The sequence below is a fragment of the Pseudomonas sp. CGJS7 genome, from assembly GCF_036961695.1.
On record NZ_JBAMDI010000008.1, the window covers coordinates 1 to 115,343 of the forward strand.

102 protein-coding genes, 1 tRNA gene and 2 pseudogenes (1 of these 105 running past the window's edge) are annotated in these 115,343 nt (G+C 62.7%); 45 read left to right on the plus strand and 60 right to left on the minus strand.

All coding sequences use genetic code 11. The features are described 5' to 3' along the window. Positions 1-248: 248 nt before the first annotated feature. Together V7787_RS07200 and V7787_RS07205 are read right to left on the minus strand one after the other, a co-directional pair. The gene (locus V7787_RS07200; RefSeq protein ID WP_336086975.1) at positions 249-2,675 is read right to left on the minus strand and encodes a TonB-dependent receptor; all 2,427 of its coding nucleotides are present in this window, start codon (positions 2,673-2,675) and stop codon (positions 249-251) included. Positions 2,676-2,902: 227 nt separating this feature from the next. Continuing rightward, positions 2,903-4,027, minus strand: coding sequence for a sigma-70 family RNA polymerase sigma factor (locus V7787_RS07205; RefSeq protein ID WP_064493517.1), 1,125 nt, complete (start codon positions 4,025-4,027; stop codon positions 2,903-2,905). Between the two features lie 131 nt (positions 4,028-4,158). Between V7787_RS07205 and V7787_RS07210 the strand changes: the two genes are divergently transcribed. Further along, positions 4,159-4,638 carry an LEA type 2 family protein gene (locus tag V7787_RS07210; RefSeq protein ID WP_020192401.1) on the plus strand — a complete coding sequence of 160 codons (480 nt, stop codon included), beginning with the start codon at positions 4,159-4,161 and terminating at the stop codon, positions 4,636-4,638. Positions 4,639-4,658: 20 nt separating this feature from the next. On the opposite strand, the gene V7787_RS07215 is transcribed toward V7787_RS07210, so the two are convergent. Further along, positions 4,659-4,922 (minus strand): hypothetical protein, encoded by a 264-nt coding sequence (locus V7787_RS07215; protein WP_003248880.1) that lies wholly within the window; start codon positions 4,920-4,922, stop codon positions 4,659-4,661. Positions 4,923-5,049: 127 nt separating this feature from the next. Here V7787_RS07215 and V7787_RS07220 point away from each other — a divergent pair, with 127 nt between their 5' ends. Continuing rightward, a complete protein-coding gene (locus V7787_RS07220; protein ID WP_029615540.1) occupies positions 5,050-5,370 on the plus strand; it encodes a DUF883 family protein in 321 nt (106 codons plus the stop codon). Positions 5,371-5,392: 22 nt separating this feature from the next. On the opposite strand, the gene V7787_RS07225 is transcribed toward V7787_RS07220, so the two are convergent. Then, positions 5,393-6,010: a tRNA-(ms[2]io[6]A)-hydroxylase gene (locus V7787_RS07225; protein WP_003248869.1), complete on the minus strand. Its 618-nt coding sequence runs from the start codon at positions 6,008-6,010 to the stop codon at positions 5,393-5,395. A gap of 154 nt (positions 6,011-6,164) precedes the next feature. Between V7787_RS07225 and V7787_RS07230 the strand changes: the two genes are divergently transcribed. After that, a complete protein-coding gene (locus V7787_RS07230; RefSeq protein WP_064493516.1) occupies positions 6,165-7,028 on the plus strand; it encodes a universal stress protein in 864 nt (287 codons plus the stop codon). Positions 7,029-7,141: 113 nt separating this feature from the next. On the opposite strand, the gene V7787_RS07235 is transcribed toward V7787_RS07230, so the two are convergent. The 10 genes from V7787_RS07235 to V7787_RS07280 form a co-directional block, all read right to left on the minus strand. Then, positions 7,142-7,345, minus strand: coding sequence for a formate dehydrogenase subunit delta (locus V7787_RS07235; RefSeq protein ID WP_010953171.1), 204 nt, complete (start codon positions 7,343-7,345; stop codon positions 7,142-7,144). After that, on the minus strand, positions 7,342-10,224 hold the full coding sequence (gene fdhF, locus V7787_RS07240) for a formate dehydrogenase subunit alpha (RefSeq protein ID WP_020191292.1): 2,883 nt from the start codon (positions 10,222-10,224) through the stop codon (positions 7,342-7,344). The genes V7787_RS07235 and fdhF overlap by 4 nt, the downstream gene beginning before the upstream one ends. Beyond that, complete coding sequence (locus V7787_RS07245; protein ID WP_014591748.1) at positions 10,221-11,780, minus strand: formate dehydrogenase beta subunit; 1,560 nt, start codon at positions 11,778-11,780, stop codon at positions 10,221-10,223. The genes fdhF and V7787_RS07245 overlap by 4 nt, the downstream gene beginning before the upstream one ends. Continuing rightward, positions 11,774-12,256 carry a formate dehydrogenase subunit gamma gene (locus V7787_RS07250; RefSeq protein WP_010953168.1) on the minus strand — a complete coding sequence of 161 codons (483 nt, stop codon included), beginning with the start codon at positions 12,254-12,256 and terminating at the stop codon, positions 11,774-11,776. The genes V7787_RS07245 and V7787_RS07250 overlap by 7 nt, the downstream gene beginning before the upstream one ends. 402 nt (positions 12,257-12,658) lie before the next feature. Then, positions 12,659-13,174, minus strand: a complete 516-nt coding sequence (locus V7787_RS07255) for a ProQ/FinO family protein (RefSeq protein ID WP_064493514.1) — start codon at positions 13,172-13,174, stop codon at positions 12,659-12,661. Positions 13,175-13,297: 123 nt separating this feature from the next. Beyond that, a complete protein-coding gene (locus V7787_RS07260) occupies positions 13,298-13,852 on the minus strand; it encodes a helix-turn-helix domain-containing protein (protein WP_064493513.1) in 555 nt (184 codons plus the stop codon). 173 nt (positions 13,853-14,025) lie between these two features. After that, a complete protein-coding gene (locus tag V7787_RS07265) occupies positions 14,026-15,384 on the minus strand; it encodes an aspartate aminotransferase family protein (RefSeq protein WP_064493512.1) in 1,359 nt (452 codons plus the stop codon). A 69-nt stretch (positions 15,385-15,453) separates the two neighbouring features. After that, positions 15,454-16,227 carry a gamma-glutamyl-gamma-aminobutyrate hydrolase family protein gene (locus V7787_RS07270; protein ID WP_064493511.1) on the minus strand — a complete coding sequence of 258 codons (774 nt, stop codon included), beginning with the start codon at positions 16,225-16,227 and terminating at the stop codon, positions 15,454-15,456. A gap of 84 nt (positions 16,228-16,311) precedes the next feature. Continuing rightward, positions 16,312-17,658, minus strand: coding sequence for a glutamine synthetase family protein (locus tag V7787_RS07275; protein ID WP_064493510.1), 1,347 nt, complete (start codon positions 17,656-17,658; stop codon positions 16,312-16,314). A gap of 27 nt (positions 17,659-17,685) precedes the next feature. Further along, entirely contained in the window at positions 17,686-18,240 is a 555-nt protein-coding gene (locus tag V7787_RS07280) for a helix-turn-helix domain-containing protein (protein WP_064493509.1), read from the minus strand. 213 nt (positions 18,241-18,453) lie between these two features. Here V7787_RS07280 and V7787_RS07285 point away from each other — a divergent pair, with 213 nt between their 5' ends. From V7787_RS07285 to V7787_RS07300, 4 genes are all read left to right on the plus strand, one after another. Continuing rightward, complete coding sequence (locus V7787_RS07285; RefSeq protein WP_064493519.1) at positions 18,454-19,347, plus strand: LysR substrate-binding domain-containing protein; 894 nt, start codon at positions 18,454-18,456, stop codon at positions 19,345-19,347. A gap of 99 nt (positions 19,348-19,446) precedes the next feature. Then, complete coding sequence (locus V7787_RS07290; protein ID WP_064493508.1) at positions 19,447-20,151, plus strand: SDR family oxidoreductase; 705 nt, start codon at positions 19,447-19,449, stop codon at positions 20,149-20,151. Between the two features lie 81 nt (positions 20,152-20,232). After that, positions 20,233-20,625 carry a GFA family protein gene (locus V7787_RS07295; RefSeq protein ID WP_081273312.1) on the plus strand — a complete coding sequence of 131 codons (393 nt, stop codon included), beginning with the start codon at positions 20,233-20,235 and terminating at the stop codon, positions 20,623-20,625. A 136-nt stretch (positions 20,626-20,761) separates the two neighbouring features. Beyond that, a complete protein-coding gene (locus V7787_RS07300; protein WP_064493507.1) occupies positions 20,762-21,601 on the plus strand; it encodes an AraC family transcriptional regulator in 840 nt (279 codons plus the stop codon). 71 nt (positions 21,602-21,672) lie between these two features. Here the strand turns inward: V7787_RS07300 and V7787_RS07305 are convergent, their stop codons facing one another. The 5 genes and pseudogenes from V7787_RS07305 to V7787_RS07325 form a co-directional block, all read right to left on the minus strand. After that, complete coding sequence (locus V7787_RS07305) at positions 21,673-22,647, minus strand: DMT family transporter (RefSeq protein ID WP_064493506.1); 975 nt, start codon at positions 22,645-22,647, stop codon at positions 21,673-21,675. Further along, on the minus strand, positions 22,644-23,207 hold the full coding sequence (locus V7787_RS07310; RefSeq protein WP_064493505.1) for a TetR/AcrR family transcriptional regulator: 564 nt from the start codon (positions 23,205-23,207) through the stop codon (positions 22,644-22,646). The genes V7787_RS07305 and V7787_RS07310 overlap by 4 nt, the downstream gene beginning before the upstream one ends. A gap of 438 nt (positions 23,208-23,645) precedes the next feature. Beyond that, the gene (locus V7787_RS07315) at positions 23,646-24,089 is read right to left on the minus strand and encodes a hypothetical protein (protein ID WP_158666136.1); all 444 of its coding nucleotides are present in this window, start codon (positions 24,087-24,089) and stop codon (positions 23,646-23,648) included. Positions 24,090-24,532: 443 nt separating this feature from the next. After that, complete coding sequence (locus V7787_RS07320) at positions 24,533-24,841, minus strand: chorismate mutase (RefSeq protein WP_064491076.1); 309 nt, start codon at positions 24,839-24,841, stop codon at positions 24,533-24,535. Between the two features lie 211 nt (positions 24,842-25,052). Next, positions 25,053-25,190: pseudogene (locus V7787_RS07325) on the minus strand (site-specific integrase); the annotation flags it as partial. Between the two features lie 97 nt (positions 25,191-25,287). Here V7787_RS07325 and dusA point away from each other — a divergent pair. From dusA to V7787_RS07340, 3 genes are all read left to right on the plus strand, one after another. Next, positions 25,288-26,298, plus strand: coding sequence for a tRNA dihydrouridine(20/20a) synthase DusA (gene dusA / locus V7787_RS07330; protein ID WP_064491077.1), 1,011 nt, complete (start codon positions 25,288-25,290; stop codon positions 26,296-26,298). 156 nt (positions 26,299-26,454) lie between these two features. After that, on the plus strand, positions 26,455-27,381 hold the full coding sequence (gene tal, locus V7787_RS07335) for a transaldolase (protein ID WP_020190071.1): 927 nt from the start codon (positions 26,455-26,457) through the stop codon (positions 27,379-27,381). A gap of 179 nt (positions 27,382-27,560) precedes the next feature. Further along, the gene (locus V7787_RS07340) at positions 27,561-29,414 is read left to right on the plus strand and encodes an alkaline phosphatase D family protein (RefSeq protein WP_064491078.1); all 1,854 of its coding nucleotides are present in this window, start codon (positions 27,561-27,563) and stop codon (positions 29,412-29,414) included. Positions 29,415-29,559: 145 nt separating this feature from the next. Here the strand turns inward: V7787_RS07340 and rssC are convergent, their stop codons facing one another. Continuing rightward, on the minus strand, positions 29,560-30,042 hold the full coding sequence (gene rssC, locus V7787_RS07345) for an anti-sigma factor antagonist RssC (RefSeq protein WP_010953152.1): 483 nt from the start codon (positions 30,040-30,042) through the stop codon (positions 29,560-29,562). Then, on the minus strand, positions 30,039-31,220 hold the full coding sequence (rssB, locus tag V7787_RS07350; protein WP_010953151.1) for a two-component system response regulator RssB: 1,182 nt from the start codon (positions 31,218-31,220) through the stop codon (positions 30,039-30,041). Before rssB ends, rssC begins: the two co-directional genes overlap by 4 nt. A 270-nt stretch (positions 31,221-31,490) precedes the next feature. On the opposite strand from rssB, the gene V7787_RS07355 reads away from it, so the two are divergent. Further along, the gene (locus V7787_RS07355) at positions 31,491-31,790 is read left to right on the plus strand and encodes a PilZ domain-containing protein (RefSeq protein ID WP_014859666.1); all 300 of its coding nucleotides are present in this window, start codon (positions 31,491-31,493) and stop codon (positions 31,788-31,790) included. Between the two features lie 34 nt (positions 31,791-31,824). Here the strand turns inward: V7787_RS07355 and V7787_RS07360 are convergent, their stop codons facing one another. Next, on the minus strand, positions 31,825-32,532 hold the full coding sequence (locus V7787_RS07360) for an MlaA family lipoprotein (RefSeq protein ID WP_064491079.1): 708 nt from the start codon (positions 32,530-32,532) through the stop codon (positions 31,825-31,827). A gap of 201 nt (positions 32,533-32,733) precedes the next feature. Between V7787_RS07360 and V7787_RS07365 the strand changes: the two genes are divergently transcribed. Together V7787_RS07365 and V7787_RS07370 are read left to right on the plus strand one after the other, a co-directional pair. Next, a complete protein-coding gene (locus V7787_RS07365) occupies positions 32,734-33,297 on the plus strand; it encodes a hypothetical protein (RefSeq protein ID WP_064491080.1) in 564 nt (187 codons plus the stop codon). A 122-nt stretch (positions 33,298-33,419) separates the two neighbouring features. Next, positions 33,420-33,683 (plus strand): DUF4404 family protein, encoded by a 264-nt coding sequence (locus V7787_RS07370; protein ID WP_003248815.1) that lies wholly within the window; start codon positions 33,420-33,422, stop codon positions 33,681-33,683. A gap of 34 nt (positions 33,684-33,717) precedes the next feature. On the opposite strand, the gene queF is transcribed toward V7787_RS07370, so the two are convergent. Together queF and V7787_RS07380 are read right to left on the minus strand one after the other, a co-directional pair. After that, a complete protein-coding gene (queF, locus tag V7787_RS07375) occupies positions 33,718-34,548 on the minus strand; it encodes an NADPH-dependent 7-cyano-7-deazaguanine reductase QueF (protein ID WP_064491081.1) in 831 nt (276 codons plus the stop codon). A 68-nt stretch (positions 34,549-34,616) separates the two neighbouring features. Beyond that, positions 34,617-35,144 (minus strand): cupredoxin domain-containing protein, encoded by a 528-nt coding sequence (locus tag V7787_RS07380; RefSeq protein WP_336086935.1) that lies wholly within the window; start codon positions 35,142-35,144, stop codon positions 34,617-34,619. A 200-nt stretch (positions 35,145-35,344) separates the two neighbouring features. Here V7787_RS07380 and cinR point away from each other — a divergent pair, with 200 nt between their 5' ends. Continuing rightward, positions 35,345-36,025, plus strand: a complete 681-nt coding sequence (gene cinR, locus V7787_RS07385) for a two-component system response regulator CinR (RefSeq protein WP_064491083.1) — start codon at positions 35,345-35,347, stop codon at positions 36,023-36,025. Continuing rightward, positions 36,022-37,374, plus strand: coding sequence for a two-component system sensor histidine kinase CinS (cinS, locus tag V7787_RS07390; RefSeq protein ID WP_064491084.1), 1,353 nt, complete (start codon positions 36,022-36,024; stop codon positions 37,372-37,374). The genes cinR and cinS overlap by 4 nt, the downstream gene beginning before the upstream one ends. 39 nt (positions 37,375-37,413) lie before the next feature. Here cinS and V7787_RS07395 read toward each other — a convergent pair whose 3' ends face one another. Genes V7787_RS07395 through V7787_RS07405 form a run of 3 tightly spaced genes read right to left on the minus strand, consistent with a single transcriptional unit; the run spans position 37,414 to position 40,657 of the window. Further along, positions 37,414-38,655: a lipoprotein-releasing ABC transporter permease subunit gene (locus tag V7787_RS07395; RefSeq protein ID WP_026031816.1), complete on the minus strand. Its 1,242-nt coding sequence runs from the start codon at positions 38,653-38,655 to the stop codon at positions 37,414-37,416. Positions 38,656-38,715: 60 nt separating this feature from the next. Beyond that, entirely contained in the window at positions 38,716-39,399 is a 684-nt protein-coding gene (gene lolD / locus V7787_RS07400) for a lipoprotein-releasing ABC transporter ATP-binding protein LolD (protein WP_172830932.1), read from the minus strand. Between the two features lie 7 nt (positions 39,400-39,406). Beyond that, positions 39,407-40,657: a lipoprotein-releasing ABC transporter permease subunit gene (locus tag V7787_RS07405; RefSeq protein ID WP_010953141.1), complete on the minus strand. Its 1,251-nt coding sequence runs from the start codon at positions 40,655-40,657 to the stop codon at positions 39,407-39,409. A gap of 93 nt (positions 40,658-40,750) precedes the next feature. On the opposite strand from V7787_RS07405, the gene V7787_RS07410 reads away from it, so the two are divergent. Both V7787_RS07410 and V7787_RS07415 read left to right on the plus strand, forming a co-directional pair. Further along, a complete protein-coding gene (locus V7787_RS07410; RefSeq protein WP_064491085.1) occupies positions 40,751-41,335 on the plus strand; it encodes a PilZ domain-containing protein in 585 nt (194 codons plus the stop codon). 31 nt (positions 41,336-41,366) lie between these two features. After that, positions 41,367-42,083: a glycerophosphodiester phosphodiesterase gene (locus tag V7787_RS07415; protein ID WP_003248799.1), complete on the plus strand. Its 717-nt coding sequence runs from the start codon at positions 41,367-41,369 to the stop codon at positions 42,081-42,083. A gap of 48 nt (positions 42,084-42,131) precedes the next feature. On the opposite strand, the gene sthA is transcribed toward V7787_RS07415, so the two are convergent. The 3 genes from sthA to V7787_RS07430 all read right to left on the minus strand — a co-directional run bounded on the left by sthA (position 42,132) and on the right by V7787_RS07430 (position 46,373). Next, positions 42,132-43,526: a Si-specific NAD(P)(+) transhydrogenase gene (gene sthA, locus V7787_RS07420; RefSeq protein ID WP_010953139.1), complete on the minus strand. Its 1,395-nt coding sequence runs from the start codon at positions 43,524-43,526 to the stop codon at positions 42,132-42,134. A 204-nt stretch (positions 43,527-43,730) separates the two neighbouring features. Further along, a complete protein-coding gene (locus tag V7787_RS07425) occupies positions 43,731-44,729 on the minus strand; it encodes an FAD:protein FMN transferase (RefSeq protein ID WP_064491086.1) in 999 nt (332 codons plus the stop codon). 180 nt (positions 44,730-44,909) lie between these two features. Further along, complete coding sequence (locus tag V7787_RS07430) at positions 44,910-46,373, minus strand: glyceraldehyde-3-phosphate dehydrogenase (protein ID WP_010953137.1); 1,464 nt, start codon at positions 46,371-46,373, stop codon at positions 44,910-44,912. A gap of 167 nt (positions 46,374-46,540) precedes the next feature. Here V7787_RS07430 and mfd point away from each other — a divergent pair, with 167 nt between their 5' ends. Genes mfd through V7787_RS07445 form a run of 3 tightly spaced genes read left to right on the plus strand, consistent with a single transcriptional unit; the run spans position 46,541 to position 53,894 of the window. Next, positions 46,541-49,990 (plus strand): transcription-repair coupling factor, encoded by a 3,450-nt coding sequence (gene mfd / locus V7787_RS07435; RefSeq protein WP_010953136.1) that lies wholly within the window; start codon positions 46,541-46,543, stop codon positions 49,988-49,990. 9 nt (positions 49,991-49,999) lie between these two features. After that, positions 50,000-50,572 carry a CsiV family protein gene (locus V7787_RS07440; protein WP_064491087.1) on the plus strand — a complete coding sequence of 191 codons (573 nt, stop codon included), beginning with the start codon at positions 50,000-50,002 and terminating at the stop codon, positions 50,570-50,572. 4 nt (positions 50,573-50,576) lie between these two features. After that, complete coding sequence (locus tag V7787_RS07445) at positions 50,577-53,894, plus strand: DEAD/DEAH box helicase (RefSeq protein WP_081273149.1); 3,318 nt, start codon at positions 50,577-50,579, stop codon at positions 53,892-53,894. A gap of 445 nt (positions 53,895-54,339) precedes the next feature. Here the strand turns inward: V7787_RS07445 and nagZ are convergent, their stop codons facing one another. Together nagZ and V7787_RS07455 are read right to left on the minus strand one after the other, a co-directional pair. Continuing rightward, positions 54,340-55,338 carry a beta-N-acetylhexosaminidase gene (nagZ, locus tag V7787_RS07450; protein WP_196766213.1) on the minus strand — a complete coding sequence of 333 codons (999 nt, stop codon included), beginning with the start codon at positions 55,336-55,338 and terminating at the stop codon, positions 54,340-54,342. 189 nt (positions 55,339-55,527) lie between these two features. Continuing rightward, positions 55,528-56,235 carry a TetR/AcrR family transcriptional regulator gene (locus V7787_RS07455; RefSeq protein ID WP_010953132.1) on the minus strand — a complete coding sequence of 236 codons (708 nt, stop codon included), beginning with the start codon at positions 56,233-56,235 and terminating at the stop codon, positions 55,528-55,530. A gap of 285 nt (positions 56,236-56,520) precedes the next feature. Here V7787_RS07455 and lexA point away from each other — a divergent pair, with 285 nt between their 5' ends. Together lexA and sulA are read left to right on the plus strand one after the other, a co-directional pair. Further along, positions 56,521-57,129, plus strand: a complete 609-nt coding sequence (gene lexA / locus V7787_RS07460) for a transcriptional repressor LexA (RefSeq protein WP_010953131.1) — start codon at positions 56,521-56,523, stop codon at positions 57,127-57,129. Positions 57,130-57,142: 13 nt separating this feature from the next. Further along, complete coding sequence (sulA, locus tag V7787_RS07465) at positions 57,143-57,619, plus strand: SOS-induced cell division inhibitor SulA (RefSeq protein WP_014753928.1); 477 nt, start codon at positions 57,143-57,145, stop codon at positions 57,617-57,619. A gap of 50 nt (positions 57,620-57,669) precedes the next feature. Here the strand turns inward: sulA and V7787_RS07470 are convergent, their stop codons facing one another. From V7787_RS07470 to V7787_RS07500, 7 genes are all read right to left on the minus strand, one after another. Then, the gene (locus V7787_RS07470; protein WP_003248777.1) at positions 57,670-57,903 is read right to left on the minus strand and encodes a hypothetical protein; all 234 of its coding nucleotides are present in this window, start codon (positions 57,901-57,903) and stop codon (positions 57,670-57,672) included. A 50-nt stretch (positions 57,904-57,953) separates the two neighbouring features. Next, positions 57,954-58,469, minus strand: a complete 516-nt coding sequence (locus tag V7787_RS07475) for a DUF6586 family protein (protein ID WP_003248773.1) — start codon at positions 58,467-58,469, stop codon at positions 57,954-57,956. A gap of 189 nt (positions 58,470-58,658) precedes the next feature. Then, the gene (gene topA, locus V7787_RS07480) at positions 58,659-61,268 is read right to left on the minus strand and encodes a type I DNA topoisomerase (protein ID WP_064492315.1); all 2,610 of its coding nucleotides are present in this window, start codon (positions 61,266-61,268) and stop codon (positions 58,659-58,661) included. A 100-nt stretch (positions 61,269-61,368) separates the two neighbouring features. Then, positions 61,369-61,620 (minus strand): DUF1653 domain-containing protein, encoded by a 252-nt coding sequence (locus V7787_RS07485; protein ID WP_003248769.1) that lies wholly within the window; start codon positions 61,618-61,620, stop codon positions 61,369-61,371. 75 nt (positions 61,621-61,695) lie between these two features. After that, positions 61,696-62,871, minus strand: coding sequence for an acetyl-CoA C-acyltransferase FadA (gene fadA, locus V7787_RS07490; protein WP_064492316.1), 1,176 nt, complete (start codon positions 62,869-62,871; stop codon positions 61,696-61,698). 31 nt (positions 62,872-62,902) lie between these two features. Next, positions 62,903-65,050: a fatty acid oxidation complex subunit alpha FadB gene (fadB, locus tag V7787_RS07495; protein ID WP_064492317.1), complete on the minus strand. Its 2,148-nt coding sequence runs from the start codon at positions 65,048-65,050 to the stop codon at positions 62,903-62,905. A gap of 611 nt (positions 65,051-65,661) precedes the next feature. Continuing rightward, complete coding sequence (locus V7787_RS07500; RefSeq protein WP_003248762.1) at positions 65,662-66,099, minus strand: hypothetical protein; 438 nt, start codon at positions 66,097-66,099, stop codon at positions 65,662-65,664. A gap of 110 nt (positions 66,100-66,209) precedes the next feature. Here V7787_RS07500 and V7787_RS07505 point away from each other — a divergent pair, with 110 nt between their 5' ends. Beyond that, the gene (locus tag V7787_RS07505; protein WP_014591782.1) at positions 66,210-66,650 is read left to right on the plus strand and encodes a universal stress protein; all 441 of its coding nucleotides are present in this window, start codon (positions 66,210-66,212) and stop codon (positions 66,648-66,650) included. Positions 66,651-66,757: 107 nt separating this feature from the next. Here V7787_RS07505 and V7787_RS07510 read toward each other — a convergent pair whose 3' ends face one another. Beyond that, positions 66,758-68,686 carry an ATP-binding cassette domain-containing protein gene (locus V7787_RS07510; RefSeq protein ID WP_014591783.1) on the minus strand — a complete coding sequence of 643 codons (1,929 nt, stop codon included), beginning with the start codon at positions 68,684-68,686 and terminating at the stop codon, positions 66,758-66,760. 220 nt (positions 68,687-68,906) lie between these two features. On the opposite strand from V7787_RS07510, the gene V7787_RS07515 reads away from it, so the two are divergent. Beyond that, entirely contained in the window at positions 68,907-70,832 is a 1,926-nt protein-coding gene (locus V7787_RS07515) for a transglycosylase SLT domain-containing protein (protein ID WP_020192585.1), read from the plus strand. Positions 70,833-70,943: 111 nt separating this feature from the next. Here V7787_RS07515 and V7787_RS07520 read toward each other — a convergent pair whose 3' ends face one another. Then, positions 70,944-71,747 carry an MOSC domain-containing protein gene (locus V7787_RS07520; RefSeq protein ID WP_060545641.1) on the minus strand — a complete coding sequence of 268 codons (804 nt, stop codon included), beginning with the start codon at positions 71,745-71,747 and terminating at the stop codon, positions 70,944-70,946. Positions 71,748-71,802: 55 nt separating this feature from the next. Continuing rightward, the gene (locus V7787_RS07525) at positions 71,803-72,738 is read right to left on the minus strand and encodes a chemotaxis protein CheV (protein WP_003248753.1); all 936 of its coding nucleotides are present in this window, start codon (positions 72,736-72,738) and stop codon (positions 71,803-71,805) included. Positions 72,739-73,089: 351 nt separating this feature from the next. Between V7787_RS07525 and V7787_RS07530 the strand changes: the two genes are divergently transcribed. From V7787_RS07530 to V7787_RS07540, 3 genes are all read left to right on the plus strand, one after another. After that, on the plus strand, positions 73,090-73,599 hold the full coding sequence (locus tag V7787_RS07530; protein ID WP_064492319.1) for a hypothetical protein: 510 nt from the start codon (positions 73,090-73,092) through the stop codon (positions 73,597-73,599). Positions 73,600-73,965: 366 nt separating this feature from the next. Then, entirely contained in the window at positions 73,966-74,862 is an 897-nt protein-coding gene (locus V7787_RS07535) for a sensor histidine kinase (RefSeq protein WP_020192587.1), read from the plus strand. Next, positions 74,852-75,511, plus strand: coding sequence for a response regulator (locus V7787_RS07540; protein ID WP_010953120.1), 660 nt, complete (start codon positions 74,852-74,854; stop codon positions 75,509-75,511). Before V7787_RS07535 ends, V7787_RS07540 begins: the two co-directional genes overlap by 11 nt. Here V7787_RS07540 and yegS read toward each other — a convergent pair. Beyond that, on the minus strand, positions 75,495-76,382 hold the full coding sequence (gene yegS, locus V7787_RS07545) for a lipid kinase YegS (protein WP_064492320.1): 888 nt from the start codon (positions 76,380-76,382) through the stop codon (positions 75,495-75,497). The genes V7787_RS07540 and yegS overlap by 17 nt on opposite strands. Before the next feature lie 256 nt (positions 76,383-76,638). On the opposite strand from yegS, the gene V7787_RS07550 reads away from it, so the two are divergent. Then, the gene (locus V7787_RS07550; protein WP_064492321.1) at positions 76,639-77,886 is read left to right on the plus strand and encodes a glycosyltransferase family 4 protein; all 1,248 of its coding nucleotides are present in this window, start codon (positions 76,639-76,641) and stop codon (positions 77,884-77,886) included. On the opposite strand, the gene V7787_RS07555 is transcribed toward V7787_RS07550, so the two are convergent. Both V7787_RS07555 and moaB read right to left on the minus strand, forming a co-directional pair. Further along, positions 77,875-79,101, minus strand: coding sequence for a molybdopterin molybdotransferase MoeA (locus V7787_RS07555; protein ID WP_190870128.1), 1,227 nt, complete (start codon positions 79,099-79,101; stop codon positions 77,875-77,877). The two genes, V7787_RS07550 and V7787_RS07555, sit on opposite strands and share 12 nt — an antisense overlap. Beyond that, entirely contained in the window at positions 79,085-79,624 is a 540-nt protein-coding gene (gene moaB, locus V7787_RS07560) for a molybdenum cofactor biosynthesis protein B (RefSeq protein ID WP_010953117.1), read from the minus strand. The genes V7787_RS07555 and moaB overlap by 17 nt, the downstream gene beginning before the upstream one ends. Positions 79,625-79,811: 187 nt before the next feature. Here moaB and V7787_RS07565 point away from each other — a divergent pair, with 187 nt between their 5' ends. Both V7787_RS07565 and V7787_RS07570 read left to right on the plus strand, forming a co-directional pair. Then, the gene (locus tag V7787_RS07565; protein WP_003248738.1) at positions 79,812-80,033 is read left to right on the plus strand and encodes a YgdI/YgdR family lipoprotein; all 222 of its coding nucleotides are present in this window, start codon (positions 79,812-79,814) and stop codon (positions 80,031-80,033) included. Positions 80,034-80,113: 80 nt separating this feature from the next. Further along, positions 80,114-80,190 (plus strand) — tRNA-Pro (locus V7787_RS07570). A 107-nt stretch (positions 80,191-80,297) separates the two neighbouring features. Here the strand turns inward: V7787_RS07570 and V7787_RS53050 are convergent. The 3 genes and pseudogenes from V7787_RS53050 to V7787_RS07580 form a co-directional block, all read right to left on the minus strand. Continuing rightward, on the minus strand, positions 80,298-81,065 hold the full coding sequence (locus V7787_RS53050; RefSeq protein WP_409262752.1) for a methyl-accepting chemotaxis protein: 768 nt from the start codon (positions 81,063-81,065) through the stop codon (positions 80,298-80,300). A gap of 165 nt (positions 81,066-81,230) precedes the next feature. Beyond that, positions 81,231-81,965 (minus strand): annotated as a pseudogene (locus V7787_RS53055) (methyl-accepting chemotaxis protein); the annotation flags it as partial. A 120-nt stretch (positions 81,966-82,085) separates the two neighbouring features. After that, positions 82,086-83,849: an ABC transporter transmembrane domain-containing protein gene (locus tag V7787_RS07580; RefSeq protein ID WP_064492325.1), complete on the minus strand. Its 1,764-nt coding sequence runs from the start codon at positions 83,847-83,849 to the stop codon at positions 82,086-82,088. Positions 83,850-84,059: 210 nt separating this feature from the next. Here V7787_RS07580 and V7787_RS07585 point away from each other — a divergent pair, with 210 nt between their 5' ends. Then, on the plus strand, positions 84,060-84,233 hold the full coding sequence (locus V7787_RS07585; protein WP_003248731.1) for a PA1571 family protein: 174 nt from the start codon (positions 84,060-84,062) through the stop codon (positions 84,231-84,233). A gap of 114 nt (positions 84,234-84,347) precedes the next feature. On the opposite strand, the gene pdxB is transcribed toward V7787_RS07585, so the two are convergent. The 4 genes from pdxB to rlmM all read right to left on the minus strand — a co-directional run bounded on the left by pdxB (position 84,348) and on the right by rlmM (position 87,717). Beyond that, positions 84,348-85,490, minus strand: a complete 1,143-nt coding sequence (pdxB, locus tag V7787_RS07590) for a 4-phosphoerythronate dehydrogenase PdxB (protein ID WP_190870127.1) — start codon at positions 85,488-85,490, stop codon at positions 84,348-84,350. Between the two features lie 60 nt (positions 85,491-85,550). Continuing rightward, the gene (gene tusA / locus V7787_RS07595; protein ID WP_003248727.1) at positions 85,551-85,793 is read right to left on the minus strand and encodes a sulfurtransferase TusA; all 243 of its coding nucleotides are present in this window, start codon (positions 85,791-85,793) and stop codon (positions 85,551-85,553) included. A 21-nt stretch (positions 85,794-85,814) separates the two neighbouring features. Further along, complete coding sequence (locus V7787_RS07600; protein WP_190870126.1) at positions 85,815-85,976, minus strand: hypothetical protein; 162 nt, start codon at positions 85,974-85,976, stop codon at positions 85,815-85,817. Between the two features lie 676 nt (positions 85,977-86,652). Continuing rightward, a complete protein-coding gene (gene rlmM / locus V7787_RS07605) occupies positions 86,653-87,717 on the minus strand; it encodes a 23S rRNA (cytidine(2498)-2'-O)-methyltransferase RlmM (protein ID WP_004577178.1) in 1,065 nt (354 codons plus the stop codon). A 224-nt stretch (positions 87,718-87,941) separates the two neighbouring features. Between rlmM and acnA the strand changes: the two genes are divergently transcribed. Both acnA and V7787_RS07615 read left to right on the plus strand, forming a co-directional pair. After that, positions 87,942-90,683, plus strand: coding sequence for an aconitate hydratase AcnA (acnA, locus tag V7787_RS07610; RefSeq protein ID WP_010953110.1), 2,742 nt, complete (start codon positions 87,942-87,944; stop codon positions 90,681-90,683). Between the two features lie 141 nt (positions 90,684-90,824). Further along, a complete protein-coding gene (locus V7787_RS07615) occupies positions 90,825-92,390 on the plus strand; it encodes a methyl-accepting chemotaxis protein (protein WP_064491416.1) in 1,566 nt (521 codons plus the stop codon). Between the two features lie 574 nt (positions 92,391-92,964). Here V7787_RS07615 and V7787_RS07620 read toward each other — a convergent pair. The 5 genes from V7787_RS07620 to V7787_RS07640 all read right to left on the minus strand — a co-directional run bounded on the left by V7787_RS07620 (position 92,965) and on the right by V7787_RS07640 (position 96,336). Then, positions 92,965-93,849 (minus strand): pseudouridine synthase, encoded by an 885-nt coding sequence (locus V7787_RS07620; RefSeq protein WP_014591800.1) that lies wholly within the window; start codon positions 93,847-93,849, stop codon positions 92,965-92,967. Between the two features lie 51 nt (positions 93,850-93,900). Beyond that, complete coding sequence (locus V7787_RS07625) at positions 93,901-94,209, minus strand: hypothetical protein (RefSeq protein ID WP_014591801.1); 309 nt, start codon at positions 94,207-94,209, stop codon at positions 93,901-93,903. A gap of 65 nt (positions 94,210-94,274) precedes the next feature. Beyond that, positions 94,275-94,706, minus strand: coding sequence for a D-Ala-D-Ala carboxypeptidase family metallohydrolase (locus tag V7787_RS07630; RefSeq protein WP_064491094.1), 432 nt, complete (start codon positions 94,704-94,706; stop codon positions 94,275-94,277). Between the two features lie 108 nt (positions 94,707-94,814). Beyond that, a complete protein-coding gene (locus tag V7787_RS07635; RefSeq protein ID WP_010953106.1) occupies positions 94,815-95,054 on the minus strand; it encodes a glutaredoxin family protein in 240 nt (79 codons plus the stop codon). 73 nt (positions 95,055-95,127) lie between these two features. Next, positions 95,128-96,336 carry an ammonium transporter gene (locus V7787_RS07640; protein ID WP_064491093.1) on the minus strand — a complete coding sequence of 403 codons (1,209 nt, stop codon included), beginning with the start codon at positions 96,334-96,336 and terminating at the stop codon, positions 95,128-95,130. A 312-nt stretch (positions 96,337-96,648) separates the two neighbouring features. On the opposite strand from V7787_RS07640, the gene V7787_RS07645 reads away from it, so the two are divergent. The 8 genes from V7787_RS07645 (at position 96,649) to dacB (ending at position 105,735) form a co-directional block, all read left to right on the plus strand. Further along, entirely contained in the window at positions 96,649-96,963 is a 315-nt protein-coding gene (locus V7787_RS07645) for a DUF883 family protein (protein WP_010953104.1), read from the plus strand. A 9-nt stretch (positions 96,964-96,972) separates the two neighbouring features. Further along, positions 96,973-97,347 (plus strand): phage holin family protein, encoded by a 375-nt coding sequence (locus V7787_RS07650; protein WP_010953103.1) that lies wholly within the window; start codon positions 96,973-96,975, stop codon positions 97,345-97,347. Continuing rightward, positions 97,344-97,673: a hypothetical protein gene (locus tag V7787_RS07655; protein WP_020192627.1), complete on the plus strand. Its 330-nt coding sequence runs from the start codon at positions 97,344-97,346 to the stop codon at positions 97,671-97,673. Before V7787_RS07650 ends, V7787_RS07655 begins: the two co-directional genes overlap by 4 nt. 148 nt (positions 97,674-97,821) lie before the next feature. Continuing rightward, the gene (locus V7787_RS07660) at positions 97,822-99,153 is read left to right on the plus strand and encodes a deoxyguanosinetriphosphate triphosphohydrolase (protein WP_014753953.1); all 1,332 of its coding nucleotides are present in this window, start codon (positions 97,822-97,824) and stop codon (positions 99,151-99,153) included. A 282-nt stretch (positions 99,154-99,435) separates the two neighbouring features. Beyond that, on the plus strand, positions 99,436-100,053 hold the full coding sequence (locus V7787_RS07665; protein ID WP_003248700.1) for a response regulator transcription factor: 618 nt from the start codon (positions 99,436-99,438) through the stop codon (positions 100,051-100,053). Positions 100,054-100,061: 8 nt separating this feature from the next. Next, positions 100,062-103,694, plus strand: coding sequence for an ATP-binding protein (locus V7787_RS07670; RefSeq protein WP_104887290.1), 3,633 nt, complete (start codon positions 100,062-100,064; stop codon positions 103,692-103,694). Between the two features lie 41 nt (positions 103,695-103,735). Next, positions 103,736-104,080: a YggL family protein gene (locus V7787_RS07675; protein WP_003248695.1), complete on the plus strand. Its 345-nt coding sequence runs from the start codon at positions 103,736-103,738 to the stop codon at positions 104,078-104,080. Between the two features lie 200 nt (positions 104,081-104,280). After that, positions 104,281-105,735 (plus strand): D-alanyl-D-alanine carboxypeptidase/D-alanyl-D-alanine endopeptidase, encoded by a 1,455-nt coding sequence (dacB, locus tag V7787_RS07680; protein WP_049586694.1) that lies wholly within the window; start codon positions 104,281-104,283, stop codon positions 105,733-105,735. A gap of 130 nt (positions 105,736-105,865) precedes the next feature. On the opposite strand, the gene V7787_RS07685 is transcribed toward dacB, so the two are convergent. Together V7787_RS07685 and rlmKL are read right to left on the minus strand one after the other, a co-directional pair. After that, complete coding sequence (locus V7787_RS07685; RefSeq protein ID WP_064491092.1) at positions 105,866-108,256, minus strand: sensor domain-containing diguanylate cyclase; 2,391 nt, start codon at positions 108,254-108,256, stop codon at positions 105,866-105,868. 94 nt (positions 108,257-108,350) lie between these two features. Beyond that, positions 108,351-110,543 carry a bifunctional 23S rRNA (guanine(2069)-N(7))-methyltransferase RlmK/23S rRNA (guanine(2445)-N(2))-methyltransferase RlmL gene (rlmKL, locus tag V7787_RS07690; protein WP_012053184.1) on the minus strand — a complete coding sequence of 731 codons (2,193 nt, stop codon included), beginning with the start codon at positions 110,541-110,543 and terminating at the stop codon, positions 108,351-108,353. Positions 110,544-111,105: 562 nt separating this feature from the next. Here rlmKL and rmf point away from each other — a divergent pair. Continuing rightward, positions 111,106-111,321, plus strand: coding sequence for a ribosome modulation factor (gene rmf, locus V7787_RS07695; RefSeq protein WP_003248687.1), 216 nt, complete (start codon positions 111,106-111,108; stop codon positions 111,319-111,321). Between the two features lie 142 nt (positions 111,322-111,463). Here rmf and V7787_RS07700 read toward each other — a convergent pair whose 3' ends face one another. After that, positions 111,464-112,486 (minus strand): quinone-dependent dihydroorotate dehydrogenase, encoded by a 1,023-nt coding sequence (locus V7787_RS07700; RefSeq protein ID WP_064491091.1) that lies wholly within the window; start codon positions 112,484-112,486, stop codon positions 111,464-111,466. Positions 112,487-112,623: 137 nt separating this feature from the next. Between V7787_RS07700 and V7787_RS07705 the strand changes: the two genes are divergently transcribed. From V7787_RS07705 to V7787_RS07715, 3 genes are all read left to right on the plus strand, one after another. Beyond that, on the plus strand, positions 112,624-113,838 hold the full coding sequence (locus V7787_RS07705; RefSeq protein ID WP_104887289.1) for a CmpA/NrtA family ABC transporter substrate-binding protein: 1,215 nt from the start codon (positions 112,624-112,626) through the stop codon (positions 113,836-113,838). An 11-nt stretch (positions 113,839-113,849) separates the two neighbouring features. Further along, entirely contained in the window at positions 113,850-114,425 is a 576-nt protein-coding gene (locus V7787_RS07710; protein WP_003248677.1) for an ANTAR domain-containing response regulator, read from the plus strand. A gap of 184 nt (positions 114,426-114,609) precedes the next feature. After that, positions 114,610-115,343 carry the 5' portion of a nitrate/nitrite transporter gene (locus tag V7787_RS07715; RefSeq protein ID WP_012053187.1) on the plus strand. The gene runs 478 nt beyond the window's last position, so the window shows 734 of its 1,212 coding nt (coding positions 1-734); the start codon lies at positions 114,610-114,612; its stop codon lies off the right edge, out of view.

The following is a 115,343-nucleotide window of genomic DNA, read 5'->3' on the forward strand; positions in this document are numbered from 1 at the left end:
AAGGGGCCGGCCCTGCTGGCCAATCTCCACCAGGCGTTCACCTTTGACGCCGCTACCGTATTCGCGGGTAAACCCGCTCCTACGCCGGATCGAGGGTGGACACGCATCGATGGTTGGGCGCAGGCACCGTCGTGTAGGAGCGGGTTTACCCGCGAAGAGGCCGGCCCTGCTGGCCAATCTCAACCCGCCGTTCACCCACCCGCCGTTCACCGTTGCCTCCGCGAACAGGCCCGTTCAGGCCACCACAATCAGTAAGCCATGCTCCAGCTCAGCGTATAGGTCCGCCCACGCCCCTGGTAGTCATACAGATACGCCGGCCCGTAGGTCGGCGAATAGAACAACGTCGCACGCTGTCCCCATACCGTGCTGTACTGCTTGTCCAGCAGGTTCTGGATACCGGCACTGAAGGTGCCGAAACCGGTGTCCTGGCTGCCCAGCAGGTCGAAGGTGGTGTAGCCGTCAATCTCGTGATCGGCATCGTCCTTCAGGCTGAAGGCATGGTTGGCCTGCAAGCGTGCACTGCGCCCATCGCCCTTCCAGCCGACAAACGCGGTGGCCTTGGACAACGAGGCATAACGGGCATCGCGCTTGATCCAGCCGCCGTCCTCGGCCTCTTCCTCGGAGCGTGTCATGTGCAATGTGCCGCCAGCTTCCCAGCCGGTCTGGAAGTGCCGGGTCAGTGCACCTTCAAAGCCGAAGTCGCGGCTTTTCTGCTCTTCCACGTCGATGGTCAGCGTTTGTGAATCGACGTTGATGATCTTGTCCGACCAGATGTAGTACAGCGCTGCCTGTGCATCCCAATCCAGGTCGGCATAGCGCCAGCCCAATTCCACCTGGCGGCTCTTGATACCGGCCAACGGGTTATCGGCCACGCTCAGGCCCGGCTTGCCGTAGTACTTGGCCGGGTCAGGCAGGTCGAAGCCTTCGCCATAGTTGCTCCACACCTGGTGGCCGTTCTTGAAGTCGTAGATGGCACCGACGTTGAACAGGTTGACCTGATAGTCGTTACTGCCACCTGGCACACCCTTGAAGTCGCTGACATCCACGTCCATCTGCTGCCGCCGGGCACCACCGGACAATGTCAGGTTGTCGGTGGCATGCCAGTCCAGCTGGGCATACACCGACACACCATCCACCCGGTAGCTGGGGTAGCGGTCGGCCTTGCTGTCTTTTTCCAGCTCCAGGCCACCCGACTCGGACGAGGTCTGGGCGTTGAAGGTGGTCTGCTCGGCGTTGAAGCGCTCGCGGTCCAGGTCAACGCCGTAGGTCAGCTTCAGCGTATCCCACTGTTTGGCAAACAGGCCCTTGAGGCTGGTGACTTCGAAGTTCTGCTGCGAGGCGGCAAAGTACACCCCGCGCGAGCCGGTGGGCGTGGCACGGTTGTAGTACGGGAACGGGTAGAAGTTGTCGTCTTCCTTGCGGTACGAAGCCTGCAGGTAGAAGTCCTGGCCCAGCACGTCGGTGTGGTGGTAATTGGCGTTGAGCAGCAAGCGCCGCGTACGCGGCTCCAGGTCCGATGAATAACCGCTGCGCAGCTCGGCGTCTTCCAGGTCGGATGGCGCGTTGTAGTTCAGGTTGGGGAAGTAGATACCCGTGCTGCCGTGGTTGCCCGAGTCGTAGTACTGGGCCAACAGGTCGAGGCTCTGCTGGTCGTTCAGTTGCAGGCCCAAGGTACCGAGTACGTCGATGGTGCGGTTGTACTGCAGGTCGGTCTGGGTGTTGTCGATGAAGATCTGGTCGCCAGCACCATCGTAGAAGGCTTCGTTCTGCTCACCGGAAATACCCAACCGGGCATTGACCCGCTCGTTACCACCGCTGACGGACTGGGCGAAGCGGGTGGCCAGGTCGTCGCTGTTGTTGAAACCGCTGCTGGCCCCCAACTGGGTTTCGAAGCGCGCCGGGCCAGGCTCGCCCTTCTTGGTCACGATGTTGATGATGCCGCCGGTGGCGCCACCGCCGTAGATGGCGCTGGCGCCAGACAGCACTTCGACGCGCTCGACGTTGAACGGCGAAATGCTGTCGAACTGGCGCGACAGGCCGCGGGAGCTGTTCTGGCTGACCCCGTCGATCATCACCAGCACGTTGCGCCCACGCATGTTCTGGCCGTAATTGGTGCGCCCTTCCGGCGCCAGGTCAAGGCCCGGCACCAGCTTGCCGATGGCTTCCTTCAGGCTGACGCCGCTGTCGATCTGCTCGCGCAATTGCTGCTGGTCCACTACCCAGACGGTCCCGGGGATTTCGCTGATGGCGGTGCTGGTGCGCGAGGCTACGCTGACTTCGATCGGCTTGAGGTTGACCGCCTGCGGCGCGGCCTCGGCCTTGCGCAGGGTGACGGTGCGAGCCTCGCTGAACTGCCAGCTCATGCCGCTGCCGGCCAGCAACTGCTGCAAGGCCTGCTCGACACTGTAGTTGCCCTGCAACGCCGGGCTGACCTGGCCGGCGACATCGCCTGTGGTGTACAGCAGGTGCAGGCCGGCCTGGTCGGCGAAGGTGGTCAGCGCCTGGTCCAGCGGTTGGGCTGGCAGGTCGAGCTGGACCTGGCGAGCTTGTATCTGGGTCTGTTCGGCAGTCGTCGCGGCCCCTGCGTGCATGGGTCCGAGCAACAGGGCCACGGCACTGCAAGACATCAAGGCATGGTGAAAAGAACCGCGACGGCGGTGCAAGGGCTTGAGCATCAGAGGCACGAATGAGCTTCCTGACAAGTCGTAAATGAGAATGGGTTGCTGATCAGTCTCACTACGACGATCTGGCTTGCAGGAACTTGCAGTGCCAAATGGAAAATATTTTTATTTATGTCCGGCCTCTTCGCGGGCAAGCCCGCTCCTACAACGACTGCGCCCGCCTGAAGATTGTGCGATCTGTGCAGGAACGGGCTTGCCGCTAAGAGGCCGGCACAGGCTGATCAATGCACCACGGCCAACCACGGCAGGTAAGTCACCTTCAGGCCATACCGCTGCTCCAACGTCCGCAACAGGGCCTCAGGTTCATCCAGGTCAAACACCCCGCTCACTTCCATCGCAGCCAGCTTGCTGTCGGACAACACAATGCGCCCATGCCGGTATCGCTCAAGCTCGGTCAGCACCTGCCCCAGCGGCTTGCCGTTAAAGATCAGCTTGCCACGCTGCCAGGCCATCTGCGTGCCGGCATCGGCCGCCACTGCCAGTTCATGTTCACCCACCTTGGCTTCACCGCGAGCCAACACGACGTGGCCATCGCGCTGCACGCTGAAGGTGGCAGCATTGCCCTGCACCCGCGCACCGGCCGTTTCGACCACAAACGGACGTGAATCATCGGCGGTCTCGAACAACGCCTCACCCGCATCGAGTACCACACGCCGCTCATGCTCGCTGAACGCCACGCTCAAGGCACTGGCGCTGTTCAGCGTCACCCGTGTGCCATCTGTCAGGGTAATGACCTGCCGCTCGCCCACGGCGGTGTGATAATCGGCCAGCAGCATCGGGGCTTGCTGCCAACCCGCCACGGCGGCGACCAGCAACACCACCGAAGCCGCCACACCCGCCTGTTTCAACCGGCCGCGGCAATGGCGCAGGGCCTGGCCGATATACTTTGCCACCATGCTCTCGGAAACCCCCAGGCGTTGAGCGACCTGCTTCTGGGTCAGGCCCTCGACACGGTTGAGCAACAGCGCCTGGCGGGCATTGTCGGGCAACTGCAACAGCGCCTGGTCAAGAATCTGCAAACGCTCGCGGGCCAGCAACGCCGCCTCAGGGGCGGGCGCCGGGCAGGCCACCTCACAGGCTCCGTCGCTGTCGTCGTGGCTGGCGGCGATGCGTTGCTCACGACGCAAGGCGTCAATCGCCAGGTTGCCGGCGACGCGGAAGATGAAACTGCGCGCGTGCAACACCGGCACCGCCTGCTCGTCGATGCTCACCAGCTTCAGGTAGGTTTCCTGCGCCACATCGGCCGCGCGCTGGCGGTCACTCATGCGCCGTGTCAGAAACTGCAGCAGGTCGTCGTAGTGCTCCTGGAAACTTGCCAGCAGGCCCGACATGGGTGAAGTCAGCATGATTGGGGAACAGCCAGTAAGAGAGGTTATCGAGCGTTAATGAGAAACAGTATCTTTCATATGAACCGATACTTTCAACGCCGACGCGCATTTGCCACACTGCCAGCTCCATTCCGGCAAGGTCACAGCCCATGACTGCCCGTCTTTACCGCTACACCCGCCTGTTCCTGGTCCTGCTGCTGGCCTGTGGCCTGGGGGCCTGTGCGCTGTTCCAGCCACGCGACCCGGTAAACATCAGCGTAATCGGCATCGAACCACTGCCCGGTCAGGAGCTGGAACTGCGCATGGCGGTGAAAATGCGGGTGCAAAACCCCAATGAGGCGCCGATCGATTACAACGGCATCGCCTTGAACCTGGAAGTGAACGGCCAGCCGCTGGCCGCTGGGGTCAGTGACCAGCAGGGGCATATTGGCCGCTACGACGAAGCGGTGATCGTGGTGCCGGTAAGCATCACGGCGTTTTCCTTCCTGCGCCAGGCCTATGGGCTGGGCAAGCTGGATTCGCTGCAGGGTCTACCCTACAAGCTGCGCGGCAAACTGGCCGGCGGGCCGCTGGGGACCGTGCGCTTTACCGATGAAGGCAAGCTGGACCTGCCCAAGGGCACCTACTGACAAGCGCCGGGCGGGTGTGCTCAGCGGTTGGCGCTGGCTGCGGCCATCAGCTTGTTGACTTCGCTGCGCACCATGCTGGCGTATTCAGGCGGCGTCATGCCGTCCAGTTCGGCGCGCACCCACTCGGCCCATTTGCCCTTGCGCCGTGGCTTTTCGGCAATCAGCCGGGCGGCTTCGCCCTTGGCTTTGCCCAGGTTGTTCTGCCACATCTCGAACAGCCGGGCCTTCTCTGCCTCGATCTGCGCCCGTTCCTCAAAGCTCATGTTGGCCAGATTGAAACTCATGAAGTTACCTGCAGGTTTGAAAATGGCCGCTATCTTACACCCAGGCAACCCATCATCGGAAAGCCGCCGCAACTTTCCCGACGTGGCGGCATCCATTGTTCATACCCCCATTGACGAGGACGAGTTCATGGCCCGGAAAAACGCCACGCTGGCTGACAGCGATCAGATCAAGGACCAGGTATTCAGCGAACTGCAATCGCTGATAGAAGAATCGGAAAAACTGTTGAACGACAGTGCCGCCCTGGTTGGCGAAGAAGCCGAGACCCTGCGCGCCCAGGTAATCCTGAAACTTCGTCAGGCTCGCCAGGCGGCCAGCAACGTGCGCAGCAAGGCGCAACCGGTGGTGGACGCCACCCAGGACTACATCGGCGGCCACCCCTGGCAGACCGTTGCCATTTCCGCCGGCCTCGGGCTGGCGGTAGGCCTGCTACTGGGCCGGCGCAATTAAGGCCTGCGCCGCCTGGTGCCCATCAGGCGGCCAAAGCCTGCGGGATGCCGCTGTGGAAGCGCAGCTCCTGGTCTGGTGACTGGATCAGCTCCATTTCCGCCGCGCGTACCAACTCGACGCGGCGAGCGATGTCCGCTTCATCACCATAGTTGTGCGCCAGTTTCAGGTAGCCCTGGTAGTGGCGCGCTTCGCTTTTCAGCAGCCCGTGGTAGAAGCGGCCCAGCTCTTCATCCAGATGCGGCACCAGCGCGGCAAAACGTTCGCAACTGCGCGCCTCGATGAACGCCCCCACCACCAGCGTATCCACCAGCTTGACCGGCTCGTGGGCGCGCACCAGCCGGCGCAACCCCGACGCATAACGCCCTGCAGACACCGGGCGCAACGGCACACCGCGGCGTTTCATGAGGCGTAACACCTGTTCGTGGTGCACCAGCTCCTCGCGGGCCAGGCGCGACATCATGTTGATCAGATCCAGGTGAGTGTTGTACTTGGCGATCAGGCTCAAGGCCGTGCTGGCGGCCTTGAACTCGCAGTTCTTGTGGTCGATCAGCAGGGTTTCCTGGTCGGCGAGCGCCGCTTCGATCCAGGCGTCTGGCGTCGGGCAGCCAAGAAAGGCGTCGATTTCGGGGATCAGGGACATAAGCGTGCAACCACACAGAACAGGCAGGGCCGGCGATTATACCGGCGGCGGCTGGCGACGCCAGTGACTATGCTTGATGTACATCAAGCGCTGGAGGGGAAAGCGCCGACTATAGTCAGGCACTGGTCGCCATCATCGAAGGGAGTTTACGCCCATGCAAGCCGTCCGCAGCATCCTCGTCGTCCTCGACCCCGCGCACGCCCACAGCCGGGCGCTTACACGGGCCAAGCTGATTGCCGGCATCACCGGCGCGCGCCTGCACTTGCTGATGTGCGACAAACGGCATGATCACAGTGCGCTGCTGAGCCTGCTGAGCAGCCAGTTGCATGATGACGGCTTCGACAATGTCACCCATGAAGAGGGCTGGCGCGACAACCTGCACGACACCATCATCCATGTACAGCAGGCCGAAGGCTGTGAACTGGTGATCAAGGACCACCGCCCGGACAACCCGCTGAAAAAGGCCCTGCTCACCCCCAGCGACTGGAAGCTGCTGCGCCAATGCCCGTGTGCGGTGCTGATGGTCAAGAGCGAGCGGCCATGGACCGGGGGCAAAATCCTGGCGGCGGTGGACGTGGGCAACCAGGACGAAGACCACCGCCGCCTGCATGCCAGCATCATCGACCACGGCTTCGAGATTGCCAAACTGGCCAAGGGAGAACTGCATGTCATCAGCGCCCACCCGTCGCCGATGCTGTCAGCGTCGGACCCGGCCTACCAGCTGAGCGATACGATCGAAAAACGCTACCGTGAAGCATGCAAGGCGTTCCAGGCCGAATACGGCATCAGCGATGAGTGCCTGCACGTGGCCGAAGGGCCAGCGGATGTGTTGATTCCACATACCGAAAAGAAGCTCAATGCAGTGGTGACCGTGATAGGCACGGTGTGCCGCACGGGGATTTCCGGGGCGTTGATTGGCAATACCTCGGAAGTGGTGCTGGATGCGCTGGAGGGCGATGTGCTGGTGCTCAAGAGCGAAGAAGCCATCGCCCACCTGGCGGAGCTGGCCCGCGGCTGAGTAGGCAATATGCAGGCCCCTTGTAGGAGCGGGTTCACCCGCGAATGCGTCATTGATTTCAACGCCACATTCGCAGGCAAACCCGCCCCAAGGTTCCGTTGCCGCCCGGGAGTCTAGACCAACGCCTCCCGCACCTTCGGGTCAAGCCCCTCCCCCGCATGGGCCTCGCTCCATTCCGCCAGCTGCCGGCGCATCGCCGGCGTCCAGAAGCTCTGCAAATGCTGCCGCACCCCTTGCACCGCCAGCGCCCGGTCGGGCTCGCTGTCGAAGTAATGGGCAATCTGGTTGGCCATCTTGACCAGGTTTTCGCTGCTCATCGGCGAACCTCGGCTTTCTCCGCAGTACGGCGCTCTTTCAGCAGCCGCTGCTGTTCATCACTGAAGTCCTGATAGCGCTTCTGCCATTGCGATGGCTGGAACACTTTCACCACTTCCACTGCCGTCACCTTGTACTCGGGGCAGTTGGTGGCCCAGTCGGAGTTGTCGGTGGTGATCACGTTGGCCCCCGACTCGGGGAAGTGGAAGGTGGTGTACACCACTCCCGGCGCCACCCGCGTACTGACCTTGGCACGCAGCACTGTCTGCCCGGCGCGGCTGCCGATGCCGACCCAGTCACCGTCTTGGATGCCACGGCTTTCAGCGTCGGTCGGGTGGATCTCCAGGCGGTCGGCGTCATGCCAGGCGACGTTGCCGGTACGCCGGGTCTGGGCGCCGACGTTGTACTGGCTGAGAATGCGCCCGGTGGTCAGCAGCAACGGGTAGCGGTTGTTGACCTTTTCGTCGGTGGGCACGTAGCCGGTGAGCATGAAGCGCCCCTTGCCACGCACGAACTGGTCGATGTGCATGGTCGGCGTGCCGTCTGGGGCAGCGTCGTTGCACGGCCACTGCAGGCTGCCGTGGCGGTCGAGTTCCGCGTAGCTGACACGACGGAAGGTCGGCGTCAGGCGGGCGATCTCGTCCATGATCTCGGAAGGATGGCGGTAGTTCATCGGGTAGCCCAGGGCGTTGGCCAGGGCCACGGTAGCTTCCCAGTCGGCCTTGCCGGCCAGCGGCTCCATGACCTTGCGCACCCGCGAAATTCGCCGCTCGGCGTTGGTGAAGGTGCCGTCCTTTTCCAGGAACGAACTGCCCGGCAGGAACACATGGGCGAACTTGGCAGTTTCGTTGAGGAAGATGTCCTGCACCACCACGCACTCCATGGCCAGCAAGGCCGCGGTGACGTGCTGGGTGTTGGGGTCGCTCTGGGCGATGTCCTCACCCTGGCAGTACAGCGCCTTGAAGCTGCCATCCAGCGCCGCCTCGAACATGTTGGGAATGCGCAGACCCGGGTCGGGCTGCAAGGTCACGCCCCACGCCTGTTCGAACTCGGCGCGCACGCCCTCGTTGGAGACATGCCGGTAGCCGGGCAGCTCGTGCGGGAACGAGCCCATGTCGCACGAGCCCTGCACGTTGTTCTGCCCGCGCAGCGGGTTCACCCCTACCCCTTCACGACCGATGTTGCCAGTGGCCATGGCCAGGTTGGCGATGCCCATCACTGCGGTACTGCCTTGGCTGTGCTCGGTCACACCCAGGCCGTAGTAGATGGCCGCGTTGCCGCCGGTGGCATACAGCCGGGCCGCAGCGCGGATCTGCTCAGCAGGCACGCCACAAACCGGGCCGAGCACCTCGGGGGCGTTGTCTGGCAGGCTGACGAAGTCGCGCCAACGGGCGAAGTCTTCGGTTTCGCAGCGGGCATCGATGAAGCTTTGGGCCAGCAGGCCCTCGGTAACGATCACGTGGGCCAGGGCGTTGAGCATGGCCACGTTGGTACCCGGGCGCAGTTGCAGGTGCAGGTCGGCGCGGGCGTGCGGCGAGTCGACCAGGTCGATGCGCCGTGGGTCGATCACGATCAGCCGCGCCCCTTGGCGCAGGCGGCGCTTGAGTTGCGAGCCGAACACCGGGTGCGCATCGGTGGGGTTGGCGCCGATCACCAGCACAACGTCGGCCTGCATCACCGAGTCGAAGCTTTGCGTGCCGGCCGACTCACCCAGGGTCTGCTTCAGGCCATAACCGGTGGGCGAATGGCATACCCGTGCGCAGGTGTCGACGTTGTTGTTACCGAAGGCCGTGCGCACCAGTTTCTGCACCAGATAGGCTTCTTCGTTGGTACAGCGGCTGGAGGTGATACCGCCGATGGAGTCGCGCCCGTATTTGAGCTGGATGCGGCGGAACTCGCTGGCGGCATAGGTCACGGCCTCGTCCCAGCTGACTTCCTGCCATGGGTCTTCCAGGCGCTTGCGGATCATCGGTTTGGTGATGCGGTCCGGGTGGGTGGCGTAGCCCCAGGCAAAGCGGCCCTTGACGCAGGCGTGGCCGTGGTTGGCGCCACCGTTCTTGTCCGGGACCATGCGCACCAGCTGGTCACCCTTGATTTCGGCGCGGAATGAGCAGCCAACGCCGCAGTAGGCGCAAGTGGTAATGACCGAACGCTCAGGCTGGCCAAGCTGCACCAGGCTCTTTTCCGTCAGGGTCGCGGTCGGACAGGCCTGCACGCAGGCGCCGCACGACACGCATTCGGACGCAAGGAAGTTTTCGCCACCCGCTGCCGCCACCCGCGATTCGAAACCACGCCCGGTAATGGTCAGGGCGAACGTACCCTGGATGTCCTCGCAGGCGCGCACACAGCGGCTGCAGACGATGCACTTGCTCGGCTCGTAGTCGAAATACGGGTTGGAAACGTCTTTTTTCTCGTCCAGGTGGTTGGCGCCGTCATAGCCGTAGCGCACCTCACGCAGGCCCACCTGGCCGGCGACGGTCTGCAGCTCGCAGTTACCGTTGGCCGAACAGGTCAGGCAGTCCAGCGGGTGGTCGGAAATGTACAGCTCCATCACGTTGCGGCGCAGGCCGGCCAGGCGCGGGGTTTCGGTGCGCACCACCATGCCTTCGCTGACTGGCGTGGTGCAGGATGCCGGGTAGCCGCGCATGCCTTCGATTTCCACCATGCACATGCGGCAGGAGCCGAAGGCTTCGAGGCTGTCAGTGGCGCACAGTTTGGGGATGCTGGTGCCCAGCATGGCGGCGGCGCGCATGACCGAGGTGCCAGCAGGCACGCTGATGGCGCGGCCGTCGATGCTCAGGCTGACCTGCACGTCGCTTTCGCGGGCCGGTGTGCCGAGGTCGCTGCTTTTATCAGAAGCGGGGTCGAAGAAATTGATCACTGTGCGGCCTCCGTGGTGGTCAGCCCAAAGTCGGCGGGGAAGTACTTGAGGGCGCTGGCCACCGGATAGGCAGTCATACCGCCCATGGCGCACAGCGAACCGTACTGCAGGGTGTCGCACAGGTCGCGCAGCAACAGCGCCTGGTCATGGCGCTCGGTGATGTCGCTGCTGGCGATCAGCCGGTCGACCACTTCCATGCCCCGGGTGGAACCGATACGGCACGGGGTGCACTTGCCGCAGGACTCCTCGGCACAGAACTGCAGGGCGAAACGCGCCATACTGGCCATGTTCAACGTATCGTCGGCCACCACCACACCGCCGTGGCCGAGCATCGCGCCCACGGCAGCAAACGCTTCATAGTCCAATGGGGTGTCGAAATGGCTGGGAGGTACCCAGGCCCCGAGCGGGCCACCGACCTGCGCGGCCTTCAGCGGGCGGCCACTGGCCGTACCACCGCCATAGCCTTCCACCAGCTCGCGCAGGGTCAGGCCGAACGCGCGCTCGACCAGGCCACCCTGGCGAATGTTGCCGGCCAGCTGGAACGGCATGGTGCCCAGCGAGCGGCCCATGCCGAAATCGCGATAGAACGCTGCACCCTTGGCCAGAATGATGGGCACCGAAGCCAGGGTAAGCACGTTGTGCACCAGCGTCGGCAGGCCGAACAGCCCTTGCAGCGCAGGCAGCGGTGGCTTGGCGCGGACGATGCCACGCTTGCCTTCGATGGATTCGAGCAGTGCGGTTTCTTCGCCGCAAATATAGGCGCCGGCGCCCACCCGCACCTCCAGGTCGAACGCCTGGCCGCTGCCGGCTACGTCAGCACCCAGGTAGCCTGCGTCACGCGCGATGGCGAAGGCCTGGTCGAGTACCCGGATGGCATCGGGATACTCCGAGCGCACATAGATATAGCCCTTGTCGGCACCCACGGCGAGGCCGGCAATGATCATGCCCTCGATCAGCAGGAAGGGGTCGCCTTCCATCAGCATGCGATCAGCGAACGTGCCCGAGTCACCCTCGTCGGCGTTGCACACCACGTACTTCTGCCCGGCGCCAGCATCACGCACGGTGCGCCACTTGATGCCGGCCGGGAACGCCGCACCACCACGGCCACGCAGGCCGGAGTCGAGGACTGCGGCAACCACTTCGGCACCGTCCAGCGCCACAGCGGCCTCCAGGCCTGCGAAACCGCCGTTGGCACGATAGTCGTCCAGCGACAATGGGCGGGTGATGCCAGCGCGAGCGAACAGCAAGCGTTGCTGGGTCTTGAGATAGGGTATTTCTTCGACCGGCCCCAATGCCAGCGAGTGGCCACCGGGTTCCCCCGCCAGGGCATCAAGCAGTGACGGCACATCCTGTGGCGTAATCGGGCCGAAACCCAGGCGCCCTTGCGCACTGTCGCACTCGATCAGCGGCTCCAGCCAGTAAAGCCCGCGCGAGCTGGTGCGCTGGATGTCCAGCGGCAACTGGCGGCGCTCGGCCTCGCGCAGCAGGGCCTCGGCAACCTGGTCGGCACCCACGGCACGGGCTACCGAATCACAGGGAATATACAGCTTCAGCATGCTGAGTCCTCCCGGCAACCGTTGACCAAGTCCCGCAGGCGCTCAGGGGTGAGTCGCGCGTGCACCTGGCCGTCCAGCTCCAGCGCTGGCGAACAGGCACAGGCACCCAGGCAGTAAACAGGGCGCAGGCTGATGGACCCGTCGGCGCTGGTGCCGTGGTCGTCCAGTGCCAACTGTTCACGCAATTGCGCGGCCAGGGCTTCGGCGCCACGGCTCTGGCACGACTCGGCACGGCACAGGCGCAGGGTGTGGCGCGCGGGCGGCGCGGTGCGGAAGTCGTGATAAAAGCTGATTACCCCACGTACTTCAGCCAGGCTGAGGTTCAGGGCATGGGCGATTTCGGGGACCGAGGCATCGGGGATGTAACCTATCTCGTGCTGGACGGCATGCAGGATCGGCAACAGGGCACCGGGGGTGTCCTTGTCGCGGGCCAGAATGCGCTGGATTACAGGCAGGTGGAGCAATTCATCAGGCATACAGCGGACCTCGGCATCACGGACCCTGCCTGATTGTTTTTAAAGGGCAGGTTTCCGGCGTGTTCTGCTGCGGCGCACCGTCCACGTCACAGTTGCATGGTACGGGTGGCCTCCTCGCCCACGGCCGCACGTCTGCGCGCACTGACCCTTGGGCATCCTGCTAGCATGGCACTTGTAGCGCCGAGGGGTTGTATGCGAGCGACCAGGCGCATTCTGAAACCGACGCACGTGATTACGCCCCGGCATCATCTGCCACGGCTTGCCGATCAGGTGGGTCTTGAAACCATCGTTGCATGCACCAGGCCCTCGAAACCGAACCTGGTCCATTGCCGGGCCTGCCAGACGGCAGCCCCGGCAATGGGATGCCATCCAGCATGGCTACGGGGCAGAACGCGACTGAGTTCAGTCGGTAGACTGCACCGTTGCGGTGTCGGCGGCGGGGGCCGGAGCCTGGGCCTGGGCCTTTGACTTCGCACGATTGCGTCGGTCCTGGCTGCGTTGCCGCGCAGCTTGCTGCTTGGCATGCAGCGCCTGAGCGGCGGTCACAGTACCTGCGGCCTGACCATTCAGGTCAAGGCGCGGTGCATTCTCCACCATGCTCGCCCAGTATCGAGCGCCCCGGCACCACGTGGAAATGCCCAGCTTGAGCTGTTCGCGGGTCAACCCAAGCAGCTCCAGGTGTTGCTCGGCATCCTTGAAAATGCCCTCCTTGAGCGGCACCTTGGGGGCCGGGTTGACCGGGAAAGCCAAGGGAAAATGCTTCTGCAGTGGCCAGATCGCTGCCACCGCCGGGTCCATCTCACGCGGCTTCGCCTGCGGGGGCGACTTGCGCTTGGGCGGTTTCGCGCTATCGGCCTTTACCTGCCCTTTTTCCGCCCGCAGGCGGTCTCGTAGCTCAGCTAGTTGTTCAAAACCCATTGTTCATTCACTGCTTCGAAGTTGATTGCGTGGTGCAAGGATACCCCATGCAGCCTGCACATTGCTTGCAGGCCAACTTTCCCGGCTAGCCGAAGCACAACGCGCATGCCCGTGCGACGGCCCTCAGCTGAACACCCAAAGCACACGTGTGGGCTTGTCGGTCAGGTTGGCGTAACGGAAACGGGCGTGGGGTTGCAACTGAAAACTGTCATTGGCGTGCAGCGTGACCGGCTCAGCATCGCCCAACCACACCGTCAGTTCGCCTTCGAGCACGAAGCAACCCTGCTCCGAGCTGTCGTCCAGGTACTCCTCGCCACTGCTGGCTCCCGGCTGCAAATGGCTGTCGAGCATGGAAAACGCGCCCGTTATCGAGGGCGATGCCAGCACATCGGTGATACCACCCGCCAGGTGCAGCGTGCGACGCTCGTGCGGGCGGGTCACCCAGTCGAGCTCACGGGGTTTTTCCAGCTTGTAGAAGTAGGCTGTGGATACACCGAGCTCTTCACTGATGGCTGTGAGATCGGCCACGGTCGGGCGTGATACGCCGCGTTCGACCTGGGACAGAAAGCCCACCGAACGGCCGATGCGCTGTGCCAGCTCACCCAGAGTCAGGCCCTTGAACTTGCGCAGGTCGCGAATCAGTACTGCCAGGCCTTCGATTTCTTCGTGCACTTTCATGGTTGAATCGCGACTTTCAGACGGGAAATGGATGCCCAGAAAAGTACAGGATTCATTTCACAAAGCAAAATGCTTTGCGGGTGGTGCCTGACGTGAAATGTACGATTGCGGCACCGATCGAGCACCGCGCAGGCGGTGCTTGATCTCACAGGTGCTGAGAACAGCTTCTGCCGCTACCGAACAGCCTCATAAGTCAGGTCCAGGCACTTGCGGGCTTTCTCCACCAGTTCGTCGATCTCTTCGATACTGATCACCAGCGGTGGCGCGATGATCATGGTGTCGCCTACAGCGCGCATGATCAGGCCGTTGTCGAAGCAGTGCTGGCGACAGATCATGCCGACACCTTTGCCTTCATGACGGGCACGGGTGGCCTTGTCTTTCACCAACTCGATCGCACCGAGCATGCCCAGGCCGCGCACTTCGCCTACCAGCGGGTGGTCGGCCAGTTCGCGCAGGCGTTGTTGCAGATACGGCGCGGTTTTATCATGCACCTGCTGGATGATCTGCTCGTCACGCAGGATCCGCAGGTTCTCCAGGCCCACCGCCGCCGCCACAGGGTGGCCGGAATAGGTGAAGCCGTGGTTGAAGTCGCCGCCTTCGCTGATGACCTTGGCCACCTCGTCACGCACAATCACCCCGCCCATGGGGATGTAACCGGAGGTCAGGCCCTTGGCGATGGTCATCAGGTCAGGCTTGAGGTCGTAGTAATCGGTGCCGAACCACTCACCGGTACGGCCGAACCCGCAGATCACTTCGTCGGCGACGAAGAGGATGTCGTACCTGGCCAGGATTTCCTTGATCTTCGGCCAATAGGTCTGCGGTGGAATGATCACGCCACCGGCGCCCTGGATCGGCTCGGCGATGAAGGCGGCAACGTTGTCCACGCCAACTTCGAGGATCTTCTTCTCCAGTTGCTCGGCCGCCCACACGCCGAAGTCGGCCTCGGTCATGTCGCCGCCTTCGCCGAACCAGTATGGCTGCGGGATGTGCACGATATCCGGGATCACCCCGCCCTGCTGGTGCATGCCACTCATGCCGCCCAAGGCCGCGCCCGCCACGGTAGAGCCGTGGTAGCCGTTGATGCGGCCAATGATGACCTTCTTGTTCTTCTGACCCTTTAGTGCCCAGTAATGGCGGACCATGCGCAGCACGGTGTCGTTGCCTTCGGAGCCGGAGCCGGTGAAGAACACGTGGTTCATGCCTTGCGGGGCCACCTCGGCGATCGCCTTGGCCAGCTCCAGCGCAGGCGGGTGCGCGGTCTGGAAGAACAGGTTGTAGTAAGGCAACTGCTTCATCTGCTGGCTGGCGACCTCGGCCAGCTCATCGCGACCATAGCCGACCGCCACGCACCACAGGCCGGCCATGCCATCGAGAATCTTGTTGCCCTCGCTGTCCCACAGGTACACGCCCTTGGCCGAGGTGATGATGCGCGGGCCTTTCTCGGCCAGTTGCCTGACATCGCTGAACGGGGCCAGGTGATGGTCGCGGCTCATGGTTTGCCAGGCAAGGGTCTGCGAATTCTGTTCACTCATTGACTTCACTCCATCAAGTTGCGCAGCCGCGCTGCGAGGGTATTTTCTACAGGTGGGAAAGGTGGCTGCTCAGGCAGACAGCAACAGCCTCTGGCGCAGTACCGAGCGGTGCCGGCAGGCCTTGCCAAAGGACTGGAAGATGGCCAGGTAATGGGGGTTATCCATGACCTGGAACTCGGGGTGCCATTGCACGCCCAGGACAAAGCCCTTGCTGCTCTCGACCGAAATCGCTTCCACCAGGCCATCGGGTGCCAGCGCTTCCACCCTCAGCCCGGGGGCCAGTACGTCGATGCCTTGGCCGTGGATGGAATTGACATCGAATATCGCCGGCAAGCCCATGCGGTCGAGCATGCCGCCAGGCTCTACATGCAGGGTGTGGCGCGGCCCGTATTGCTTGTCGAGGGGCTCATCCTTGCCTTCGCGGTGGTCCATGAACATGCCGGTCTCGTGGACCTTCTGGTGCAGGGTGCCACCCAACGCCACGTTCATTTCCTGGAAGCCACGGCAAATGCCGAGTACCGGTACGCCGGCGGCGATGGCGGCGCGCATCAGCGGCAACGTGGTGGCATCGCGCAGTTGGTCGTGATGGGTGCCCTCGGCACTGGCCGGGCCGTTGTAGTGGTACGGCTCGATGTTGGACGGCGAACCGGTGAAGATCAGCCCATCCACCACGTCGAGAATATCGGCGCTGTCCATCAACTCACCGAGGCTGGGAATGACGATGGGCAGCCCACACGCTGCCTTGGCTGCCGCGCGCGCGTACTTCTCGCTGATGGTCTGGGTTGCATGCAGCTCAATCATGCTGGTGCATGCGGTAATGCCGATCACGGGCACACGTGGCATATCTTCCTCCGGCAAATCCATATTGCGCGTTGTATTGAAACGGTAGAAAGGGAGGGTGCAGCGTCGCTGTTCCAACCTCGGTACCTACAGGAACCAGCGGTATTCGCGGGCATCGATGTGGTGCATGAAGTCCAGTTGCTCCTGGTATTTGTTTTCGCAATAGACCATCACGAACTCGCTGCCCAGGCCTTGGTTGACCACCGGGTGATGACGCATGGCGGCCAAGGCACTGAGGGCATCCTTGGGGAAGTCGATGCCGCTCTGGCGGTTGTCGTTCAGCGGGGCGATGGGCTCCACGCCGCGATCCAGGCCATGCTCCATCCCGGTCAAAATGGCCGCCAGTACCAGATACGGGTTGGCGTCGGCACCAGCGAGGCGGTGCTCGATGCGCAGGTTGCGCGGGTCGGACTCGGGGATGCGGATGCACGCGTCACGGTCTTCGAAACCCCAGCTGGCCTTGCTCGCCGCGTTGACCATGGCGCCATAACGTCGGTAGGCATTGTGGTTGGGGGCAAAGATCGGCATGCAGTGCGGCAGCAGTTCCAGGCAGCCTGCCACCGCATGGCGCAGCTTGCGCTGTTCGCTTCCCGCCAGGATGTTATTGCCGGCGGCGTCGTACAGGCTGACGTGCACATGCATGCCGCTGCCTGGCGCGTCCAGGTAGGGTTTGCTCATGAAGCTGGCACGGTAGCCATGCTTCATCGCGATACCGCGGGTACTGCGGCAGAACAGTGCCGACCAGTCCGCCGCACTGAGGGCATCGTCGCTGTGGGAGAAGTTGATCTCGAACTGGCCTGGGCCCAGCTCTGCGGTGATGACGTTCGCCGGCACGCCCTGCTCGTTGGCGCCATCGACCATCTCGTGCAGGACCGACGAAAAGCGCGACAACCGCTCGATGTGCATGTTCGGCTGATCGTCCTGATCCTCGGTCGCCGTGTCACGTGGATACTGTGGCAGGCCGTTATCAAGCTTGCGGTCGAACAGGTAGAACTCCAGTTCGAACGCCACCACCGGGCGGATGCCACGCTTGGCCAGACGCTGAAGCACACGCGCCAGCACTTCACGAGGCTCGAATTCGATCGGCTTAGCAGTGCCGTCGGACGTGATCAGCATCTGGGCGATCACTTCCTTTTCCCAACGCACCGGCTTCAGCGTACCCGGCACCAGGCGCCGGGCGGCATCCGGGTCGCCGTCGGCGAAGCAATAGTCACCAATCGGGTAAAGGCCGCCCTGGGTACCCAGCAGCACGCAGTTCTGCGGCAGCTTCAGTGGCGCACCGGCTGCGACTTTTTCCAGCATGTCCATGGGGTAGCGCTTGCCGTAGAAGTGCCCGGGGATGTCCAGCGCAATCAGGTCGACATAGCGAATTGCCGGGTGCTCTGCTCGGAACGAGCGCACTTCAGCCAGCAGATCCGGAAAGATGACACTCATCTTCTTATCCTTGTGAGGTGAACGAATTCAATTGAAGACCCAGAGCACGCGGGTGGTTCTGTCCGTCAGGTTGGCGTAACGGAACGGCGCATGGGGTTGCAGCTGGAAGCAGTCGTTGGCTTGCAGGGTCACGGCATCGCCCTGGTCCAGCCACACCGTGAGTTCGCCCTCGAGCACGAAACAGCCCTGCTCGGAACGGTCGCTCAAGTACGCCTCCCCACTGGTGGCGCCCGGCTCGAGGAGGCTGTCGAGCATGGAGAAGGCGCCTGCGATGGTCGGCGAAGCCAGTACATCGGTGATGCCCGACTCCAGGTACAACGTGCGCCGCTCGTGGGGGCGCGTGACCCAGCCAATGCTGCGGGGCTTGCTCAGGTTGTAGAAGTACGCGGTCGATACGCCGAGCGCTTCGCTGATAGCGGTGAGGTCTGCCACGGTCGGGCGCGAAACGCCGCGTTCGACCTGGGAGAGGAAACCCACCGAGCGGTTGATGCGCTCGGCCAGTTCACCCAAGGTCAGGTTCTTGAATTTGCGCAGGTCGTGAATAAGGATCGCGAGGGCTTCAACCTCTTCGTGCATCTTCATCGTTTCGGACTGCCGTGAAATTTTTAGACTTATTTTTCATGAAAATTTACATGAAAAATTTCACGCGTCAAGCCAAACGATGGAAATGTGCAGCCGCCAACAGAGGGCTTGCTGCGCAGCGTGGCGGATTGGCTGCGGTGGCGCGGGTTTCTTTACTGGCGCTCGGCGAGTAGCCTCGTGGCTGAATCCTCCAGCCCGACCCTGTCCATCGCCATGCCAAACGGTTTCCCTGATTTGCCCTCGCTCAATGCGCTACGTGTGTTCGAAGTGGTTGCCCGCCACCTGAACTTCCGCCTGGCCGCCGAAGAGCTGGGGGTGACCCAGGCGGCAGTGGCACAACAGATACGCGGGCTGGAAGCGAGCCTGAACCTTCGTTTGTTCGAGCGCCTGCCCCGGGGCCTGGCACTGACCGATGCGGGGCTGGGCTACAGCGGCAGCATTCGCAACGCCTTGGCGATGATCGATGAGGCAACCCGCCTGCTGCGGCCACAGGCGTCTCACCTGACGGTCAGCGTGACACCAACCTTTGCCTCCAAATGGCTCATTCCCCGGCTGGGCAGCTTTGCGCACAGCCATCCGGACATCGATTTACGTGTACTGGCCACAGATCGGCTGTCCCACTTCAATACCGACGGCGTGGATCTCGCAGTCCGCTATGGCAAGCCCGACATCGGCGCGGGCTTGAACAGCGAACTGTTGATGGAACAGCGTATCGTCGCCGTGGCCAGCCCAACGTTGTTCGAAGCCAGCAAAACCCCCACCAGCTTCGAGCAGCTTCAAGCGTTCACCCTGCTCCACGATGCCCATGATTTCTGGCCTCGGTTCCTTGCACAACTGTTCCCGCAACACGGGCAAGCGACTGCCAGAAACCTGCGGTTCAACCAGACTTCATTGGCCATCGATGCCGCCATCAGTGGTCAGGGTATTGCGTTGGCAAGCCTGGCGTTCGTCAGTGATGACATCGTCGCGGGCAGGCTGACCCAGGTCTTCGCTCAGCAACTCAGGCTCGATAAGTCGTTCTACCTGGTATGGCCACGAAAGTTGCAGCAGCCGGAGTCGCTCGGCATTGTCCAGCGCTGGCTCAAGCAACAGGCAGGCAATAGTTAATCTACTGCCTTGGTGAAGTTTAGCTGTCTCCCTCGCTGCCATAACTGCTGCTAATTTTAGTGCGCCTAAGCATTCAGCGATTAACGTTCCGGAGGCAGCATGTCAGTAGAAAAAGTTGCGATCATCACAGCAGGTGGCAGTGGTATGGGCGCGGCAGCGGCACGGCGCCTGGCCGCTGACGGGTTCAAGGTTGGCATCCTTTCCTCCTCGGGCAAGGGCGAAGCCCTGGCTGCCGAGCTTGGTGGTATTGGCGTAACGGGTAGCAACCAGTCGGTTGAGGACCTGAAACGCCTGGTCGATGCCGTGGTGGAAAAGTGGGGGCGCATCGACGTGCTGGTCAATAGCGCCGGCCATGGTCCGCGCGCGCCAATCCTGGAAATCAGCGACGAAGACTGGCACAAGGGCATGGACACCTATCTGCTCAATGTCATTCGCCCGACTCGCCTGGTGACGCCCTACATGCAGCGCCAGAAAGGGGGTGTGATCATCAACATTTCCACCGCCTGGGCGTTCGAGCCGAGTGAGCTGTTCCCGACGTCTGCAGTGTTCCGCTCGGGCCTGGCCGCATTCACCAAAATCTTCGCCGACCAATTCGCCGGGGACAACGTGAGGATCAACAACGTCCTCCCCGGCTGGATCGACAGCCTGCCAGCCACCGAACAGCGCCGCGACAGCGTGCCGCTCAAACGCTATGGCACCTGCGAGGAAATCGCCGCCACCATTGCGTTTCTTGCCAGCGAAGGCGCTGCCTACATCACCGGGCAGAACATCAAGGTCGATGGCGGCTTGACACGTAGCGTTTGATTGCCTGTCGGCCCGCAGGCCAGTCGACTGATCGGGCCAAGGCGTTTACGCTGGCGCTTTCCCACCTGCACGGAAGCGCCAATGACAGAGGCATACCAAGGAAGCTGCTTGTGCGCAGCCGTCTCTTACCTGCTACTCACCCCACCCAAGGCAGTGAGCCACTGCCACTGCAGCCAGTGCCGCAAAAGTCACGGCGCCGCATTCGCTTCGTACGGCAGCATTCCGCGCAGCATGCTGCGCATATTGCGCGGCGCGTCCAGCATCAAGGCCTTTTCTTCATCACCGACGGTTACGCGCGAGTTCTGCACGGAGTGCGGCTCGACCTTGTTCTGGTCACGCGCCCAAGGTGAGTTTGCCGACTGGATTTCGATAGCACTGGGAACGCTTGATACACCGTTCCTGCCCAGGAAGCAGAAACATGTTCACGTCGACGCTGCTGCCCCTTGGTACTCACCGTGTAACCCTGACTCATAACGCTTGGCAGCACATCAAGCCACCCGATAGAGCAATCACGGCTAGGCACCCCGGTGCCTGAACAACGGATGCTAGCGCTTACCGCACCTTCCAGAGATTCCGTTCGTTGACTGACTCACAGCACAACCCTAGCTACATGAAACGGTTCGAAACCGTGCTTGCCTACATCGACAGCCACCTCGAAGGTGACCTGTCGGTGAATGCCTTGAGCCGCATCGCCAACTTCTCGGCATTTCACTTCCATCGGCAGTTCACGGCCTACATGGGCGTTCCGGTTTCACGGTATGTGCAACTGATGAGGCTTCGACGCGCAGCGCATCAACTGGTCGCCTCGCCCGCGACGCCCATACTGGAGGCCGCATTCGGCGCCGGTTTCGAAAGCCCCGAAGCCTTTGCCAGAGCGTTCAAGCGCGCCTTCGGCATGGCGCCGAGCGCGTTCGCCAAGGCACCGAACTGGCAGGCCTGGAGTGCGGTATTCAATGTTCCTCAGCGATCCAGGAGTATCACCATGCAGATCCGTATCGTGAATTTCGCCGAAACCCGCGTGGCCGCGCTCGAACACCAAGGGCCGCCCGGCCTGGTCAGCGAAAGCGTCGCGCGTTTTCGCCAATGGCGCATGCACAGCGGCCAGTCGCCTGTGGCCAGCAGCCGTACCTTCGGTATCCCCTACGACAACCCCGACACCACCCCGGCCCACGCCTTTCGCTTTGCCGTGTGCGGCGAGATAGACGAGGCAGTGCAGCCCAACGATTTCGGGGTGCATGAACGGGTAATACCGGCGGGGCGCTGTGCCGTGATTCGACATACCGGTTCGCCTGACTACATTGGCGAAACCATCTACCCGCTTTATCGTGACTGGCTGCCATCGAGCAACGAAGAACTGCGTGATCATCCGTTGTTCTTTCATTACCTGAGCGTGTACCCGGAAACGCCACTGGAGCAATGGCAGACGGACATCTACGTGCCGCTGAAATAGGCTGAGCCATGCACAGCGGGCGTAGCCAACTTGGCCGGCCCAGACGCATGGCCGGGCAACCGAGCCGGGGATCAGATACGTACCCTGGATGCCTCGCCATGCGTCTGGAGGCGTATTTGCTTGCGATAAAAGGCGTGAATAGCCCACACCACCCCTACGAACAACAAGGCTGTACCAAGCGCTTCCATAGGAGACGGCCAGCGCTGGTTGATGAGCAGGCCCATCGTAGTTGCATAAATGGTCCCGCTGGCAATCAATTGCCCGCTCAGCGCCAGCGGAAGACGCCGCGTTGCGATTGACCATGCCCAGGCACCTGCAAGGGTGGCCCCTAACCCCTGAATCAGCCCACAGACGATCAGCGCCTGAGTACCTGCCAATCCGCTCGGATAGCTAGCGAAATGAGACAGTTTCAAGTACAGCCCAACCGGGATGAACGCCAGCATTTCGACGCTGCACATGAAGATCAACATGGCTGACCACAACATGGGAGACATGCTTGGGCGTCGAGCCAAAGCACTTTCATTCAACAGACCAAAACCGGTCCAGAATGCGACTGCCAACAACGATGCAAGCAACCCAAGCAGTAACGACGCGGTCGGGAGCACTACCGCCGCACGGCTAGCATCAAACACGCTCAGATTGACCAGGCTGATGCCCAGGGCCGCCACCATCAGTGGCCCGGCAATGGCGCGCCAAGGCACGCTGGCGCTGCGCATGTTGCCGGCAATCGCGAGCACGATCGGTACTGACCCCATCATCACAGGGGGGATCACCGGCCCGGCTGCTAAAACCGCAGTGGTGATCAGGAAGAAGTAGCCAATGTATCCCAAGAAGCCCAGCAGTGCGGCACAGGCCCAGTCACTCAGTCGCAATTGCCGCACTTCGCTGCGGTAAACGAACAGCACCAGCAGGCTACCTAACCCGGCAAAGGCATAGCTCACCACCGCCAGGTCAAAAAGGCTGTAATCACCGACCAGCCCAGGAAAAATGTAGAGCAGTGACCAGGAAAAGGTGGCGGCAATGGCCGCTAACAGGCCCAGGGTCATACGCTCTGCTCCTGCCTCTGAATCCAGCAATGAGCTATTTGCCGGGCAGTGTCGAATACCCGCATGTCCTGGCCCATCGCGCCGCTGACAAAACTGCCTTCCAACAAGATAAACAACCCTTGGGCAACTGCGTCGGGGTCGTTTATACCGGCGCTTATGGCCAAGGCAGCAAGGTTTTCGCGTATCCCTTGCTTATGCCTGCTCACTGCTAAATGCACGGGGTGGCTAAACTGGGGGAACTCAGCCGCACTGTTAACGAACAGGCACCCGCGCTCGCTATCTTTCAAAAGAAAGCGTTCATACAGATCGAAAAAAGCGAGCATGCCACTGACCGGCTCAGGATGCCCAGCCAGGGTGCGCGCTACCTCTTCACGCCAGCGTCGGTCACGCTCCTCAAGGCAAGCCACTATCAGCGCATCCTTGGAGGGGAAATGACTGTAGAGCGTCATTTTGGTAACACCCGCCATCGCGGCAATGGCCGTTACCCCCGTCACGTACAAACCTTGCGACAGAAACAGCTTCAGCGCGGCATCAATCAAACGCTCACGGGTATTGTCCAATTCAAGGCACTCCGGCAAAGGGACGGAGCTGACTATACTGACCGGTAAGATTCAGGCCGCATCCAGATACGACCTGAAGCATGGCCGCTACGACACAGAGCGCAGCAGCAAAACGCAGGCCTGGCCAATCAGAGACTTGCTACGCCAGCTAAGCGCCCCCTGTACTTGGGATGCGAATCTGGGCTGTGTGGCTGATCGTGCCGTCTACCCGCTTGCGAAACACCGCTTGGCCCAACGTGTCTTGGCCATGCCGGTGGCAACTGTGTTTACCGAGATCGATCCCGACCCGTGCTGACTCGCTCGTGATGATGGCCTCCAAAACAAAACACCCTGCGAAAGCTTAGCCCTCGCAGGGTGTGGGGGTGACCCGTTCATTTAGCCCGGCCTACGCTGGGCTTTCGTGCACGCTAAAGCCGGTACAGCATGGATGCGGTCAAATCATCGATCATTTTTTGAAGAAGACCCGACAGCGTTGCTGAGGCCTTTCGAATTATGATCGCCTGGCGTCGTTCCAGAGATGGCCGTGGACTTGGCCAAACCGCGAGTGTCCTTGGAGTGAGCGACACCCGAGGTGGTGGTGCCATGACCGTTGTCGCTGTTGCGCGAGCTTCCGTAATGATTGCCGCTTACCCCATGATCGCGTGTCGCCTTTCCGGCGTGATCACTTCCAAGGCCCTTCCCGCTTCCACTATGCCCTCCCATGCCACCGCCATGTCCGGCGCCGTTTCCACCGCCATGTCCGCCGCCACCGCCATGACCACCGCCGCCACCACCGCCGCCCTTGGCATAAGCGGAACTGATAGGGGAGATATCGGCGGGCAAGAATGCCGTCATTCCGAGTGCCAATGCACAAGCAAAGACAGCAACCAAAGGTTTTCTCATTTTTGTTCGGCTCCGGAGACGCGAGTGGATAGCTAAAGTGCAGGTTGGACCTGACACAGACACCAAAGTTCTCGCATTCCGACAGGCTGCCAGGGAAACGCCGATCACGTTTCCCGAGCGCGTAGTAAGCAACATCTCGACCCCGCCAGCCCATTTTTCGGCCGATAGCGCAGCGTTCAATAAACTATCGGCGCCCAATCAAATGGTTCGACAGCGCAAACATCGTGGTCAGTTGTGCAGTGTTCTTGGCCAAGGGGTTTGCCTTGATGGGCATTTTCGCCACGGGACTGTCTCGCTACCTGTACCGGCGGCCACGGCTGGTGAATGGGCTGAACGTGGGCGCAGGCCTCACCTTCGTCGCGTCTGGCGTCTCGATTGCGGCGTTGAGCCAGAGATAGCAAGCAGGAGAAAGCGGCGGGGCTGCGTATGAGCCCCGCGTTTCATCACGATGCTGAAGCCTTGACGGCCAGCTTCGCATGGGTGTTCAGTTCCTCAGCGATGAAGGCCGAAATCATCGCCCGATAGACCTGCTCCACCACCTCAGCCGAGGCACCGGTTTCGTCAGCCATCTCACGAACCTTCTTGATCACTTGCTCGACCCGAGCAGGCGCACGCACATCATCGGTGGTTTTCTTGAAGCTCGCTGCTTGCGTCACGAGCCTTCCACGTTTGGCGAGAAGCGAAACGAGGCTGCGGTCGATTTCATCGATCCGTTGACGGACTTCGTCCAGAGAGGTGCAACGTACATCCATTTGCTTGACTTCCTTTTCAGAAGCCTGCGATTGATTGGAGCAGGCTGTCGTGGGTGATCGGGGCGTGCAGTGTAGCTTCTGTGCTAGGTCTGCTTCACGCTCCGCAGAGGGGTGTAACGCCGCAGGGATATCCCAGTCCATTTCGAATAACCAGCTCACGCCTGCGTGGCGCAGATCGCGAAAATGCAGATCCTCCACGCCAACCATCTGTCGCCCAGGCTTGGGCAGCCTGCTGGCGGGCGAATGTCTGGGACCTTTGGTAGACTAGGACACCCTTTTTCTTGAGGCGGATCTGGACGGTATAGCTAACCATTCCATCGGCCTTTTTCCTTGCTCTGATCGTTGCCATGATTTCCGGTGGTACGAGTGTGTTTGGCGGCGGTAGCCCGCACCACTGTCAAACCCAACACGCCCCCGGAAAATGGTACATAAATGCGTAGCCCAGAATGCTCCTAGAAAACGCTTCAAAGCCACAAACCACGCGCCCTGAGCCGTCACGCCGCTTCAGCGTTGCCCCCATGATGGACTGGACCGACAGACATTGCCGGTTCTTCCTGCGCCTGCTCTCCCGGCAAACCCTGCTCTACACCGAAATGGTCACCACCGGTGCCCTGCTGCACAACGACGCTCACCGTTTCCTGCGCCACGATGCTTCTGAGCACCCGTTAGCCCTCCAACTGGGCGGCAGTGTGCCGGCCGACCTGGCCGCGTGTGCGCGCCTGGCTGAAGAAGCGGGCTACGATGAGGTCAACCTCAACGTTGGCTGCCCGAGCGACCGGGTGCAGAACAACATGATCGGCGCGTGCCTGATGGCTCACCCGGCGCTGGTGGCCGACTGCGTGAAGGCCATGCGAGATGCCGTATCGACGCCTGTCACGGTGAAGCACCGCATTGGTATCAACGGCCGTGACAGCTACGCCGAACTGAGCGACTTCGTCGGCCAGGTGCGTGAGGCCGGCTGCCGAAGTTTTACCGTGCATGCACGCATCGCGATTCTGGAAGGGCTGTCGCCGAAAGAGAACCGCGAGATTCCGCCGCTGCGCTATGACATCGCAGCGCAGTTGAAGAGGGACTTCCCGGACCTGGAGATCGTGCTCAACGGCGGGATCAAGACCCTGGACGAATGCCAGGCACACCTTGAAACCTTCGATGGCGTGATGCTGGGGCGCGAGGCGTATCACAACCCTTATCTGCTGGCCGAGGTGGACCAGCAACTGTTTGGCAGCGATGCGCCGGTGGTCAGCCGTAGCGAGGCATTGGCGCAACTGCGGCCTTACATCGTGACGCATATGGAAAGTGGCGGTGCGATGCACCACGTTACCCGGCATATTCTGGGGCTGGCCCAAGGATTCAAAGGGGCGCGGCGCTTCCGCCAGTTGCTGTCGGCAGACATTCACAAGGCGGCCCAACCCTTGGCGGTGTTTGACCAGGCCGTGGAGTTGTTGCAAGGGCGGTGACCTCAGAGGGAGGGAACCTCGGGCTTGCTTGCGACTCGAACCTTCACCTTTCGTACAGCCCCGTGCGGGCCAGCGGGTCCGCAGGGTTTCGGCGGCCCTTGAGCGGCTGCCGGGGCTCGGGTAATGTCGAGTAAATGCACAGGACAGAGCACGCCCATGACCTCCAAGCTGGAACAACTCAAGCAGTTCACCACCGTGGTCGCCGACACCGGGGACCTGGACGCCATCACCCGCCTGAAGCCGGTCGATGCCACCACCAACCCGTCGCTGCTGCTCAAGGCTGCTGCCATCCCGGGGTACGCCGATCTGCTCAAGCAGGTGAAGGCCGACGCCAAAGGTAATGTCGACCTGGCCTGCGACAAGTTTGCGGTGGCGGTAGGCTCGGGCATTCTCAAGGTCATCCCGGGGCGTATCTCCACCGAGGTGGATGCTCGCCTGTCGTTCGATGAGCCAGCCCTGCTGAACAAGGCTCGTCAGCTAATCGCCCTGTACGAGGCGGCCGGAGTGGCAAAAGAGCGCGTGCTGATCAAGCTGGCCTCCACCTGGGAAGGCATTCGTGCCGCCGAGCAGCTGGAGAAGGAAGGTATCCAGACCAACCTGACCCTGTTGTTCTCCTTCGCCCAGGCCCAGGCTTGTGCCGATGCCGGGGTGTTTTTGATTTCGCCGTTCGTGGGCCGTATCTACGACTGGTACAAGAAGAGCACCGGCCAGGAATACGTGGGCGCCGAGGACCCAGGCGTGCAGTCGGTCACCCGCATCTACAACTACTACAAGGCCAATGGTTACAACACTGTGGTGATGGGCGCCAGCTTCCGCAATATCGGCCAGATCGAACAACTGGCCGGCTGTGACCGCCTGACCATCAGCCCCGAGCTGCTGCAGCAGCTCAGCGATGACCAGGGTGAGTTGCCGCAGGTGCTGAAACCGGGCAACGCCGGTGAAGCCAAGCAGCACCTGAACGAAAGCCAGTTCCGCTGGGCGATGAACGAAGACGCCATGGGCACCGAGAAACTGGCCGAAGGTATCCGCCAGTTTGCGCGGGACCAGGAAAAGCTGGAGAAGTTGATGGCTGAAAAGGCCTGATACAGTTCGTGTTTGCCTGACGGGCGGGAAGTGTTCAGTATTTTCCGCCCGTTTTGTTTGCCACGCCTTAGTTGTGTATTGAATTCTCGGGCCTGTTCGCGGGCCAGCCCGCTCCTACACCGATCGATGTAAGGGCGGGCTTGCCCGCGAACAGGCCGCCATAGCCACCCGAGCTGTCGATGACCTCCCCTAACCCGTTGCCCCTCGTTCTCGCCGGCCCGGTACTGCGCCGCCTGGAACCCCAGCGTCTGGCCGTCTGGCTGGTCACTACCCAACCACTGCAGCCCGAGTTCGTCTGCCTGGCAAGCAAGGCCCATGTCGATTGCCAAGTGGTGCCGATTGGCCGGCATGCCTACGTTCACCTGCTGGACATCCAATTCGCCAGCCCCCTGCCCTGCAACCAGCTGCTCGACTACGACCTGCTGATCAACGGCCAGGGTATCGCCGACTGGGCGCCGCACCTGCTCTACCCCGGCGCCCAGCGCCCAAACCTGGTGCTGCGTGAGCGCCTCGACCAGTTGCTGCACGGCTCCTGCCGCAAGCCGCACCACCCTGCTGCCGACGGCCTGCTGTGCGCCGACCGGCTGCTGCAGGGGTGCAAGAAGCCCGAAGACCGCCCCGCCGTGCTGGTGATGACGGGCGACCAGGTTTACGCAGACGATGTCGCTGGCCCCATGCTGCGCGCCATCCATAGCCTGATCTCGCGCCTGGGCTTGTTCGACGAGCAACTGGAGGGTGCGGTGGTAGCCGACAGCCAGGCGCTGTACCAGCACCCGGCCAGCTACTACCACCGCGCCGACCTGCTGCCGGCGCTGGAACGCAACGATACCCTGCGCGAGCGTTTTTTCGGCGGCAAGCGCAAGCCGATCTTCTCGTCCAGCAACGCCGACAACCATCTGGTGACCTTCGCCGAAGTCATGGCCATGTACCTGTTGGTGTGGTCGCCGGTGCCCTGGCAGCTGGTGGACCTGGGCATCCCCAGCGGGCTCAGCGACGAGCATCAAGCCCGATACCGGCAAGAGCTGCCGCTGATCCAGGGGTTTGCCGACAATCTCGGTCAGGTGGCGCGGGTGATGGCCCACCTGCCCTGCCTGATGATCTTCGACGACCACGACATCACCGACGACTGGAACCTCTCGGCGCAGTGGGAGGAAACGGCCTACGGCCACCCATTCTCGCGAAGGATCATCGGCAACGCCTTGCTCGGCTACCTGCTCTGCCAGGCCTGGGGCAACAGCCCGGACGATTGCAATCCGCTGATCGAACAGTGCCAGGTGCTGACCCGCCAGAACCAGGATGAGTTGATAGGCGAGCTGCTGCGCTTCCAGGGCTGGCAGTTCAGCCTGCCTACAGAACCACCGCTGCTGGTATTGGACACCCGCACCCGCCGCTGGCGCAGCGAAAGCAACCTGGCCAAGCCGTCCGGCCTGCTGGACTGGGAAGCGCTGAGTGAATTGCAGCAAGCACTGCTCGATCATCCTTCGGCGGTCATCGTGTCACCTGCGCCGATTTTCGGGGTGAAGCTGATCGAGACGGTGCAGAAGGTGTTCAGCTGGCTGGGCTACCCCCTGCTGGTGGATGCCGAAAACTGGATGGCCCACCGCGGTGCAGCACAGGTCATCCTCAATATCTTCCGCCACTCGCGCACGCCGGGGCACTACGTGGTGCTGTCGGGGGATGTGCATTACTCGTTCGTGTATGAGGTGCTGATTCGCCACCGCCAGCGCAGCCCGCACTTGTGGCAGGTGACTAGTAGCGGAATCAAGAACGAGTTCCCCCGGCGCTTGCTGGATGTGCTCGACCGGCTCAACCGCTGGCTGTATGCGCCACGCTCGCCGCTCAACTGGTTTACCAAGCGCCGAGAAATGGAGGTGATGCCGCGTACGCCCAGCCACAGCAAGGCCGGGGAACGGCTGTGGAATGGTGCCGGGCTGGGACAGGTGTTCTTTGATGAACAGGGGCGGCCGGCGCGGGTGTATCAGCTGGATGCGGGCGGGGGTGAGGCTACAGAGTTTAAAAACCGGGAGCAGTGAGATTCAGAATTTTTACAGCCTGTGCCGGCCTCTTCGCGGGTAAACCCGCTCCTACACCTGATTGGGGGTGGACACACATTGGTGTTTGGGCGCAGGCCGTCGTAGGAGCGGGTTTACCCGCGAAGAGGCCGGCACAGGCCAGAGATCAGCTCCGCTCCAGCGCATTGACCAGATCATGGAAGGCTTCGCGGTTGGAGTCATTCAGGCCCATGAGGATCTTGTGCGCCTCCAGCACCTTGGAGCGCACCACATCTTCATTCTGGTCCTGCGACGGCAAGTCGGTCAGGCAATCGGTGCAGGGTATCGGCCGATCGACGATGTTGAACACCTGATCGAAGCCCATCGACTGCAATAGCCGTGAAATGTCCGGATTGGTAGTCACCACCGTCGGCAGCAGGCCCACCTTCTGCCGCGACAGGATCGACAGCTTCGCCAGCAGGCCCAGCGTGGTGCTGTCGATACTCTCGGTTTCAGTCAGGTCGATGACAATCGCCGAGAAGTTCAGCGCAGTGAAAATTTTCTCGATCGTCGCATCCAGCGCCGAACACAGGGTCAGGCGCACTTCACCAACGAATTTCAGTACGAAGGTACCGCTCTGCTCGGCGAACTGAATTCTACCGGTACTCATTGAAGGTTCCTGCTCAACACCAATAGGGCGATATCATCCGGCATCTCCCCAAGCGTAGCCAATCCAAATCGTTGACGCAGCCCATCCAGACTGCCACCTGCTGCCTTGACGATCTCCGGCAAGGCGGCTTCTTTATCTTTGAGCGTATCACCCGGCAAAAGGTCCAGAATGCCATCGGACATCAGGCTGAGGCTGAACTGCGGGGGTAGCTCCACCACCAAGTCCTGGTAGGTGGCCTCATCGAACAACCCCACCGGCAGGCCGCGGCCTTCCAGGTAGCGGCAATGTTCGGGGGTGTACAGTACCGGCAACGGCAAATGGCCGCCGACAGCGTAGGTCAGCAGGCCGGACTCTTCGTCGATCACCCCGCCGACCATGGTGACGTGCTTGCCCAGCTTGCTGTTGATCAGGCCGCGGTTGATGTGGCTGAGCACTTCAGACGGCTTGAACTCACGCATTCTGCTGCGCTTGAGCTCGAACATGAGGCGCGTGGTCATGAATTTCAACAGCACGGTGACAAAGGCCGACGACGCCCCATGCCCGGATACATCGGCGAGGTAGAAAGCAATGCGCCGCTCGTCCACGCGGAAATAATCGACAAAATCACCCGAAAGATACAACGACGGGATGATCTGGTGCTCGAAGGCGAACTCGCCGGCCACCCAGGGGCTTTCCGGCAACATGTTCATCTGCACCTGGCGACCGGCGGTCTGGTCCTCCTGCAACAGGTGCAGGCTGGCCTCCAGTTCGCGGTTGGCGGCTTCGAGCTTGTCGCGGTAGCGCTGGTTTTCCAGCACAAGGCGCGAGCGGTCGAGGGCGCGGCGCACCGAATGCTCGAGTACGGCCAGGTCTTCCAGCGGCTTGATGAGGTAGTCGGCGGCGCCCAGGCGCAACGCTTCCACCGCATCACTCATGACGCCGGCACCGGACACCACGATCACCGGCAACTGCGGCGCACGCTCGCTGACCTGACGGATCAGTTCGAGGCCGCCCATCTGCGGCATGCGCAGATCGCAGATCACGAGGTCGGGCTGGTGTTCTTCGAAGACCTGAAGCCCCTGCTGGCCATTACCGGCCTGGAGGACGCTGAAACCACTGTCTTCAAGATAGGCGGCGAGGCTGGCACGGACCACGTCGTCGTCATCGATGATCAGCAGCGTTGCACTGGTTTTCTGCATGTGGGCGAACGGCGCCGATTTAGGTTGGTGCAGCGGTGTCGGCAAGGCAGACGGCCAGCTACGGGAATTCTTTATGGTCACACTCTACTTGAGTTGTAGGACAAGAACACCTGCCCGGCAACTGTCAGAGGTACCTTGTAAGGCGCAGACGGTACTCCCATCCGGCAGGGGTTTCAAGCATGCTGGGGTCGACCTCGCCGCTCTTTACAGGGCAAATCACCGGGAGTTATAAGAAAGTCGACCAGCGCAACCCGACGGGAAGGATGCAGCATGCCCCACACGCCCTCCAGCCATAGCGAGAAACGCGACTTCATTCGCATGCGCATCGACACCGAGGTCAGCCTTTTGCACGAAGGCCAGGTGATTGCGGCGGTGTGCCTGGACCTGTCCAGCGGCGGCATGCAAGTGCAGGCGCCACAGCGCTTTCTGGTGGGTGATCAGATCGAGGTACGGATCGACTCCGACCATCCGGCGCTGAAGGGGCTGCATGCCAGCACCGAAGTGGTATGGATTGCCGACCAGCCGGGCGGGCAGCAGAAGTTCGGGCTGCGGATTCTGGCCATGCATTGAACTAGGGGCCGCTTTGCGGCCCCAGGTTCACAGATCAGAAGTCGTCTTCGACCTCGCCATCCTTCACCTTGAACTCGCGGTTTTGCAGGTAGGCATTGCGAATGAAGATGTACTTGTCACCCTGAATCAGCTTTTCGGCCGAGAGCAGGCTGGCGCGGGTGTCGATCAGGTCCAACGCGAAGATCGAATTGCGCGTAGGCACGTGGTCGATGTAGCGATAGGGTTTGGTGTAGGTGTCCGGGTACTTGGCCACACCATCACGCACAGTGCTTGGGCCCAGCAGTGGGATGACCACATACGGCCCGCTCGGCACACCCCAGTAGCCCAGGGTCTGGCCAAAGTCCTCGTCGTTGCGCTGCAGGCCCATCTTGGTACCCACATCGAAGAAGCCACCCAGGCCGAAGGTGGTGTTGACGATCAACCGCGCCGTATCCACGCCCGCCGCATGCGGCTTGAGCTGCAACACGTTGTTGGCCAGGTTGGTCACGTCCCCCAGGTTGCGAAAGATGTTGTGGATGCCATCTTCGAGGAACTGTGGAGTGACCGCCTGGTAGCCCTTGGCCAATGGTTTGAGGGCATAGGTGTCGAGGGTGTCGTTGAAGCGGAAGATCGGGCGGTTGACCGCTTCCCAGGGATCTTCCTCGGTGGCGGCCTGGGTGGCTGCCGCGGGCGCCAGCAGCATGCTGGCGCAGACACAGGCCTGGGTGACTCGTTCGATCACACTGGCACCGATCCTACGCATAGATGTTTCTCCATCGAATTTCTTGGCCGCAAGCGCAACACATCGCGCTGCTATCAAGGCGGCAGTATAGAGACTTGCGGGCTGATAAACAGCCTTACACATTTTTGCTCAATATTTTGTGAACAACTGTTGCGCAGCGGGCGATGTCACAGGACGGTAACAATCAACGCATAGCCTTCGAACCATTTGGGGGAAGTTGCCATGGACACTGCGCCCGCCTTCACTGCTGTACTGTTCGGCTTGCGCGGCTGCCTGGTGCAGGCTACCCATGGCGCGCCATCACCCGCCCCCGGCGCCCTGGCCACCCTTGCCAGCCTGCGTCAGCGCCAAGTGCCGTGCATCTGGCTGGATGACCTCAATACCGCGCAAAGCGAGCGCCTGGCCCATGTGCTGCCCGACTGGCTGCCAGGGCATGCGGTCAATGACGTGCGCTGGCCGGCGCCGAACGCTTGCTGGCAGGCACTGATGGCGCTGGACAGCGAGCGCCTGGATGGCTGCGTATTGGTCAGCGGCGACCCGCGCCTGCTGCAGTCTGGCCTTAACGCCGGCTTGTGGACGGTAGGCCTGGCCGCCTGCAGCCCGTTATGCGACCGCACTTCTGCGCAATGGCAAGCCATGAGCCCGCAAGAGCAGGATCTGGCGCGCAGCAAGGCGACGCTGGCGCTGTTCAGCCTGGGCGTACACTCGGTGATCGACCATCTGGAAGCGCTGGACACCTGCCTGGTGGACATCGCCCAGCGCCGGCGCAAGGGTGAAAAACCCTGATACAGCCGTCTTGACGCGGATCATGCAAATCGGCAGCAGGTAGATTACCCTGAAGACAGGCCAGAACCTTTGCCACGTCGCCGAGGTCCATGGCTTGCCAAGCCATTGATGGAGAATAGCCAATGCCTGCCCGCGAATTGCAAGAGCGCCTGAACAGCTTGCGCGAGCAACTGGACCGCAACGTACCGCTTTCGGAAGAAGAGCTGGCCGCCCTGCACGAAGAGGCGCGCCAGATCGAGGCGCAACTGAAACTTGAGGAAGCCACGCCAGACAACAACCTGGTGGACGGCGTGAACCTGGCGATCGAACGCTTCGAGGCCGACCACCCCGACCTCACAGCCACCCTGCGCAGCATTGCCAACTCGCTGCACAGCATGGGGATCTGAAATAGCGGGGGCCGCAAAGCGGCCCCCCCCTGTATTACTGCCGGACCAGCCGTTTGTTATCCGGGCTGATCGGCCCGGTGCTGCGATACGGGTTGATGTCCAGCCCACCGCGGCGCACATAGCGCGCATAGACCGTCAGGTGCTCCGGCTGCAGCAGATTCTTCAGGTCCAGATAAATCCGTTCCACACACTGCTCATGGAAGTCGGCATGCTGGCGGAAGCTGATCAGATAGGTCAGCAGGCTGGCGTGGTCCAGCGCCCTGCCCTTGTACTCGACCACCACGCTGCCCCAATCCGGCTGGCCGGTGACTGGGCAGTTGGACTTCAGCAGATGGCTGTGCAGGGTTTCTTCCACCACCCGCTCCGGGTTGCAGCGCAACAGCTCTGGTTGCGGCTGCTCGTAGTTGCTGATGGCCACGTCCAGTGCATCGATGCACTGCCCCGGCAAAGCCACCACACCCTGGGCTTCAACCTCGGCCAAGGTGCGCACCTTCACCCCCACCGGCTTGCCGGCAGCGGCGGACAGGTCTTTTTCCAGGCAAGCCTGCAACGCGCCCAGCGAGGTGAACACTGTCTGGTTCAGCGAGTTGAGGTACAGCTTGAATGACTTGGACTCGATGATGTTTGGCGAATCAGCCGGGATGGCGAACTCGCCGATCGCTACCACCGGCTTGCCCGAAGGCAGCAGCCAGCTCAGCTCGAAGCAGTTCCAGTAATCCACCCCCTGCCAGGGCAAGGTCTGTGCAGTGACGCCCAGCTCGGCCCACTTGGCAGTGCGCGGGATCGGGAACAGCTGCTCCGGGGAGTAGGTGGCGATGTATTCGCTGGACTTGCCCAGCGGGGAATGTTCGGCAGCGGGATGCATGGAAACTGACCTAGAGGTTCGAAAATGCCCCTAGTCTACCGGTTTTGCACACCGCCTTGCAGGGCCAGTCACTCAATGGTCAATGTCCCGACCATACCCGCCTGGTAATGCCCCGGCACGTTGCAGGCAAACTCGATAGGCGCCGATTGGCGGAAGGTCCAGGTCAGTTCGGCGCGCTGGCCGGGCATGACCATCACAGTGTTGCCACCCCCGTGACCATGGCCGTCACCATGGTCCATCATTTGGCCGTGGTTCATCATCTTGCCGTGATCCATACCTTCGTGGTTCATCGCCTCGGTGAACATCTTGCCTTGCATGGCGACCATTTCCTTCTGGTGTTCGGCATGCATGGCCTTGTCGCCCAGGTTGAATTCGTGCGGCAGCCTGCCCTCGTTGACCAGCACGAAGCGCACCGTCTCGCCGGCTTTTACCTGCAGGCTTTTTGGCTCGAAGGCGATGTCCTTGAGCACCACGTTGACCGTACGGGTGGCCTTGGCCGCCGGGGCAGGCTCGCCAAAGGCGAAGGTCTGCGCCTGGCCAGCGAAAGCCGGCAGGCTGCCCAGGGCAAGGGTGGCGGCAATGAACAGGTGTTTCATGATGGCTCCGGGAATACACAGCAGGATGAAGCCACATTAGCCGGGGGCGACTGGCAGCTACCTGACAGGCACATTACAACTTTGTCAGCTTGGGCGAGCGGGCGCATCGTCACGTATCATTTCAGCCATCCCATTGCCCCTGTGCTAGCGGTAAAGCGGCGCCATAGGCTACGCACAATCTTTCAGAATATGGACAGCGCATGAAACTGCTGATCGTCGAAGACCAGGCCCGCACCGGCCAGTACCTGAGCCAAGGCCTGAGCGAGGCCGGCTTTGCCACCGAGCTGGCCACCGATGGCGAGACCGGCCAGTTCCTCGCCCTGACCGGCGACCACGACCTGCTGATCCTCGACGTGATGCTGCCCGGCCGCGACGGCTGGCAGATTCTTCAGGCCGTGCGCCAGGCTGGCCTGGATACGCCAGTGCTGTTCCTGACCGCCCGCGACGCCGTCGAGGATCGCGTGCATGGCCTGGAACTGGGCGCCGACGACTACCTGGTCAAGCCGTTCGCCTTTTCCGAACTGCTGGCCCGGGTACGCAGCCTGCTGCGCCGTGGCACCAGCCCGAGCCAGGACACGATCCTGAGCCTGGCTGACCTGCGCCTGGACCTGATCCGCCGCCGCGCCGAGCGCGCCGGGCTGCGCATCGACCTGACCGCCAAGGAATTCTCACTCCTTGAGCTGCTGCTGCGCCGCCAGGGTGAGGTACTGCCAAAATCGCTGATCGCCTCGCAGGTGTGGGACATGAACTTCGACAGCGACACCAATGTGATCGAAGTGGCCATCCGCCGCCTGCGCCTGAAGATCGACGACCCGCACCCCAACAAGCTGATCCACACTGTCCGCGGCATGGGTTACGTACTCGAAGAGCGCACCGATTGATGCGCCGGGTTTCCCTCGGCAGCCGCCTGGCCCTGCTGTTCGCCGCCTGCACCGCCACCGTCTCGCTGGGCGCCGGTCTGCTGTTCAGCCGGGCCAGCGAGCAGCACTTCGTCGAACTCGACCAACAACTGCTGGACTCGCGCCTGTCATTGTTTCGTACGCAACTGGCTGGTGTCAGCACGGCTGATGAGCTCCAGGCCCGCCTGCCTGCCCTGCACGATGAACTGAGTCACCAGGCCGACCTGGCCCTGCGTATCAGTGCCAGCAATGGCGCCACCTGGTTCGAAAGCCGCAGCGGGCTGCCGCATGCAGCGCAGGCCACCGGGCTGGCCACCCTGCATGCGCCAGGCATCGACTACCGCAGCCTGTCCGTGCCCCTGACACAGGGCGCCATGCAATCGCCGCGACTGACCCTGTACCTCGACATCACCCACCACCAGCACTTCCTGCAGGGCATGCAACGGCTGATCTGGCTGACGGTCGGCCTGTCGGCGCTAATCACCGCACTATTGGGTGCCTGGGCCGCCCGCAGCGGCCTGCGCCCATTGCGGCAGATGGGCCAGGTGGCCGCCAGCGTGTCAGCGCGCTCCCTCACCACCCGTCTGCCGGTGGCGCAGATGCCCGAAGAGTTGGCCGAGCTGGCCAGCAGCATGAACGCGATGCTGCAGCGCCTGGATGATGCCTTCCAGCGCCTGTCAGCGTTTTCCGCCGATATCGCCCACGAGTTACGTACGCCGCTGTCCAACCTGCTGACGCACACCCAGGTCACCCTCACCCGCCCACGCAGCCTCGAAGAATACCGAGAGGCGCTGCATGGCAACCTGGAAGAACTGCAATGGATGGCGCAGATGATCAACGACATGCTGTTTCTGGCCAAGGCCGACCACGGCCTGCTGGTACCAGGGGACGCGCCTTTGGCGCTGCATGACGAGGTGGATGCGCTGCTGGAGTACTACGCGCCTCTGGCAGAAGACAGCGACGTGCAGATGCTGCGCGAGGGTGAAGCCGTACTGCACGGTGACCGGCATATGCTGCGCCGGGCACTGTCCAACCTGCTGGACAACGCCATGCGCTTTACCCCGGCTGGAGGACAGATCAAGGTAACCCTGGGGCCGGGGCCGACGATCAACGTGGCCAATACCGGGCTGGCTATCGACCCGGCCGCGCTACCGCGGCTTTTCGACCGCTTCTACCGGGTGGACCCGGCTCGACGGGAAGGCAGCAGCGAGCATGCGGGGCTGGGCCTGGCGATTACCCGGTCGATCGTGCAGGCCCATGGCGGATGCATACGGGCGGAGTGCGAGGGTGGGTGGACCCGATTCGTGATCGAGTTCACTCAAGACCGGTGACCCTGGGGCGCTTTACGCCCCCAGGATCTCAGGCAGACATCAAACCGCCAGGCCAATCGCCGGCTGCACCTGCGACGCCCGGTAGGCCGGGTAAATGGTCGCCAGGAAACTCATCACCAGGCCGGCGGTGCAGATGATCGCCACATCTCCCCACTGCAACTGCGACGGCAAGCTGCTGACGAAGTACACATCCGAGGTAAAGATGTGCTGCCCGCTCACCCGCTCCAGCCAGCCGACGATCTGGCTGACATTGAACGCCGCAATCACGCCCAGTACGCCACCAATCAGCGTGCCGACAATGCCGATCAGGCTGCCCTGGACCATGAACGTGCCCATGATCTGCGCCGGCGTGGCGCCCAAGGTACGCAGGATGGCAATGTCCGGCCCCTTGTCGTTCACCACCATCACCAGGGTGGCGATGATATTGAACGCCGCGACCGCGATGATCATCATCAGCAACAGGCCGATCATGGTCTTTTCCATCTTCATGGCGCTGAACAGGCTGCCCTGGGTATGCGACCAGTCATCGGCCCGGTAGGCGTCACCAAGCCCGGCAGCAATTGCCTTGGACACCTGCGGAGCGGCATACAGGTCGTGCAGCTTCAGGCGCACACCTTGCACCTGGCCTGGCGCCCAGCGCTGCATCTCGGCTGCATCAGCAACATGGATATAGGCCTGCGACCCATCCAGCTCGGCGCCGACCTTGAAGATGCCAACCACGGTGAGGCGCTGCATGCGCGGGGTGATGCCACCCGGTTCCTTGCTGATTTCCGGCACGATCAAGGTCAGCTTGTCGCCGGTGTTCAGGCGGAAGCGGCGTGCGGTCAGCTCACCGATGACCACGCCGAATTCACCGGGCTGCAAGCCCTGCAGGCGGCCCTGGACGATGTGCTGGCCAACGATGGAAACCTTGCCCTCCTCGGCCGGGTCGATACCACCCACCTGGATCGGCTGCATGGCGCCCTTGTACGACAGCATGCCTTCCATCTCGGTAATCGGCGCCACCGCCATCACCGCCGGATTCTTCATGGCTGCGTCGGCCACCTTGTGCCAATCGTCCAGCGGCTGCACGCCCAGGATGGCGGCATGCGGTACCAGGCCGAGAATGCGCGAGCTCATTTCGCGCTGGAAGCCGTTCATTACCGACAGCACCACGATCATCGCCAGCACGCCCAGCGACAGGCCGATCATCGAAGTCATCGAAATGAACGAGATGAAGTGGTTGCGACGCTTGGCTCGGGTGTAGCGCGCGCCGATAAAGATGGGCAAGGGTCTGAACATGTACGAAATCACCCAATGGAAACAGGAAAACGGGGCAGCACCTGCCACCCCGGCAGTCGATCAGATGGCCACCAGGTGGCCATCGTCGAGCTTCAGCACACGGTCCATCTGCCGCGCCAGGTTGAGGTCGTGGGTGACCACCAGGAATGCCGTGCGCGAAGCGCTGGACAGCTCCTGCATCAGCTCCTGGATGCCTTGGGCGGTATGGTGGTCGAGGTTACCGGTTGGCTCGTCGAGCATCACCAGGCCGGGGCGGTTGACCAGCGCCCGGGCAATCGCCACGCGCTGGCGTTCGCCGCCGGAAAGCTCGGCCGGCTTGTGGTTCAAGCGGTGGCCCAGGCCTACCCGCTTGAGCAGCGCCTCGGCACGCTCCCGTGCCTCGGGGATGGGCGTCCGGCCGATCAGCAGCGGCATGCACACGTTCTCGATGGCGGTGAATTCCGGCAGCAGATGGTGGAACTGGTAGACAAAGCCCAACTCGCGGTTGCGTAGCAGGCCACGGGCACGCTCGCCCAATGCCGACAACTCTTCGCCAGCCAGCCACACGCTGCCCTGGGTCGGCCGGTCGAGGCCGCCCAGCAGGTTGAGCAAGGTACTCTTGCCCGAGCCGGAACTGCCAACGATGGCCACCCGCTCACCGGCCCGCAGTTCCAGGTTGAGCCCGGACAGCACCTGCACCGACTCCGGGCCCTCGTCGTAGGACTTGCCCAGGTTGCGGCAACTCAGAACGGCTTTATCACTCATGCGCGACTCACTCATAACGTAGCGCCTCTGCAGGCTGGGTGCGGGCCGCACGCCAGGCCGGATACAGGGTGGCGAAGAAACTCAGGACCAGTGCCGCTCCACAGACCATGTACACGTCCTGGGCCAGGATCTGCGACGGCAGGTAATCGATGAAGTACACGTCGGCGTTGAGGAACTTGTGGCCGATCAGTGTCTCGATGCCGGCGATCGCCGCGCTCACGTTCAGTGCCGCGAAGATCCCGACCACGGCGCCGATCAGCGTACCAATCACCCCGATCACCGTGCCCTGGACCATGAAGATGAGCATGATCTGCCCGGGCGTGGCGCCCAGGGTGCGCAGGATGGCGATGTCGCCGCGCTTGTCGTTGACCACCATCACCAGGGTGGAAATGATGTTGAACGCCGCTACCGCCACGATCAGCAGCAACAGCAGGCCGATCATGGCCTTTTCCATACGGATCGCCTGGTACAGGTTGCCGTGGGTACGGGTCCAGTCACGGCTATAGAATTCCTGGTCGCCCAGCTGCTGGGCGATGCTCCAGGCTACGCGCGGCGCCTGGAACAGGTCGTCGAACTTCAGGCGCAGGCCCTGGACCTGGTCGGGCTTCCAGCGGTGCAGGCGGGACAGGTCGCTGATGTTGGTCAGGCCCAGGTAGCCGTCGATCTCCCCCGCGCCAACGTGGAAGGTGCCAACCACGGTGAAGCGCTTCATGCGCGGGAACATGCCGGCGGGCGTCACGCTGACCTCGGGGGCGACGAAGGTGAGCTTGTCGCCGATGGCAACGCCCAGCTTGGCCGCCGCCTTGTCGCCGATCATGATGCCCCACTCGCCCGGCGCCAACTGGTCCAGGCGGCCTTGCAGGACGAAGTTGTCGATGATCGACACCTCGCGCTCGCGAGCGGGGTCGATGCCATTGAGCAGCACCTTCTGCACCTTGCCATCATGGGTCAGCAGGCCCTGCATCTGGGTGAACGGCGCAACCGCTACCACCTGCGGATTCTGCTTTACTTGTTGGGCAAGGGCCTGCCAGTCGGCAATGGGCTGGCCGCTCTCCAGCGTGGCATGAGGAATCATCCCCAACACGCGGGTGCGCATCTCATGGTCGAAACCGTTCATCACCGACAGCACCACGATCATTACCACCACGCCCAGGGCGAGGCCGATCATCGAGGTCAGGGAAATGAACGAGACGAAGTGATTGCGACGTTTGGCACGGGTATAACGCGTGCCGATGAATGCGAAAAGAGGTCTGAACATGTCGGGGCTTGTTCGGATGAAAGGGAACGTCCTTGTGGCGAGGCGCCTACGGCGGCTTTACACTCGGACCACCGCCGCTACCTTGGGTTCGCCATGACGACATTAGACGAAGAAGATCGCCGCGAATACTACCGCATCGAAGATCGGATCGCACTTCAAATAAGCCCCCTTAGCGCGGCCGAAGCCCTTGAACCAGATGTGTTGCAAGATGATTCGCCGCTGTTCAACCTGCTCAGCGAGCTGCACCTGGCCGACTTCGAGTCGCAACACCTGTTGCGCCAGTTAAGCGACAAGGACCGCACCCTCGCCGCGTTCCTGCGGGCACAGAACAAGCGCCTCGACTTGCTCAGCGCGGTGGTTGGGCAAACCCTGCTTGGCGAGGTCGGCGAACCACTGCCGGTGGTCATTTCCGAAGGCGGCGTCGAATCCGTCCACGCCACACAGATTGCCCCCGGTACCCGGGTGAAAGTGAAAATGGTGCTGATGCCGCGCGCCCACGGCCTGCTGCTGCGCGGCAAGGTTACCCATTGCGACCCTCGCCCGGAGGGCGGCTTCGAGGTCGGTACCGAGTTCATCGACATGACCGACGCCCAACGACAACTGCTGGCCCGATACATCCTGCAGCGCCAGCAACAACAACGGCGCCAGCAGCTGGAACTGAACGACCCCGCCTCCTGAGCCAATTTTTCCCTGATTTGAAGGAACGAACGTGACCCTGATCTACGGCCATCGCGGCGCCAAGGGCGAAGCACCCGAGAACACCCTGAAGAGCTTTCAGCAATGCCTGTCCCATGGCGTGACCCGCTGCGAGCTGGACCTGCACTTGTCATCCGACAACGAACTGATGGTCATCCACGACCCCACCCTCAAGCGCACCACGGGCCGGCGCGGCAAAGTGGTCGAGCACCCGGCCGCCGAACTGGTCAAGATCGATGCCCGCAAAGGCGGCCCGGGCCATGTGCAGCCCTGCCCGATCCCGAAACTGGAAGAGCTGTTCGAAAAATGCCCGTTCGAACACTGGCAACTGGAGGTGAAAAGCGCCTCGCGCACCCGCGCGGCCACCACCGTCCTGGCGATCCGTGAACTGGCCCAGCAATATGGCCTGCTGGACAAGGTGACCATCACCTCCAGTTCACGCGAAGTACTGGGCGCCGCCCTGGAACTGGTGCCAGACGTGAAGCGCGGGCTGGTGGCCGAATACGCCTGGCTTGACCCGCTGAAAGTGGCACAGAACTACGGCTGCGAACTGCTGGCATTGAACTGGACGCTGTGCACCCCCGAGCGCCTGCTCAAAGCACAGGGCCAGGGTTTGCATGTGTCGGTGTGGACGGTCAACGAGCCGGCACTGATGCGCCGGCTGGCTGACTTTGGTGTGGACAGCCTGATTACAGACTTTCCCGGTTTGGCCAAGACCACCCTCGGGTAGGGTTGAAATCGGTCTCTCCGACCGGCTCAGGCCACCGGTCGGAGCCGCTCAAAAAAGCCGGTTCAGGCCGTCATAGGCAGCTACCCGATAGGCTTCAGCCATGGTCGGGTAGTTGAACGTGGTGTTGACGAAGTACTTCAGGTTGTTCTGCTCACCTGGCTGGTTCATGATCGCCTGGCCAATGTGGACGATTTCCGAAGCCTGGTAGCCGAAGCAATGCACGCCGAGGATTTCCAGGGTTTCGCGGTGGAACAGGATCTTCAGCATGCCCTGCGGCTCGCCGGCGATCTGCGCACGCGCCATGCTCTTGAAGAAGGCCTTGCCCACTTCGTACGGCACCTTGGCCTGGGTCAGCTCCTGCTCGTTCTTGCCGATCGAGCTGATCTCGGGAATGGTGTAGATACCCGTCGGCACGTCGTTGACGAAGCGCCAGCTGCCGTTATCGACAATGCTGCCAGCGGCCGACCGGCCCTGGTCATGGGCGGCACTGGCCAGGCTTGGCCAGCCGATCACGTCGCCGGCACCGTAGATGTTCGGCACGGTGGTACGGTAGGCCTCGTCGACCTCGATCTGACCACGGCTGTTCACCTTGATGCCGATGTTTTCCAGGCCCAGCTTGTCAGTGTTGCCGGTACGGCCGTTGCACCACAGCAAGGCGTCGGCCTTGATCTTCTTGCCCGACTTGAGGTGCAGGATCACCCCGTTGTCCAGGCCTTCGACGCGCTCGTACTCTTCGTTGTGGCGCACGGTGATGTTGTTGTTGCTGAAGTGGTAGCTCAGCGCCTGGGAAATTTCCGAATCGAGGAAGCTCAGCAGCTGGCCACGGTTGTCAACCAGCTCGACCAATACGCCCAGGCCACTGAAGATCGAAGCGTATTCGCAACCGATCACGCCGGCGCCGTACACGATCAGCTTGCGCGGGGTATGGCTGAGGCTGAGGATGGTGTCGCTGTCGTACACGCGCGGGTGGTGGAAGTCGATGTCGGCCGGGCGGTAGGGGCGCGAGCCGGTCGCGATGATGATGTGCTTGGCGTTGAGCTTCTCGACCACGCCATTCGGGCACACCACTTCCACGGTTTGCTCGTCGGCAAAGCTGCCGGTGCCGACGAACACGTCGACGCGGTTACGGGCATAGTAGCCGGTGCGCGATGCGACCTGCTTGGCGATGACCTTCTCGGCGCTTTTCAGCACGTCCGGGAACGAGAACCAGCGCGGCTCGCCGATGGCACGAAACATCGGGTTGGTGTTGAACTGCATGATCTGCCGCACCGAGTGACGCAGTGCCTTGGACGGAATGGTACCCAAGTGGGTGCAGTTGCCACCGACCTGGCGACGGTCATCGACCATCGCTACCTTGCGCCCTGCTTTGGCGGCGTTCATTGCCGCGCCTTCACCGGCCGGGCCGGAACCCAGCACCACTACGTCGTAGTTGTAGACAGCCATGCGTACTCCTTCAGAACTGGCCCGCAAGCCACGGTCGCTCGCGGGGCACGATCATGCCGCCGGGGCGCCATGAGAAAATTCGGGTGCAGTCTAATCAACCCTGAACGCCGCGCACATTAACCCTTGGTCGCGTCGTAGGCCAATTTTGCCCGCACTACATATGCTTCACCCATTCCCTGGCGGCAATCATCCCTGCTTGTGCTTTCACTGGCCTTTCACTGCCCGTTCGAACGCGGGCGTAGCTCGGGAGACGAAGCCTCCCTCTGCTCGAGTCACCAAAACCGCAGCCAGATCATGCGCCACGGCAAAATCCCAGCCTCGCTGTGGGCCCAGGATGAGCAGCAGCGTCGAATAGCCATCGGCCAGCAGTGCTGAGGCGTCCAGCACCGTAACGGCAGCCAGGTCATGTTCGACCGGGCGCCCGAGGCGGGCATCGAAGGTGTGCGAATAGCGCCGGCCATTCTGCTCGAAATAGTGCCGATAGTCACCCGAGGTTGATACTGAAAGGCTATTGACCGGGATGATCTGGCGGGCGATCTGACGGTCTTCGCGGGGCAGTTCCAGGGCAATACGCCAAGGGCTGCCGTCAGGCTTGCGGCCAACCGCCTTCAGCTCGCCAGTGGCCTCGGCGACAAAACTGCTGACACCCATGGCCTGCAGGCGCGCAGCGATCAAGTCGACAGCATGGCCGGCGACGATGCTGTTGAAGTCGAGCTGCACCGGGGCATCCTTGCACAGGGCTCGACCTTTGACGCGCAAGTGCTGGTAACCCACGCGCTGGCGTACCTGGGCCAGTGCCTGTGGTTCGGGTACCTGCTCGTGACGGGCCTGAGGGCCGAAGCCCCACAAGTCGAGCAATGGCTCTACCGTTAGATCGAAAGCGCCATCGCTCTGCTCGGCAAGGTGCTGGCCCAGGCTGACCAACGCGAGCATGTCAGGCGGCAGGGCCAGGCACTGGCCCGCAGGCAAGCGGTTGAACTGGCTTACGATGGAATCGCCGCGGTAGGTCGAGTAGTGGTGGTCGATTTCGTGCAGGATGGTTTCCACCGCCATCTGCACCTGGGCCGGCAGCGGGCCACCAGGCTCGCGGACGTACTGGATGCTGTAGCTGCTGCCCATGGTCGGGCCACCCAGGCGCTCGAGGGTGGGGCCTTGGTTGCAGGCGGTGAGTAGCAGCAGAATGAACAGTAGGGCTGTGCGCACAGTAGGGTTTCTCGGTTGCCGGTGCTGGCCTCTTCGCGGGTAAACCCACTCCTACAGGGGCAGTCCATAATCCTGTAGGAGCGGGTTTACCCGCGAAAGGGCCGGCACTGACAACACACATTCAGAATAAAAAAAACGGGAACCCGAAGGTTCCCGTTTTTTCATTGCCTTACAAGCGAATCAGCGTGGAAACGCTGGCGGGTTCACACCAGCCATGTCTTCCATCACACGAACCACCTGGCAGCTATAACCGAATTCGTTGTCGTACCAGACGTACAGAACAACGCGGTTGTCGTTGGCGATGGTCGCTTCTGCGTCAACCACACCGGCGTGGCGCGAGCCGACGAAGTCGGTCGAAACCACTTCCTGGGAAGCCACGTAGTCGATCTGCTTGTGCAGCTCCGAGTGCATGGCGGTCTGGCGCAGGTACTCGTTGATCTCGTCGCGGGTGGTGGCCTTTTCCAGGTTCAGGTTCAGGATGGCCATCGAAACGTTCGGCGTCGGGACACGAATGGCGTTGCCGGTCAGCTTGCCCTTGAGCACTGGCAGTGCCTTGGCAGCAGCGGTGGCGGCGCCGGTTTCGGTGATTACCATGTTCAGCGGCGCGGCACGGCCACGGCGGCTGCCCTTGTGGAAGTTGTCGATCAGGTTCTGGTCGTTGGTGAACGAGTGAACGGTTTCGACGTGGCCGTTGACGATGCCGTACTGGTCGTTGATGGCCTTGAGCACCGGCACGATGGCGTTGGTGGTGCAGGAGGCCGCCGAGATGATCTTGTCATCGGCAGTGATATCACCGTGGTTGATACCGTGCACGATGTTCTTCAGCGCGCCCTTGCCAGGTGCGGTGAGGATCACGCGGGCAGCACCCGGGCAGGCCAGGTGCTGGCCCAGGCCGTCGGCGTCACGCCATACGCCGGTGTTGTCGACGATGAGCGCATTGTCGATGCCGTACTGGGTGTAGTCGACTTCGCTCGGGCTCTTGGCGTAGATAACCTGGATCAGGTTGCCGTTGGCAGTGATGGTGTTGTTGGCTTCGTCGATGGTGATGGTGCCATCGAACGGACCATGCACCGAGTCACGGCGCAGCAGGCTGGCACGCTTGACCAGGTCGTTTTCGGCGCCTTTGCGCACGACGATGGCACGCAGACGCAGGCCGTCACCACCACCGGTCTTCTCGATCAGGATGCGCGCCAGCAGGCGGCCGATGCGACCGAAGCCGTACAGGACAACGTCGGTGCCTTTGCGCGCCGAAGCGTTCTGCTGACCGACCACGTCGGCCAGCTCTTCACGGACGAACTGCTCGGCAGTGCGGCCATTGCCTTCCTGCTTGAACTTGTTGGCCAGCTTGCCCAGGTCGACCGATGCGGCGCCCAGTTTCAGCTCGCTCATGGCCTTGAGCAGGGGGAATGTCTCGTGGACGGACAGTTCGGTTTCGTCGGTTTGGCGGTGGCGCGCAAAGCGGTGCGCCTTGAGAATCGAGATAACCGAACGGTTGATCAGGCTGCGGCCATAAATCGAGCTCACCACATTGTTATTGCGGTAGAGCTGACCGATAAGCGGGATCATCGCTTCAGCCAGGGCTTCACGATCAATCCACTCACCAAGACACTGGTCGGGCTTCTGAGTCACGGGAACCTTCCACATGTAGGGACAGAAAAAAGGGGCTACATTATGACGCCCCAACGCGGAACCGGCAATGAGTGCCTGTCGCAGTGACGCAAGCCAGTGTTCATGCCCTTTCGAGCCTGACAGCCGGCACTGTCACCGGTACAATCGGTCTCTTTGCCGCAACGCTTGGAGTGCAATCTCCCGTGTCAGTTCTGCGCCTACCGCAAATGTCGGCCACGGCCGGCAAACAAACCTGGGGCAACCTGCCCGGTGCCGCCCTCAGCCTTGCCATCGCCGAAGCCGCCAGCAGCGCTGGCCGCTTCACCCTGCTGCTGACGGCCGACAGCCAGGCCGCCGACCGTCTGGAGCAGGAGCTGCGCTTCTTTGCCCCGGACCTGCCCGTGCTGCCGTTCCCCGACTGGGAAACCCTGCCCTACGACCTGTTCTCGCCGCACCAGGACATCATCTCCCAGCGCATCGCCAGCCTGTACCGCCTGCCGGAGCTGAGCCACGGCATCCTCGTGGTGCCGATCACCACCGCCCTGCACCGCCTGGCGCCCACGCGTTTTCTGCTGGGCAGCAGCCTGGTGCTGGATGTGGGCCAGACCATCGACGTGGAACAGATGCGCCTGCGCCTGGAGGCCAGCGGTTATCGTTGTGTCGACACCGTCTACGAGCATGGCGAGTTCGCCGTGCGCGGCGCGCTGATCGACCTGTTCCCGATGGGCAGCAAACTGCCCTACCGCATCGACCTGTTCGATAACGAGATCGAGACGCTGCGCACCTTCGACCCCGAGACCCAGCGCTCGATCGACAAGGTGGATTCGGTGCGCCTGCTGCCAGCACGCGAATTCCCGATGCAGAAGGAAGAAGTGACCCGCTTCAAGGCACGCTTTCGCGAGCGCTTCGACGTCGACTTCCGCCGCAGTGCAATCTTCCAGGACCTGGCCAGCGGCATCATCCCCGCCGGTATCGAGTACTACCTGCCGCTGTTCTTCGAAGAAACCTCGACCCTGTTCGACTACCTGCCGACCGACACCCAGGTGTTCTCGCTACCCGGTGTGGAACAGGCCGCCGAGCACTTCTGGAACGACGTGCGCGGGCGTTATGAAGACCGCCGCGGCGACCTCAGCCGGCCGCTGTTGCCGCCGGCCGAGCTGTTCCTGCCGGTGGAAGATTGCTTCGCCCGGCTCAAGCAGTGGCCCCGGGTGGTGGTCAGCAGCGAAGAGCTGGAGCCTGGCGTGGGCCGCGAGCGCTTCCCGGCGCGCGCCCTGCCCAACCTGGCCATCGAGGCCAAGGCCAACCAGCCGCTGGCCGAGCTGGCCAACTTCCTCGACCAGTTCCCCGGCCGCGTGCTCTTCACTGCCGAATCAGCGGGCCGCCGGGAAGTGCTGCTGGAACTGCTCGAACGGCTGAAGCTGCGCCCGCATACCGTCGAAGGCTGGGACGACTTCATTACCGGTGCCGAGCGCCTGGCGATCACCATCGCCCCACTGGACGACGGCCTGCTGCTGGACGATCCAGGGTTGGCCCTGATTGCCGAAAGCCCACTGTTCGGCCAGCGGGTGATGCAGCGCCGGCGCCGTGACAAGCGCGGCGAAACCGCCAACGACGCGGTCATCAAGAACCTCACCGAGCTGCGCGAAGGTGCGCCGGTGGTGCACATCGACCATGGCGTCGGCCGCTACCTGGGCCTGGCCACCCTGGAAATCGACGGCCAGGCTGCCGAATTCCTGACGCTGGAATACGCCGAGAACGCCAAGCTGTATGTGCCGGTGGCCAACCTGCACCTGATCGCCCGCTACACCGGCAGCGATGACGCCCTGGCACCGCTGCACCGGCTAGGTTCGGAGGCCTGGCAGAAGGCCAAGCGCAAGGCCGCCGAACAGGTCCGCGACGTGGCCGCCGAACTGCTCGACATCTATGCTCGCCGCGCCGCGCGCAAGGGCTACGCGTTTGCCGACCCGTCGGCTGACTATGCCACCTTCAGCGCCGGCTTCCCGTTCGAGGAAACCCCGGACCAGCAGGCCGCCATCGAGGCCGTGCGCGCCGACATGCTGGCCCCCAAGCCAATGGACCGCCTGGTCTGCGGCGACGTGGGCTTCGGCAAGACCGAAGTGGCCATGCGCGCGGCGTTCATCGCCGTGCACAGTGGCCGCCAGGTGGCCGTGCTGGTGCCCACCACCCTGCTTGCCCAGCAGCATTACAACAGCTTCCGCGACCGCTTTGCCGACTGGCCCGTGACCGTGGAAGTGATGAGCCGCTTCAAGTCGGCCAAGGAAGTGGCCGCCGCCGCCGCGGACCTTGCCGAAGGCAAGATCGACATCCTCATCGGCACCCACAAGCTGCTGCAGGACGACGTGCGCTTCAAAGACCTGGGCCTGGCCATCATCGATGAAGAGCACCGCTTTGGCGTGCGCCAGAAAGAACAGCTGAAGGCGCTGCGCAGCGAGGTCGATATCCTCACCCTGACCGCCACGCCGATTCCGCGCACGCTGAACATGGCGGTGGCGGGCATGCGCGACCTGTCGATCATCGCCACGCCGCCAGCACGCCGCCTGTCGGTGCGCACCTTCGTCATGGAACAGAACAAGAGCACGGTCAAGGAGGCGCTGCTGCGCGAACTGTTGCGCGGTGGCCAGGTGTACTACCTGCACAACGATGTGAAAACCATCGAAAAATGCGCCGCCGACCTTGCCGAGCTAGTGCCCGAGGCACGCATCGGCATCGGCCACGGGCAAATGCGCGAACGCGAGCTGGAACAGGTGATGAGCGATTTCTACCACAAGCGTTTCAACGTGCTGGTGGCCTCGACCATTATCGAAACCGGTATCGACGTGCCCAGCGCCAACACCATCGTCATCGAGCGCGCCGACAAGTTCGGCCTGGCCCAACTGCACCAGCTGCGTGGCCGGGTTGGCCGTAGCCACCACCAAGCCTACGCCTACCTGCTTACACCTACCCGTCAGAAGGTGAGCGCCGACGCCGAAAAGCGTCTGGAGGCGATCGCCAACACGCAAGACCTTGGCGCAGGCTTTGTGCTGGCCACCAACGACCTGGAAATCCGCGGTGCCGGCGAGCTGCTGGGCGAAGGCCAGAGCGGGCAGATCCAGGCAGTGGGCTTCACCCTGTACATGGAAATGCTCGAACGTGCGGTCAAGGCAATCCGTAAAGGTACCCAGCCGAACCTTGAGCAACCACTGGGCGGCGGCCCGGAGATCAACCTGCGCCTGCCGGCACTGATCCCCGAGGACTACCTGCCTGACGTGCATGCGCGCCTGATCCTGTACAAACGCATTGCCTCGGCTGCCGACGAAGAAGGCCTCAAGGACTTGCAGGTGGAGATGATCGACCGCTTCGGCTTGTTGCCAGAGCCGACCAAGAACCTGATGCGCCTGACGTCACTCAAGCTGCACGCGGAAAAGCTCGGCATCAAGAAAGTCGATGCAGGGCCCAACGGTGGCAAGCTCGAGTTCGAAGCCGAAACACCGGTCGACCCACTGACCCTGATCAAGCTGATCCAGGGTCAGCCCAAACGTTACAAGTTCGAAGGGGCCACCCAGTTCCGCTTCCTGGTACCGATGGAACGCCCCGACGAACGTTTCAATACCCTGGAGGCGCTGTTCGAGCGCCTGACCCCACAGCCTGCCTAAGGAAGACTCATGCGTGCCATCCGTTGCCTGACCCTGCTGCTGGCGCTGTTCGCCCCAGCTGCCTTCGCCGAAGGCCTGTATCAGGTAGAAATGATTCTGGTGCGGCAGAACAGCGTGCCCGCCTTCACCAGCCCGTTCGCCCCCGAAGACTGGAGCGCTGGCGCCCCACGCCTGGCGAAAGATGCCGAGCGCCCCCCAACACTGGAAGATGAAGCCACCCGCCTGGAAGCCACCGCCGACTACACGGTGCTGATGCACAAGGCCTGGCAACAGCAGGTGGGCAGCGAACCCAGCCGCATCGCCCTGGGCGAAGGCACCGAACAGTTCGGGCACTTCCCGATCGAAGGCAACCTGAGCATCGCTGAAGGCCGCTTCATCACCGTCGAGGCCAACTTCTGGGTCAACCAGCTGGATGGCAACGGCAGCGTGCTGCAAAGCGAGCAGTTCAGGCAGAGCAACAGCAACGTCAAGGGCGGCCAGCTGACCTTTCTCGACGGCGGGCACCTGGCGGTGCTGCTGAAGGTGACCCCACCAGGCACGCCGAAAATGCCGGTGATGGACCCGGAGATGATGGAGCAGTAAGCCCATGAAGGACGATGCCGCCGAAATGGTGAACGCCTATCCGAACTGGATTCAATCGTTCAGCAAAGCTGCCCTGCAGCGCGGTGAGCGCTATGCCGAGGAAGGCAGGGCCGAACTGGAAGGCATTCATGGGCCAACCATAACGGCCAGTTGCCAAGGGAGCGGCAGCAACCACTACCGGCAACACATCAAATTGCACGTAGCGGGCGGCCGCTGCCATGTGCGCGGTGACTGCGATTGCCCGGTACGGCAAAACTGCAAGCATTGCGCCGCTGTCCTTTTCTGCGTCAGCGAGCGATTTTCCAGCAGTAAGGACACGCAAGCCAACCCGGGCGCCTTGTCTGCCGAACTGCAGCACTGGTTGAGCGGCCTGGAGCAGGCCCCGCCCAAAGCCGACGCTACCGAAGACAAACGCGGGCGCATGGTGTGCTATCAGCTGCAACTTACCGACGATGCCGGCTGCGCCCTGCTTGTGCGCAAGGGCACGCGAACGGAGGACGGCATCCGCTTCAGCCGCGTCCAGTCCCTTTACGATTTTCTCTACGAGCCACCGCGCTTCGTAACAGACGAAGACATCCGCATTCTGCGCCTGCTCTCGGCCCTGAATCAGGGCGGCGGCCAGGATCGCGGCTACCGACTGAAGGGCCATGAAGGTGGCGAGCTGTTCCAGCGCGCCCTCGAAACCGGCCGAATGTTCTTCGATACCGACCTCCCCCTGCTGCATGAAGGCCCGGTGCGTCACGCCGAGTTTCGCTGGGTACGCCTGGACAACGGAAATTACCGGGGGCGGTGGTACAGCGGCGAAGCGATGCTGCGCTGCGTCATCCCGCTGCTGCCGCTTTACTACCTGGACCTGCCAACCCGTGAAGTGGGCAAGGTCGAGCACAGCCTGGATCCGCACGTCGCCGTGCAGCTGACTATTGCACCCGATGTACCGGAACACCTGGTCGTACCCCTGAGCCACAAGCTCAATGCCCTCAGCCACAAGGTGCCGACCCCGACGCAAGTGCAGGAGCAGTTGCTCGATAACATCCAGCCAAAGCCCCTTCTTGCTCTCGGCAGCCTTGAATACACCGCCTACATGCCAAAAACCGGTCGCATGCAACGGCAGATGCAACATCGCGCCGCATTGGCGTTCGATTATGACGGTTTGCAGGCCAGCGGCACCGACGAAAAGCCGCTGACCCGCCTGGCAGGCAGCACCAGCCAGCGCATTCGCCGCCAGCCTCAAGCCGAGCAGACGCTGCGCCAGATGCTGCGCGATTTCGGCTTCAAACCCGCTACACGGCAGAGCAAGGCCCTACCCGACAGCGCCGGCGAAATGTACCAGTTGCCTGACGACGAAGCCTGGCTGCGCTTTGCCCGCGAGGGCCTGCCACGCCTGCGCGAAGCCGGTTGGGACATCGACATTCACCGCGACTTCGCCTTCAACCTGCAGGAGGTGGACGACTGGTATGCAACCATCGACGAAGCGCCCGGCCATGAATGGTTCGACCTGGAATTAGGCATCGTGGTCGATGGCCAGCGCCACAGCCTGCTGCCGATCGTGTTGCACCTGCTGCGCAGCAGCCCGGAGCTGCTACGCCCCAGCGAACTGGCCCGGCGCAGCGATGATGAACATCTGCTGATCGACCTCAACCGCGGCCGTCTCGATGCCCCGGCTTTGCGCGTCGCCCTGCCCTACGGCCGCATCAAGGCAGTCATGGGCACCCTGGGCGAGCTGTACCTGCACGAGGACACGGCAGGCCCGTCCCTGCGCATGGAGCGTGCCGACGCCGCGCGCCTGAACGAAATCGAAGGCCTGCCCCTGCACTGGGAAGGTGGCGAGCACGTGCGCGACCTGGGCCGCCGCTTGCGCGATGCCCGCGACCTGCAGGTAGAACCGCCCATCGGGCTGCAGGCCAGCTTGCGCCCTTATCAGCAGCAAGGCCTGAACTGGCTGCAGGCCCTGCGCGAGATGGGTACCGGCGGCATCCTCGGCGACGACATGGGCCTGGGCAAGACCCTGCAGGCCTTGGCCCATCTGCTGCTGGAGAAACAGTCCGGGCGCCTGAGTGCACCGGCCCTGGCAGTCATGCCGACCAGCCTCATTCCCAACTGGCTGGACGAAGCCCAGCGCTTCGCCCCCGACCTGCGCGTCCTGGCACTGCATGGACCGGGGCGCAGCAAGCACTTCACCAAGCTGCATGAGTACGATCTGGTCCTGACCACTTACGCCCTGATGCCGCGCGACCTCGAACAGCTGCGCCCCCAGGCCTGGCACGTGCTGATACTGGACGAGGCGCAAAACATCAAGAGCAGCAGCAGCAAGGCTGCCCTCGCCGTCTGCGAGCTACAGGCCGGGCAGCGTTTGTGCCTGACCGGCACGCCGATGGAAAACAACCTGGGCGAGCTGTGGTCGATCTTCCACTTCCTGATGCCCGGCTGGCTGGGCGACCTGAAGCGCTTCAACCAGGATTACCGCAACCCGATCGAACGCCACGGTGACAGCGAGCGCATGGCCCACCTGGCCAGCCGCATCCGGCCGTTCCTGCTGCGCCGCACCAAGGAGCAGGTGGCCACAGAACTGCCGGCCAAGACCGAGATGGTGCACTGGGTCGAGCTCAGTGATGCCCAGCGCGATACATATGAAGCCGTGCGAGTGGCCATGGACCAGAAAGTCCGCGACGAAATCGCCCGCAATGGCGCCGCACGCAGCCAGATCGTGATCCTCGACGCGTTGCTCAAGCTGCGCCAGGTATGCTGTGACCTGCGCCTGGTCAAGGGGGTAGAAAGCAAAGGCAACCAGGCCGACAAGGGCAAGCTGGGTGCGCTGCTGGAAATGCTCGAAGAACTGCTCAGCGAAGGGCGTCGGGTGTTGTTGTTCTCACAGTTCACCTCGATGCTGGCGCTGATCGAGCAGGAGCTTGAGAAGCGCAAAATCCGCTACAGCCTGCTGACCGGCGACACTCGCGACCGTCGCACGCCAGTGCAGCAGTTCCAGCAAGGTGAAAGCGAAGTGTTCCTGATCAGCCTCAAGGCTGGGGGCGTAGGCTTGAACCTGACGGCGGCGGACACCGTGATCCACTTCGACCCCTGGTGGAACCCGGCCAGCGAAAACCAGGCTACCGACCGTGCCTACCGCATCGGCCAGGACAAGCCGGTGTTCGTGTTCAAGCTGATTACCCGGGGTACGGTGGAAGAGAAGATCCAGTTGTTGCAGCAGGAAAAGGCAGCACTGGCAGCCAGCCTGCTGGACGGCGGGCAGGCTGGACAATGGCGGCTTGGCGATGAAGAAATCGAGGCCCTGTTTGCGCCATTGCCCGGGAAGCGCGGGCGGTAGGCCAAAGGGGGATAGAGCGTAGGAGCGGGTTCACCCGCGAATGGGCCGGCCCTGCTGGCCAATCTCCACCTGCCGCTCACCGTTGCCGCCGCTACCGTATTCGCGGGTAAACCCGCTCCTACAACGGATCAGGGGTGGACACAGGTCGGTGGTTGGGCACAGGCCGCGTGTAGGAGCGGGTTCACCCGCGAATGGGCCGGGCCTGCTGGCCAATCTCCACCTGCCGTTCACCGCTGCCGCCGCTACCGTATTCGCGGGTAAACCCGCTCCTACGACGGATCAGGGGTGGACACAGGTCGGTGGTTGGGCACAGGCCGCGTGTAGGAGCGGGTTTACCCGCGAAAGGGCCGGCCCTGCCGACCAATCTCCACCCGCCGTTCACCGTTGCCGCCGCTACCGTATTCGCGGGTAAACCCGACTTGTGGGAACGAACAGGCCCGCGCAGTCAATCGACCAGCTGAGCTTCCTTCAATGCCCCCAACGCCTCCAGCCAGCGCGGCTGCTGGCGATAATCGGTTCGCGCAAACCCTTGCCCACGCATCCGCGCAATCCGCGGCGACGGCTTGACCTTCATGCGCTGCGCTGCACTCAGCGCCAGCTCCGCCGCCGCCCGGTCATTGCACACCAGGCCCATATCACAACCGGCGCTCAGCGCCGCTTCGATACGGCTGGCTGCATCGCCCACCACATGCGCACCGGCCATCGACAGGTCATCACTGAAGATCACCCCATCAAAGCCCAGCTCGCCACGCAGGATGTCCTGCAACCAACGCCGCGAGAAGCCAGCGGGCTGGTTGTCAACCTGCGGGTAGATGACATGCGCCGGCATCACTGCCGCCAGTTGCCCACTCAGGCGGGTAAACGGCACCAGGTCGGCCTGGCGCAGTTGTTCCAGGCTGCGTTCATCAGTGGGGATGGCCACGTGCGAATCGGCTTCGGCCCAGCCATGCCCCGGGAAATGCTTGCCACAGGCAGCCATACCCGCCGCATTCATGCCACGGATGAACGCGCCGGCCAGGCGCGTTGCAAGCAGCGGGTCACCCTCGAACGCGCGGCTGCCCACCACGGCGCTACGCTGGTGGTCCAGGTCGAGCACCGGAGCGAAGCTGAGGTCCAGGCCAACCGCAAGCACCTCAGTCGCCATCAGCCAGCCGCACTGCTCAGCCAGGTACTCAGCATTGTCGTTATCGGCCAGCGCACGCATGGCCGGCAGGCGCACAAAGCCCTGGCGCAGACGCTGTACGCGCCCGCCTTCCTGGTCCACTGCCAGGATCAGATCGGGGCGAATGGCGCGGATGGACGCGCACAGTTCGCGCACCTGGCGCGGGCTGTCGATATTGCGGGCGAAGATGATCAGGCCAGCCACTTCCGGCTGGCGAAGCAGTTGACGGTCTTCGGCGGTCAGCCATTTACCGGCGATATCCACCATCAGGGAGCCTTGCAGGCTGACAGTCATGGGTAATCCTTCATTGAAGACAGAGAGAGGCCCACCGAGGGGCAGCAGACACCGGCAGACACGCGCCGTTGGCCACAGGCGAAGCCGTACAGGCACTGGTCAGCAAGGGAGATGCGAAGTAGATCGAAATCGGGCATGGGCGCTAGCTTAGCGGAAGCGCCCCGCCACGCCCAGCCTTCAGGCCTTGGCGGTAGCCGAACCGGTCTTTGTGCGCGGGCGTAGCTGCGCAGTGGCCATCGCCTCGTCGGTCACACCGCTGTCAGCGCGCATGCCTGCCGCCAGGAACGGCACCATCAGGCGCATCACCTGCTCGATCGAGGTGTTGATGCCGAAGTCGGTCTCGGCAATCGCCCGCAGGGCCTTGATACCGGACATGCTGAAGGCCGCGGCACCCAGCATGAAGTGCACACGCCAGAACAGTTCCAGTGGCGGAATGCGTGGCGCAGCCTCGTTCACCAGCAGCATGTAGCGGCGGAACACCTTGCCGTACATGTCTTCCAGATAGCGCCGCAGGTGACCCTGGCTCTGGCTGAACGCCAGGCCCAGCAGGCGCATGAAGATCGACAGGTCGTTGTTGCTGCGCGGCTGCACGGCCAGCGCCTGCTCTACGAGCATTTCCAGCAGTTCTTCGAGGCTGGGCTTGTGCTCCGGCTTGGCCTGGCGGCGCTCCAGCTCACGCTCCAGACTGGCGCAGAATGGGCCGAGGAAACGCGAGAAAACGGCCTGGATCAGCGCCTTCTTGGAGCCGAAATGATAGTTGACTGCCGCCAGGTTGACCCCGGCCTTGCTGGTAATCAGCCGCAACGAGGTTTCGGCGAACCCCCTTTCCGCGAACAGCTGCTCGGCAGCGTCGAGAATGCGTTCAACGGTTTCCGATTGGGCCATGACTACTCCGACTACTCCGTCAGACAAACAGGTGTTTGAAACATACGTTTCAGCCCTGCTTCTGTCAAGGCTCGGTGACTGGGCGGTCGCCATTTAAAAGGTGCAAGCTGGAAGCTGCAAGCGTGAAGTGACAGGAACACCCGCCGGATATCGCGAAATCGCTTCTGGGGTGGCTGAAAAGCGCAGGAGGACTGCCGTTTCGCCCTTTCTTGCAGCTTGGCGCTTGCAGCGGGCCCGACACTGTATATAATCCCAGTCACTGTACAAAAAGACAGAGCGCTTACCATGTTGAAACTGACGCCACGCCAAGCCGAAATTCTCGCGTTCATCAAGCGCTGCCTGGAAGACAACGGCTTCCCGCCTACCCGCGCCGAGATTGCTCAGGAGCTGGGCTTCAAGTCGCCCAATGCCGCCGAGGAGCACCTCAAGGCCCTTGCCCGCAAGGGCGCGATCGAAATGACGCCGGGCGCTTCCCGCGGCATCCGCATCCCTGGCCTGGAAGCCAAGGCCGAAGAAGCCGGCCTGCCCATCATCGGCCGGGTCGCTGCCGGTGCGCCGATTCTTGCCGAACAGCACATCGAGCAATCCTGCAACATCAACCCTGCCTTCTTCCACCCCCAAGCCGACTATTTGCTGCGCGTACACGGCATGAGCATGAAGGACGTCGGCATCTTCGACGGTGACCTGCTGGCGGTGCACACCTGCCGTGAAGCCCGCAACGGCCAGATCGTTGTGGCGCGCATCGGTGACGAAGTCACCGTCAAGCGCTTCAAGCGCGAAGGCAGCAAAGTCTGGCTGCTTGCCGAAAACCCCGAATTCGCCCCCATCGAAGTCGACCTGAAAGAACAGGAGCTGGTGATCGAGGGCTTGAGCGTCGGCGTCATTCGCCGCTGATCCAGGAGGCGTCATGCAGCAGTTCATTCACGCACCCGAGCAAGCCCAGTTGCCCCTGTTCGAAGCATTCCTCGCCCAGCCCGTGCTGCCAGGCCTGAAAGCCAGGGAACCGGCGCGCAAGAGCAGCCAGCCCGAGCTGTTCAGCGAACTGTCGCTGCGCGGCGCCCCTGGCCACTGCCAAAGCCTGCTGGCCCCCGTGCTGCGCGAACTGAGCGAAGAGGACGAGGCCCGCTGGCTGACCCTGATCGCCCCACCGCCAAGCCTGACCCAGGCCTGGCTGCGCGATGCCGGGCTCAACCGTGAACGTATTCTGCTGCTGCAACCCCGCAGCAATCAAAGCGCGCTGCAACTGGCCTGTGAGGCTTTGCACCTGGGCCTCAGCCACACCGTGGTGAGCTGGCTGGGCAACGTCAATGCCACTGCACGCCAACAACTGCTACGTGCAGCCAGTGCCGGAAACGCACAAAGCCTGAACATCCGCCTCGGCTGATGTTCAGGCTTTGCCTGTCACTTCAAATAGCCTGATACGCTGCTGCACACTCAGTGCAGCACACGCGGCCCTTCATCACGCTCGAGCTCGCCATCCATCAGGCGACCGGCCATCTGCACGCCCACACTGAGCATGGCCTTTGCCACTTCCACATGCTGACCCTGCAGGAACACCTTGGCGTCTTCCGAGAAATCCAGGGTTACCAGAGAGCCCTCATCCTCGGCGCGACGAAGTTCGATGCGGCCGTCAGGCAACTCGACAATTTCCAGAAAAGACGTAGACATAAATGGCAGTTCTCCGCGAAAGGCGATTATTGTACCAGCCGTTGCGGCTATCAGCACTCACTCAACGCGTCACGGAAACGTCTCACCAAACTTTTAAGGTCATTGCGCCAGCTTTCCAGCTCGGCACGCGACAGCGCTGGATGCTCAGGCTCATCAAGATTGACAGCTTGAATCAGGGGCTGGGTAACGTCGGTTTTCGGCGCTTTTCTGGCGACCGGTGGTCGGAACAAATCGGCATAAGCACCGAGCATTTGCGCCAGCCAGGTTTCCCGCTGGCGGGCCAGCTCCAGCAACTCGGCCACTTCCGGGATGGCGATACCGTTCAGGGCATCGTCAGCCAGGGCTTGCTCCACCGTTGCGACAACCGGCAGGCGGTAAAAGCCCCCGATCTCATGGCACAGCCCCAACAAAGCGCCATACAGGTGGAACAGCGCCGACTCGCGCTCAGCCTGGACCAGACCTTGGGCATTCATGGCCTGGCTTTGTTCAGCCTTGGCCATGGACTCGAGGGCGAGGCCGGCGAAGAACAGTTTCTGGTTGGTACGGGTGTAGAGTTCCTGGGCCATTTCAGTGCCCTCCCATAAGGCTACAAGGCGGATATCTGCATCATAAATGATTGGGGCCGCTTTGCGCCCCTTCGCGGGCTTGCCCGCTCCCACCAGTACAGCGCCACATTCAATGGCGGCGCGATACCTGTGGGAGCGGGCAAGCCCGCGAAGGGGCGCAAAGCGGCCCCAAATCACAGCACCGATGGATCAGCGCTTGTCTTCAACCTTCCAGGCATTGCCGTCGTAGAACGCCTTCCAGCCGGTCGGCTTGCCATCGACCTCGGACTGCACGTACTGCTCCTTGGTCTTGCGGCTGTAGCGAATCACCGCCGGGCGGCCATCCGGGTCTTTCTGCGGCGCATCGCACAGGAAGTGGTACTTCGGGTCGATCTCATGCTTGTGCGGCACAATCTCCAGCACCAGCGGCGCACGGGTTTCGCGGTTCTTGGGGAACTGGCTGGCAGCCAGGAACAACCCGGAAGCACCGTCGCGCAGCACGTAGGTATCGTCGACCTTCTCGCACTTGAGCTCCGGCATGTCCACCTTGTCCATCTTCGGTGGCGCCGCCTCGCCGCTCTTGAGCAGCTTGCGGGTGTTCTTGCACGTGGGGTTGGTGCAGCCGAAGAACTTGCCGAAACGGCCGGTCTTCAACTGCATCTCGCTACCGCACTTGTCGCACTCCAGGCTCGGCCCTTCGTAACCCTTGATGCGGTAGTTGCCTTCTTCGATCTCGTAACCGGCGCAATCCGGGTTGTTACCGCAGATGTGCAGCTTGTGTTTCTCGTCCAGCAGGTAGGCGTCCATCGCCGTGGCGCAGATCGGGCAACGGTGCTTGCCCAGCAACACGCGCGATTCCGACTCGCCCTCGTCGTCAGCGGCAATCTCGTCGCCCGGCACCAGGTTGACGGTAGCCTTGCAGCGCTCTTTCGGCGGCAGGCTGTAGCCAGAGCAACCCAGGAACACACCTGTAGAGGCCGTGCGAATCATCATCGGCCGACCACATTCCTTGCACGGAATGTTGGTCATGGTCGGCTGGTTGGCGCGCATGCCGTCTTCGCTGGACTCGGCAGTCTGCAGCTTTTTGCTGAAATCGCCGTAGAACTCGTCGAGCACGTTTTTCCAGTCACGCTCGCCCTGGGCCACGTCGTCGAGGTTCTCTTCCATGTCGGCGGTAAAGCCGTAGTCCATCAGGTTGGAGAAGCTCTCCGACAAACGCTCGGTGACGATGTCGCCCATCTTCTCGGAGTAGAAGCGGCGGTTGTGCAGCGTCACATAGCCACGGTCCTGGATGGTGGAAATGATCGCCGCGTAGGTCGATGGGCGGCCAATGCCGCGCTTTTCCATTTCCTTGACCAGGCTGGCTTCGGTAAAGCGTGCAGGTGGCTTGGTGAAGTGCTGGCTCGGGTCGATCTGGATCAGCTTGAGTGCTTCACCCTGCACCATCTCTGGCAGCACGTCGTCTTCGCCGGGCTTGCTCTGCTGTGGCAGCACACGGGTGTAACCGTCGAACTTGAGGATGCGGCCCTTGGCACGCAGCTCGAAATCGCCGGCCGCGACGGTAACGCTGGTGGACAGGTACTGCGCTGGCGGCATCTGGCACGCCAGGAACTGGCGCCAGATCAGCTCGTACAGGCGCTCGGCGTCACGCTCCATGCCGCTGAGCTTGGTCGGGTGGGTATTCACGTCAGAAGGCCGAATCGCTTCGTGCGCCTCCTGGGCGCCCTCCTTGCTGCCGTAAACCAGTGGCGCCTCCGGCAGGTACTGCTTGCCGAACTCCCGCTCGATGTAGCTGCGTGCCATATCCAGGGCGTCAGCCGACAGGTTGGTCGAGTCGGTACGCATGTAGGTGATGTAACCAGCTTCGTACAAGCGCTGGGCCATCATCATGGTTTTCTTCACACCGAAGCCCAGGCGGTTACTGGCCGCTTGCTGCAAGGTGGACGTAATGAACGGTGCCGATGGCTTGCTGCTGGTCGGGCGGTCTTCGCGCTTGACCACGCTGTAGCTGGAAGCCTTGAGCTTTTCCAGCGCAGCCATGGCCTGAGCTTCGTTCAGCGGCTTGAAGGCCTCGCCCTTCTCGCGCGCCACCTCGAAACGCACCTTGGCGTTCTTGGCAGTGCCGAGGTCGGCGTGGATCTCCCAGTACTCTTCCGGGATGAACGCGCGGATCTCACGCTCGCGCTCTACCACAAGCTTTACCGCTACCGACTGCACACGGCCAGCGGACAGACCGCGGGCAATCTTGGCCCACAGCAGCGGCGAAACCATGTAACCGACCACGCGGTCGAGGAAACGCCGCGCCTGCTGGGCGTTGACCCGGTCGATGTCCAGCTCGCCTGGCTGCGAGAACGCTTCCTGAATGGCCTTCTTGGTAATTTCGTTGAACACCACGCGCTTGTAGCGGGTGTCGTCACCCCCGATGGCCTCGCGCAGGTGCCAGGCAATGGCTTCCCCTTCGCGGTCCAAGTCGGTTGCGAGATAGATGGTGTCGGCATCCTTGGCCAGGCGGCGCAGCTCTTCGATCACCTTTTCCTTGCCAGGCAGGATCTCGTACTTGGCCTTCCAGCCATGGTCGGGGTCGACGCCCATGCGCGCCACCAGCTGGCGGCGGGCCTTCTCTTTCGGCGAAAGCGCCGGCGCCTCACCCGCAGCCTTGCCACGCTTGGCGGCCGGCTCTTTGCTCGCGCTGGCCGAACCGCTGGTGGGGAGGTCTCGGATATGGCCGATACTCGACTTCACCACGTACTGGTTGCCCAGGTACTTGTTGATGGTCTTGGCCTTGGCCGGGGATTCCACAATGACCAGCGATTTGCCCATGGATCGGAGTATTCCTGAATCTGAAGATAAAAAACGCGCCAAGTGCCAGACGCGGCACCGCTATATATAGTGGCAAAAGTGTGAGGTCAAGCTCGGACGATCACGCGTGCGACTTGCCCAGCAACCCGGGCAGCCCCTCTTCGGCCTTGACCAAAGCAAAGCGTGGCACCTGCTCGCCGTCAAATTCGACGGACTCCTGGAACATCGACAGGGGACGTACCCAGAAGCTGTAATCACCATACAGGCATTGGTAGAACACCATCCACTCTTCGGTTTCGGAGTGCCGCGCAACACTGAAGACACGGTACTCAGGCCCTTTGTAATGCCGGTATACGCCTGGTTGTATCTGCATGTTGCACACCTCCTGAATAAAACCTGAAAAAACAAAACCGGGGCACTAGGCCCCGGCTGCTGTCCCGCTACGCGATCAGACGCGTTCGAAGACAGTGGTGATACCTTGGCCCAGGCCGACGCACATGGTCGCAACACCCAGCGTACCGCCATTTTGCTTCATGACGTTGAGCAGGGTGCCGGAAATCCGCGCCCCGGAGCAACCGAACGGGTGGCCCAAAGCAATGGCGCCGCCGTGCAGGTTAACCTTCTCATCCATCTTGTCGAGCACTTTCAAGTCTTTCAGCACGGGCAGGGCCTGTGCAGCGAAGGCTTCGTTGAGCTCGATGAAGTCGATATCGGCCATGGTCAAGCCCGCACGCTTGAGGGCTTTCTGGGTCGATGGCACCGGGCCGTAGCCCATGATTGCCGGGTCTACACCGGCCACGGCCATCGAACGGATCACCGCCAATGGCTGGATACCCAGGTCCATGGCACGCTGACCGGACATGACGATCATGCACGAGGCGCCGTCGGTGATCTGCGACGAGGTACCGGCCGTGACCGTACCGCCTTTCGGGTTGAACGCAGGCTTGAGCGACGCCAGGCCTTCGAGGGTGGTTTCCGGGCGAATGGTTTCGTCGAAATCGAACACCTTCAGGAAGCCGTTCTCGTCGTAGCCCTGCATCGGGATGATCTCATCCCTGAACTTGCCTTCGACCGTGGCTTTGTGGGCCAGCTGGTGTGAGCGCAAGCCGAACAGGTCCTGCTGCTCACGGGTGATGCCGTGCATCTTGCCAAGCATTTCTGCAGTCAGGCCCATCATCCCGGAAGCCTTGGCGGCATGCAAGGACAGGTGCGGGTTGGGGTCGACGCCGTGCATCATGCTGACGTGGCCCATGTGCTCCACGCCACCCACCACGAACACATCACCGTTACCGGTCATGATCGCCTGGGCAGCCGTGTGCAGGGCGCTCATGGACGAGCCGCACAGGCGGCTGACGGTCTGCGCCGCAGAGGTGTGCGGGATCGGGGTCATCAGCGAAGCCATGCGGGCGATGTTCCAGCCCTGCTCCAGGGTCTGGTTGACGCAGCCCCAGATCACGTCCTCGACTTCTTTCGGGTCGACCTTGCCGTTGCGTTCCAGCAGTTTGCTGATCAGGTGCGCCGACATGTCTTCAGCGCGGGTATTGCGGTGCATGCCACCCTTGGAGCGGCCCATTGGCGTGCGACCGAAGTCGACAATCACCACGTCTCTTGGATTCAGGCTCATATCAAATCTCTCGCTCTAGCTCGTTGACCGCTCAGTTGAAGAAGCGCTGGCCGTTCTTGGCCATTTCACGCAGCTTGGCGGTCGGGTGGTACAGCGGCCCCAGGTCGGCGTACTGATCGGCCAGGGCAACGAATTCGGCCACACCGATCGAGTCGATGTAACGCAGCGCACCACCGCGGAAGGGAGGGAAACCAATGCCGTAGACCAAGCCCATGTCAGCTTCGGCGGCGGTTTCGACGATGCCGTCTTCCAGGCAACGCACGGTCTCAAGGCACAGCGGGACCATCATCCAGTTGATGATGTCTTCGTCAGTGACTTCACGCTGCTCGAACACGATAGGCTTGAGCACGTCGAGCACGGCGGCATCGAAGACCTTCTTCGGTTTGCCGCGCTTGTCGGTTTCGTAGGCGTAGAAGCCCTTGCCGTTCTTCTGGCCCAGGCGGTTGGCCTCGTACAGCGCATCAACGGCCGAGCGACGCTCGTCCTTCATGCGGTCCGGGAAACCTTCGGCCATCACATCGCGGCCATGGTGACCGGTGTCGATGCCGACCACGTCCATCAGGTAGGCCGGGCCCATCGGCCAGCCGAACTTTTCCATGACCTTGTCGATGCGCACAAAATCGACACCGGCGCTGACCAGCCTGGCGAAACCGCCGAAGTAAGGGAACAGCACGCGGTTGACCAAAAAGCCCGGGCAGTCGTTGACCACGATCGGGTTCTTGCCCATTTTCTTGGCGTAGGCCACGGTGGTGGCGACCGCCACTTCACTGGACTTTTCGCCACGGATCACTTCAACCAGCGGCATCATGTGCACCGGGTTGAAGAAGTGCATGCCGACGAAGTTTTCCGGGCGCTTGAGCGCCTTGGCCAGCAGGTTGATGGAGATGGTCGAAGTGTTGGAAGCGAGGATCGCATCGTCCTTCACCTGGCCTTCCACTTCCGCCAGTACCGCTTGCTTGACCTTCGGGTTCTCGACCACAGCCTCGACGACGATGTCGACATTGGCGAAATCGCCATAGGACAGGGTCGGGCGAATGGCGTTGAGGGCCTCGGCCATCTTGGCCGGGGTCAGGCGGCCCTTCTCGACTCGGTTGCCAAGCAGCTTGGAGGCCTCGTTCAGACCCAGCTGAATGGCTTCCTCGCGGATGTCCTTCATCAGGATCGGCGTACCTTTGACCGCCGACTGGTAGGCGATACCGCCGCCCATGATGCCGGCGCCGAGCACGGCGGCCTGCTTCACGTCGTGGGCGATCTCGTCATGCGCCTTGGCCTTGCGCTTGAGTTCCTGATCGTTGAGGAACAAGCCGATCAGGCTCTCGGCGACCGAGGTCTTGGCCAGCTTGGCAAAGCCTGCTGCTTCGACTTCCAGGGCCTTGTCGCGACCGAAGTTGGCGGCTTTCTGGATGCTCTTGATCGCTTCGACCGGGGCCGGGTAGTTCGGGCCGGCCTGACCAGCGACGAAGCCCTTGGCAGTCTCGAAGGCCATCATCTGCTCGATGGCATTGAGCTTGAGCTTTTCCAGCTTCGGCTGGCGCTTGGCCTTGTAGTCCAGCTCGCCACTGATGGCACGCTTGATCAGGTCGAGGGCACCGGCCAGCAGCAGCTCAGGGGCGACCACGGCGTCGACGGCCCCCACTTTCAGGGCATCTTCGGCACGGTTTTCCTTGCCGGCGGCGATCCACTCGATGGCGTTGTCCGAGCCGATCAGGCGCGGCAGGCGCACGGTACCGCCGAAGCCCGGGTAGATACCCAGCTTGACTTCCGGCAGGCCGATCCTGGCGCTGGTGGACATGACCCGGTAGTCGGCCGCCAGGCACATTTCCAGGCCGCCGCCCAGCGCGATGCCGTTGATGGCGGCAACGGTCGGCACTTCGAGGTCTTCGAAGGCGTTGAAGATGCGATTGGCTTCCAGGTTGCCAGCGACCAGTTCGGCCTCAGGCAGCTTGAAGTTGTCGACGAACTCGGTGATGTCGGCGCCGACGATGAACACGTCCTTGCCACTGCTGACGATCACGCCCTTGACCGAAGCATCGGCCCGGATGGCATCGACGGCCTGGCGCAGCTCGTTCAGGGTAAGGCGGTTGAACTTGTTGACGGACTCACCCTTGAGGTCGAACTTGAGCTCGACGATGCCACTTTCAAGAGCCTTAACCGTGATGGCTTTACCTTCGTAAATCATCAACTGATCTCCACGATATGGAAGCTGAACTGTACACGCCGATCGCTGCAGCAGAAGCAGGCCTAAGCTGCCTTGCCCCAGGCACACCCGTCAGCGCGCTAGTCGGAAGTATGGCTTGGCGTCATGACATACAAACGCTCAATTCATACGCCCGTTTGATTTGGGTGTGCACACATTCTCCGAAAAGATGGGCGTTGTCAAATGCTCACGAGCACGGCGAAAACGCGACTTTCCAGTCATTTTCTATCGTCCGGGTACAAAACATGATGACAGTGATCGCCGGTCATTCATGTCAGCGATTGACCACAAGCATCGGCTGATTGCTTTGCGCTTGCGCGAAGAGCCAAGGCGACTACACTGGCACTTGCTTGAATGAATAACCCGGCCTGCCTGGCCTTTTCTGCGCAGCAGAACGCAAAGCGGCGACTTGGCACCCCACCCCTTCAGGGTTATGCCGAGCCGCCGCTTTGTCGTTACAGAACAGATTGACCAGCCTGGATGCCCCGGAGGAGCGGGTTTACCCGCGAAGCAGGCACCGCGGAGTTCGGCACCGGCTCTGCCAGAGTTCGCAGATGAATCCGCGCCTACAGGGGTCGCGCATGGGGCGGCGCTCAAGCCAAGGTTTCGAGGGCGTAGGCAACATCCTGCAACACAGCAGTATCGCCGCGCTCGGTCCAGTACAGGGCAATCATCCGCGCATCGGCCTCGACCTTGTACACACTCGCCGGCAAACGCGACAAGGCGCCCATGAAGCGTGGGTCTTCGCAGGGTTCGCGCCACTGGTTCCACCACACCCCGGGGCTGACCTGCCAGAAGCTGAAGCTGTCCTCATGCCCACGGCGCCGGGCTCGGTGATACTGCGGGCAAGGGCTTGGCGGCTCCTTTTCCAGCCAGTGCGGCCACTGCTGCGGCGCCAGCTGCATGGCCAAACCCATGCGCCGCGCCTCCAGGCGCAACTTCATCTGCTCGCTCTGCTTGCGCGAGCTGCGCAGCCAGGAAAGCGGACTGAGAATCAGCGCAAGGATTGACACCACCAGCAATACCGTCATATCAGTAGTTCCCATAAAGCGTTGCAAATGAGCTGGTTAGCCATTTTTCACGGTAGACCCGCCCTAAAGCGACCATACTTCTTCTATCGCGATTGTCAGGAGTACCGCTCATGCAATACGAACATTTGTTGGTCGCCGTCGACCTGACCGAAGAATGCGACCCGGTGATCAAGCGCGCCATGGCGCTGGCAGAGCCTTCGAAAGCCAAGGTATCCCTGGTGCACATCGTCGAGCCGATGGCCATGGCCTTCGGCGGTGACGTACCGATGGACCTGTCGCAGCTGCAACAGCAGCAGTTCGACCAGGCCAAGGAGCGCATGGACCGGCTGTTCAACAAATACCCGGAAATCAACCGCGGCGACTCGCACCTGACCTACGGCCAGCCTCGCCAGGAAATCCACCAGTTGGCCAAGGACCAGAAGTGCGACCTGATCGTGGTCGGCAGCCATGGCCGTCACGGCCTGGCGTTGCTGCTGGGCTCCACGGCCAACGATGTGCTGCACGGTGCGCCGTGTGACGTGCTGGCTGTACGCTTGCTGAAGAAGGATTGACTGGACCTGAACCGGCCTCTTCGCGGGCAAGCCCGCACATACAAGGGTATGGCACCCCCTGTAGGTGCGGCTTTACCCGCGAAGAGGCCGGAACAGGCTAACGCCCATCAGCCTTCCAGCTCAGCCCAGCGCTCCACCAAGACATCCAGCTCGCCCTGCAGCTTCTCGATCCGCGCCAGCACCGCCGAAGTTTCTGCAATCGGCCGCTGATAGAAGCCCGCCGCATTCACTTCTTCCTGGGCTTCAGCCATACGCTGCTCCAGCTCATCGATCTGCCCCGGCAGCATCTCCAGCTCACGCTGCAGCTTGTAGCTGAGCTTCTTCTTCGAAGCTTCTTCCACCACCGGCGCCGCAACAGGCTCAGGCTTGGCCTCGACCTTCTCCACCACCGCGCTGTTGAGCGCAGACTTACCGCCCTTGCTCTCGGTCACGCCCAGCAGCTTCGGCGAGCCGCCCTGGCGAATCCAGTCCTCGTAGCCGCCCACATACTCACGCACCTTGCCCTCGCCTTCGAACACCAGGGTGCTGGTCACGACGTTGTCGAGGAAGGCCCGGTCGTGGCTGACCATCAGCACGGTGCCCTTGTAGTTGGACAGCACCTCTTCCAGCAGCTCGAGGGTTTCCACGTCCAGGTCGTTGGTCGGTTCGTCGAGCACCAGCAGGTTGGCCGGCTTGCTGAACAGCTTGGCCAGCAGCAGCCGCGCACGCTCACCACCTGACAGCGCCTTGACCGGCGTGCGCGCACGCTGGGGACTGAACAGGAAGTCGCCCAGGTAGCTCAGCACGTGACGGTTCTGGCCATCGATCTCGATGAAATCACGGCCTTCGGCCAGGTTGTCGATCACGGTCTTTTCCAGGTCGAGCTGGTGGCGCATCTGGTCGAAATAGGCCACCTCAAGCTTGGTACCGCGCTCCACTTTGCCCGCAGTGGGCTCAAGGTCGCCCAGCATCATCTTGAGCAACGTGGTCTTGCCAGTGCCGTTTGCGCCCAGCAGACCGATGCGATCCTGCCGCTGCAGGACCATGGAAAAGTCCTTGACCAGCAGGGGGCCGTCCGCGTGATGGAAGCTGACATTCTCCAGCACCATCACCTGCTTGCCGGATTTGTCCGCGGCTTCGATCTGGATGTTGGCCTTGCCCTGTCGTTCACGGCGCTCGCCACGCTCCACACGCAGGGCCTTCAGTGCACGCACGCGGCCTTCGTTGCGGGTACGGCGGGCCTTGATGCCCTGGCGGATCCACACTTCTTCCTGGGCCAGGCGCTTGTCGAACAGCGCGTTGGCGGTTTCTTCGGCGGCCAGTGCGGCCTCCTTGTGCACCAGGAAGCTGGCGTAGTCACCGTTCCAGTCGATCAGGCCGCCGCGGTCCAGTTCGAGGATACGGGTGGCCAGGTTCTGCAGGAACGAACGGTCGTGGGTGATGAACAATACCGCGCCGTTGAAGCCACGCAGGGCCTCTTCGAGCCAGGCGATGGCACCGATGTCCAGGTGGTTGGTCGGTTCGTCGAGCAGCAGCAGGTCGGGCTCGGACACCAGCGCCTGGGCCAGCAGTACGCGGCGGCGCCAGCCACCGGACAGCTCGGCCAGGGTCTTGTCGGCCGGCAGCTGCAGGCGGCTGAGTGTGCTTTCCACCACCTGCTGCAGGCGCCAGCCGTCGCGGGCTTCCAGCTCGTGCTGGACGTGCATGAGTTTTTCCAGGTCTTCATCGCCCTGGATGTTCATGCTCAGGTGGTGGAACTGCGCCAGCAATTCGCCCACGCCGTCCAGACCAGCGGCTACCACGTCGAACACCGTGCGCTCGTCGGCCACCGGCAATTCCTGTGGCAACTCACCGATCTTCAGGCCAGGAGCACGCCAGATTTCACCGTCGTCGCCCTTCTGCTCGCCCTTGACCAGGCGCAGCATGCTCGACTTGCCGGTGCCGTTGCGGCCGATGATGCACACCCGCTCGCCACGAGCGATCTGCCAGGACACTTTGTCCAGCAGCGGCATGGCGCCGAATGCGAGGGACACATCGCTGAATTTGAGCAGGGTCATGTTCGTCTCCATAAATCGGGCGCGCATTCTACCTGACTTGGCCCCCGACGGCATCCGCCAGGCCAACCGGTGGGCACCTGGCGACATCTGGTCGAACTTAATATCCCGATACAAGCACAGTGCTTTCACCCACTGCCGGCAAACAGCTAAGCTAAGGCAATAGCTTTCAACAGTGCTGGCTCCGCCGACACTTCCCATGGTTCAACTGCCCGGACGTATCATGCGCAGCCGCCTGTTACATATCGCATCCTGCCTGCTGCTTACCGCTGCCACCAGCGCGGCGCAGGCCACCGACCTGACCCTGCAACGCCAGTACTATGACGAGGCCAAGCGAGCGCTGGCCAAAGGCGACAAAGGCCCGTACCTGCGCTATGCCCAGGCCTTGAGCGACTACCCGCTGACGCCCTACCTGGCCTACGACGAACTCACCGCCCGCCTGAAAAGCGCCAGCAACCAGGAAATCGAAGGTTTCCTGGCCAAGCATGGCGACCTGCCCCAGGCCAACTGGATGAAACTGCGCTGGTTGCGCTGGCTGGCCGAACGCGGCGAGTGGGATACCTTCGTCAAGTACTACGACCCCAAGCTCAACTTCACCGAGCTGGACTGCCTCAACGGCCAATACCAGCTCAGCCACGGCTTGCGCGCCGAAGGTTACGCCACCGCCGACAAGCTGTGGAACGTCGGCAAATCGCAACCTGCCGCCTGCGACACGCTGTTCGCCATGTGGGCAGCCGAAGGCCAGCTGACCGAGGCCAAGCGCTGGGAACGCACCAAGCTGGCAGCCCAGGCGCGCAACTACGGCCTGGCCAACACGCTGGTCAAGACCCTGACCACCCTCGGCCCGCAGGGGCGCCTGCTGATCGACGTCGCGCAGAAGCCCGAGCTGCTCAACCAGCCGTCGCGCTTTACCCCGGTCAACGAGGCCATGTCCGACGTGGTCAGCCTCGGCCTTCGTCGCCTGGCCCGGCAGAACCCGGAGCGGGCCATGGCATTGCTCGACGATTACGCCCAGCGCATGCACTTCTCGCGTGACGAAAAGGTGGCCATCGCCCGCGAAATCGGCCTGACCCTCGCACGCCGCTACGACCCACGCGCGCTCGACCTGATGACCCGCTATGACCCCGAGCTGCGTGACAACACCGTCAGCGAATGGCGCCTTCGCCTGCTGCTGCGCCTGGGCCGCTGGGAGGACGCTTACGAGCTGACCAAGCGCCTTCCCCAGGACCTGGCCAGCACCAGCCGCTGGAAGTACTGGCAGGCTCGCAGCCTGGAGCTGGCACAGCCAAACAACCCGCAGGTCCCGCTGCTTTACAAGGCCGCAGCGCGTGAGCGTGACTTCTATGGCTTCCTCGCCGCCGACCGGGCACAGACACCGTACCAGCTGAACAACAAGCCGCTGCTGCTGAGCCCACAACTGGTCAAGAAGGTTCGCAACACGCCCGGCATCCAGCGCGCACTGGAATTCCACGCCCGCGGCCAGATCGTCGACGGCCGCCGTGAGTGGTACCACGTCAGCCGCCACTTCACCCGTGACGAGATGGTTGCGCAGGCACGCCTGGGCTATGAGCTGCGTTGGTACTTCCCGGCCATCCGCACCATCAGCCAGGCCCGGTACTGGGACGACCTGGATATCCGCTTCCCCATGGCCCACCGCGACACGCTGGTGCGTGAAGCCAAGGTTCGCGGCCTGCATTCGAGCTGGGTATTCGCCATCACTCGCCAGGAAAGCGCCTTCATGGAGGACGCACGCTCACCCGTGGGCGCCAGCGGCCTGATGCAGCTGATGCCGGCCACCGCCAAGGAAACCGCACGCAAGTTCAGCATCCCGCTGGCCTCACCGGCGCAAGTGCTGAACCCGGACAAGAACATCCAGCTGGGTGCGGCCTACCTGAGCCAGGTACACAGCCAGTTCAACGGCAACCGGGTGCTGGCTTCGGCAGCCTACAACGCCGGGCCCGGGCGCGTGCGACAGTGGCTCAAAGGGGCCAAGCACCTGAGCTTCGATGTGTGGGTGGAGTCGATCCCGTTCGACGAAACGCGCCAGTATGTACAGAACGTGCTGTCGTATTCGGTGATCTACGGGCAGAAGCTGAATTCACCGCAGCCATTGGTGGATTGGCATGAACGGTATTTCGATGACATGTGATTGCTGTTGAGCCTGTACCGGCCTCTTCGCGGGTGAACCCGCTCCTACAAGGGTTACGCGGTCGTTGTAGGAGCGGGTTCACCCGCGAAGAGGCCGGCACAGGCAACACACCTATTCCAGGATTTCTACTTCCATCCCCACCTCCAGCCACCCACTGCCATCCACAGCCAGGTTCTGGCCGAACAGCACGTCGCCTTCTTTTTCGCGGAAAGTCTTCAGCGTAGCCATCGGCTCACGGTCAGCGCTGCGCTCCCCGGTGGCTGGATCGATGGTCGTGAAGATGCACCGTACACTGGGCTTGAGCACGCGAAACACCAAGCTGCCGATGCGAATCCGCTTCCAGCCATCCTCGGCAAACGGCTCCGCACCCTGCACCACCAGGTTGGGCCGAAAGCGCCGCATCGACATGGGCCGGCCAATACGCCGGTTAAGCTCGTCCAGCGAACCCTGCCCAATCAGCAGCAAGGGGAAACCATCCGGAAACGCCGCACGGTCACTGTTGAAGCCGTAACCATTGGGCAGGTAACGCGCACGCTGCTCCGGGCAATGCACCAGGCGTACGGCTTTGCCCAGCAACTCACTCAACCAGGCCGCCGCGGCATCGCCAGCGTCCGGCACACGCAGGGTATCGCGCCAGATCGTCACACCGCGCAGGGCGTCATCGGCAGGCGGTACAGGCACCCGCAACGGCGCCTGTCCAGGGGCTTGCAGCAGCAACTGGCCGCTGTCGTCATCGCTCGCGTCGATCTGGCCAAGTTGTGGCCAGGCACGCTGGGTCAGGAAGCGTCCGTTTTCTTCCTCGACCACCATCCAGCGCCGGTCGCCTTGCAACCCCAGCAACCCCACCGGTGAGGCCTTCAGGCTTTGCGCCTGCCCCGACTTCACCGGGTATCGATACAACTCACTGAGAAACATCCCTGCTGCCTCGCTTCATGCCAAAAGCCAAGCTTATACCTGGCCGGCACAACGTTCACGCAGCGGTGGTATCCAGCAGCAGGCGCTGCTTGACCACATCGACCAGGCGATCAGGCTGGAACTTGGAAAGGAAGTTGTCACAGCCCACCTTCTTCACCATGGATTCGTTGAAACTGCCCGACAGCGAGGTGTGCAGCACCACATAGAGCTGGCGCAGACGGGCATCGCTGCGGATCTCGGTGGTCAGCCGATAGCCGTCCATTTCCGGCATTTCTGCATCGGTGAACACCATCAGCAGCTTTTCGCACACGTCCTCGCCGGCGTCGGCCCAGCCCTTGAGCATGCGCAGCGCCTTCAGGCCATCACTGGCCACATGCAGCTTCATGCCCAGCTGAGACAAGGTATCGCGCAATTGCGCCAAGGCCACACTGGAGTCGTCCACCAGCAGCACTTCGCGGCCGCGGGCGCGGGCCAGCACTGGGTCGGCGAGCTTGTCCCCAGAAACCCGGGCGTTGTAGGGCACGATTTCGGCCAGCACCTTTTCCACGTCGATCACCTCCACCAGCTTCTCATCGACCTTGGTGATGGCAGTCAGGTAGTGCTGGCGACCGGCACTGGAAGGCGGCGGCATGATCGACTCCCAGTTCATGTTGACGATGCGGTCGACACCGCCCACCAGGAAGGCCTGCACCGAGCGGTTGTATTCGGTGACGATGATGGTGCTGTCCGGCCCCGGCTGTAGTGGGCGCATACCGATCGCCTGGGACAGGTCGATGACCGGCAGGGTCTGCCCGCGCAGGTTGACCACACCGCAGACATAGGCGTGGCGCTGGGGCATCAAAGTCAGCTTGGGCAGTTGCAGTACTTCCTGCACCTTGAACACGTTGATCGCGAACAGCTGGCGACCGGCCAGGCGAAACATCAGAATTTCCAGGCGGTTCTCACCCACCAGTTGCGTGCGTTGGTCTACCGTGTCGAGAATGCCAGCCATTGGAAAGCCCCCAGGCTTGAGTCGTAAAAGGTTAAATCATCTACCCTGTATCGGCGGCTTCACGCACACCTTGACCCTTGCGGGAAAATGCCGCGCGGATAATTGATATCACTTTACCATCATGCTTTACTGCCGACACGCCGGGGCAAATCAGGGGCACGACAAAAGTTCCCTACCCTAGCCCTTGATCAGGGAAACCCTTAGCGGCAATCGGGTGCAACCTGATGTTCGCGATATCCTTTAGCCATTAATGTGACGCCATTCTCATTGCATGAATGGAGTCAGGCTTTTGCTAGCTATCGTTTCGGCGTGCCCGCCCCCTGCGCCTACCCCACGCGCGGGGACTTGATGATGGACACTGCCTTATCGTTCGATGACGCCCTGCAGGGCTTCCTGCTGGATGCCCAGGTACTGCTGACCCAGGCCCAGGAATGCCTGCAGCATCTGGAGCTTATAGACAATGACCCGGATGCCTGCAGTTGCCTGAACAACACCCTCGACACTATCGCCCGTCAAGCTACGCGCCTGGGCCTGCGTGAAGTTGCCCACTACACCACCGCCCTGCAACAGTTGCTCGCCCCGGCCTGTTACGGTGGTTGCCTGCAGCGTGAAGCCCTACCCGCGATAGGGGCATGCCTGACCTTGCTGGCCTGGCAGTTGGAGCTGGTCGATAGCCGTACAGGGCGACTGAACCTGGACATCGGTGAGCAACTGGTGCTGCTGGGTGAACTGGCCAAGGTCGTACAACCCCCCTTTGCGCCAGCCTGTGCGTCCTGCGATGAAGAAGGCAACGCGTGCATTCACCCGCACAGTGACGCGGCAACCAGCACCCTCCCCAACCGCTCTAACCGCATGCATTAACCTGACGCAAAGTGCAACTAAGCAACTTTATTGAAACCCGACCATGGTCGAACTTTGAAAGTTCACCAGGCTTTCGGTGCATGCCGTTGAATCATTGCCGCGCTAGTTACAGCACAAGTGGGTACAGCGCGATTAAAGGGTGGCACTTTGCTACCCGAAAGCGCCCGACCAGTAGGCGTTTCAACGCGTTACCCGGCCGCGACCGATGCAATGCAAAGTGGTAATATGCGCCCCCACAAACGCTTGCGACCGGAACAACGGTGGCAGGAATACGTGTTCAAAAAAACAACGAAAGTACTGCGCCAAAGCCTCTGAGCAGCATTGTGCAAGGCCTCCATCAGCAATACTTCAGTGGCCTCACTACCTATGTTTCCACGCTTGAAGACTTCTTTGCATTGCTGCTCCCGCGCCGCCGTGCTGCGCTGGGCAACGGTCGGGCTGTGCGTGGCCTCACTGATTGCCAACATGGCGCTGTACCTGGCCAACCAGGCAATCCCGGCCAGCCTGCTGGTGCTGCAGTTGGTCGCCACGCTGGGTGCTGTTGTACAACTGGGCCTGGGCGCCAGGTCGATCCACCTGCGCCCGGCCGAGCTGGCCGAGCGCATGCTCAAGGTACAAGAAGACGAGCGCCAGCATCTGGGCCGGGAACTGCACGACGACATCGGTCAACTGCTCACCGCTGCCAAGCTGCAACTGCAGTGGCTGCAACGGCGCATGCCCGACGAGTTGCAGGGGCACTGCGACGCCCTGCGCAGCACGCTGGATGACACCCTCGGTAACGTTCGCGATGTTTCCGCGCTGCTCAACCCACGGCAGTTGGCCAGCCTTGGCCTGGAAGCCAGCCTGCGCGCACACCTGGTACGCACCCTGGCCACCAGCGGCGTGCACTGGAGCCTGGCGTGCAACCAGCGCCTGGGCGGCATCGACGAAGCCGTGGCCATGGCAGTGTTCCGTATTACCCAGGAGGCAGTGACCAACATGCTGCGCCACGCCCAGGCACACAACCTGGTCATCCGCCTGCAACGCACCCCTGAAGGGCTGTCGTTGTCGATCCAGGACGATGGTCGTGGTTTCGCCCCTGCCCGGCACCCGGCCGAGGCCGGTCAGCGCGGCCTGGCCGGCATGCAGGAGCGGGTAATCGCGCTGCAGGGCAGCCTCGACATCACCAGTCAGCCTGGCCGAGGCACGCAGATCGAAGCGATGTTCCCGTGGTCCCCGCGCACCCAGCAACGCGCCAGGAGTATTACCAACCATGACCTGTAGACTACTGCTGGTAGATGACCACTCGCTGATCCGCGCCGGGGTGCGGGCACTGGTCTGCGATATCCCCGGCTATGACGTGGTCGGCGAGGCCGACGACGGCAACCAGTTACTCGACCAGGTACGCACACTGGCGCCCGACATCATCTTGCTGGACATCTCCATGCGTTCGACCAGCGGCCTGGACGCCCTCACCCAACTGCGGGCCAGCGGCAGTACCTGCAAGGTGCTGATCCTGTCCATGCACACCGACCCGGACCTGATCATGCGGGCCCTGGAAAGCGGCGCCCACGGCTACCTGCTCAAGGACACCAGCGCCACCGAGCTGGAACAGGCGCTGGGTGCCGTACGCCACGGTGAGCGCTACCTCAGCCCGGCCATCGCCCACACCGTCATCAACCAGGCGCTGCGGCACACCAAACAAGGCAAGCCGAGCGCTGGCGAACGGCATAATCTGACGTCACGGCAACTTGAGATCCTGCGCCTGATCGTGCGCGGCAAGTCCACCCGGGAAATCGCTGCGGGCCTGGGCCTGTCGATCAAGACCGTGGAAACTCACCGCTCGCAAATCATGAAGCGCCTGCAGATTCACGACGTGGCCGGCCTGGTGCTGTTCGCCGTACGCGAAAAAATCATCAGCCTGGATGACTGAGCAACGGCGACCCGGCCGGCAGGTGCAGGTGCAACGCCGCCGGCCTTGCCTGAAAGCGCAGGCTGGCAGCCTGCAACGGCTCGCCATCGAGATTGATGTCCAACCCTTGCGAACTCTTGATCTCGACCCATGGCAGCCTGGCCCGAACGAACAGGCCGTCACCGCCCAAAAGGTCCCGCAGAGCCCCCACCACTTCCTGTGGTGCAGGCAGAATAGCGACGTCAAGCAAACCGTCGTTGACCATGGCTTCGGGGCACAGCACCTGCCCGCCCCCAGCCTGTCGGCCATTGCCGATACCCAGCGCCAGCAAATCCCCTTGCCAATGGAAGCCTGGCCCCTGTAGCTCTACCGAAGCCGCCTGTAGCTCACTGAAGCGGGACAACCCGGTGAACAGGTAAGCCGCAGCGCCCAGCACTTTCTTGAGGTCTTCGGAGGTATTGGCGGTGACCTGGCTGCCAAAGCCACCCGTGGCCATGTTGAGGAACAGCTGATCGCCAGCCTGCCCCAGGTCTATCGGTTGTGGCGCGACATTCAGCAAGGCCAGCGCCGATGCCGGCTCCAAGGGGATGCCAGCGGCTTTGGCAAAATCGTTGGCCGTACCCAAGGGCAACAAGGCCAGGCTGGCCTGGGTAGCGGCCAGGCCCATGGCCTCGGCCACATCACGCAACGTGCCGTCCCCGCCACCGGCGACGATATGGCTGTAGCCCGCCGCCAGTGCCTCGGCGACCAGCCGTTGGGCGTCGCCCGCCTCCCAGGTAACCCGTACATCCAGCACCCAGCCGCTATCGCGCAGGTCGCCCACGGCGCTGCGCACGTCTTCGTTCATCGCCTGCTTGCCGTGCAGCACGAGCATTGCCTTGCGCCCTTGCATGTGCGCGTCTCCGTAAAATGGACCACCCCCTATCTCGACCACTGGCCTGCGCGGATCGTTGCATGGCCTGAAAAAAACATTGGGCCGGCGCCACGCCTGCAACTGCTCGCGTCGCCGGTCATTTTTTCCACACTTGGCAATCCCGGCTATGCTCAGCAAATACCCCTATTGCCATGGACGCGCCCGGCAGTGGCTCCCCCACTGCTGTCAACGGGCGCGTTTTGCTATCTGCAGCCTTTTGCGAGGACTTTGGGTCATGCGCATTCTCTGGACACTGCCCTACCTGCCTTGGCCGACCACCAGCGGCCACAAGACCCGGCAATACCATCTGCTGCGTGCACTGGCCCAGCGCGGTCACCGGATCACCCTGCTGGTGCAGTCGAAAATCCCTCTCAGCGACGCAGCACGCGAGGCCCTCGAGCCACTCCTCGAACGCCTGATCGTGCTACCCCGCAGGCCGCTGCACAGCCCACTCAACCTGCTGGCTTCCCCCATCATCGACTACCCCATGCGGGCAATCATCAATGGCCTGGCACCTTGCTTGCGGCACCGGTTCGAGCAACTGCTGGACGAACCCTGGGACGTGATCCAGATCGAGCACAGCTACAGCTTCCAGCCGTTCGAAAAAGCCCTGCAGGCTCGCAGGCTGCCCTTCATGCTTAGCGAGCACACCCTGGAGTCGGTAATGGGCGGTGCCTGCCACGATCGCCTGCCGCTGTGGCTGCGCCCGCTCAACGCCTTCGACCGCTGGCGCTACCGGCGCTGGGAGCACCGTGTGCTGCGCCAGCCCACCGAACTGGTGGCTGTCAGCGCCCACGATGCCGAGCTGATCGCGCAGATCAGCGGGCGCCCGGTGAATGTGGTGGTCAACGGCGTGGACTGTGATTTCTACCAGCAGGTGCAACCTGCGCTGCACAGCCAGCGTCTGTTGTTCGTCGGCAATTTCGAATATGGCGCCAATCTGGAGGCCATCGAATGGGCACTGGACGACATCATGCCGAAGGTTTGGATGAGCAACCCGGCAGTGCGTCTGGCGATCGCCGGGCATGCCATGCCGGCCAACTGGAAGCTTCACTGGAACGACCCACGCATTGAATGGTTCGGCTACCGCCCCGACCTGCGTGAACTGCAACGACGTTCCGCGCTGTTCTTTGCCCCCCTGCGTTATGCCGGTGGCTCGAAGGTGAAAATCCTCGAAGCGATGGCCGCCGGCTTACCCGTGATCACCACCGACAAGGGCGTTTCAGGCCTCACCGTGAATAACGGCGAGCACTACGTGGGCAGTGACGACGGTGACCAACTGGCATTGCTGATCACCCAGTTGCTCAATCAACCCTGGCGCATGAGCCAGTTGAGCGATGCTGGGCGCCAGTTTGCCCGCCAGCGCCACGACTGGAGCGTGGCTGCCCAACAACTGGAGAATGTGCACATACGCCTGACCCAGGCGGCACCGGCCGAGGCCGCGCCGCTGGCCAGTGCCTGGCTGGGCCGCTCAGCCAAGTAGCTCGCTGAAGGGGATGAATGGTACGTTGTCGCCCTGCTTTGGCGTGCTGCCCTCACGCACTTCCACCAGCCCCTCCGCCCAGGCAGCGCTGCGCAGCACACCCGAGCTCTGGTTCTTGTAGATGCGCACGCGGCCCTGTTCGATGCGCGCGCGCAGGTATTCGCGGCGCGTACCCGGCTTGGGCCAGTCAAACCCAGCCGGCATGTCGAACCGCAACGGCGTGACGTCAATCACACCCTGACGACGCAGCAGGTAGGGCCTGGTCAGCAGCCCGAAGGTGACCAAGGTCGAGGCGGGGTTGCCCGGCAAGCCAATCACCGGCACGCCTTGGAAGTGGCCGAAGGTCAGCGGCTTGCCCGGTTTGATCGCCAGCTTCCACAACGCCAGTTCGCCAGCCTCGCGCAGGGCAGCACCGAGGTAGTCGGCCTCGCCCACCGAGACACCTCCGGTGGACAGAATCAGGTCTACGCCACCCAGTTCAGCCAGGCAGGTGCGAGTGCGTGCCAGGTCATCCGGCAGGATGCCGGCATCGACCACTTCGCAACCCAGCCGCTGCAACCAGCTGACCAGCAGCCTGCGGTTGCTGTTGTAGATCTGCCCGGGCCCGAGCGGCAGGCCTGGCTCGACCAGTTCGTCGCCGGTCGACAGCACCGCCACTTTCACCTTGCGCACCACGTCCAGACGGCCATGCCCCAAGGTCGCCGCCAGGCCCAGTTCGATCGGCCCAAGGCGGGTGCCGGCGCTCATCACCTGCTCGCCCCTGCGGGTTTCCTGGCCTTGAGGGCGTATGTTCTGCTCGGTGCGCAACACGTCGAGAAAGCGCACCCGGCCATCTTCGAGCACTTCGGTGTTTTCCTGCATCTCGACGCAGTCGGCCCCCTCCGGCACAGGCGCACCGGTGAAGATCCGCGCGCAGGTACCCGGTTGCAGCGGCTGGGGCGCATGGCCGGCGAAAATACGCTGGCTGACCGGCAGCGGCTGGCCCTGCCAGTCAGCCAGGCGCAAGGCATAACCGTCCATGGCGCTGTTCGGCCAGGGCGGCAGGTCGAGCGAGGCCACTAGGTCGGTGGCCAGCACGCGACCCTCGGCTTCGGCCAGCGGCAGGTTTTCGGTCTCGCGGATCGGTGCAGCTTCGGCCAGCGCCAGCAGTTGCTCCAGCGCCTGTTCCACCGGCATCAGCGGCCGGGCCTGGCTGACCTCAGCCACGGCTGTCACAGGCCGCTGCCTGCTTCAGGTGCGCCACGAAGTTGCAAGGGCGATGACGGGCATCGAGCTGCTCGGCCAGGATGCCATCCCAACCGGTACGCACAGCGTTGGTGGAGCCCGGCAGGCAGCACACCAGCGTGCCGTTGGCCAGCCCGGCCAAGGCACGCGACTGCACGGTGGAGGTGCCAATGTCGGCCACGGAAATCTGCCGGAACAGCTCACCAAAACCGTCTACTTGCTTGTCCAGCAGGCAGGCCACCGCCTCGGGGGTGCTATCGCGACCAGTAAACCCGGTACCGCCCGTAATCAGCACCACTTGCACGTTGTCATCGGCGATCCATGTGGCGACCTGGGCCCGGATCTTGTACAGGTCATCCTTGAGCAGCACGCGCTCGGCAAGGCGGTGACCGGCGGCGCTCAGGCGGTCGACGAACATCTGGCCAGAGGTGTCGGTGTCGAAGGTACGGGTGTCGCTGACCGTGAGCACGGCGATGTTCAGCGCCACGAAGGGGGTATCTGCCTTGGCTTTCATGGGTGTCCGTCACAACAGGATGAGATGGACGCAGTTATATCACAGCGCACCTTTTCCAGCGTTGCCCCCCTCAGCCTTGCCTTGGGTCAAGGGGACAAATTAGTCGCTATGCTGCACTTGGAGTGAACTTGCACTAACGTCCTGCGTCTTAAATGTCATCTAGCACCATCGCACTTGGAGAAACACGATGATCAAACGGACCCTACCCGCCTTCCTGCTTGCCTTGGGTTTGGGCGCCCTTGCTGGCTGCTCGACCCCAACCGTCATTACCCTGAACGATGGCCGGGAGATCCAGGCAACCGACAAACCGTCCTACGATGAAGACTCTGGCTTCTATGAATTCGAGCAACTCGACGGCAAGCGCACACGCCTGAACAAGGACCAGATCCGCACCGTCAAAGAGCTCTGATCAAGGCCCCGTTCAGGCTATGGCCCTTTAAACAACAAGGGCTTGCGAGCAAAAACGGGATGCAGTAGGATTTTGTTCATCGGAGTGTAGCGCAGCCAGGTAGCGCGTCTCGTTCGGGACGAGAAGGCCGCAGGTTCGAATCCTGTCTCTCCGACCAAATCCTTGTCAGAAAGCCCGCCATGTGCGGGCTTTTTGTTGTGTGCGAAAAATACGTCAGTGCGCGGCTTCAGCCTCGATGGGCACCTGCAACTCCTGCAAACCGAGTCAGGCGCTCAGGCGGGAGGTGACTTCGCCCAACTGCCCTGACAAACCATGCAGGCGCTGCCCCGCCTGCTCGGTATGCTGCACCGCTTCCTGGTTGGCCGTGGCAATCCGGGTAATTTCGATCAGGTTGCGCGAGATATCTTCGGCCACGCTGGTCTGCTCCTCGGCCGCTGTGGCGATCTGCCGGTTCATGTCGCGGATCGCCTCCACCGCCTGGGTGATACGTTGCAGCATCTGCCCGGCCTGCTCGACTTGCTCAGCCCCTTCCTGGCTACGTTGCTGGCCACTTTCGATGGCCTTGACCGCCTCCACAGCCCCCGACTGTACCGCTTCGATGATCTGGTGAATTTCTGCAATCGACGCTGCCGTGCGCTGGGCCAGGCTACGCACTTCATCGGCGACCACCGCAAAACCACGCCCGGCTTCGCCAGCACGGGCCGCTTCGATGGCCGCGTTAAGCGCCAGCAGGTTGGTCTGTTCAGCAATGCCGCGGATCACTTCCAGCACTTTGCCTATCCGTGTGCTGTCATGCTCCAGATCGCGAATTACCGCTGCCGTGCCGGCGATTTCGCGGTTGACCAGCCCGATGATGTCGATGGTCTGCTGCATCACCTGCTCGCCGGCCTGGGCACTGTGGTCGGCGTCATCGGCCGCACGGGCCGCCTCGGCGGCGTGGCGAGCGACCTCTTGGGCAGTGGCGGACATTTCGTGCATGGCCGTGGCTACCTGGTCGGTACGCTGGAACTGGTCATGAGTACCGCGGGCCATGTCACCGGCAATACTGCGCAACTGGCCGCTGGCACCTTCCAGCTCCTGAGCATTGTCCTGCAGCCGGCCGACGGTATCGGCAAGGAAGTCACGCAGGGTGTTGGCCGCCCGCGCCAGGCGCCCCAGCTCATCCTCCCGACGGCTGTCGACCCGGGCAGCAAAGCAGCCCTGGCTGAGCTGCGCGACGTACTCGATCAACTGGCGGATCGGCTCGATCAGGCTACGGTTGACCAGCCACAGGCTGAGCAGCCCCACCAGCACCGCAGAAGCCAGCATCACCAGCAGGCCCAACCATACCGTGCGCTCGGCACTGGCATTGATGCTGGCTGCACGCTGGCGAGCATCGGCGCGCAGTTGCTCGACCAGTTCGCTCATTTGCTCACTGGCGGCACGGTCCACGCCTTTGACCGCCCGGTCGCCCGCTACCGGGTCGCCGCCTGCCGCCAGGAACGCCTGGCGGCCTTGTGCATAGGCCTGGCCCAACTGGCGGTGGCTGTCGCGCAATTGCTGCAGCGACGCCTTGAGCCTGGCATCACTGTTGTCGATCAATTGCCCGAGCAGTTGTTGTACTTGCTCTTCGCGGGCCTGGAACTGCTGCCAGTACTTGTCCATTTCCGCAGGCTGGCGCCCTCGCAACAGCACGTTCTTCCATTCCTGCACCTGGATCTTGAACTGCAGGTTGGCTTCGTCAATCAATTGCGAGGCCCGCAGCGGCCCGTCGACCAGCTCGGCGTAGCCACGCACGCTGGACGACAGGAACTGGAAACACACCAGGGCGATCAGCAGCATCGCCAGCACACTGCCGCCGAGCAGCGAGAGAATTTGCACTCTGAGGGATTTACGCAACATCGAGGGTCTCGGAACCAGAGGGAGTAGGCAGAGGCCGCTGTACAGCCTCATTACTGGCAGGCCAAAAAAAAGCTGCCATCACGCAATGGCAGCCAGGTCGAGCACTTACGCAACAGTTGAGGCAAATCTTCTCAGGCAATTACTACAGAAATGTTACAAAGCCACGACACGCTAGCCCGTGGTGAACTGCAGCGCTGCCAGCCGCGCATACAACGGGCTGTCCTCGATCAACTGACGGTGGGTGCCCACCGCCACCAGCCGGCCCTGGTCGATGACCGCGATGCGCTCGGCATGCTGTACCGTGGCCAGGCGATGGGCGATCACCAGCGTGGTACGGCCGGCCATCAGGCTGGGCAGCGCTTGCTGGATCAAGTATTCGCTTTGTGCATCCAGGGCACTGGTGGCTTCGTCCAGCAACAGGATCGGCGCATCGACCAGCAAGGCCCGGGCAATCGCCAGGCGCTGGCGTTGCCCGCCGGAAAGGCCGATGCCGCCCTCCCCCAGCTGGGTCTGGTAGCCTTGGGGCAATTGCCGGATGAATTCGTCGGCATGGGCGCCGCGGGCTGCTGCTTCGACTTCAGCCAAGGTCGCCTCGGGCCGGCCATAACGAATGTTGGCCTCCACCGTGCCACGGAACAGCGAGGGGTTTTGTGCCACCAAAGCGAACTGCCGGCGTAGCTGGTCGGGATCAAATTCGGTAACCGGCTGGCCATCGAGCAGGATGCGCCCTTGCTGTGGGTCGTAAAAGCGCAGCAACAAATCGAACAGGGTCGACTTGCCTGCCCCGGAAGGGCCAACCAGGGCGACGGTCTGCCCGGGCTCGATGGTCAGGCTCAGGCCGTCGACAGCTGCCACCGTGGGCCGTGAGGGGTAAGCGAACACCACCTGCTGCAGTTCGATACGCCCGCTGGCCCGCTGCTGTGGCAGCTGCTGCGACTCGGCGGGCGGCAGGATGGCACTGCGCGCGGCCAACAGTTCGGCAATGCGCTCGGCGGCACCCGCGGCCCGTTGCAACTCGCCGATCACCTCACTGAGGGTACCGAAGGCGCTGCCGACGATCAGGCTGTAGAACACGAATGCTGCCAGCTCGCCTGCGGATATACGCCCGGCAATCACATCCATGCCGCCGACCCACAGCATCACCCCCACCGCCCCCAACACCAGCACGATCACCAGGGTAATCAGCCAGGCACGCTGTGTAATCCGCTTGCGGGCAACAGTAAACGCTGCTTCGACCGTATCGGCGAACAGTTCGCGGTCGTGCGCCTGGTGGTTGTAGGCCTGCACGGTCTTGATCTGCCCCAGCGTCTCAGCCACGTAGCTGCCCACATCGGCGACCCTGTCCTGGCTCTGCCGCGACAGGCTGCGCACACGACGGCCGAACAACAGGATCGGTGCCAACACCAGCGGCAGCGTTACCACCACGATGCTGGTGAGCTTGGGGTTGGTGATGAACAGCAATACCACACCGCCAATGACCATCAGCGCGTTGCGCAGGAACATCGACAGCGATGAACCGATCACTGATTGCAGCAAGGTGGTGTCCGCAGTCAGCCGAGACTGGATCTCGGAGCTGCGGTTGTCTTCGAAAAAACCTGGGTGCAGGCCGATCAGGTGATCGAAGACGGCACGACGGATATCGGCCACACAACGCTCGCCAATCCACGACACCAGATAAAAACGGCTGAAGGTACCCACCGCCAGCGCCAGCACCAGCAGCAGGAACAGCCCGATGGTCTGATTGAGCTGGTGCGCGGAGCGGGTCATGAAGCCTTGATCCACCAGCAGGCGGATACCTTGGCCCATCGACAGGGTGATGGCAGCGGTGACCACCAGCGCCAGCAATGCCAGCAGCACTTGGCGGCGATAAGGGCGAACGAACTGCCAGGCCAGGCGCAAGGCGCGGCGTTGGCGCGGGGAAACCGATTCGGGCATGGCGACGACCACAAAGGGTGGGGAAGCGGCAGCCTACCACTCATCCCGGTCGGGAGACTGCATGAAGGTTGCTATAACGCATCGATCTAAACAGCTTATGGAGCTTTCACAGGGTTTCTGCTGGACTGTTGCTGCCGTGACCCGGAAGCTGTCACAGGCCAGTCACGGCGCAGGGCTACCCTGAGCTTGAACCTGAAGAGGAGACAGTGCATGAGCTTGCAGCATGGCAGTGATAACCAGAAGCCCCAGACCTCCCCGCAACCGCAAGTATGCGGTTCGATCATCGACGCCAAGGGGCGCGAAGTGCCGATCACCGAGCAGATGATCCAGCAGGCCTGCAAGGCCCTGGAAGAAAGCCGTGTCGAGCGCGTACGCAAAGGTTGATCGGCGAATTCTTTGCAACCCGGCGCTTGCGCCGGGTTTTTATCTGCCCAGGCAGTGGGCTTGGCCGCCCCAACCGGCAACCGCACCTACCTGCAAGATCAAGACAAGGCTTGCTTAGACCAACACCCCACCCAAGGCACTGACCAACTGCGCCAACTGCGGCGCCTCCCCGTGCAAGCGCACGGCCAGCCCCTCGATCTCGCGCCTTGGCGGGTATTGCTTGCGCAACTGGTCGAACGCCGCCCGCTGTTGCTGCGGATCATCGCTCAGGCTACGGCGGAAATCGGCATCATCACGGCGCGGGTCATACACGGCGCGACACAGGGTGGCCATGGCCCAGGACAGGTCGGTGCTGGCATCCAGCTCGATCTGCGCCAGCGGTGGCTTGGGCAGCAGCTCGGCCAGTCGCACCTGCTCGTTCACACCCAGGTAGCGGCACAGCGCCTGGTAGATCTGCGCCGTGCCACGCTGGCGGCCATCGAGGCTATAGCCGGCAATGTGCGGCGTAGCCAGGGTGCACAGGTCGGCCAACTGCAGGTCGACCTGCGGCTCCCCTTCCCACACATCCAGCACCGCGTGCACGTCTTCGCGGTCCAGCAGCAGCTCGCGCAGGGCCACGTTGTCCACCACCGGGCCACGGCTGGCGTTCAACAGCCAGGCACCCGGGCGCAACTGTGCCAGCTGCGCCTGCCCCAGCAGGTGCCAGGTCGGGTGCTGGCCGCCGCGTTGCAACGGGGTATGCAAGCTGATCACATCGCACTGCTGCAGGATGGTTTCGAGGCTGACGTAGTCGCCGCCCTCGGCGGCCTGACGCAACGGGTCGCACACCAGCACCTTCCAGCCCAGGCCATGCAGCACCCGCACGAGGCGGCCACCCACTTCACCCGCGCCCACTACGCCATACACGCGCTCAGGCAATGCCACGCCATCCAGTTCGGCCAGGGTCAGCAGGCTGCCCAGCACGTAATCGACCACGCCGCGGGCATTGCAGCCAGGTGCGCTGCTCCAGTGGATGCCAGCTTCTGCAAAGTAGTCCAGGTCCAGGTGATCAGTGCCGATGGTGCAGGTGCCGACAAAGCGTACACGGCTGCCTTCGAGCAGCTGACGGTCGACCTTGGTCACCGAGCGCACCAGCAGGATATCGGCGTCCTTGACGCTGGCAGCATCGAGGCTTCGGCCGGGGTAGCGGCGAATTTCACCGAAACCCTGGAAGAAGGCATCGAGCAGCGGGATGTTCTCGTCGGCAACTATCAGCATGGCGCTCTCCTGTCTGGGGAGCGCAGTGTAGGCGCAACGCCGGGCGTGTTCCAGAGCGATTCAGTCGGCTTTCTTGCGGATCCAGTACAGGAAAGTGCCGGCGTCCTCTTGCTGCTGCAGCAGCTCGTGGCCGAGGAAGTTGCAGAACTTGGGGATGTCGCGGCGGGTCGACGGGTCGGTGGCGATGACCTTGAGCAGGCCGCCGGCGGCCAGGTTGCGTACGTGCTGGTGCAGCATCATCACGGGTTCCGGGCAGTTCAGGCCGGTGGCATCGAGGATGGCGTCGGGGGTGAAATCGGTCATGGGGGGCTCCGAAAATGATCGCTATTGTCGCGCATAGCGCGACGCGGTCCAAGCACGGCTTTCAAACCCAGCGCTCTTGATCTCGATCTTGATCTTGATCTTGATCTTGATCTTGATCTTGATCTTGATCTTCGCGACTTCAGGAGGCCGAACGCAGGCCTTGCGGAGGGAGGTGACGGGCATGGATGCCCGTCAAGCGCTGGGCCCCAGGATGGGGCCTGCAGCGCGGTCCTCCCGGGAGCGAGGCCGGAGAGAGGGAACCCCGGAGCGCAGCGCAGGGGCCGGATGATGGGAGCGCAGCGTTTTTTGGTTACTTTTTGTCGCGTTTGACAAAAAGTGACTCGCCGTAAGGGCGAAAAGGTGAGTCAGCGTCGCCATCGCAAACGGACGGTTCGCTGAGTCAAAACAGACGAATTTGCTTCTTGCTTCTTGCTTCTTGCTTCTTGCTTCTTGCTTCTTGCTTCTTGCTTCTTGCTTCTTGGATGTGAGCATCCACATCAATTAGGTATTCATTCGCGAAGGTGGCGCATAGTCACCTTTCCGCCCTTACGGCGGGTCCCTTTTTGTCGTGGCAAAAAGGAACCAAAAACCGTCGGCTCCCATCATCCGGCCCCTGCGCTGCGCTCCGGGGTCCCCTCGCTCCGGGCTTGCTCCCGGGAGGACCGCGCTGCAGGCCCCATCCTGGGGCCCAGCGCTTGACGGGCATCCATGCCCGTCACCTCCCTTCGCAAGCCCTGCACTCGGCCTCCTGAAGTCGCAATCTGCGTCGCCTGAACTATCGCGCGCTTAGATGCAACAGCAAAAGCAGAAGCAGACACAGGCGCAGAAGCAGAAGCAGAAGCAGAACGACGCGCTGGCCTCAGCGTGGCTTCAAGTCGAGCCGCCGCAGGTGGCACGTCACTTCCTCGCGGTCGTGGTACAGCTGCTTGCAGGCAATCGACACCCTGATCTTGCGTGCCTTGAATGTTGCCTCCATACGGTCGAGCAGGCGCCGTACTTCGGCATAACGCTGCTTCATCGGCAACTTCAGGTTGACCACCGCCTCGCGGCACAGCCCCTCACCCAGCCAGGTTTCAATCAGCGAGGTGGTACGCGCCGGCTTCTCGACGATATCGCACACCATCCAGTCTACCGGCTGCTTCGGCTGCCAGGTAAAACCATCGGCCATCAAGTGCTGGACCAGGCCTGTGTCCATCAGGCTTTCGGCCATCGGCCCGTTGTCGATGGCTGTCACCAGCATACCGCGGCGCACCAGCTGGTAGGTCCAGCCACCCGGCGAGGCTCCCAGGTCGACGCCGGTCATGTCATCACCCAGGCGCTGCTCCCACTGCTCACGCGGGATGAACTGGTGCCAGGCCTCTTCCAGCTTGAGTGTCGAGCGGCTAGGTGCCTCACGAGGGAACTTCAGGCGCGGGATGCCCATGGGCCACAAGGCGCTGTTGCTGGCCGATGCAACGCCGACAAATACCCGCCGGCCGCTGATGAAGGTCAGCAGCAAGCGTGGACGGCCAGGGTCGTCGACCAGGCGGCCGGCCTTCTCCAGGGCCTTGCGCAACGGCACTTCGAACTTTCGGCAGAAGGTAGACAATTCCTTGCCTTCGTTGCTGTCCAGCACCTCCAGCCAAAGGCTACCGAACACCGGGAAGTCAGCCAACTGCGCCAGCAGTACGCTGATGCGGTCACTTTCCGGCAGTTCGACGTAACCGCCACGTGCCCACTGCCGCGGGAAAATCAGCTGGTTGAAACGCAGTTCCCCCATCAAGCGCTCGGCACCGCCCTCCTCGCTACAGACAAACTCGGCACTGGCACTTTGCGGCTTGCCTTTGGCATAGCCAGCAACACCCAGGCGGGCGGCATGTTCGCTGATTTCGGCGCAAACCTCGCCCTCGAAACCGGGCCGGCAATGCATGAACAGGGTATTCATCTCTCACTCCACTACGGCTGGCGCACCACAGGCGCCGGCAGGGCGGCGATGATAAAGGAAGTTCGGAACCTGCGACACGCCCCGCCGGTCCAGAAAAAGGTCAGGTAGCGTAAACCGGTCTAACCTGACCATTCAGCCAGGTCCGTGCCGTGCGGACCGATACAGAGCGGTGCTGCCGGCAAACCGTGAATATTTGCCGGGCACCGGTGCAGAAGGAGTTGGCAATGCCCTCGCTCGATAGCCTGAACACCCTCAAGCCCCTCAAGGTCGGCGACAAGACCTACCACTACTTCAGCCTCACCGAGGCCGCCCGCCAGCTGGGTGACCTGCAGCGCCTGCCCATGTCGCTGAAAGTGCTGCTGGAAAATCTGCTGCGCTGGGAGGATGGCGCGACCGTCACCGGCGACGACTTGCGCGCCATTGCCCAATGGCTTGGCGAACGGCGCTCCGACCGCGAGATCCAGTACCGCCCGGCGCGGGTGTTGATGCAGGACTTCACCGGCGTGCCCGCCGTGGTCGACCTGGCGGCCATGCGCGCCGCCATGGCCAAGGCTGGCGGCGACCCGCAACGGATCAACCCGCTGTCACCGGTCGACCTGGTGATCGACCACTCGGTAATGGTCGACCGCTACGGCACGCCACAGGCCTTCGCCGAAAACGTCGACATCGAAATGCAACGCAATGGTGAGCGCTATGCCTTTCTGCGATGGGGCCAGAGCGCCTTCGACAATTTCCGCGTGGTCCCCCCGGGCACCGGCATTTGCCACCAGGTCAACCTGGAATACCTGGGCCGCACGGTGTGGACCCGTGAGGCCGACGGCCGCACCTATGCCTTCCCCGATACCTTGGTGGGCACAGACTCGCACACCACCATGATCAACGGCCTGGGCGTACTCGGCTGGGGTGTCGGCGGCATCGAAGCGGAAGCGGCCATGCTAGGCCAGCCGGTATCGATGCTGATCCCCGAAGTGATCGGCTTCAAGCTGACCGGCAAGCTGCGGGAGGGCATCACTGCCACTGACCTGGTGCTGACCGTGACGCAGATGCTGCGCAAGAAAGGCGTGGTGGGCAAGTTCGTCGAGTTCTACGGGGACGGCCTGGCCGAGTTGCCCCTGGCCGACCGCGCAACCATCGCCAACATGGCACCGGAATACGGCGCCACCTGTGGTTTCTTCCCGGTCGACCAAGTCACCCTGGACTATCTGCGCCTCTCGGGCCGCCCCGAAGCGACCGTGCAACTGGTCGAGCAGTACTGCAAGGCACAGGGCATGTGGCGCCTGCCCGGCCAGGAGCCGTCATTCAGCGACACGCTGGCCCTGGACATGGACGACGTCGAAGCCAGCCTGGCCGGGCCCAAACGGCCGCAGGACCGCGTAGCGCTGGGCCAGGTCAGCCAAGCCTTCGACCACTTCATCGAGCTGCAGCCCAAACCGCTGGCCAAAGAAGTTGGCCGCCTGGAAAGCGAAGGTGGCGGCGGTGTGGCAGTGGGCAACGCCGACCAGACCGGCGCAGTCGACTACAGCCATCAGGGCCAGACCCACACCCTGCGCGATGGGGCCGTGGTGATTGCCGCGATCACCTCATGCACCAACACGTCCAACCCCAGTGTGATGATGGCTGCCGGGCTGGTGGCGAAAAAAGCACTGGAAAAGGGCCTGCAACGCAAACCTTGGGTCAAGAGTTCGCTGGCGCCGGGCTCCAAAGTCGTCACCGACTACTTCAAGGCAGCCGGGCTCACGCCTTACCTCGACCAACTGGGTTTTGATCTGGTCGGCTATGGCTGCACCACCTGCATCGGCAACTCCGGCCCGCTGGACGAGGCGATCGAAAAAGCCATTGGCAGCGCCGACCTCACCGTGGCCTCGGTGCTATCGGGCAACCGCAACTTCGAGGGCCGCGTGCACCCACTGGTCAAGACCAACTGGCTGGCCTCGCCCCCGCTGGTGGTGGCCTACGCCCTGGCCGGCAGCGTGCGCCTGGACCTGACGCGCGACCCGCTGGGGTCAGGCAAGGACGGCCAACCGGTCTACCTGCGGGATATCTGGCCGAGTCAGCAGGAAATTGCCGAGGCCGTGGCCAAGGTCGATACGGCGATGTTCCACAAGGAGTACGCCGAAGTGTTTGCCGGTGATGCGCAATGGCAGGCCATCGAGGTGCCACAGGCCGCCACTTACGTGTGGCAGGCTGACTCCACCTACATCCAGCACCCACCGTTCTTCGACGGCATCGGCGGGCCGCCGCCACAAATTGCCAATATTCACGGCGCACGGGTGCTGGCGCTGCTGGGCGATTCAGTGACCACCGACCACATTTCCCCCGCCGGCAACATCAAGACCGACAGCCCGGCCGGGCGCTACCTGCGGGAACAGGGTGTGGAGCCACGCGACTTCAACTCCTACGGTTCGCGGCGTGGCAACCATGAAGTGATGATGCGCGGCACCTTCGCCAACATCCGTATCCGCAACGAAATGCTGGCAGGCGAAGAAGGCGGCAACACGTTGCATGTGCCCACTGGCGAGAAGCTGTCGATCTACGACGCGGCCATGCGTTACCAGCAGGAAGGCACCCCGCTGCTGGTGATTGCCGGCCAGGAGTACGGCACCGGTTCGAGCCGCGACTGGGCAGCCAAGGGTACCAACCTGCTGGGGGTCAAGGCCGTGCTGGCAGAAAGCTTCGAGCGTATTCACCGCTCCAACCTGGTGGGCATGGGCGTGTTGCCGCTGCAGTTCAAGGCTGGGCACAACCGCAAACAGCTGGGGCTGACCGGCAAGGAGCAGATCGATGTACTGGGGCTGGACGGCGCGCATATTCACCCTGGCATGAGCCTGCCCTTGCGCATTACCCGCGAGGATGGCCAACAGGAACAGATCGAGGTGCTATGCCGGATTGATACCCTGAACGAGGTGGAATACTTCAAGGCGGGGGGGATTCTGCATTATGTGTTGCGCCAGATGATCGCCAGTTGAGTCTGGCCGAAGATTCGTTCCGTTCTTGAAACCGAGCGCCGCGGGGGCGGCGCTCGATCTCTGCAATCAATGAATCAAATATCCATTCAATAAAACCAGCCGCTTGCCGATACCTGTCGAAAGCCCTGCGGACTATCACCCATGCGTAACAACCAGCCGATTACCCAGAGAGAACGGACTTTCCCAGCCCAGCAGCGGTTGATCTCCACTACCAACGCCAAGGGTGTGATCACCTACTGCAACGATGCCTTTATCGAAATCAGTGGTTTCACCCGCGAGGAGCTGACGGGCGCACCGCACAACCTGGTGCGCCACCCCGACGTACCGCCTGCCGTGTTTGCCCATATGTGGCAAACCCTCAAGCAGGGCCAGCCGTGGATGGGTATCGTCAAGAACCGCTGCAAGTCCGGCGACCATTACTGGGTCAACGCCTATGTCACCCCCATTTTCGATAACAACCAGGTTGTCGGCTTCGAGTCGGTGCGGGTCAAGCCCACCGCCGAACAGATCCGCCGCGCCGAGGCCCTGTACCAGCGCATCAACCAGGGCAAGCCGCCGGTACCGCGTCGCGACAAGTGGCTGCCAGTGCTGCAGGACTGGCTACCGTTCATCCTGATCAGCCAGGTGGGCTTCCTGATCGGCAACTGGCTGGGTCATTCCTGGGGCTTTGCCTTGGCCGCAGGGCTTTCGGTACCGCTGGGCCTGCTTGGCCTGAGCTGGCAGCAGCGCGGCCTCAAGCGCCTGCTGCGCCTGGCCGAGCAAACCACTTCCGACCCACTGATCGCGCAGATGTTCACCGACAGCCGTGGCGTGCAGGCGCGCCTGGAAATGGCCATGCTCAGCCAGGACGCACGCATGAAAACCTGCCTGACGCGCCTACAAGACAGTGCCGAACACCTGAGCGAACAGGCACGACAGTCCGATGCCTTGGCGCACAAGAGCTCTTCGGGGCTGGAGCGCCAGCGGGTGGAGACCGAGCAAGTCGCCGCCGCGGTAAACCAGATGGCCGCCACCACTCAGGAAGTGGCCAACCATGTACAGCGCACCGCCGATGCCACCCAGGAAGCCAACCGCCTGACCAGCCAGGGCCGGCAGATTGCCGGAGAAACCCGCGAGGCCATCGAGCGCCTGTCGGCGGCAGTGGGCGAGACCGGCCAGACGGTTACGCAACTGGCCAAAGACAGCGACGAGATTGGGGGCGTGGTCGACGTGATCAAGGGCATCGCCGACCAGACCAACCTGCTGGCGCTGAACGCAGCCATTGAAGCGGCGCGCGCCGGTGAAATGGGCCGTGGCTTTGCCGTGGTGGCTGATGAGGTGCGACAGTTGGCCCAGCGCACCGCCGAATCCACCGGGCAGATCCACGGCCTGATCGCCAAGCTGCAACAGACCGCCAGCAACGCAGTGCTGACCATGGAAACCGGCCACCGCCAGGCACAGGAAGGCGTCGATCGGGTAATGCAGGCCGACGAAGCGCTGGTAGGCATCAGCGAAGCGGTGGCCAATATCACCGACATGGCCACCCAGATTGCTGCTGCAACCGAGGAGCAGACCGCAGTGGCTGACGAGATCAGCCGCAACATCAGCACCATTGCCGAACTGGCCGACCAGACCGCCGAACAGGCGCAGCACTCGGCACTGCTGAGCGAAGAACTGACCAGCACGGCGGGCAGCCAGTATTCGCTGGTGGAGCGCTTCAACCGCTGAAGCTCGAGACTTCCGCTGGGGATGGCACCGGCTCTGCCGGTGTTCGCGGGTAAACCCGCTCCTACAACGGCTGTGCCGAACCACCGATGCTGTGCCGGGCCGTCGATGCCTGTGTCGAACCACTGATGCGCGTCCACCCCGGTCCATGTAGGAGCGGGTTTACCCGCGAATACGGTAGCGGCGGCAACGGTGAACGGCGGGTGAAAATTGGCCAGCAGGCCCGGCCCTTTCGCGGGTGAACCCGCTCCTACAACGGCTGTGCCGAACCACCGATGCTGTGCCGGGCCGTCGATGCCTGTGTCGAACCACTGATGCGCATCCACCCCCGGTCCATGTAGGAGCGGGTTTACCCGCGAATACGGTAGCGGCAGCAACGGTGAACGGCGGGTGGAGATTGGCCAGCAGGCCCGGCCCATTCGCGGGTGAACCCGCTCCTACGACGGCCTGTGGCGAACCACCGATGCGTGCGTAGGAGCGGGTTTACCCGCGAATACGGTAGCAGCAGCAACGGTGAACGGCGGGTGGAGATTGGCCAGCAGGCCCGCCCCTTTAGCAGGCAAGTCCGCTTGCTGTGTTACCAGTCCAACCGCAAGCGGCTCTCGAAGTAGCGCTCTTCGCCACTCAGCGGGTCCTCGAAACGCAGGCTCTGCGCCAGCAGTTTCAGCGGCCGCTGGTAGTCATCCTCTTCGTTGAGCAATTGCGGATAGAACGGGTCATTGCTGATCCCTGCCCCCAAAGCCGCCATGTGCACACGCAACTGATGGGTCTTGCCGGTCACGGGCGACAGCCCATAGCGCCATCGCTCACCGTTCTTCTCCAGCACCTCGGCCAGGGTTTCACTGTTGGCCTCACCCTCCACCTCATGCATGCGGAAAAATGGCTCGCCATGCACCAGGCGGCTTTTGTGCACCAGCGGAAAGGCATGCTGTGGCATGGCAGCGGCAATGGCCTGGTAACGCTTGTCGATACGCCGCTCGGGGAACAGCCGCTGGTAGGCGCTGCGGCTGTGCGGGTTGGCGGAAAACAGCACAAGCCCGGCGGTGTGCCGGTCAATGCGGTGCAACGGCACCAGGTGCGGGTTGTCCAGGCGCCGGATCAGGCGGCGCAACAAGGTCTGCTCGACGTATTCACCGGTCGGCGTCACCGGCAGGAAATGCGGTTTATCGGCCACCACCAGGTGCTCGTCCACATGCAGCACCACCTCCTGCACCGGGATCGGCCGTTCGTTCGGCACTTCGCGGAAATAATGCAAACGCATGCCACGCTTGTAAGGCAGGTCGGCGGCAACTGCCTGCCCCTCGGCATCCAGCACCCGGCCACGGGCAAAGCGGTCAAGCCACTGGGCGCGGTCGATAGCCTTGAAATGATCACACAAGCAATCGAGCACCGTGACCCAGTTACCAGGTGGCAGGCACACCGTACTGGCTTGCTGGCGGGCGGGGTCGAAAGGCGTGGTCATGGCTGGGCTCGAGACGTTCATGGCCGCGCATTATCGCCCAAGCCCGCCCCCTCAACCAGCCTGGGCCATCGCCTCGCAGCGATCCTTCAGCCAGCGCAGTACTTGCACCGGCTCCCAGCGGCCAGGGTCGTAGAGTGCATAGAGCAACCCCTCATAGCCCACCACATCCAGCCCTCGGTGATAACCGGCCCGCTGGAACAAGGCCTCGATCTCGGCGAAGCAGGTATTGAAGTGGACTTTGCCGAACGGCGTGCAGTCGCCCGTCACCAGGCCTTCGAGGCGCAGTTCCAGAACGGCGTCAGCCACCCGATCCACGGGCATGCGGTTGACGCTGTACTTGAGTTGCTCGACATTGAGCATGGCTTCACCTCGATACTGTATTTATATACAGCATACGAACATCCCCTTGCTGCCGTCAATGCGCTTCATTGCAACCCCGCCAGGTAGCCGCTGCCTTTGCGCAGGGTCAGCACCTGCCTGCGTGGCGTGCCGCGCGTCACCGACAGATGCACCCATCTGTCGAATTCCAGGATCAGCTGATCGAAGGGCACCGCACTTTCGCTGATTCGCCGGACGGTCTCGCGCGGGCTGACCTCGATCACCGTGAAGTCCGCCGCCAGCCCTTGCACGTGCTGGCTATCGGAGGCGCCACCGATCAACCGATTGACCCTTTCACTGCGATACCCGCTGCTGATGATGATGGGCGCGTCGAACAACGCACGTACCTGTTCCAGCGCACCACACAGTAATTGCAGGTTGGCCCTGGCTTCGAGGGGCGGTGCATTATCGAACCCGTCGCGGGCGGCGAGCTGGGAAACGGTCATTTCATCGAGGGTGAAATGTGGAGTGATCAACATGGCGAGCTATTCCGATGATGGAGAAGGTTACCGGCGACGGTGCGCCTCCACCGGATCATCAGCTCGCTTCACAGATCATGGAGCAGGGTTGCAACTCCTCTGCAGCCATCATTGCCCAAGAAAGGCCACCACTTGTTCGGTATCGAACGGCCAGTGCAACTCGGCGCCGTTGTCACAGCGCCGCAGCACCGGAATGATCAGGCCATAACGCTCGAACAAAGGCTCGCTCTCGGCGATGTCGACCAGCTCTACCAGCAGGCCATGATCGACGAGAGGCATCAACACAGCCTCGGCCACTTCGCAGAGGTGGCAGCCGAGGGTGCCGAACAGTTGACATTCAGGCAGCATGTGGCAGGTCCCGGGTTGGCATACACAGAAGCCTATTCTAGGCGCGCCACGCCCACCCTGCACCTGACCTGGCTCAATCCTGGCTGGTAGCACCGATCCGGTGCAGCGACAGGTCCGCGCCCTGGAACTCCTGCTCATGGCTCAAGCGCAGGCCATGCAGCGCACGAATTGCTCCGTACACGGCAAAGCCACCGGCCAAGGCCACCAGCACGCCCATCAGGCTGCCCAGCAACTGGCTGACCAGGCTGACACCGCCCATGCCACCCAACGCCACCTGGCCGAACACGCCACAGGCGATGCCACCCCACACGCCACACAGACCATGCAACGGCCACACACCCAGGACGTCGTCGATTTTCCAGCGATTTTGCGCGGCGGTGAAGGTCCAGACAAACAGCGCCCCCGCCACCAGGCCGGTGGCGAGCGCACCCACCGGGTGCATCAGATCGGAACCTGCGCAAATCGCCACCAGCCCGGCCAGCGGGCCGTTATGCAGAAAGCCCGGGTCGTTGCGCCCGGCCAGCAACGCTGACAGGGTGCCACCCACCATGGCCATCAGCGAGTTGATCGCCACCAGGCCGCTGACGCCCTGCAAGGTCTGGGCACTCATGACGTTGAAGCCGAACCAGCCGATGATGAGGATCCACGAGCCCAGCGCCAGAAAGGGAATGCTCGATGGCGCAAAAGCCACCAAACGCCCATCGCGGTAACGCCCACGGCGCGCCCCCAGCAGCAGCACCGCCGCCAGCGCCAGCCAGCCCCCCATGGCGTGTACCACCACAGACCCGGCAAAGTCGTGGAACGGTGCGCCGAAGCGTGCCTGCAGCCAAGCCTGTAGGCCCAGATTACCGTTCCACACCACACCCTCGAAGAACGGATAGACGAACGCCACGATCAACGCCGTAGCGCACAACTGCGGCACGAACCGCGCCCGCTCGGCAATGCCTCCGGAGATGATCGCCGGAATCGCCGCCGCGAAGGTCAGCAGGAAGAAACACTTGACCAGCGCATAGCCATGGTCGACAGCCAGCGTTGCCGCCGGTTGGAAGAAGTTGACCCCATAGGCGATCCAGTAGCCTATAAAGAAGTAGACCAGCGCCGAGATGGCGAAGTCGCTGAGGATCTTCGACAAGGCGTTGACCTGGTTCTTGTGGCGCACCGTGCCCACTTCAAGGAACGCGAAGCCGGCATGCATGGCCAGCACCAGAATGGCGCCCATGAGAATGAACAGGGTGTTGGAACCGTGGACCAGAGAGTCCATAGCGCTGTGCATGTTTTCCATGAAATAGGCAGACCTGCTGAAAAAGGCACCAGGACAGTTCAAGAACCTGCATCCCTGCACCGAATCGGTGCCAGCCCCTACCCTGTTCAGGTGAGCGGGGTGAAGCCTGCGTGGTTTTTTCTTGGGTTTGTCGTGGATTGGGTTAAGGTTTATCGGTATCCGCTGCGCGGGCGCCCTGAATCGGCGCATAACCGGTCACAGGCGCTCCGCAACGTGGCAAAAACATAGCAAGGCCCATACCAGCAGCCGCACTTGAACCTTCCATGCGTGCTGTCACTCGAAGTACCAACACTCATCGACAGGGAGAGACCCATGGCCAGCAAATCGGCAAAGAATGCACAAGAGATATTGATGGCTGACTTCCAGGCCTTGGTGCGCGACACCGAGAAGCTGCTGGCCGACACCGCCAACCTGGCCGGCGACCAGGCCGACGAATTGCGCGAGCAGATTCACGAGCGCCTGGCCCAGGCCCGCGAAACCCTGCAACTGACCCAGGACTCGGTACGTGAACGCGGTCAGGCAGCGCTTGGCAGCGCCGAGCAGTACGTGCAGGAAAACCCGTGGCGGGCAATCGGCATCGCCGCCGGCGTCGGCCTGTTGATCGGTCTGCTGGCCAACCGGCGCTAAGGGGAACCCATGGAGAATGACGCCAACGGCGCCAGCGCTTCGGGCAAGCGCCTGGGCGCGGCCATGCTGGGGCTGCTGCACAGTCACATCGAGCTGTTCGGTATCGAGTTGCAGGAGCAGAAGGGCCGTACCTTGAGCCTGCTGCTGTTCGCCGGCCTGGCGCTGGTGTTCGCCCTGCTGCTGCTGACCGCGCTGTCCGGGCTGCTGCTGGTGCTGCTGTGGGACAGCTATCGACTGGCCGGTATCATTGGTCTGTGCGTGTTCTATGGCATTGCTGCACTGTACTGCGGCGTGCGCCTGAAGGCGGCGGTGTTCGACGAATCATCGCCCTTCGGCGCCACCCTCGACGAACTTGCCAAGGACAGGGAGCGCCTGTTGCCATGAGCCTGCCAGAACTGCCAAACACGCGTAACCCGCGCGAACTGCGCAAGGCGCTGCTGCGCCTGCGCATGGAAATGCACCGCCAGGAAATCCGTCATGAGTCCGGTCAGTTGCTTGAACCGCTGCGCCGCGTGCGCGGTATGGGCAGCTCGCTACATGAAGGCCTGGGTATCAAGCATGCGCCACTGTGGGGCATCGGTGCCGTGGTGGCGCTGGGATTTCTCACCGGCAAAGGCGTACGCAGCGGCAACCTGACACGCCTGATACGGTTGGGCAGCACCCTGTTGCCACTGGTACGCCTCTACCTGCAAGGCAGCCGCCGCCCCTGACCAGGGTTCGCCCCGGCAGAAGCAGCCTTGTGCTGCGAAGAGGCCCGTTCCATCGATACGAATGCATCGTGGGGCTGGCCTCTTCTTCGCAGCACAATGCGCTTCCTGCAGGGTATGCTGCTGCCTTCGAACGACAGGAGACCGCGCCTTGGACTGGCACACCTTGCTTACCCGCGAACGGCTGGGCAAAGCCCTGTACAGCGCCGATGAACTCGGGCGCAGCCCCTTCCACAAAGACCACGACCGCATCATTTTCTCCGGTGCCTTCCGCCGCCTCGGCCGCAAGACCCAGGTGCACCCGGTGTCGAGCAACGACCATATCCATACGCGCCTGACTCATTCGCTGGAAGTCAGCTGCGTCGGCCGCTCGCTGGGGATGCGCGTCGGCGAGACCCTGCGCGACAACCTGCCGGACTGGTGCGCCCCCAGTGACCTGGGGATGATCGTGCAGTCAGCCTGCCTGGCCCACGACATCGGCAACCCGCCATTCGGCCACTCCGGCGAAGACGCCATTCGCCACTGGTTCCAGCAGGCGGCCGGGCGTGGCTGGCTGGACGACATGAGCGATGACGAACGGGCCGACTTTCTCAACTTCGAAGGCAATGCCCAGGGCTTTCGCGTGCTCACCCAACTGGAATACCACCAGTTCGATGGGGGGACCCGGCTGACCTATGCCACCCTCGGCACCTACCTCAAGTACCCGTGGAGCGCCCGCCACGCCGACGCCCTGGGCTACAAGAAGCACAAGTTCGGCAGCTATCAGAGCGAACTGCCCCTGCTCGAACAGATCGCCCGCAAACTCGGCCTGCCGCAGCTGGAACACCAGCGCTGGGCGCGCCACCCGCTGGTGTATCTGATGGAGGCTGCCGATGACATCTGCTACGCGCTGATCGACCTGGAAGACGGCCTGGAAATGGAGCTGCTGCAATACGCAGAAGTCGAGGCGCTGTTGCTCGACCTGGTCGGCGAAGACCTGCCAGAAACCTACCGCCAGCTCGGCCCACGCGATTCTCGTCGGCGCAAACTGGCCATCCTGCGCGGCAAGGCTATCGAGCACCTGACCAACGCCGCCGCCCACGCATTCGTCGAGCAGCAGCAGGCGTTGCTGGCCGGGCAACTGCCGGGCGACCTGGTGGAACACATGCATGGCCCAGCCAAACGCTGTGTACTGCAAGCCAAGGACATGGCGCGCAACAAGATCTTCCAGGACAAACGCAAGACCCTGCACGAGATCGGCGCCTACACCACCCTGGAGATTCTGCTGAACACGTTCTGCGGTGCAGCCCTCGAGCAGCACGGTGGACGTACGCCATCGTTCAAGAGTCGCAGGGTGCTGGACCTGATCGGCAACAATGCGCCAGACCCGCATGCCTCGTTGCACAGCGCCTTCCTGCGCATGATCGACTTCATCGCCGGCATGACCGACAGCTATGCCAGCGAAATGGCCCGGGAGATGACCGGGCGCTCCAGCCCGACCTGAAACGCGTCGGTGCAGCGCAGGCTCGGCCAGGCGCTGCACCACGCTTGCAGGAAACTTCCTACACCAACGGGGGCCACACTAAACGGCACGAATAAAAACTAATGAAAAGTTACCAAAATCGCTTTGACAGCGAGTTAAGCACACCTATTCCGTAGCCCATTTTGTTTTATCTTGTAAGCCGTTTCCCATATAGGCCTAACAGCCATTCCTCGCACGCCTGAGGACTTCCAACTGCGATAAGGTGCCCACTGTCACCCTCAATCGACCGCAGGGAAGTTGAACATGCACTCCATATTTATCGTTGACGACCATCCGGTGATTCGCCTGGCCGTCCGTATGCTGCTGGAAAACCAGAATTACAAGATTGTCGGCGAGTCGGACAACGGCGTAGACGCCATGCAGATGATCCGCGAGAGCAACCCCGACCTGGTCATTCTCGACATCAGCATCCCCAAGCTAGACGGCCTGGAGGTGCTGGCCCGCTTTCAGAGCATGGCCCTGCCCTTGAAGGTTCTGGTATTGACCGCACAGTCCCCGGCATTGTTTGCCGTACGTTGCATGCACTCGGGCGCAGCAGGTTATGTCTGCAAACAGGAAGACTTGAGTGAACTGCTCAGTGCAATCAAGGCCGTACTGGCCGGGTATAACTACTTCCCCAGCCAGGCAATAAAAAACAACCAGACGACCGACAGCGACCTGCAACTTTTCCGCCAGGTAAATGACCGAGAACTGATGGTGCTTCAACTTTTCGCCCAAGGCCGCAGCAACAAGGAAATTGCCAAGGGCATGTTCCTCAGCAGCAAGACTGTCAGTACCTACAAGAAGCGCCTCATGCACAAACTGCAAGTCAATACGCTGGTCGATCTGATCGAGATGGCCAAGCGCAACGCGCTGGTCTGAACGTGGTCATGGCCCGAGTTATCAATCGCCTGCTGCTCGTCTTGCTGCTGCTCAGCGGCGCGACGCAGGCTGGCCATCGCGAAGCCGCGTCCTTTACGTTGCTGGCGCGCTCATCGGCCCGCCCCGTCCAGCCCGTGCTCACGCCCGAACAACGGCAATGGCTCGAAGGCCGGCAGGAACTGGTGCTGGGCACGTCGGCACCCGACTATCCACCGTTCGATATCACCGGTGGCGGCAACGACTACCAGGGCCTGACCGCCGAGTATGCAAACCTGATCGGCAAGGCCTTGCAGTTGCCAGTGAGGGTGCTGCGTTTCTCCAGCCGGCAGGCGGCGGTGGAGGCGCTCAGGCACGGTGATATCGACCTGCTGGGCAGCGCCAATGGCTACGAAGCGGCCAGTGACGGCCTGGCACTGTCGCGCCCCTATGCCGTCGACCAACCTGTACTGGTAACGCGTGAAGACGAAAACCGGGCACTGGACACGGACCTTGCCGGCATGCGCCTGGGCATGCTCTACCACTATTTGCCCAGACAAGAAGTACTCACCGCCTACCCCAAGGCCGAGCTGCTGGCCTTCGGTTCTTCCAGCCAGGCACTGAATGCTGTCGCGTTCGGGCAGGCCGACGTGTTCATCGGCGATACCATCTCCACGCACTACCAGCTCAACCGTGGTCATCTGCCCCGCCTGCGCATGGCCAACTTCGGCAAACACGAGGCCATCGGCTTCGGTTTTGCCTTGCGTCAGCAAGATACCGTGCTGCTGGACCTGGTAAACACCATCCTGGACAGGCAAAGCCCGGCCATTCGCTCCAGTATCTTCAAGCGCTGGAGCGCCGGCAGCGACCTGTTACTGAGCGATCGCCAACTGCAATTGAGCGCGGCCGAGCAGCAGTGGCTGGAGAAGCACCCCGTGATGCGCGTGGCAGCCGATGACGCGGCTGCCCCACTGTCCTACTTCGATGATTCGGGGCATTTCCGAGGCATCACCGCCGACCTGCTGGACCTCATTCGCCTGCGCACCGGGTTGCGTTTCGAAGTGCAGCGCGCCAGTGGCATTGCCGACATGGTCGCCCGCCTCAAGGATGGCCGGGCCGATGTCATCGCCGCACTGGCCAGCGCCGGCAAAGCAGGGGACGACCTGCAAATCAGCCGCCCCTATCTCGAAAGCGCCTATGTGCTGGTCAACCACAAGGACAACAATGCATTGAGTTCACTGGAGCAGTTGCAGGGGCATCGTATCGCCATTACCCGCTACAGCACCATGAACGCCATGCTGTCCCGGGACTACCCAAAGATAAGCTGGGTCGAGACCGAAAGCGCGTTCTACTCCATGGCGTTGCTCAACAGCGGGGCTGTCGATGCGGTGATCACCACCCTGATCGACGCCAATCACGCCTTGGCCAGCAACCCCGAACTGGTCATCCGCACCTCGGTCGGCAGCGAACCCGCCAATTTCGCCATGGCCACCATTGCCCCGTCACCGGCGCTGTTGTCGATCCTCGACAAGGCCTTGCTGAGCATCTCACCGGAGGAGCTGGGGGTAATCAACAACCGCTGGCGTGGCTTTGGCAGGCATGAGGATGACAACACAAAAGGCTACAGCCGCCTTGCCCTGCAGGTGGTGCTGGCCACGGCCGTGCTTTTGTTGCTTGCCCTGCTCTGGAATGCCCGCCTGCGCCTGCAGATTCGCCAGCGCCAGCGCGCCGAACGCGCGCTGAACGACCAGTTGGCATTCATGCGCGCCCTGCTCAACGGTACGCCCCACCCCATGTATGTGCGCGACCGCGAGGGTTGCCTGAAAAGTTGCAACTACAGCTACCTTGAAGCCGTGCAGGCCCGCTCCGATCAGGTGATCGGCAAAAAACTCAAGGACAGCCTGTTTGCCGATTCCGAGCAGGCTCGGCAGATCCAGGCGGATTACCAGAAAGTCATGGCGGCGGGTTCACCACTGATCAAGGACCGTCCATTACGGATCAAGGGCCGGGACCTGACCATCTACCACTGGATCCTGCCGTACCGCGACTCCCTGGGTGAGGTGCAGGGCATCATCGGCGGCTGGATCGACATCAGCGAACGCCGCCAACTGGTCCTGGAGCTGCGCCAGGCCAAGCAGCAGGCCGACGATGCCAACCGGGCCAAGAGCACGTTCCTGGCGACCATCAGCCACGAAATCCGCACCCCGATGAATGCCGTCATCGGCATGCTGGAACTGGCGGTCAAGCGCGCCGACCAGGGCCGGGTGGACCGCAGCGCGCTGGAACTGGCACACCATTCGGCCAAAGACCTGCTAGGCCTGATCGGTGACATTCTCGACATCGTGCGCATCGAGTCCGGGCACTTGTCCCTGGCCCCGGAGGTGGTCGACCTGGCGGCGCTGGTCGAATCGGTGGCGCGCATTTTCGATGGCCAGGCGCGGCAGAAAGGCCTGGCCCTGGAGGTGCAGATCGCCCCGGCCGCACGCTGCCATGTCCTGCTTGACCCGCTGCGCTTCAAGCAGGTGCTGTCCAACCTGGTGAGCAATGCCATCAAGTTCACCGAGCACGGTCAGGTGCGCATCTGCGTCAGGCTGCTGGATGACGGAACCAGCACACCAGCCGTACTGGAGCTGGAGGTGCGCGACAGTGGCATCGGCATCCACCCCGACGACCTGCAGCGCCTGTTCAACCCGTTCATCCAGGCCAACCCGCACAGCCAGGGCGCCCGCGCAGGTACCGGGCTGGGCCTGGCCATCTGCCGCAACCTGTGCGAAATGATGGGCGGCAGCCTGTCCATGAAGAGCCTGGAGGATGTCGGTACCCAGGTGCGCCTGAAGATGCCGCTGCAACGGGTGGATGGCGCAGAGCAGCCCAAACCGCTGCCCGAGCAGCTCGACGTGCCCGACCCACGGCTGAACGTGCTGGTCATCGATGATCACCCGGCCAACCTGCAACTGATGGCGCAACAACTTGGCTACCTGGGCCTGGAGCACGCCAGCGCCCGCGATGGGCAGGAAGGCCTGGCGACCTGGCGGGAAGGCGACTTCGATGTGCTGGTACTCGACTGCAACATGCCGCACATGAACGGTTACCAGCTGGCGACTGCCGTGCGTGCCGAAGAACGCCATGGCAAGCGACCACCCTGCACCATCCTCGGCTATACCGCCAACGCACAGCCGGAAGTACGCCGCAAGTGCCTGACCGCCGGCATGGACGACTGTCTGCTCAAGCCCATCAGCCTGAGCACCCTCAGCCAGCGCCTGGCTGGCATTCGCCCGCGCCGCCAGCAACGCCCCCGACGCAAGCTGTACCAGCTGGACGGCCTGGCCGCCGTGGTCGGGCCTGACCCGGTTGACCGTCAGCGCTTCCTGGTAACCTTGCATCAGAGCCTTCAGGCCGACCTGGCCAGCCTGATGGCGCTTCACCCGCAACACGACAGCGGCGCCATTGCCGAGCAGGCCCACAAGGTGCTCAGCGCCGCGCGCATGCTGGAAGCCCCTGACCTGATGGCGGCGTGTGAAGCCCTCGAGGCCAGCGACTTGCCCATTGCCCAGGTGCGCCTGCGGCGCCAGGCACTGGCACGGCATATGTGCCGAGTGGAACGTGCCCTGGCCAAGGAATTGGCCACAAGCACGGATACTCAGGCAGGCAACCACACGTGTTAACTGGTAGACTGCGCGGCGTTATTACCTAAGAGGATTGTTTCATGGCCACAAACCGCTCCCGTCGTCTGCGCAAGAAGCTGTGTGTCGACGAGTTTCAGGAATTGGGCTTCGAGCTGAACCTGGAATTCAAGGAAGATCTGGATGACCAGGCAATCGATGCTTTCCTCGACGCGTTCCTGGAAGAAGCCATGGACGCCAACGGCCTGGATTATGTAGGCGGTGACGATTTCGGCCTGGTGTGCTCGGTCAAACGCGGCTCGGTCAGCGAAGAACAGCGCGCTGCCGTTGAAGCCTGGCTCAAAGGCCGCAGCGAACTGACCAAGATCGAAGTCAGCCCGCTGCTGGATGCCTGGTACCCGGAAAAGCCTATCAACAAGGCTGAGTGATACTTGTCAGCTTCGGGCTGAAAGGTTGATTGCTGAAAAGGCCACCCCATTCGGGTGGCCTTTTTATTGGCGATGCTTTTCCGTCGAACGTGACGCATCGCGGCTGCGCTTGGGGCATAATGCGTACTGTTTACGTCGTGGGGCCATCATCTCTTACAGCCCCAAAGCCCTTTTCCCTCGCCGCAGGGTATTCACTCGCTATGATCAAAACGCTTCGTCCCCTCATACTTGCCGGCCTGCTGTTGCCACTTGCCTTGCCCAGCCACGCCGCCGTCAATACCACCCTGCCTGCCAAAGTGCAGCAGGCGCTCAAGGCCAACAAGCTGCAGGACACCGCACTGTCGCTGGTGATGCTGCCGCTGGACGGCCCCGGCACCCCGACCGTGTTCAATGCCGATGTGTCGGTGAACCCGGCGTCGACCATGAAACTGGTCACCACCTACGCCGCCCTCGAACTGCTTGGCCCGACCTTCCAGTGGAAAACCGAGTTCTACACCGACGGCACCCTGAGCAACGGAGTGCTTAACGGTAACCTCTACCTTAAAGGTGGCGGTGACCCCAAACTGAACATGGAAAAGCTGTGGCTGCTGATGCGTGACCTGCGCGCCAATGGCGTGCGCACCGTCACCGGTGACCTGGTGCTGGACCGCAGCCACTTCGTGCAACCCAACCTGCCGCAGTTCAACGACGACGGCGGTGATGAAAACAAGCCGTTCCTGGTCAAGCCCGACTCGCTGCTGGTCAACCTCAAGGCCCTGCGCTTCGTGGCGCGCAATGATGGTGGCAAGGTCACCGTTGCAGTCGAGCCGCCGATTGCCCGCATCCGCATTGACAACCAGGTCAAGCCGGTAGCCTCGAAGAAATGCACCGGTGATGTGCGCTACAACCCGGTGCCCCAGGCCGACGGCATCAGTGTCACGGTCAGCGGCCAACTGGGTGACGGCTGCAACTCGCAAACCTACCTGTCGCTGCTCGACCATTCCACCTACGCCGCCGGTGCCGTGCGCGCAATCTGGAACGAACTGGGTGGCAACATCCAGGGTGGCGACCGCATCGAGAATGTGCCCAAGAGTGCTCGCCTGCTGGCCCGCGCCTTCTCGCCAGACCTGGTGGAAGTGATCCGCGACATCAACAAGTACAGCAACAACACCATGGCCCAGCAGCTGTTCCTGAGCCTTGGCGCGCAGTTCCGCACCGATGCCGATGGCGACGACGCCCGTGCTGCCCAGCGCGTGGTACGCCAATGGCTGGCGAAAAAGGGCATCACCGCGCCGCATCTGGTGATGGAAAACGGCTCTGGCCTGTCGCGTGCCGAACGGGTCAGTACCCGGGAAATGGCCGAGATGCTGAAAGCCGCCTGGAAGAGCCCTTACGCTGCCGAGTTCATGAGCTCGATGCCGCTGGTGGGCATGGACGGCACGATGCGCAAGCGTCTCAAGCGCACCGCGATGGCCGGCGAAGGGCACATCAAGACCGGCACACTGAACACTGTGCGGGCGATTGCCGGCTTCAGCCGCGACAGCAACGGCCATACCTGGGCGGTAGCGGCGATTCTCAACGACCCGAAACCGTGGGGTGCCTCGCAGGTGCTGGATCAGGTGTTGCTTGACCTGTATCGCCAGCCGAAGCTGGCTGGCAGTACAGCAGCTAATTGATTGGTTAGCCTGTATTGGCCTTTTCGCGGGTGAACCCGCTCCTACAGGGGTGAGCACGGCTTACCAAACCTGTGCAACCTGTAGGAGCGGTTTTCGCCGTGAAAGGCTCGGTTCCGGCAACCGACAGCGCTTAGGCCGACTCCCCCTCCACCCGGTCCCGCCCGGCCTGTTTGGCCGCATACACGCCGGCATCGGCGCGCAACAGCAAGGCATCGGCGCCTTCGCCCGACCGCCAGCCCGCCACACCGAAGCTTGCAGTCACCTGGCCCACGCCTTCCACCGGCACATTGCGCACCCCTTGCCATAACTCCAGCGCCAGCAGCCGGGCCTGATCGGCATCGCTGCCCGGGCAAAGCACCATGAACTCTTCCCCGCCCAAGCGGCAGAACACATCGGTACGCCGCAAACGCTGAGCGATGCGCTGGCACAGGCTACGTAGCACCCGGTCGCCGACGGCATGGCCGAAGCGGTCGTTGATGCGCTTGAAGTGATCGATGTCGAGCATGATCACCGCCAGCGGCAAGCCATCGCGCTGGGCCCTTTCCAGTTCGATCTTGAGCCGCTCCTGGAAATAGCGACGGTTATGGATACCGGTCAGCGAGTCGGTGACCGACAGCGCCCGCAACTCTTCCTCCACGCCCTTCAGGTCGGAGATGTCAGTCAGGTAGCCATGCCACAGGGTGCAGCCCTGCTCGCCCACTTCCGGGGTCGCCTCGCCACGCACCCAGCGCAGTCCGGCCCGTGGCAGGCAGACTCGATACTCCTCGCGCCAGGGTGACAGGTGTTCGGCCGAATAGCGCACCGAGCGGCGCACGCGTTCCAGGTCATCGGGGTGGATACGTTCGAACACCCCCGAGGCATCCTCACGCAACTGCATCAGGTCGATCTCATAAATGTCATACAGGCCCATGCTGGCGTATGGAAAACACGAATGGCCGTTGGCATCCAGGCGATATTGGTAGATGCCGCCCGGCACCTCGGCACTGAGCTTTTCCAGCAACCGGTCACGCGCTGCCAACGCCTCATGCACCCGGCGCCGCTCGGTCACGTCAATGCAGATGGCCAGGTAGCCAACCCACAACCCCTGTTCGTCGAGCATGGCAGTCACCAGCATGTTGGCGACCAGCTGGCTGCCATCGGCCCGTAGCAAGGTCCACTCGCCAGGCTCGGCCCCGTGCTCCTGCACCGTTTCAGCGAACATCGCCTGGCCGCCAGCAATGGCGCGGCCAAAACGCAAGCTCAAGGCCTGGGCACGCAGGTTCAGCTCCTCCGGCAGTACCAGGTCTTCAAGGCGCAAGCGGCCGATCGCTTCTCTGGCCGCGTAACCGAGCATGCGTTCGGCACCGGCGTTGAACGTGCTGACCACCCCCTTGAGGTTGGTGGCGATGATCGCCACCTGGGTCGCGGCATCCAGCACACTGCGCAGTTGGTTGTGGGTGCCACGCAACGACTGCTCGCTGACCTGCAACTCGGCAGTACGCTGAGCGACCAGGGCCAGGGCGCGCTGACGCTGGCTGAACAGGCTGTAGAGCAGCACGCTGAGCAACAGGCTCAACAGTCCGCCCAACAAACCGACCGCCATCACCGCCGAGGAGCGGTTCGCCTGCGCGAAGGCCTGGCTTGGCTGAATGCTCAGCTGGAAATGGTGATCGGCCAGGCGCAACAACTGATTGCTGGCCAGGGCCAAGGGCGCGACCGGATTTTGCGAGTCGAACAACACGACGGGGCCTTGTAACCCGGACGGGTCCGTGATGCGCACGACCAGGTTGTCATCAACCGCTACCGGTCGACCGTCGCTGACCAGCTCGCGCATGCTCAGCAACGCCATCACATAGCCCACTGCCGCACCGCGGGGATCGGCATCGGAAAATACCGGCGCCACCATCAGCAGGCCGCGCTCTGCCGAGTGGGTATCGAACAGGGCCAATGGCTCGGACACCGCCATGCTGCCCGGCGCCAGCGCCCGCGCCAGGGCCGCCTGGGGCTCGCTTTGACCAGCGAGGTCCAGGCCGTAAGGCAACCCGGGCCGCTCGCTCGATTGGGTATAGAGCACCGGGAAGTAATGGTCGCGCTGCGAAGCCGGGCGCCATTGGCCTTGCGCGTCCTGGTCACGGATCACATAACCTGGGCCGGTATGGGCACTGGCCAGGCGCTCGAATTCGGCGCGTTGCGCAGCCTCGACGCGCGGCGCCCAGGCATAGGCCAAGGTGCGTTGCAGCAGTGGTCGGGCATAGCCGTCGAATTCGCGCGGGGTGATCTCGCTGGAAAAACTGAAGAACCGCCGCAGCCCGTCCAGGCGCTGCTGCTGTTCGTCAAAGCGCTCGGCAATACGGCTGGCGCGCTCGCTGGCCAGTAGCTCGAAGCGCTGGCGCAGCTGCTGTTTGTAGAAGGTGTGCGCGGCAAATGCCAAGGCAGCGGTCAACAAGCCGCCCGCCACCAGTGCAATCAGCGCCATCGCCCAGGCGGACGCTCTCTCTGTGCACAAGCCAAGCAACCGCGCACGCACGCCACACTTTGACATACACCCATCTCGTCACGTCAGCGTCCTGCGGATTATCTTGCCCTGCCCTCAGTTATAGCTATTGGCCATTAGCCGCGCAATGTACCTCGTCGTCTCAACGAAGCTGCAAACGCCAGGCGCGGTGGATACGGTTGTTACGGGCGAAGTCCGGGTCCAGGGTCTGGGCGCTGATTTCTTCCACCACGTAACGCGCCATCAGGTGCTCGTCCAGCTGGAACTTGCGGAAGTTGTTGGAGAAATACAGCACGCCCCCCGGCGCCAGACGGGCCATGGCCAGGTCCAACAGCTGCACATGGTCACGCTGCACGTCGAATACGCCTTCCATACGCTTGGAGTTGGAGAAGGTTGGCGGGTCGATGAAGATCAGGTCGTAGCTGTCACGGTTGCCTTCCAGCCAGGCCATTACATCGCTCTGCTCCAGGCGGTTGCGCTCGGAATAGCCATTGAGCGCCAGGTTACGCCGTGCCCAGTCCAGGTAGGTTTTCGACAGGTCGACGCTGGTAGTGCTGCGCGCACCACCCTTGGCCGCATGCACAGTGGCCGTGGCGGTGTAGCAGAAGAGGTTGAGGAAGCGCTTGCCGGCAGCCTCGCGCTGGATGCGCATACGCATCGGGCGGTGGTCGAGGAACAGCCCGGTATCCAGGTAGTCGGTGAGGTTGACCAGCAGCTTGACGCCACCTTCGTTCACCTCCTGGAAGCGGCCCTCGGTAGCCTGGCGTTCATACTGGCGCGTGCCGCTCTGCCGCTCGCGACGCTTGAGCACTACACGCTGCGGCGAAATGCCCAGCGCCTGCGGGATGGCAGCCAGTGCGTCGAGCAGACGGGCCTGAGCCTTGTCCGGGTCGACTGAACGTGGCGCGGCGTATTCCTGCACGTGTACCCAGTCCTGATACAGGTCGACCGCGAGGGCATATTCGGGCATGTCGGCATCGTACAGCCGGTAGCAGTCGATCTGCTCGCGACGGGCCCACTTGCCCAGTTGCTTGAGGTTCTTCTGCAGGCGGTTGGCAAACATCTGCGCCCCTTCCGAGAGCCGCGCGGGCTCGCTGGCCTGCGGCACCTGCTGTCGGGCTTCGGTGCCTTCAGGCTGCGCTTCGCGGCGTTCACCGGTGACGAACTGGTCCGGCTGCACCTTGAACAGCAGCAGCTTGCACGGCAATGCGCCGTTCCAGAACGCGTACTGCTTGTGGCTACGAATGCCCATGCGCTTGCCCAGTTGCGGCGCACCGGTGAATACCGCTGCTTCCCAGCCCATGCAGGCCTGGCGCAGGCGCTCACCCAGATTCTGATAGAGGTACAGCAGGCTGGCTTCGTCACCCAGACGCTCACCGTAGGGCGGGTTGCTGATGACCAGGCCTTTCTGGTTCTGGTCCGGGCGTGGCTCGAAGGTGCTCACTTCGCCCTGGTAGATCTTCACCCAGTCGCCCAGGCCGGCACGCTCGACGTTGTTGCGGCCCGGCTGGATCAGCCGCGGGTCAGCCTCATAGCCACGGATCCACAGCGGTGGCTTGGCCAGGCCGGCCTGCGCGCGCGCCTGCGCTTCGTCATGCACCTTGCGCCACAGCGCCGGCACATGGCCGAGCCAGGCACTGAAGCCCCAGCGTTCGCGCTTGAGGTTGGGGGCGATATCGGCGGCGATCATCGCGGCCTCGACCAGGAAGGTACCCACACCGCACATCGGGTCGGCCAGCGCACCACCTTCGGCAGCGATACGCGGCCAGCCAGCACGGATCAGCACCGCTGCCGCCAGGTTTTCCTTCAGCGGCGCGGCGCCTTGCTGCAGGCGGTAGCCACGCTGGTGCAGGCTGTGCCCGGACAGGTCGAGGGACAAAATGGCCTCCCCGCGGTCCAGGCGCAGATGCACACGCACGTCAGGGTCGATCTTTTCCACGGACGGGCGCAGGCCTTCGCGGTTACGCAGCTTGTCGACGATCGCATCCTTGACCTTCAGCGCACCGAAGTGGGTATTGTCGATGCCAGAGCCATGGCCGCTGAACTCCACAGCCAGGGTGCCGTCGGCTGCCAGGTGGTCGGCCCAGTCGACCGCGTGCACGCCGTCGTAAAGGTCGTCGGCGTTCTTCATCGAGAAGCGCTTGAGCACCAGCAATACGCGGTTGGCCAGACGTGACCAGACACACAGGCGGTAAGCAGTTTCCATGTCGGCGGCGCCGCGAATGGCCGAGGTGTGCTCGCGCACCTCGTCAAGGCCGAGGCCCTTGGCCTCTTCGGCGAGCAGGCTTTCAAGGCCTTTGGGACAGGTAAGGTAAAGTTCGAAACGGTCCGACATGAGTATTCCAGCGCCTTGGGCTATTTGACTGACGGGGCGACGCATCGCCCCGCGATGTTTGCCCGTACACCTTTCCAGCAGGCGTGCGGGTGGCCTTCTGCGACACACAACGTGCTGCAGAAAAGCCGGGCCGCCTGACCGATCCGTGCCTGGCCCAGTGGCAAGGACAGCTTAGATCATCAGGCAGTACGCGTAATTCTGGCGATCTCCGGGCCAATGTGACCCTTCGTCGCATTTCAAATTATTTCTGTCATCCGCAAACAACGCTGGCGAAATGACGTCAAAGATCGGCAAACCCCGATCATTGCAGGGCTAAACACCAAACAAGGTTGAGTCGCATTTATTTACTTATCCCCTCACCCTTGGAAAGGTTACGTGCTTATGACAAATCGGTCATTCACACCGTGACTCGCATTCGATAGAACTGGTCTTAGGCCGCTTCGCAACGAGGCGGCACTTTCAGCTCGCCACGCCGGCAGCGAGCGCAAACCGGCAGAACGACTCTGCCCGGCCTCGGAGAGGCCGACGGGACATTACAGTCAACAAGTGAGGGCAACACCCTATGAGAAGACTTAAGCGTGATCCGTTGGAAAGAGCATATTCACGTGGCTACCAATACGGGGTCACCGGCAAATCCCGCGAACTTTGCCCCTTCAATCTTCCTTCTGTTCGCCAAGCCTGGATCAACGGCTGGCGTGAAGGTCGCGGTGATAACTGGGACGGAATGACTGGCACCGCTGGCATCCATAGACTCAACGAAAATCACGCCGTTGGCTGAACGAGGACACTGAATTCGATTTACCATGCACGCCCCATCCGGGCGGCGGGCGAAGGCCCAGGGGCCCCTTGAAGGGGCCCTTTTTTATGCCTTGGCAAACCTCATCAGCTGCACCCACCCGCCCCCTGCAGGGGCGGGCTGGTCACCGCGGCATTGCCGCGATAGCATCCACCGCTTCGCGAATCAGCGCCGGCCCTTTGTAGATGAAGCCCGAGTAGATCTGCACCAGGCTCGCCCCGGCCGCGATCTTCTCGGCAGCATGGCGGCCTTCGGTAATGCCCCCGGCGGCAATGATCGGCAACTTGCCGCCCAGCTCACCTGCCAGCACCTTGACGATATGGGTGCTCTTCTCCAGCACCGGTGCGCCCGACAGGCCGCCCGCCTCGCCACCGTACGGCAATGCTTCGACACCTTCACGGCCCAGCGTGGTGTTGGTGGCGATCACCGCATCCATGCCCGACTCCATCAGCGCGGCGGCCACCAGCGCCGTTTCTTCGTCGCTCATGTCCGGCGCGATCTTGATTGCCAGGGGCACGCGCTTGCCATGTGCACCGGCCAGTCGTTCGCGGCGCTCGGCCAGGGCGTCGAGCAACTGCTTGAGCGAGTCGCCGAACTGCAGGCTGCGCAGGCCCGGGGTATTGGGCGAGCTGACGTTGACCGTGATGTAGCTGGCGGCGGTGTAGACCTTGTCCAGGCAAATCAGGTAGTCATCGACGGCACGTTCGACCGGGGTATCGAAGTTCTTGCCGATGTTGATTCCCAGCACCCCCTTGTAGCGCGAGGCGCGTACGCGCCCCAGCAGGTGATCAACGCCCAGGTTGTTGAAGCCCATGCGGTTGATGATGGCCGTGGCTTCCGGCAGGCGGAACAACCGTGGCTTGGGGTTGCCAGGCTGCGGACGCGGGGTGACAGTGCCGATTTCGACAAAACCGAAGCCCAGCTGGGCGAAGCCGTCGATGGCCGCGCCGTTCTTGTCCAGGCCAGCTGCCAGCCCCACCGGGTTGGCGAAGTTCAAGCCCATGACCGAAACCGGCAATGACGCCGGTTGCTTGCACAGCATGCCGTTGAGGCCCAAACGGCCACCGGCGCCGATCAGGTCCAGGGACAGGTCGTGGGAAGTTTCCGGGGAAAGCTTGAACAGCAGCTGGCGGGCCAGGGTATACATGGGCGGGCAAGGCTCAGGGTGAGTGAGGGGGCGATTATAGCCAGCGCGGGGCTGACAGGACAGCAAATCGTGGAGCGCTTGGCACATCGGTTGCACCCGTTCAGCCCACAGCCTTATCAGTAAGGGCGAGGACTCTTGTGAACACTGTACCCCGAGCAACGCCCCTGGCCTGGGTCAACGGCAGCGACGCGCCGGAAAAAACCAGCCTGAACATCGGCTACATGGCCCTGACCGACTGCGCCTCGGTCGTGGTCGCCGCCACCCAGGGCTTCGCCCAGCAGCACGGCCTTACCCTCAACCTCCAGCGCCAGGGCTCGTGGGCCGGGCTGCGCGACAAGCTGGTCAGCGGCGAACTGGACGCCGCCCATTGCCTGTATGGCCTGGTCTACGCAGTGCACCTGGGCATCGGCGGCGTACCTGCCAGCGACATGGCCGTGCTCATGGGGCTGAACCAGAACGCCCAGGCTATCAACCTGTCCCCTGCCCTGCAGCGCAAGGGCGTGACCAACCCTGAGGCACTGGCGCGTCTGGTGCACCAGCATGGCGCACGCCTGACGTTCGCCCAGACCTTCCCCACCGGCACCCACGCCATGTGGCTGTATTACTGGCTGGCCAGCCAGGGCATTCACCCGCTGCGCGACGTCGACAGCGTAGTGGTGCCACCGGCGCAGATGGCTGCACACCTCCAGGCCGGGCGCATTGACGGCTTCTGCGTCGGCGAGCCCTGGGCCGCCGACGCCGTGAACAAAGGCCAAGGCTTCACCCTGGCCACCAGCCAGTCGATCTGGCCGGATCACCCGGAAAAGGTCCTGGCCTGCGCCCGCATCTTTGCCGAGCAATACCCCAACAGCGCCCGTGCGCTGGTCAAGGCGATCCTCACCGCCAGCCGGTTCATCGAGCAAAGCCCGGAAAACCGCCGCAGCACCGCGCAACTGCTCAGCGCAAGCGCCTACCTGGACACCCCGCTGGACAGCATAGCCCCCCGCCTGCTCGGCCATTATGAGGATGGCCTGGGCAACCAGTGGCAAGACCCACACGCCCTGCGCCTGTTCGACCAAGGCCGGGCCAACCTGCCCTATCTGTCCGACGGCATGTGGTTCATGACCCAGTTCCGCCGCTGGGGCCTGCTGCGCGAAGACCCCGACTACCTCGGCGTGGCCCGGCAGGTCCAGCAACTGCAGTTGTACAGCGAGGCCGCACAGAGCCTGGGCATCGCTTGCCCAGGCCAACCGATGCGTAGCAGCCTGCTGATCGATGGCTCCCGCTGGGACGGCAGCGACCCCTTCGGCTATGCCCGCAGTTTCAGCTTGCATGCCTTGGGCGAGTTGCCCGATGCCCGTGTCGGCGCGTGAGGGGGACGAACATGTTGCGCATCCTGCTGATCGACGACACCCAGAGCAAGCTCGGTCGCCTGAGGGCTGCGTTGAGTGAGGCCGGCTTCGAGATCATCGAAGCCCCAGACCTGACCATCGACCTGCCCGCCTGCGTCGAAACGGTGCGCCCGGACGTGGTGCTGATCGATACCGACTCGCCAGACCGCGATGTGATGGAACAGGTAGTGCTGGTCAGCCGTGACCAGCCGCGGCCCATCGTGTTGTTCACCGACGAGCACGACCCCGGGATGATGCGCCAGGCGATCCAGGCAGGGGTCAGTGCCTATATCGTCGAAGGTATCCATGCTGCGCGGCTGCAGCCGATCCTGGACGTGGCCATGGCCCGCTTCGAAAGCGACCAGGCACTAAAGGCGCAGCTGCTGGCGCGCGACCAGCAATTGGCCGAACGCAAGCGCATCGAGCAGGCCAAAGGCTTGCTGATGAAAATGAAGGACTGCAACGAAGAGCAGGCCTACACCCTGATGCGTCGCCAGGCCATGAGCCGGCAGCAGAAGCTGATCCAGGTGGCCGAACAGATCATTGCCATGCATGAGATGCTCGGCTGATGTGCTGAAAAATCCGAGCAAGCCGCCCCGGAAGTTGGCCCATCTCTTGCTGAACAAATCTCACCGGTAGCCAACGGCGGTTACCCCACTTGAATCCCGACAAAGACGTCGCTCTCCCCTCCACACCCATGGAGCGGGTAGCGGCGTCTTTTTCGTTCCGTTGTACTACCGAGTGAGGTGTTCGATGAGTGCCAGCTTCTGGAAATCCGGGCATGTGCCCACGCTGTTCGCCGCGTTTCTGTACTTCGACCTCAGCTTCATGGTCTGGTACCTGCTGGGCCCGTTGGCGGTGCAGATTGCTGCCGACCTGCAACTGAGCGCACAGCAACGGGGCCTGATGGTGGCCACGCCGATCCTGGCCGGGGCAATCCTGCGCTTTGCCATGGGCGTTCTGGTCGACCGCCTGTCGCCCAAGACGGCTGGCCTGATCGGCCAGGTGGTGGTCATCGTCGCCCTGGCCGCAGCCTGGTACCTTGGCGTGCACAGCTATGAACAGGCCCTGCTGCTAGGCGTGTTCCTGGGCTTTGCCGGTGCGTCATTCGCCGTCTCGCTGCCGCTGGCCTCACAGTGGTACCCGCCACAGCACCAGGGCAAGGCCATGGGCATCGCTGGCGCCGGCAACTCCGGCACGGTGTTCGCGGCCTTGCTGGCACCGGCACTGGCAGCCGGCTTTGGCTGGAACAATGTGTTCGGCTTTGCGCTGATCCCGCTGTCACTGGCGCTGGTGGTGTTCGCCCTGTTGGCGCGCAATGCCCCGCAACGGCCCAAGCCGAAAGCCATGGCCGACTACCTCAAGGCACTGGGCGACCGTGACAGCTGGTGGTTCATGTTTTTCTACAGCGTGACCTTCGGCGGCTTCATCGGCCTGGCCAGCGCCCTGCCCGGCTACTTCAGCGACCAATACGGCCTGAGCCCGGT

Coding starts and splice junctions, on each gene's coding strand:
- V7787_RS07215 (WP_003248880.1), bottom strand. CDS start 4,922: ATGAGTTTCAATCTGGCCAACATGAGCTTTGAGGAACGGGCGCAGATC.
- V7787_RS07255 (WP_064493514.1), bottom strand. CDS start 13,174: ATGGGTTTTGAACAACTAGCTGAGCTACGAGACCGCCTGCGGGCGGAA.
- V7787_RS07230 (WP_064493516.1), top strand. CDS start 6,165: ATGCAAGCCGTCCGCAGCATCCTCGTCGTCCTCGACCCCGCGCACGCC.
- V7787_RS07655 (WP_020192627.1), top strand. CDS start 97,344: ATGAGCCTGCCAGAACTGCCAAACACGCGTAACCCGCGCGAACTGCGC.
- V7787_RS07200 (WP_336086975.1), bottom strand. CDS start 2,675: ATGCTCAAGCCCTTGCACCGCCGTCGCGGTTCTTTTCACCATGCCTTG.
- V7787_RS07225 (WP_003248869.1), bottom strand. CDS start 6,010: ATGTCCCTGATCCCCGAAATCGACGCCTTTCTTGGCTGCCCGACGCCA.
- V7787_RS07210 (WP_020192401.1), top strand. CDS start 4,159: ATGACTGCCCGTCTTTACCGCTACACCCGCCTGTTCCTGGTCCTGCTG.
- V7787_RS07635 (WP_010953106.1), bottom strand. CDS start 95,054: ATGCTGCCTGAATGTCAACTGTTCGGCACCCTCGGCTGCCACCTCTGC.
- V7787_RS07280 (WP_064493509.1), bottom strand. CDS start 18,240: ATGAAGATGCACGAAGAGGTTGAAGCCCTCGCGATCCTTATTCACGAC.
- V7787_RS07665 (WP_003248700.1), top strand. CDS start 99,436: ATGCACTCCATATTTATCGTTGACGACCATCCGGTGATTCGCCTGGCC.
- V7787_RS07540 (WP_010953120.1), top strand. CDS start 74,852: ATGACCTGTAGACTACTGCTGGTAGATGACCACTCGCTGATCCGCGCC.
- V7787_RS53050 (WP_409262752.1), bottom strand. CDS start 81,065: ATGGCCCGCGGTACTCATGACCAGTTCCAGCGTACCGACCAGGTAGCC.
- V7787_RS07650 (WP_010953103.1), top strand. CDS start 96,973: ATGGAGAATGACGCCAACGGCGCCAGCGCTTCGGGCAAGCGCCTGGGC.
- V7787_RS07440 (WP_064491087.1), top strand. CDS start 50,000: ATGCGTGCCATCCGTTGCCTGACCCTGCTGCTGGCGCTGTTCGCCCCA.
- V7787_RS07340 (WP_064491078.1), top strand. CDS start 27,561: ATGACCTCCCCTAACCCGTTGCCCCTCGTTCTCGCCGGCCCGGTACTG.
- V7787_RS07530 (WP_064492319.1), top strand. CDS start 73,090: ATGGACACTGCCTTATCGTTCGATGACGCCCTGCAGGGCTTCCTGCTG.
- V7787_RS07395 (WP_026031816.1), bottom strand. CDS start 38,655: ATGTTCAGACCCTTGCCCATCTTTATCGGCGCGCGCTACACCCGAGCC.
- queF (WP_064491081.1), bottom strand. CDS start 34,548: ATGCATCCCGCTGCCGAACATTCCCCGCTGGGCAAGTCCAGCGAATAC.
- V7787_RS07285 (WP_064493519.1), top strand. CDS start 18,454: ATGCCAAACGGTTTCCCTGATTTGCCCTCGCTCAATGCGCTACGTGTG.
- fadB (WP_064492317.1), bottom strand. CDS start 65,050: ATGATTTACGAAGGTAAAGCCATCACGGTTAAGGCTCTTGAAAGTGGC.
- V7787_RS07580 (WP_064492325.1), bottom strand. CDS start 83,849: ATGCCCGAATCGGTTTCCCCGCGCCAACGCCGCGCCTTGCGCCTGGCC.
- V7787_RS07670 (WP_104887290.1), top strand. CDS start 100,062: ATGGCCCGAGTTATCAATCGCCTGCTGCTCGTCTTGCTGCTGCTCAGC.
- V7787_RS07485 (WP_003248769.1), bottom strand. CDS start 61,620: ATGCAGATACAACCAGGCGTATACCGGCATTACAAAGGGCCTGAGTAC.
- V7787_RS07445 (WP_081273149.1), top strand. CDS start 50,577: ATGAAGGACGATGCCGCCGAAATGGTGAACGCCTATCCGAACTGGATT.
- rlmKL (WP_012053184.1), bottom strand. CDS start 110,543: ATGTCGGACCGTTTCGAACTTTACCTTACCTGTCCCAAAGGCCTTGAA.
- V7787_RS07620 (WP_014591800.1), bottom strand. CDS start 93,849: ATGACCACGCCTTTCGACCCCGCCCGCCAGCAAGCCAGTACGGTGTGC.
- rmf (WP_003248687.1), top strand. CDS start 111,106: ATGAGAAGACTTAAGCGTGATCCGTTGGAAAGAGCATATTCACGTGGC.
- V7787_RS07565 (WP_003248738.1), top strand. CDS start 79,812: ATGATCAAACGGACCCTACCCGCCTTCCTGCTTGCCTTGGGTTTGGGC.
- V7787_RS07515 (WP_020192585.1), top strand. CDS start 68,907: ATGCGCAGCCGCCTGTTACATATCGCATCCTGCCTGCTGCTTACCGCT.
- V7787_RS07525 (WP_003248753.1), bottom strand. CDS start 72,738: ATGGCTGGCATTCTCGACACGGTAGACCAACGCACGCAACTGGTGGGT.
- V7787_RS07630 (WP_064491094.1), bottom strand. CDS start 94,706: ATGTTGATCACTCCACATTTCACCCTCGATGAAATGACCGTTTCCCAG.
- pdxB (WP_190870127.1), bottom strand. CDS start 85,490: ATGCTGATAGTTGCCGACGAGAACATCCCGCTGCTCGATGCCTTCTTC.
- sulA (WP_014753928.1), top strand. CDS start 57,143: ATGCAGCAGTTCATTCACGCACCCGAGCAAGCCCAGTTGCCCCTGTTC.
- V7787_RS07500 (WP_003248762.1), bottom strand. CDS start 66,099: ATGACGGTATTGCTGGTGGTGTCAATCCTTGCGCTGATTCTCAGTCCG.
- V7787_RS07685 (WP_064491092.1), bottom strand. CDS start 108,256: ATGTCAAAGTGTGGCGTGCGTGCGCGGTTGCTTGGCTTGTGCACAGAG.
- V7787_RS07645 (WP_010953104.1), top strand. CDS start 96,649: ATGGCCAGCAAATCGGCAAAGAATGCACAAGAGATATTGATGGCTGAC.
- V7787_RS07505 (WP_014591782.1), top strand. CDS start 66,210: ATGCAATACGAACATTTGTTGGTCGCCGTCGACCTGACCGAAGAATGC.
- V7787_RS07585 (WP_003248731.1), top strand. CDS start 84,060: ATGAGCTTGCAGCATGGCAGTGATAACCAGAAGCCCCAGACCTCCCCG.
- V7787_RS07550 (WP_064492321.1), top strand. CDS start 76,639: ATGCGCATTCTCTGGACACTGCCCTACCTGCCTTGGCCGACCACCAGC.
- sthA (WP_010953139.1), bottom strand. CDS start 43,526: ATGGCTGTCTACAACTACGACGTAGTGGTGCTGGGTTCCGGCCCGGCC.
- V7787_RS07220 (WP_029615540.1), top strand. CDS start 5,050: ATGGCCCGGAAAAACGCCACGCTGGCTGACAGCGATCAGATCAAGGAC.
- V7787_RS07625 (WP_014591801.1), bottom strand. CDS start 94,209: ATGCTCAATGTCGAGCAACTCAAGTACAGCGTCAACCGCATGCCCGTG.
- V7787_RS07275 (WP_064493510.1), bottom strand. CDS start 17,658: ATGAGTGTCATCTTTCCGGATCTGCTGGCTGAAGTGCGCTCGTTCCGA.
- V7787_RS07535 (WP_020192587.1), top strand. CDS start 73,966: ATGTTTCCACGCTTGAAGACTTCTTTGCATTGCTGCTCCCGCGCCGCC.
- V7787_RS07475 (WP_003248773.1), bottom strand. CDS start 58,469: ATGGCCCAGGAACTCTACACCCGTACCAACCAGAAACTGTTCTTCGCC.
- tusA (WP_003248727.1), bottom strand. CDS start 85,793: ATGACCGATTTCACCCCCGACGCCATCCTCGATGCCACCGGCCTGAAC.
- V7787_RS07290 (WP_064493508.1), top strand. CDS start 19,447: ATGTCAGTAGAAAAAGTTGCGATCATCACAGCAGGTGGCAGTGGTATG.
- V7787_RS07270 (WP_064493511.1), bottom strand. CDS start 16,227: ATGCCACGTGTGCCCGTGATCGGCATTACCGCATGCACCAGCATGATT.
- V7787_RS07640 (WP_064491093.1), bottom strand. CDS start 96,336: ATGGAAAACATGCACAGCGCTATGGACTCTCTGGTCCACGGTTCCAAC.
- V7787_RS07235 (WP_010953171.1), bottom strand. CDS start 7,345: ATGAGCAGCGAAAACCTGGTCAAGATGGCCAACCAGATTGCCCATTAC.
- V7787_RS07510 (WP_014591783.1), bottom strand. CDS start 68,686: ATGACCCTGCTCAAATTCAGCGATGTGTCCCTCGCATTCGGCGCCATG.
- dacB (WP_049586694.1), top strand. CDS start 104,281: ATGATCAAAACGCTTCGTCCCCTCATACTTGCCGGCCTGCTGTTGCCA.
- V7787_RS07675 (WP_003248695.1), top strand. CDS start 103,736: ATGGCCACAAACCGCTCCCGTCGTCTGCGCAAGAAGCTGTGTGTCGAC.
- V7787_RS07365 (WP_064491080.1), top strand. CDS start 32,734: ATGGACACTGCGCCCGCCTTCACTGCTGTACTGTTCGGCTTGCGCGGC.
- V7787_RS07305 (WP_064493506.1), bottom strand. CDS start 22,647: ATGACCCTGGGCCTGTTAGCGGCCATTGCCGCCACCTTTTCCTGGTCA.
- V7787_RS07520 (WP_060545641.1), bottom strand. CDS start 71,747: ATGTTTCTCAGTGAGTTGTATCGATACCCGGTGAAGTCGGGGCAGGCG.
- yegS (WP_064492320.1), bottom strand. CDS start 76,382: ATGCAAGGGCGCAAGGCAATGCTCGTGCTGCACGGCAAGCAGGCGATG.
- V7787_RS07405 (WP_010953141.1), bottom strand. CDS start 40,657: ATGTTCAGACCTCTTTTCGCATTCATCGGCACGCGTTATACCCGTGCC.
- fadA (WP_064492316.1), bottom strand. CDS start 62,871: ATGAGCCTGAATCCAAGAGACGTGGTGATTGTCGACTTCGGTCGCACG.
- rssC (WP_010953152.1), bottom strand. CDS start 30,042: ATGAGTACCGGTAGAATTCAGTTCGCCGAGCAGAGCGGTACCTTCGTA.
- V7787_RS07205 (WP_064493517.1), bottom strand. CDS start 4,027: ATGCTGACTTCACCCATGTCGGGCCTGCTGGCAAGTTTCCAGGAGCAC.
- V7787_RS07470 (WP_003248777.1), bottom strand. CDS start 57,903: ATGTCTACGTCTTTTCTGGAAATTGTCGAGTTGCCTGACGGCCGCATC.
- acnA (WP_010953110.1), top strand. CDS start 87,942: ATGCCCTCGCTCGATAGCCTGAACACCCTCAAGCCCCTCAAGGTCGGC.
- moaB (WP_010953117.1), bottom strand. CDS start 79,624: ATGAAAGCCAAGGCAGATACCCCCTTCGTGGCGCTGAACATCGCCGTG.
- cinR (WP_064491083.1), top strand. CDS start 35,345: ATGAAACTGCTGATCGTCGAAGACCAGGCCCGCACCGGCCAGTACCTG.
- V7787_RS07615 (WP_064491416.1), top strand. CDS start 90,825: ATGCGTAACAACCAGCCGATTACCCAGAGAGAACGGACTTTCCCAGCC.
- V7787_RS07455 (WP_010953132.1), bottom strand. CDS start 56,235: ATGGCCCAATCGGAAACCGTTGAACGCATTCTCGACGCTGCCGAGCAG.
- V7787_RS07315 (WP_158666136.1), bottom strand. CDS start 24,089: ATGAGAAAACCTTTGGTTGCTGTCTTTGCTTGTGCATTGGCACTCGGA.
- V7787_RS07700 (WP_064491091.1), bottom strand. CDS start 112,486: ATGTATACCCTGGCCCGCCAGCTGCTGTTCAAGCTTTCCCCGGAAACT.
- rlmM (WP_004577178.1), bottom strand. CDS start 87,717: ATGAATACCCTGTTCATGCATTGCCGGCCCGGTTTCGAGGGCGAGGTT.
- V7787_RS07410 (WP_064491085.1), top strand. CDS start 40,751: ATGACGACATTAGACGAAGAAGATCGCCGCGAATACTACCGCATCGAA.
- topA (WP_064492315.1), bottom strand. CDS start 61,268: ATGGGCAAATCGCTGGTCATTGTGGAATCCCCGGCCAAGGCCAAGACC.
- tal (WP_020190071.1), top strand. CDS start 26,455: ATGACCTCCAAGCTGGAACAACTCAAGCAGTTCACCACCGTGGTCGCC.
- V7787_RS07260 (WP_064493513.1), bottom strand. CDS start 13,852: ATGAAAGTGCACGAAGAAATCGAAGGCCTGGCAGTACTGATTCGCGAC.
- V7787_RS07250 (WP_010953168.1), bottom strand. CDS start 12,256: ATGCCTGATGAATTGCTCCACCTGCCTGTAATCCAGCGCATTCTGGCC.
- V7787_RS07295 (WP_081273312.1), top strand. CDS start 20,233: ATGACAGAGGCATACCAAGGAAGCTGCTTGTGCGCAGCCGTCTCTTAC.
- V7787_RS07245 (WP_014591748.1), bottom strand. CDS start 11,780: ATGCTGAAGCTGTATATTCCCTGTGATTCGGTAGCCCGTGCCGTGGGT.
- rssB (WP_010953151.1), bottom strand. CDS start 31,220: ATGCAGAAAACCAGTGCAACGCTGCTGATCATCGATGACGACGACGTG.
- V7787_RS07710 (WP_003248677.1), top strand. CDS start 113,850: ATGTTGCGCATCCTGCTGATCGACGACACCCAGAGCAAGCTCGGTCGC.
- lolD (WP_172830932.1), bottom strand. CDS start 39,399: ATGAGTGATAAAGCCGTTCTGAGTTGCCGCAACCTGGGCAAGTCCTAC.
- V7787_RS07265 (WP_064493512.1), bottom strand. CDS start 15,384: ATGAGTGAACAGAATTCGCAGACCCTTGCCTGGCAAACCATGAGCCGC.
- V7787_RS07320 (WP_064491076.1), bottom strand. CDS start 24,841: ATGGATGTACGTTGCACCTCTCTGGACGAAGTCCGTCAACGGATCGAT.
- V7787_RS07380 (WP_336086935.1), bottom strand. CDS start 35,144: ATGAAACACCTGTTCATTGCCGCCACCCTTGCCCTGGGCAGCCTGCCG.
- V7787_RS07360 (WP_064491079.1), bottom strand. CDS start 32,532: ATGCGTAGGATCGGTGCCAGTGTGATCGAACGAGTCACCCAGGCCTGT.
- V7787_RS07370 (WP_003248815.1), top strand. CDS start 33,420: ATGCCTGCCCGCGAATTGCAAGAGCGCCTGAACAGCTTGCGCGAGCAA.
- V7787_RS07355 (WP_014859666.1), top strand. CDS start 31,491: ATGCCCCACACGCCCTCCAGCCATAGCGAGAAACGCGACTTCATTCGC.
- V7787_RS07600 (WP_190870126.1), bottom strand. CDS start 85,976: ATGCCCGTCACCTCCCTCCGCAAGGCCTGCGTTCGGCCTCCTGAAGTC.
- lexA (WP_010953131.1), top strand. CDS start 56,521: ATGTTGAAACTGACGCCACGCCAAGCCGAAATTCTCGCGTTCATCAAG.
- dusA (WP_064491077.1), top strand. CDS start 25,288: ATGCTCCTAGAAAACGCTTCAAAGCCACAAACCACGCGCCCTGAGCCG.
- V7787_RS07430 (WP_010953137.1), bottom strand. CDS start 46,373: ATGTGGAAGGTTCCCGTGACTCAGAAGCCCGACCAGTGTCTTGGTGAG.
- V7787_RS07300 (WP_064493507.1), top strand. CDS start 20,762: ATGAAACGGTTCGAAACCGTGCTTGCCTACATCGACAGCCACCTCGAA.